At 67.9% G+C, this 112,203-nt stretch carries 103 protein-coding genes, 2 tRNA genes and 1 pseudogene (2 of these 106 running past the window's edge); 43 read left to right on the top strand and 63 right to left on the bottom strand.

What is annotated here, in order from left to right; genetic code table 11:
* Positions 1-74: the 3' end of a GntR family transcriptional regulator gene (locus FZN60_RS16615; protein WP_158874611.1), read on the top strand. Its footprint begins 817 nt before the window's first position; only the last 74 of its 891 coding nucleotides appear in the window; its start codon lies off the left edge, out of view; it ends in the stop codon at positions 72-74.
* A 171-nt stretch (positions 75-245) separates the two neighbouring features.
* Positions 246-2,864, top strand: a complete 2,619-nt coding sequence (acnA, locus tag FZN60_RS16610; protein WP_158874610.1) for an aconitate hydratase AcnA — start codon at positions 246-248, stop codon at positions 2,862-2,864.
* A gap of 41 nt (positions 2,865-2,905) precedes the next feature.
* Here the strand turns inward: acnA and FZN60_RS16605 are convergent, their stop codons facing one another.
* The 3 genes from FZN60_RS16605 to FZN60_RS16595 form a co-directional block, all read right to left on the bottom strand.
* Positions 2,906-3,580: a hypothetical protein gene (locus FZN60_RS16605; RefSeq protein ID WP_158874609.1), complete on the bottom strand. Its 675-nt coding sequence runs from the start codon at positions 3,578-3,580 to the stop codon at positions 2,906-2,908.
* Between the two features lie 580 nt (positions 3,581-4,160).
* A complete protein-coding gene (locus tag FZN60_RS28660) occupies positions 4,161-4,484 on the bottom strand; it encodes a VOC family protein (protein WP_199266579.1) in 324 nt (107 codons plus the stop codon).
* A 218-nt stretch (positions 4,485-4,702) separates the two neighbouring features.
* The gene (locus FZN60_RS16595) at positions 4,703-5,803 is read right to left on the bottom strand and encodes an alkene reductase (protein ID WP_158874608.1); all 1,101 of its coding nucleotides are present in this window, start codon (positions 5,801-5,803) and stop codon (positions 4,703-4,705) included.
* Positions 5,804-6,069: 266 nt separating this feature from the next.
* On the opposite strand from FZN60_RS16595, the gene FZN60_RS16590 reads away from it, so the two are divergent.
* Together FZN60_RS16590 and FZN60_RS16585 are read left to right on the top strand one after the other, a co-directional pair.
* A complete protein-coding gene (locus FZN60_RS16590; RefSeq protein ID WP_369413045.1) occupies positions 6,070-6,660 on the top strand; it encodes a sugar phosphate isomerase/epimerase family protein in 591 nt (196 codons plus the stop codon).
* A 277-nt stretch (positions 6,661-6,937) separates the two neighbouring features.
* Positions 6,938-7,861 carry a Gfo/Idh/MocA family protein gene (locus FZN60_RS16585; protein ID WP_246726874.1) on the top strand — a complete coding sequence of 308 codons (924 nt, stop codon included), beginning with the start codon at positions 6,938-6,940 and terminating at the stop codon, positions 7,859-7,861.
* A 378-nt stretch (positions 7,862-8,239) separates the two neighbouring features.
* On the opposite strand, the gene FZN60_RS16580 is transcribed toward FZN60_RS16585, so the two are convergent.
* The 4 genes from FZN60_RS16580 to FZN60_RS16565 all read right to left on the bottom strand — a co-directional run bounded on the left by FZN60_RS16580 (position 8,240) and on the right by FZN60_RS16565 (position 11,489).
* Entirely contained in the window at positions 8,240-8,593 is a 354-nt protein-coding gene (locus FZN60_RS16580; RefSeq protein ID WP_158874607.1) for a hypothetical protein, read from the bottom strand.
* A 16-nt stretch (positions 8,594-8,609) separates the two neighbouring features.
* Positions 8,610-10,145, bottom strand: a complete 1,536-nt coding sequence (locus FZN60_RS16575) for an AAA family ATPase (protein WP_158874606.1) — start codon at positions 10,143-10,145, stop codon at positions 8,610-8,612.
* Between the two features lie 218 nt (positions 10,146-10,363).
* Complete coding sequence (locus FZN60_RS16570; protein ID WP_158874605.1) at positions 10,364-10,699, bottom strand: hypothetical protein; 336 nt, start codon at positions 10,697-10,699, stop codon at positions 10,364-10,366.
* A gap of 118 nt (positions 10,700-10,817) precedes the next feature.
* Positions 10,818-11,489, bottom strand: a complete 672-nt coding sequence (locus FZN60_RS16565; RefSeq protein WP_158874604.1) for a hypothetical protein — start codon at positions 11,487-11,489, stop codon at positions 10,818-10,820.
* Between the two features lie 223 nt (positions 11,490-11,712).
* Here FZN60_RS16565 and FZN60_RS16560 point away from each other — a divergent pair, with 223 nt between their 5' ends.
* Positions 11,713-12,048 carry a helix-turn-helix domain-containing protein gene (locus FZN60_RS16560; RefSeq protein ID WP_158874603.1) on the top strand — a complete coding sequence of 112 codons (336 nt, stop codon included), beginning with the start codon at positions 11,713-11,715 and terminating at the stop codon, positions 12,046-12,048.
* Between the two features lie 304 nt (positions 12,049-12,352).
* Here FZN60_RS16560 and FZN60_RS16555 read toward each other — a convergent pair.
* A pseudogene (locus FZN60_RS16555) lies at positions 12,353-12,723 on the bottom strand (recombinase family protein).
* 618 nt (positions 12,724-13,341) lie between these two features.
* The gene (locus FZN60_RS16550; RefSeq protein ID WP_158874602.1) at positions 13,342-13,977 is read right to left on the bottom strand and encodes a MarC family protein; all 636 of its coding nucleotides are present in this window, start codon (positions 13,975-13,977) and stop codon (positions 13,342-13,344) included.
* A 202-nt stretch (positions 13,978-14,179) separates the two neighbouring features.
* On the opposite strand from FZN60_RS16550, the gene sugE reads away from it, so the two are divergent.
* Together sugE and gyrA are read left to right on the top strand one after the other, a co-directional pair.
* Positions 14,180-14,506 carry a quaternary ammonium compound efflux SMR transporter SugE gene (gene sugE / locus FZN60_RS16545; RefSeq protein WP_158874601.1) on the top strand — a complete coding sequence of 109 codons (327 nt, stop codon included), beginning with the start codon at positions 14,180-14,182 and terminating at the stop codon, positions 14,504-14,506.
* A gap of 176 nt (positions 14,507-14,682) precedes the next feature.
* Positions 14,683-17,430 carry a DNA gyrase subunit A gene (gene gyrA / locus FZN60_RS16540; RefSeq protein WP_158874600.1) on the top strand — a complete coding sequence of 916 codons (2,748 nt, stop codon included), beginning with the start codon at positions 14,683-14,685 and terminating at the stop codon, positions 17,428-17,430.
* A 69-nt stretch (positions 17,431-17,499) separates the two neighbouring features.
* Here gyrA and FZN60_RS29170 read toward each other — a convergent pair whose 3' ends face one another.
* Positions 17,500-17,628 (bottom strand): hypothetical protein, encoded by a 129-nt coding sequence (locus tag FZN60_RS29170; protein WP_255476015.1) that lies wholly within the window; start codon positions 17,626-17,628, stop codon positions 17,500-17,502.
* 188 nt (positions 17,629-17,816) lie between these two features.
* Between FZN60_RS29170 and coaD the strand changes: the two genes are divergently transcribed.
* From coaD to tgt, 5 genes are all read left to right on the top strand, one after another.
* Complete coding sequence (gene coaD / locus FZN60_RS16535) at positions 17,817-18,311, top strand: pantetheine-phosphate adenylyltransferase (protein ID WP_158874599.1); 495 nt, start codon at positions 17,817-17,819, stop codon at positions 18,309-18,311.
* 35 nt (positions 18,312-18,346) lie between these two features.
* A complete protein-coding gene (locus FZN60_RS16530) occupies positions 18,347-18,922 on the top strand; it encodes a peptidylprolyl isomerase (protein WP_158874598.1) in 576 nt (191 codons plus the stop codon).
* A 126-nt stretch (positions 18,923-19,048) separates the two neighbouring features.
* Positions 19,049-19,555: a peptidylprolyl isomerase gene (locus FZN60_RS16525; RefSeq protein WP_158874597.1), complete on the top strand. Its 507-nt coding sequence runs from the start codon at positions 19,049-19,051 to the stop codon at positions 19,553-19,555.
* A gap of 15 nt (positions 19,556-19,570) precedes the next feature.
* Entirely contained in the window at positions 19,571-20,668 is a 1,098-nt protein-coding gene (gene queA, locus FZN60_RS16520) for a tRNA preQ1(34) S-adenosylmethionine ribosyltransferase-isomerase QueA (RefSeq protein ID WP_158874596.1), read from the top strand.
* Entirely contained in the window at positions 20,665-21,795 is a 1,131-nt protein-coding gene (gene tgt / locus FZN60_RS16515) for a tRNA guanosine(34) transglycosylase Tgt (RefSeq protein WP_158874595.1), read from the top strand. Before queA ends, tgt begins: the two co-directional genes overlap by 4 nt.
* Positions 21,796-21,802: 7 nt before the next feature.
* On the opposite strand, the gene FZN60_RS16510 is transcribed toward tgt, so the two are convergent.
* The 14 genes from FZN60_RS16510 to FZN60_RS16445 all read right to left on the bottom strand — a co-directional run bounded on the left by FZN60_RS16510 (position 21,803) and on the right by FZN60_RS16445 (position 33,920).
* Positions 21,803-22,228, bottom strand: coding sequence for a DUF4864 domain-containing protein (locus FZN60_RS16510; RefSeq protein WP_158874594.1), 426 nt, complete (start codon positions 22,226-22,228; stop codon positions 21,803-21,805).
* 103 nt (positions 22,229-22,331) lie between these two features.
* Positions 22,332-22,952, bottom strand: coding sequence for a GAF domain-containing protein (locus FZN60_RS16505; RefSeq protein WP_158874593.1), 621 nt, complete (start codon positions 22,950-22,952; stop codon positions 22,332-22,334).
* Positions 22,953-23,045: 93 nt separating this feature from the next.
* A complete protein-coding gene (locus tag FZN60_RS16500) occupies positions 23,046-23,297 on the bottom strand; it encodes a hypothetical protein (protein WP_158874592.1) in 252 nt (83 codons plus the stop codon).
* 110 nt (positions 23,298-23,407) lie between these two features.
* Positions 23,408-23,635 (bottom strand): hypothetical protein, encoded by a 228-nt coding sequence (locus tag FZN60_RS16495; RefSeq protein ID WP_158874591.1) that lies wholly within the window; start codon positions 23,633-23,635, stop codon positions 23,408-23,410.
* A 130-nt stretch (positions 23,636-23,765) separates the two neighbouring features.
* A complete protein-coding gene (locus FZN60_RS16490) occupies positions 23,766-25,100 on the bottom strand; it encodes a virulence factor family protein (protein WP_158874590.1) in 1,335 nt (444 codons plus the stop codon).
* Positions 25,097-27,733: a bifunctional lysylphosphatidylglycerol flippase/synthetase MprF gene (gene mprF / locus FZN60_RS16485; RefSeq protein ID WP_422570265.1), complete on the bottom strand. Its 2,637-nt coding sequence runs from the start codon at positions 27,731-27,733 to the stop codon at positions 25,097-25,099. The genes FZN60_RS16490 and mprF overlap by 4 nt, the downstream gene beginning before the upstream one ends.
* A 104-nt stretch (positions 27,734-27,837) precedes the next feature.
* A complete protein-coding gene (locus FZN60_RS16480) occupies positions 27,838-28,260 on the bottom strand; it encodes a response regulator (RefSeq protein WP_158874588.1) in 423 nt (140 codons plus the stop codon).
* A 129-nt stretch (positions 28,261-28,389) separates the two neighbouring features.
* A complete protein-coding gene (locus FZN60_RS16475) occupies positions 28,390-28,557 on the bottom strand; it encodes a hypothetical protein (RefSeq protein WP_158874587.1) in 168 nt (55 codons plus the stop codon).
* Positions 28,554-29,594 (bottom strand): L,D-transpeptidase family protein, encoded by a 1,041-nt coding sequence (locus FZN60_RS16470; protein WP_158874586.1) that lies wholly within the window; start codon positions 29,592-29,594, stop codon positions 28,554-28,556. Before FZN60_RS16470 ends, FZN60_RS16475 begins: the two co-directional genes overlap by 4 nt.
* 220 nt (positions 29,595-29,814) lie before the next feature.
* Complete coding sequence (locus FZN60_RS16465) at positions 29,815-31,590, bottom strand: peptidoglycan D,D-transpeptidase FtsI family protein (RefSeq protein ID WP_246726872.1); 1,776 nt, start codon at positions 31,588-31,590, stop codon at positions 29,815-29,817.
* A 71-nt stretch (positions 31,591-31,661) separates the two neighbouring features.
* A complete protein-coding gene (locus tag FZN60_RS16460; protein ID WP_158874585.1) occupies positions 31,662-32,033 on the bottom strand; it encodes a hypothetical protein in 372 nt (123 codons plus the stop codon).
* A gap of 143 nt (positions 32,034-32,176) precedes the next feature.
* The gene (locus FZN60_RS16455; RefSeq protein WP_158874584.1) at positions 32,177-32,689 is read right to left on the bottom strand and encodes a Ros/MucR family transcriptional regulator; all 513 of its coding nucleotides are present in this window, start codon (positions 32,687-32,689) and stop codon (positions 32,177-32,179) included.
* 171 nt (positions 32,690-32,860) lie between these two features.
* Entirely contained in the window at positions 32,861-33,577 is a 717-nt protein-coding gene (locus FZN60_RS16450; RefSeq protein WP_158874583.1) for a heparin lyase I family protein, read from the bottom strand.
* A 267-nt stretch (positions 33,578-33,844) separates the two neighbouring features.
* Positions 33,845-33,920, bottom strand: a tRNA-Lys gene (locus tag FZN60_RS16445).
* 175 nt (positions 33,921-34,095) lie between these two features.
* Between FZN60_RS16445 and FZN60_RS16440 the strand changes: the two genes are divergently transcribed.
* The 5 genes from FZN60_RS16440 (at position 34,096) to FZN60_RS16420 (ending at position 40,395) form a co-directional block, all read left to right on the top strand.
* Positions 34,096-35,238, top strand: a complete 1,143-nt coding sequence (locus FZN60_RS16440; RefSeq protein ID WP_158874582.1) for an alpha/beta fold hydrolase — start codon at positions 34,096-34,098, stop codon at positions 35,236-35,238.
* Between the two features lie 110 nt (positions 35,239-35,348).
* Positions 35,349-36,089, top strand: a complete 741-nt coding sequence (locus tag FZN60_RS16435; protein ID WP_158874581.1) for a cytochrome c biogenesis CcdA family protein — start codon at positions 35,349-35,351, stop codon at positions 36,087-36,089.
* Positions 36,090-36,161: 72 nt separating this feature from the next.
* Positions 36,162-37,532, top strand: coding sequence for a bifunctional UDP-N-acetylglucosamine diphosphorylase/glucosamine-1-phosphate N-acetyltransferase GlmU (gene glmU / locus FZN60_RS16430; protein WP_158874580.1), 1,371 nt, complete (start codon positions 36,162-36,164; stop codon positions 37,530-37,532).
* A 120-nt stretch (positions 37,533-37,652) separates the two neighbouring features.
* Positions 37,653-39,479 (top strand): glutamine--fructose-6-phosphate transaminase (isomerizing), encoded by a 1,827-nt coding sequence (gene glmS / locus FZN60_RS16425; protein ID WP_158874579.1) that lies wholly within the window; start codon positions 37,653-37,655, stop codon positions 39,477-39,479.
* Positions 39,480-39,579: 100 nt separating this feature from the next.
* Complete coding sequence (locus tag FZN60_RS16420; protein ID WP_158874578.1) at positions 39,580-40,395, top strand: hypothetical protein; 816 nt, start codon at positions 39,580-39,582, stop codon at positions 40,393-40,395.
* A 22-nt stretch (positions 40,396-40,417) separates the two neighbouring features.
* On the opposite strand, the gene recG is transcribed toward FZN60_RS16420, so the two are convergent.
* Positions 40,418-42,523 carry an ATP-dependent DNA helicase RecG gene (recG, locus tag FZN60_RS16415; protein ID WP_158874577.1) on the bottom strand — a complete coding sequence of 702 codons (2,106 nt, stop codon included), beginning with the start codon at positions 42,521-42,523 and terminating at the stop codon, positions 40,418-40,420.
* A gap of 99 nt (positions 42,524-42,622) precedes the next feature.
* Between recG and FZN60_RS16410 the strand changes: the two genes are divergently transcribed.
* From FZN60_RS16410 to FZN60_RS16400, 3 genes are all read left to right on the top strand, one after another.
* Positions 42,623-42,913, top strand: coding sequence for an FAD assembly factor SdhE (locus tag FZN60_RS16410; protein WP_158874576.1), 291 nt, complete (start codon positions 42,623-42,625; stop codon positions 42,911-42,913).
* A complete protein-coding gene (gene mfd, locus FZN60_RS16405; protein WP_158874575.1) occupies positions 42,910-46,419 on the top strand; it encodes a transcription-repair coupling factor in 3,510 nt (1,169 codons plus the stop codon). Before FZN60_RS16410 ends, mfd begins: the two co-directional genes overlap by 4 nt.
* 74 nt (positions 46,420-46,493) lie before the next feature.
* Positions 46,494-46,676, top strand: coding sequence for a hypothetical protein (locus tag FZN60_RS16400; RefSeq protein ID WP_158874574.1), 183 nt, complete (start codon positions 46,494-46,496; stop codon positions 46,674-46,676).
* Between the two features lie 9 nt (positions 46,677-46,685).
* On the opposite strand, the gene FZN60_RS16395 is transcribed toward FZN60_RS16400, so the two are convergent.
* Positions 46,686-48,542, bottom strand: a complete 1,857-nt coding sequence (locus tag FZN60_RS16395) for an extracellular solute-binding protein (protein WP_246726871.1) — start codon at positions 48,540-48,542, stop codon at positions 46,686-46,688.
* A 223-nt stretch (positions 48,543-48,765) separates the two neighbouring features.
* Here FZN60_RS16395 and FZN60_RS16390 point away from each other — a divergent pair, with 223 nt between their 5' ends.
* Positions 48,766-49,428 carry an invasion associated locus B family protein gene (locus tag FZN60_RS16390; RefSeq protein ID WP_422570295.1) on the top strand — a complete coding sequence of 221 codons (663 nt, stop codon included), beginning with the start codon at positions 48,766-48,768 and terminating at the stop codon, positions 49,426-49,428.
* Between the two features lie 85 nt (positions 49,429-49,513).
* Here the strand turns inward: FZN60_RS16390 and hspQ are convergent, their stop codons facing one another.
* On the bottom strand, positions 49,514-49,837 hold the full coding sequence (hspQ, locus tag FZN60_RS16385; RefSeq protein WP_158874573.1) for a heat shock protein HspQ: 324 nt from the start codon (positions 49,835-49,837) through the stop codon (positions 49,514-49,516).
* Positions 49,838-49,982: 145 nt separating this feature from the next.
* Between hspQ and FZN60_RS16380 the strand changes: the two genes are divergently transcribed.
* Positions 49,983-50,951, top strand: coding sequence for an AEC family transporter (locus FZN60_RS16380; RefSeq protein ID WP_158874572.1), 969 nt, complete (start codon positions 49,983-49,985; stop codon positions 50,949-50,951).
* Here the strand turns inward: FZN60_RS16380 and FZN60_RS16375 are convergent.
* Positions 50,925-52,136, bottom strand: a complete 1,212-nt coding sequence (locus tag FZN60_RS16375; protein ID WP_158874571.1) for a UbiH/UbiF family hydroxylase — start codon at positions 52,134-52,136, stop codon at positions 50,925-50,927. The two genes, FZN60_RS16380 and FZN60_RS16375, sit on opposite strands and share 27 nt — an antisense overlap.
* Positions 52,137-52,285: 149 nt before the next feature.
* On the opposite strand from FZN60_RS16375, the gene pcsA reads away from it, so the two are divergent.
* Positions 52,286-53,014, top strand: coding sequence for a phosphatidylcholine synthase (gene pcsA / locus FZN60_RS16370; protein WP_158874570.1), 729 nt, complete (start codon positions 52,286-52,288; stop codon positions 53,012-53,014).
* Positions 53,015-53,047: 33 nt separating this feature from the next.
* Entirely contained in the window at positions 53,048-54,025 is a 978-nt protein-coding gene (locus tag FZN60_RS16365; RefSeq protein WP_158874569.1) for a quinone oxidoreductase family protein, read from the top strand.
* Positions 54,026-54,042: 17 nt separating this feature from the next.
* Here FZN60_RS16365 and FZN60_RS16360 read toward each other — a convergent pair whose 3' ends face one another.
* The 5 genes from FZN60_RS16360 to FZN60_RS16340 form a co-directional block, all read right to left on the bottom strand.
* Positions 54,043-55,239, bottom strand: coding sequence for a glycosyltransferase family 39 protein (locus tag FZN60_RS16360; protein WP_158874568.1), 1,197 nt, complete (start codon positions 55,237-55,239; stop codon positions 54,043-54,045).
* Positions 55,240-55,298: 59 nt separating this feature from the next.
* Positions 55,299-55,385, bottom strand: a tRNA-Ser gene (locus tag FZN60_RS16355).
* Between the two features lie 113 nt (positions 55,386-55,498).
* Positions 55,499-55,804, bottom strand: coding sequence for a lipid-A-disaccharide synthase N-terminal domain-containing protein (locus tag FZN60_RS16350; protein ID WP_158874625.1), 306 nt, complete (start codon positions 55,802-55,804; stop codon positions 55,499-55,501).
* A 58-nt stretch (positions 55,805-55,862) separates the two neighbouring features.
* Positions 55,863-56,585 (bottom strand): glycosyltransferase family 2 protein, encoded by a 723-nt coding sequence (locus tag FZN60_RS16345; protein WP_246726869.1) that lies wholly within the window; start codon positions 56,583-56,585, stop codon positions 55,863-55,865.
* Positions 56,586-57,237: 652 nt separating this feature from the next.
* Positions 57,238-57,648, bottom strand: a complete 411-nt coding sequence (locus tag FZN60_RS16340; protein ID WP_158874566.1) for a hypothetical protein — start codon at positions 57,646-57,648, stop codon at positions 57,238-57,240.
* A gap of 214 nt (positions 57,649-57,862) precedes the next feature.
* Between FZN60_RS16340 and FZN60_RS16335 the strand changes: the two genes are divergently transcribed.
* The 7 genes from FZN60_RS16335 to FZN60_RS16305 all read left to right on the top strand — a co-directional run bounded on the left by FZN60_RS16335 (position 57,863) and on the right by FZN60_RS16305 (position 65,274).
* The gene (locus FZN60_RS16335; protein WP_246726868.1) at positions 57,863-58,945 is read left to right on the top strand and encodes a septal ring lytic transglycosylase RlpA family protein; all 1,083 of its coding nucleotides are present in this window, start codon (positions 57,863-57,865) and stop codon (positions 58,943-58,945) included.
* 112 nt (positions 58,946-59,057) lie between these two features.
* Positions 59,058-60,248 carry a D-alanyl-D-alanine carboxypeptidase family protein gene (locus FZN60_RS16330; protein WP_158874564.1) on the top strand — a complete coding sequence of 397 codons (1,191 nt, stop codon included), beginning with the start codon at positions 59,058-59,060 and terminating at the stop codon, positions 60,246-60,248.
* Positions 60,245-60,970 (top strand): dTMP kinase, encoded by a 726-nt coding sequence (tmk, locus tag FZN60_RS16325; protein WP_246726867.1) that lies wholly within the window; start codon positions 60,245-60,247, stop codon positions 60,968-60,970. Before FZN60_RS16330 ends, tmk begins: the two co-directional genes overlap by 4 nt.
* Positions 60,967-61,995 (top strand): DNA polymerase III subunit delta', encoded by a 1,029-nt coding sequence (locus FZN60_RS16320; RefSeq protein WP_158874563.1) that lies wholly within the window; start codon positions 60,967-60,969, stop codon positions 61,993-61,995. The genes tmk and FZN60_RS16320 overlap by 4 nt, the downstream gene beginning before the upstream one ends.
* Before the next feature lie 88 nt (positions 61,996-62,083).
* Positions 62,084-63,622 (top strand): methionine--tRNA ligase, encoded by a 1,539-nt coding sequence (metG, locus tag FZN60_RS16315; protein ID WP_158874562.1) that lies wholly within the window; start codon positions 62,084-62,086, stop codon positions 63,620-63,622.
* A gap of 36 nt (positions 63,623-63,658) precedes the next feature.
* Positions 63,659-64,468 carry a TatD family hydrolase gene (locus FZN60_RS16310; RefSeq protein ID WP_158874561.1) on the top strand — a complete coding sequence of 270 codons (810 nt, stop codon included), beginning with the start codon at positions 63,659-63,661 and terminating at the stop codon, positions 64,466-64,468.
* Positions 64,465-65,274 carry an MBL fold metallo-hydrolase gene (locus FZN60_RS16305; RefSeq protein ID WP_158874560.1) on the top strand — a complete coding sequence of 270 codons (810 nt, stop codon included), beginning with the start codon at positions 64,465-64,467 and terminating at the stop codon, positions 65,272-65,274. The genes FZN60_RS16310 and FZN60_RS16305 overlap by 4 nt, the downstream gene beginning before the upstream one ends.
* A 155-nt stretch (positions 65,275-65,429) precedes the next feature.
* Here FZN60_RS16305 and FZN60_RS16300 read toward each other — a convergent pair whose 3' ends face one another.
* Entirely contained in the window at positions 65,430-65,726 is a 297-nt protein-coding gene (locus tag FZN60_RS16300) for a hypothetical protein (protein WP_158874559.1), read from the bottom strand.
* A 185-nt stretch (positions 65,727-65,911) separates the two neighbouring features.
* Here FZN60_RS16300 and FZN60_RS16295 point away from each other — a divergent pair, with 185 nt between their 5' ends.
* Both FZN60_RS16295 and mazG read left to right on the top strand, forming a co-directional pair.
* Complete coding sequence (locus FZN60_RS16295; RefSeq protein ID WP_246726866.1) at positions 65,912-66,331, top strand: PRC-barrel domain-containing protein; 420 nt, start codon at positions 65,912-65,914, stop codon at positions 66,329-66,331.
* Positions 66,332-66,842: 511 nt separating this feature from the next.
* Positions 66,843-67,733 (top strand): nucleoside triphosphate pyrophosphohydrolase, encoded by an 891-nt coding sequence (gene mazG / locus FZN60_RS16290; protein WP_158874623.1) that lies wholly within the window; start codon positions 66,843-66,845, stop codon positions 67,731-67,733.
* A gap of 13 nt (positions 67,734-67,746) precedes the next feature.
* Here mazG and hflX read toward each other — a convergent pair whose 3' ends face one another.
* The 8 genes from hflX to dusB form a co-directional block, all read right to left on the bottom strand.
* Positions 67,747-69,120, bottom strand: a complete 1,374-nt coding sequence (gene hflX, locus FZN60_RS16285; RefSeq protein WP_158874622.1) for a GTPase HflX — start codon at positions 69,118-69,120, stop codon at positions 67,747-67,749.
* Positions 69,121-69,129: 9 nt separating this feature from the next.
* Positions 69,130-69,378, bottom strand: a complete 249-nt coding sequence (gene hfq, locus FZN60_RS16280) for an RNA chaperone Hfq (RefSeq protein ID WP_158874557.1) — start codon at positions 69,376-69,378, stop codon at positions 69,130-69,132.
* A gap of 243 nt (positions 69,379-69,621) precedes the next feature.
* On the bottom strand, positions 69,622-70,998 hold the full coding sequence (gene trkA / locus FZN60_RS16275; RefSeq protein WP_158874556.1) for a Trk system potassium transporter TrkA: 1,377 nt from the start codon (positions 70,996-70,998) through the stop codon (positions 69,622-69,624).
* Positions 70,999-71,038: 40 nt separating this feature from the next.
* Positions 71,039-72,403 (bottom strand): nitrogen assimilation response regulator NtrX, encoded by a 1,365-nt coding sequence (ntrX, locus tag FZN60_RS16270; protein ID WP_158874555.1) that lies wholly within the window; start codon positions 72,401-72,403, stop codon positions 71,039-71,041.
* 4 nt (positions 72,404-72,407) lie between these two features.
* Entirely contained in the window at positions 72,408-74,651 is a 2,244-nt protein-coding gene (locus FZN60_RS16265; RefSeq protein WP_158874554.1) for a sensor histidine kinase NtrY-like, read from the bottom strand.
* A 98-nt stretch (positions 74,652-74,749) separates the two neighbouring features.
* Entirely contained in the window at positions 74,750-76,195 is a 1,446-nt protein-coding gene (ntrC, locus tag FZN60_RS16260) for a nitrogen regulation protein NR(I) (protein ID WP_158874553.1), read from the bottom strand.
* Positions 76,192-77,355 (bottom strand): two-component system sensor histidine kinase NtrB, encoded by a 1,164-nt coding sequence (locus FZN60_RS16255; RefSeq protein WP_246726865.1) that lies wholly within the window; start codon positions 77,353-77,355, stop codon positions 76,192-76,194. Before FZN60_RS16255 ends, ntrC begins: the two co-directional genes overlap by 4 nt.
* 3 nt (positions 77,356-77,358) lie before the next feature.
* A complete protein-coding gene (dusB, locus tag FZN60_RS16250) occupies positions 77,359-78,423 on the bottom strand; it encodes a tRNA dihydrouridine synthase DusB (RefSeq protein WP_158874552.1) in 1,065 nt (354 codons plus the stop codon).
* Positions 78,424-78,540: 117 nt separating this feature from the next.
* Between dusB and FZN60_RS16245 the strand changes: the two genes are divergently transcribed.
* Positions 78,541-79,749 carry a bifunctional 2-C-methyl-D-erythritol 4-phosphate cytidylyltransferase/2-C-methyl-D-erythritol 2,4-cyclodiphosphate synthase gene (locus FZN60_RS16245; protein ID WP_158874551.1) on the top strand — a complete coding sequence of 403 codons (1,209 nt, stop codon included), beginning with the start codon at positions 78,541-78,543 and terminating at the stop codon, positions 79,747-79,749.
* A complete protein-coding gene (locus tag FZN60_RS16240) occupies positions 79,746-80,261 on the top strand; it encodes a CinA family protein (protein WP_422570233.1) in 516 nt (171 codons plus the stop codon). Before FZN60_RS16245 ends, FZN60_RS16240 begins: the two co-directional genes overlap by 4 nt.
* Here FZN60_RS16240 and FZN60_RS16235 read toward each other — a convergent pair.
* The 14 genes from FZN60_RS16235 to tpiA all read right to left on the bottom strand — a co-directional run bounded on the left by FZN60_RS16235 (position 80,244) and on the right by tpiA (position 94,164).
* Positions 80,244-80,720 carry a type II toxin-antitoxin system RatA family toxin gene (locus FZN60_RS16235; protein ID WP_158874550.1) on the bottom strand — a complete coding sequence of 159 codons (477 nt, stop codon included), beginning with the start codon at positions 80,718-80,720 and terminating at the stop codon, positions 80,244-80,246. The genes FZN60_RS16240 and FZN60_RS16235 overlap by 18 nt on opposite strands.
* A gap of 7 nt (positions 80,721-80,727) precedes the next feature.
* Positions 80,728-81,711, bottom strand: a complete 984-nt coding sequence (gene lipA / locus FZN60_RS16230; protein WP_158874549.1) for a lipoyl synthase — start codon at positions 81,709-81,711, stop codon at positions 80,728-80,730.
* A gap of 43 nt (positions 81,712-81,754) precedes the next feature.
* Positions 81,755-82,027, bottom strand: a complete 273-nt coding sequence (locus tag FZN60_RS16225; protein ID WP_158874548.1) for a GlsB/YeaQ/YmgE family stress response membrane protein — start codon at positions 82,025-82,027, stop codon at positions 81,755-81,757.
* A gap of 182 nt (positions 82,028-82,209) precedes the next feature.
* On the bottom strand, positions 82,210-83,661 hold the full coding sequence (gene lpdA, locus FZN60_RS16220; RefSeq protein ID WP_158874547.1) for a dihydrolipoyl dehydrogenase: 1,452 nt from the start codon (positions 83,659-83,661) through the stop codon (positions 82,210-82,212).
* A 45-nt stretch (positions 83,662-83,706) separates the two neighbouring features.
* Positions 83,707-84,354 carry an SGNH/GDSL hydrolase family protein gene (locus FZN60_RS16215; RefSeq protein ID WP_158874546.1) on the bottom strand — a complete coding sequence of 216 codons (648 nt, stop codon included), beginning with the start codon at positions 84,352-84,354 and terminating at the stop codon, positions 83,707-83,709.
* A gap of 13 nt (positions 84,355-84,367) precedes the next feature.
* Positions 84,368-85,798 (bottom strand): pyruvate dehydrogenase complex dihydrolipoamide acetyltransferase, encoded by a 1,431-nt coding sequence (locus FZN60_RS16210; protein WP_158874545.1) that lies wholly within the window; start codon positions 85,796-85,798, stop codon positions 84,368-84,370.
* A 12-nt stretch (positions 85,799-85,810) separates the two neighbouring features.
* Positions 85,811-86,269, bottom strand: a complete 459-nt coding sequence (locus tag FZN60_RS16205) for an SRPBCC family protein (protein ID WP_158874544.1) — start codon at positions 86,267-86,269, stop codon at positions 85,811-85,813.
* A 41-nt stretch (positions 86,270-86,310) separates the two neighbouring features.
* Positions 86,311-87,744, bottom strand: a complete 1,434-nt coding sequence (locus tag FZN60_RS16200) for a pyruvate dehydrogenase complex E1 component subunit beta (protein ID WP_158874543.1) — start codon at positions 87,742-87,744, stop codon at positions 86,311-86,313.
* 15 nt (positions 87,745-87,759) lie between these two features.
* Positions 87,760-88,842: a pyruvate dehydrogenase (acetyl-transferring) E1 component subunit alpha gene (pdhA, locus tag FZN60_RS16195; protein ID WP_158874542.1), complete on the bottom strand. Its 1,083-nt coding sequence runs from the start codon at positions 88,840-88,842 to the stop codon at positions 87,760-87,762.
* A 211-nt stretch (positions 88,843-89,053) separates the two neighbouring features.
* Complete coding sequence (locus FZN60_RS16190; protein ID WP_158874541.1) at positions 89,054-89,362, bottom strand: FtsB family cell division protein; 309 nt, start codon at positions 89,360-89,362, stop codon at positions 89,054-89,056.
* Between the two features lie 172 nt (positions 89,363-89,534).
* Positions 89,535-90,812, bottom strand: coding sequence for a phosphopyruvate hydratase (eno, locus tag FZN60_RS16185; protein WP_158874540.1), 1,278 nt, complete (start codon positions 90,810-90,812; stop codon positions 89,535-89,537).
* A gap of 115 nt (positions 90,813-90,927) precedes the next feature.
* Positions 90,928-92,556: a CTP synthase gene (gene pyrG / locus FZN60_RS16180; RefSeq protein WP_158874539.1), complete on the bottom strand. Its 1,629-nt coding sequence runs from the start codon at positions 92,554-92,556 to the stop codon at positions 90,928-90,930.
* A gap of 141 nt (positions 92,557-92,697) precedes the next feature.
* Complete coding sequence (gene secG / locus FZN60_RS16175; RefSeq protein WP_158874538.1) at positions 92,698-93,312, bottom strand: preprotein translocase subunit SecG; 615 nt, start codon at positions 93,310-93,312, stop codon at positions 92,698-92,700.
* A 93-nt stretch (positions 93,313-93,405) separates the two neighbouring features.
* Complete coding sequence (gene tpiA / locus FZN60_RS16170; protein WP_158874537.1) at positions 93,406-94,164, bottom strand: triose-phosphate isomerase; 759 nt, start codon at positions 94,162-94,164, stop codon at positions 93,406-93,408.
* A gap of 200 nt (positions 94,165-94,364) precedes the next feature.
* Here tpiA and FZN60_RS16165 point away from each other — a divergent pair, with 200 nt between their 5' ends.
* The 6 genes from FZN60_RS16165 to lexA all read left to right on the top strand — a co-directional run bounded on the left by FZN60_RS16165 (position 94,365) and on the right by lexA (position 100,671).
* Complete coding sequence (locus tag FZN60_RS16165; RefSeq protein WP_158874536.1) at positions 94,365-96,260, top strand: peptidylprolyl isomerase; 1,896 nt, start codon at positions 94,365-94,367, stop codon at positions 96,258-96,260.
* The gene (trpD, locus tag FZN60_RS16160; RefSeq protein WP_158874535.1) at positions 96,257-97,288 is read left to right on the top strand and encodes an anthranilate phosphoribosyltransferase; all 1,032 of its coding nucleotides are present in this window, start codon (positions 96,257-96,259) and stop codon (positions 97,286-97,288) included. The genes FZN60_RS16165 and trpD overlap by 4 nt, the downstream gene beginning before the upstream one ends.
* A complete protein-coding gene (trpC, locus tag FZN60_RS16155) occupies positions 97,285-98,100 on the top strand; it encodes an indole-3-glycerol phosphate synthase TrpC (RefSeq protein WP_158874534.1) in 816 nt (271 codons plus the stop codon). Before trpD ends, trpC begins: the two co-directional genes overlap by 4 nt.
* Complete coding sequence (gene moaC, locus FZN60_RS16150) at positions 98,097-98,576, top strand: cyclic pyranopterin monophosphate synthase MoaC (RefSeq protein ID WP_158874533.1); 480 nt, start codon at positions 98,097-98,099, stop codon at positions 98,574-98,576. Before trpC ends, moaC begins: the two co-directional genes overlap by 4 nt.
* Positions 98,576-99,790 (top strand): molybdopterin molybdotransferase MoeA, encoded by a 1,215-nt coding sequence (locus tag FZN60_RS16145; RefSeq protein ID WP_158874532.1) that lies wholly within the window; start codon positions 98,576-98,578, stop codon positions 99,788-99,790. Before moaC ends, FZN60_RS16145 begins: the two co-directional genes overlap by 1 nt.
* 122 nt (positions 99,791-99,912) lie before the next feature.
* Positions 99,913-100,671: a transcriptional repressor LexA gene (gene lexA, locus FZN60_RS16140; RefSeq protein ID WP_158874531.1), complete on the top strand. Its 759-nt coding sequence runs from the start codon at positions 99,913-99,915 to the stop codon at positions 100,669-100,671.
* Here the strand turns inward: lexA and FZN60_RS16135 are convergent.
* The gene (locus FZN60_RS16135) at positions 100,665-102,959 is read right to left on the bottom strand and encodes a ComEC/Rec2 family competence protein (RefSeq protein ID WP_158874530.1); all 2,295 of its coding nucleotides are present in this window, start codon (positions 102,957-102,959) and stop codon (positions 100,665-100,667) included. The two genes, lexA and FZN60_RS16135, sit on opposite strands and share 7 nt — an antisense overlap.
* 180 nt (positions 102,960-103,139) lie before the next feature.
* Here FZN60_RS16135 and gltX point away from each other — a divergent pair, with 180 nt between their 5' ends.
* A complete protein-coding gene (gltX, locus tag FZN60_RS16130) occupies positions 103,140-104,567 on the top strand; it encodes a glutamate--tRNA ligase (RefSeq protein ID WP_158874529.1) in 1,428 nt (475 codons plus the stop codon).
* A gap of 145 nt (positions 104,568-104,712) precedes the next feature.
* Positions 104,713-106,005 (top strand): citrate synthase, encoded by a 1,293-nt coding sequence (gene gltA / locus FZN60_RS16125; RefSeq protein ID WP_158874528.1) that lies wholly within the window; start codon positions 104,713-104,715, stop codon positions 106,003-106,005.
* A 62-nt stretch (positions 106,006-106,067) separates the two neighbouring features.
* Here the strand turns inward: gltA and lpxB are convergent, their stop codons facing one another.
* The 6 genes in view from lpxB to bamA are tightly spaced (at most 36 nt apart) and all read right to left on the bottom strand, a layout consistent with a single transcriptional unit that may run on beyond the window.
* The gene (gene lpxB, locus FZN60_RS16120) at positions 106,068-107,219 is read right to left on the bottom strand and encodes a lipid-A-disaccharide synthase (protein WP_158874527.1); all 1,152 of its coding nucleotides are present in this window, start codon (positions 107,217-107,219) and stop codon (positions 106,068-106,070) included.
* Positions 107,216-108,133: an LpxI family protein gene (locus tag FZN60_RS16115; RefSeq protein WP_158874526.1), complete on the bottom strand. Its 918-nt coding sequence runs from the start codon at positions 108,131-108,133 to the stop codon at positions 107,216-107,218. Before FZN60_RS16115 ends, lpxB begins: the two co-directional genes overlap by 4 nt.
* A complete protein-coding gene (gene lpxA, locus FZN60_RS16110) occupies positions 108,114-108,923 on the bottom strand; it encodes an acyl-ACP--UDP-N-acetylglucosamine O-acyltransferase (RefSeq protein ID WP_158874525.1) in 810 nt (269 codons plus the stop codon). Before lpxA ends, FZN60_RS16115 begins: the two co-directional genes overlap by 20 nt.
* Positions 108,924-108,928: 5 nt before the next feature.
* The gene (fabZ, locus tag FZN60_RS16105) at positions 108,929-109,390 is read right to left on the bottom strand and encodes a 3-hydroxyacyl-ACP dehydratase FabZ (RefSeq protein WP_158874524.1); all 462 of its coding nucleotides are present in this window, start codon (positions 109,388-109,390) and stop codon (positions 108,929-108,931) included.
* Positions 109,383-110,438: a UDP-3-O-(3-hydroxymyristoyl)glucosamine N-acyltransferase gene (gene lpxD, locus FZN60_RS16100; protein ID WP_158874523.1), complete on the bottom strand. Its 1,056-nt coding sequence runs from the start codon at positions 110,436-110,438 to the stop codon at positions 109,383-109,385. Before lpxD ends, fabZ begins: the two co-directional genes overlap by 8 nt.
* Before the next feature lie 36 nt (positions 110,439-110,474).
* Positions 110,475-112,203, bottom strand: the 3' portion of a protein-coding gene (gene bamA / locus FZN60_RS16095; RefSeq protein WP_158874522.1) for an outer membrane protein assembly factor BamA. It continues 764 nt past the right edge of the window; only the last 1,729 of its 2,493 coding nucleotides appear in the window; its start codon lies beyond the right edge, outside the window; the stop codon is at positions 110,475-110,477.

The raw sequence follows: 112,203 nt of genomic DNA, 5'->3' as shown, positions 1-112,203 counted from the left end.
CCCGGGCCTCCGCCTTCCTGAAGGCCCACATCCTGGGCGCCTCCGCGATCAAGAGCCCGATCGTCGCCGGATGAGGCCGCAACCTCTATGCCCCCGGTGAAGTCGGATAGGCGAGGCTCCATCTCACCGTTATGGCACCCCATACGGAATTGCATTTTATCTGATTGTGTTTATATCGATGGGCGCGGCAGCGATCCGGCTATGACCCGATCGACGGCAATGCGAGCCGCTTCCGGGAGAAAGCCATGACGCGCACCACCAGCCTCAATGTCGATGGTCGCACATTCCGCGTCGTCGACCTTCCCGCGGTCGCGGACGGACGGTTGGAGCGCCTGCCGCACATCCTGCGCATTCTCCTGGAGAACGTCGTCCGCACCGGCGGTGATGATGCGCCGACCGCCATCGCCGCCATCCTCGCTTGGCTGGATACCGGCCGCAGCGAGGCGGAGATCCCGTTCCTGCCCGTTCGCGTCCTGATGCACGACACGACCTGCGGCCCGGCCCTCGTCGACATCGCCGGCATGCGCGCCTCGCTCGCCGAGATGGGCGGCGATCCCGCCTCGCTGAACCCTGTCCTTCCCGTCGACGTCTCCACCGACCACTCGCTTTCCGTCGACGTCTTCGCGCAGGCCGGGGCGGTCCGGCGCAACATGGCGCGGGAGATGGATCGTAATGCCGAGCGCTACCGGTTCATGAAGTGGGCAACCCAGGCCCTTTCGAATTTCCGCGTCCACCCGCCGGGCACCGGAATCATGCACACGTTGAACCTCGAGCGCCTGGCAAGCGTGGTTCTCGACCACGAGATCGAAGGCGTGCGCTGGGCCATGCCGGACGCCATGATCGGCACCGACAGCCACACGCCCATGGTCAACGGCATCGGCGTGCTGGCCTGGGGTGTCGGCGGGCTCGAGGCCGAAAGCGTCATGTTCGGCATGCCGGTGATGATGCGCGTGCCCGACGTCGTCGGCGTGAAGCTCTCCGGGCGCCTCGCGCCCGGCGTCACCTCCACCGATCTCGCGCTGCTCGTCACCGAGCGGCTGCGCCGGATCGACCTCGCCGACAAGTTCGTGGAGTTCTTCGGCCCGGGCGTGTCGACGCTGTCGGCCGGCGACCGCTGCGTCGTCGCCAACATGACGCCGGAGTTCGGCGCCAACAGCGGCTTCTTCCCCATCGACGCCGAAACGATCCGCTACCTCAGGGGCACGGGGCGAGATCCCGAGCGCCTCGCCCTCGTCGAGGCCTATGCCAAGGCGAACGGCCTCTGGTTCGACCCGGCCGCGGAGCCGCGCTTCAGCGAGGTCGTGGAGATCGACCTTGGCAGCGTCGAGGTGAGCTTGGCGGGGCCGCAGCGACCGCAGGACCGCATCCCCGCCGGAGCCACCGCCGCGGCGATGGCGCCGCTCTACGCCAAGCGCGCGCCGGGCCTGCCGGGCGAGGGCCCCGGCGACGGTGCGGTGGCGATCGCCGCGATCACGAGCTGCACCAACACCTCCGATCCCCGCCTCCTCGTCGCAGCCGGGCTTCTGGCCCGGAAGGCGCGCGCTCTCGGCCTGAAGCCCGCGCCGCACGTGAAGACTTCGCTCGCGCCGGGCTCGCCGACCGCGGAGCGGTATCTCCGCCGCGCCGGCCTCCTCGATGACCTCGAGGCGGTCGGCTTCGCCATCGTCGGCTATGGCTGCACCACCTGCATCGGCAATTCCGGCCCGCTCCCGCCGGTCATCGCCGAGGCAATGGAGACCCGCGGCATCCTGCCCGTCGCCGTCCTGTCGGGGAACCGCAACTTCCCAGGTCGCGTGCATCCGCAGCTCGAGGCGGGCTTCCTCGCCTCGCCCCCGCTCGTCGTCGCCTTCGCGCTTGCGGGCGACGTCAACCGCGACGTGCTTGCCGATCCCATCGCCCGGACCGCCGAGGGTCGCGACGTGTTCCTGGCTGACCTCTGGCCCTCGGGCGAGGAGATCGACGCCGCGCTTGGCGAGGCGCACGGCGTCGCCGACTTCGAGGCGGCCTATGCGCAAGCCGAGGCGAGCGCCGACTGGGCGACCCTCGACGCGCCTTCGACCGCGCTGTTCCCCTTCGACCCATCCTCCACCTACATCCGGCGGCCGCCCTTCGCCGCGTTCGGAAAGGCAATGCGGCTCGGACATTATGCTGCGCACCCGATCCTCGTCGTTGGCGATGACGTCACGACGGACCACATCTCCCCGGCAAGCGCCGTGCTTCCGGGCAGTGAGACCGCGCGCTACCTCGTCGAGCGCGGCGAGGACGAGAAGGATCTCAACGTCTACGCCTCGCGCCGCGGCAACTGGGAAGCCATGCTGCGCGGCCTCTTCGCCGCCAAGGCTGTGCGCAACCTGCTCGGCCCCGGCATCGCGCCCGGCTCCACCATCCTCGCGGGGAGCGGCGAGGAGCTGCCGCTCTGGCGCGCCGCCGCGCGATATGAGGAAGAGGGCACCGACGTCGTGATCGTCGCGGGCGAGCGCTACGGCATGGGCTCGTCGCGCGACTGGGCAGCCAAGGGCGCAGCGCTTCTGGGCGCGCGCGCGGTGCTGGCGGTTGGGTTCGAACGCATCCATCGTTCAAACCTCATCAACATGGGTGTCCTGCCCCTGCGCCTGCCGCCCGGCGTCACGCCGGAAACCCTCGCTTTGCGGCCGGACGATCGTCTGGAGGTCGACGCAGACCCGCTCCGCCTGGCACCCCGTGCCCCGATCGGCGTCAGACTCGTCCGCCAGGATGGGAGTGAACTCACCTTGGAGGCGACGGCCGCGATAGAGACGTCACTCGAAGTGGAGGTCCTCAAAGCCGGGGGATTGCTCCCGCTGATCCTCCGCCGGGCCGCCGAAAGCAGCCGCGTCGCCGCCTGACGGCTGCCCCGGCCCCTGTATTCGGAAATCGGCTCGCCAGATCACCGCGGAGCCTCGCTGCCTCCCTGAAACAATCCGAGGCGTGCTCCGCCGCGGTAGTGCGAGGCCGATCGGCGAAGCGAACTCGATGGCGGTTCGTACTTCAGGAAGGACATGCCATCCTTGACGTTACCTCGTCCGCTGCCCGCTGGCCGGACAGGATCGCGCCGTTCATGCTCCCGTCCCGCCCGCCGTTTCCGTGTCTGCCCATTGAGCCAGCCCGACTGGCTTTCAGAGGCATCAACCGAACGAGGTCCAGGCGAAGCCGCGACCGGAGAGGGCGCCGCGACGTCACTAGTCGGCTCGTCGCCGACCTGCGTCAAGGTTGCCCGGCCCGACATGCGGCATACGACCGCGTAGATGCCCTCCGCGTCGGAGGCCGCGGCGAGCTCTGAGACGGCTTGAACGAGGGGGTTCGGCTTCACGGGTTCTCCGACGACGGGACGCGTGTCGAGTGCCGAAACGATCGGCAGCACCGCACGGGCGCGCGCGGCCAACTCCGCGAGGCGGGTTTCGTCCGTGGGATCGACGTCGGCGGCCAGCGAGGCGATGCGCCCGACCTCCTCGACGAAGGCCGAGGAGAACTCCCGCATGGTCCGGCGAAGCGCGTCCCGGGGCGCCGGGGCATCCGCCGTCGGCGGCCGCGCGGCGCGGACGATCGCCTTCGCGTCGGCCACGGAGAGCGAGCGGCCGGAAGCGATCGCGGCCAGCGCCCGCGCGGCCCTCGGGCGTGGCTGCGGCGATCGTGACCGCGACGCTCGGCGACACGTTGCGGTCGGCCAGCCAGCCCTTGCGATCGCCGAGCACGAGAAAAGTCCTCCGGTAGCCGAGGGCGGTCCGCGGCTCGATCCCGCATTCCGACTTCACCCAAGCGGAGAACATGCCGTCGTGTAGCGACGCCGCCTTCTCGAGGACCTCGCCGGCCGCGAAGACGTCGCCGAGGCCGCGCTTGCCCAACGACCGGAGGCTAGCCTTGATCGCCCTCAGGCGGTCGGCCTTGAGGCGATCAGCGGTTGACTGTCGCTCGGTGGGCGGCTTGGTCATGGGCCGGATTCTTGAGTGGCTCTCGGCGCCACCCTGGGGCTCGGGCCGTCAAGGTCCGAGGAACGGGGTCGTTAGGATTGGACGCATCCCCGAAATGGGTCGGGACGGCCCGCCCGCCCGTGCCGCCGGTGCGCGGGGACCGGGCGACGGCGGGATCGCGCCCGCCGACCGCCCGGACGACGCATGGCCCAGGCAGGGGGCTACGGCCTGGACTCAGGGACGCCACCGGCGCAGGGGAGTCGTCGGCTCGTACGGCATCGGCGAGGGATAGGTGACCAGCTCGATTGTGGATCCCCAGGGCGCCCGCCCGTAGCAGAACAGGTTGCCGTCGCCTTCCTCGGTCCCGAACATGAACGGCTGGGGATCGGTCAGCATCGCGCCGCCCGCAGCCTCGAACTTCGCGACGGCCGCCCGAATGTCGTCGACGTAGACGGCGAAGTGCTGGAGACCGTAATCCGCGGGCCGGATCGGTTCCTTCTGATCTGGCGCGGTGAACTGGAAGAGCTCGATGCCCGGGCCATGCCGTAGCGCGAGCATGCGGACAGAGTGCAGCTTGGTCCCGGACGGAACCCCGAGGGTTCGCTCGAGGTCCGCGCCCTCGTCCGGCGCCTCCGAGCCGGACTTGGACTCGTAGATCGTCTACGCGTCGAACGCCGCTTCGAAGAAGCGAGTCGCGGCGTCCATGTCCGCGACGGTGATGCCGATGTGGTCCATTCCGTGGAAGGGTGAGGCCTTCATGTCTTCGTTCCTCCGTTTCAGGCCGCGGCCTGGGGGTAGTCGGTGTAGCCTTCCGATCCGCCGCCGTAGTAGGTGGCGCGGTCAGGCCGGGCGAGTTGGTGTCCATCCCGGTAGCGCTCCACCAGGTCGGGGTTGGCGATAAAGGGTTGCCCGAAGGCCGGCAGGTCGATGGCGCCCGCCTCGACGAGCCGTTCGGCGCGTTCGAAGTCCATGCTCCCGGCGAGGATGACGGTCCCCGCGAACCGCGCGCGGAACTTGACGAGGAACGTCTCGTCGACGACGGATCGGCCCGCGGCCCAGTTGTCGTTGAGGTGCACGTAGGCGACGCCGCGCCGCGCCATCTCGTCGGCCAGGAACAGGTAGGTCTCCTCGGCCTCCGGGTAGTCCTGCATGTCGAACTGCTGGTTGTACGGCGCCAAGCGGATGCCGACACGGTGCGCGCCCAGCTCGCCGATCAGGGCGTCGACGGTCTCCAGCATGAACCGCGCCCGGTTCTCGATCGAACCCCCGTAGCGGTCGGTGCGGTCGTTCAGGACGGGGTTCAGGAATTGCTCGAAGAGGTAGCCGTTCGCCGCGTGCAACTCGACGCCGTCGAAGCCCGCGGCCGCCGCGTTCCGGCCGCCCCGCGCGAAGTCGGCCACGACCCGGCCGATCTCCCCGGTTTCGAGCGCGCGCGGGACGGTTGCCTCGACGAAGCCCACCTGTCCGTCCTGGTCCCGCGTGAAAACCATGCTCTTGGCGTCCCGCGCAGGGCGCTCGCTCGAGCTGACCGGGGCACCGCCGTCCGGCTGGAGCGAGGTATGGGACATGCGTCCGACGTGCCAGAGCTGGGCGAACATCGTTCCCCCGGCATCGTGGACAGCGTCGGTGACGAGCCGCCATCCGGCGACCTGTTCGTCGGACCAGATGCCCGGCACGTCGATGTAGCCCTGGGCCTCCGGCGAGACCGGGGTGCCCTCGCTGACGATGAGGCCCGCGCTCGCGCGTTGCCGATAGTAGGTGGCCGTCTCACGGTCGGGGACGAGGTCGGGCCGCCGCGCCCGGGTCATGGGAGCCATGACGATCCGGTTGTTCAGCCGCCGCCCGGCGAGGTCGTGGTTCTGGAGAAGTTTCTTCATGGTCTCGTTCGTTCCACGATGGGGGCGCTGTCCCTTCGGGCCGACCGAGATCAGCCCGATCCCCTTCCGCGAGCGCGTGGAAGCCGCCGCCTAGGCCGGTTGGGCGGGCATCGGACTGATCCATGCCGACGTGAAGGCGACCGCCGAGAAGATCGGCTACCCGGAGATGCGCAAGATCGTCGAGGGCGCCGGGCTGAAGCGCCTCGAGATCGAGTTCCTGCCGGACTGGTACCACTCCGACGAGCGTCCGGGTCGCCTCCGACCGGATGCGGCAGGAGCTGTTCGAGATGGCCGGGCATCTCGGCATCCACAACATCAAGATCGCGCCGGGGCTCGGCAGCGATCTCTCGCACCCGACCGAAGCCGAGCTGACGCCCGACCTGGGCCAGATGGCCGAGGCGTTCTCGCAGATCAGCCGCGAGGCCCGCGAGCGCGGCACGGGGATATCGCTCGAGATCATGCCGTTCAGCAACATCCGCACCCTCGATGCCGCCCTCGAGGTCGTCAAGATGACGGACGAGCCCAATTGCGGCCTGCTGCTCGACATCTGGCACATCAACCGCGGCGGCATCTCCAACGAGCACGTCGCCAAGATCCCGGGGCGGTACATCAGCGCCGTGGAGCTGGACGACGCCGACGAGGAGGTGGTCGGTCTCCTGTGGCAGGACACGATCTACCGCCGCAAGCTGCCCGGCGAGGGGTCCTTCGACGTTCCCGGCTTCATCAAGGCGATCGAGGCCACGGGCTTCGCGGGGACGTGGGGCGTCGAGATCCTGTCCGACACGCTGCGCAAGCTTCCCGTCCGGGAGATGGCCAAGCGCACCTTCGACGCCACCGCGGCTCAGTTCAAGGCCTGAGACCGGGCGGGGACGCGGGGCGCCGTCGCTCCGCCTCCCTAGCTTTCGGCGGAGCCGGTCGCGCGCATTCGCGACGGTCTCCGACCGCAGACAGACACGAGGGAGGAATGACGGTCATGACCTACGCCATCGGGAACGACGCCACGCTCGGGATCGCCTGCCTCGGCATCACGCACCCGCACACCTCCGGGCGCGTGAAGGCCTTCCAGCGCATGCCGAACGCGAGGGTGCTGGGGCTTTCGACGAGAGCCCGCTCCTCGCCAGCTTCGTCGACGCCATGGGGATCGCCAGGCGCACCAAGGAGGAGATCCTCACCGACCCTGACGTCCACGCCGTCCTGATCCACCCGAAGAGCTACCTCATGGGCGAATGGGCCATCGAGGCGATGGAGGCCGGCAAGGCCGTCCTGTGCGAGAAGCCCGCCGGACGCGGATCGGCCGACACCGTGCGTCTGGTCGAGGCCGGCGAGAGGACGGGCCAGCTCTTCCAGGTCGGCTACTGCTGGCGCTACGCGCCGTCGGTCGACCGGATGCAGGAGGTCCTGAAGGCCGGCCACCTCGGCAAGGTGCTCCAGGTGCGGGCGCACGCGGGCTGCTCCCATAGTGAGGCGGACACCGACCACATGCGCCAGCCCGGCGACATCGGCGGCGCCTTCTACGTCATCGGCTGTCACGTCATGGACCGCCTCCTCCTGCACTTCGGGGTGCCGACGTCGGTGAACGCCCGCATCACCAAGTTCGACGGCGTGATGACGCCGGGCGCGCGGGAGGACGCCGTCGGAGCGATCCTCAACTATCCCGACAAGATCGTCACCGTGGACTTCATGTCCTGGGATCCGCTGCCTTGGACCGAGAGCTGGGATATCACGGCCTACGGCACGGAGGGCGTCATGCATTCCCGACCGATGCCCGCCTCATACAAGATCTACAGCACTGGCAGGGCTGGCCTGCCCGCGGGCTGGACCGAATGGAACGAGACGAGTTTCCCGGAGGCTTGGGCCGTCCGCAAGACGGTCTACTCGCCGGAGATCGCCGAGATCGGGAACCCGGTCTATTTCGACCGCGAGGCCGCGGCCTTCGCGAACTCGCTCCGGACGAGCGCGCCCTCGAACGTGCCGGCGAGCCAAGCCCACGACATCAACCGCATTCTGGAGGCCCTCTTCCAGTCGTCCTCGCGCAACGGGGCCGAGATCCCCCTCTGAGACGCCACCGTTCCAGGCTAAGGGGCGCCGCCCCTCGCGGCGACAAGGGGCCGTGGCTCAGTCGCTGCGCCCCCGGCGCCCGCACCACCCCCGTGCCTCTGCTACCCCGGCCCTCGCCGGGCACGCAGGAAAGCAGCTACGCTGTCACCCTGCCACCTCGGGATCTCTTCCGATTGAGGTGTCACGGCAAGACGAGGATCGTCGCCGGCCTGTCGAAGCTTTGGATCCCCTCGTGACCGCTCTGTCTGCGTTTGCCGAGCGAAACCCCGAGAAGCGGGATCGACGCGGCCGTCGTCCGCGTCCCTTGGCGGGTGTGGGTTCGCCAGAATGGTTCCCCGGTCCCGCAAGCCGCGCAGGGCCGAGTTGCCCGCCTCGCGTTCAAAGTCCGTCGCAGGCATCGCACCGCGCCCGCCAGTGCCCGCCACCACTGCGCAGCCGTCCCGACCAGCCACATCGGTCGCAGATGCGCTTGGACGCCGCCTCCGCCCAGTCCACCAGGTCGTCGATGCGGTCGCTGCCGTTGTGGGTCATGCGCAGGACCCCCCACTTCTCCTTGATGTCGGACCATGCGAAGGCGTCCCGTTCGTCGTCCTCCAGCACAGCGTCGACGCGCCGGAACACCTCGGCCAGCAGGTGGTCCCAACCGTCGCCGACGGCAAAGCCGAAGGGCCGCCCGCCGAACTGCTCGGCCCAGCGACGGCCGAGATGGCGGCGCCAGTCGGACTCATCCATGTCCACCGCCATCCCCTCAGTTCCGCCGCGCCAGCGACGCCCGTGCGTCGAGCACCGCCTCCACGTACCGCCTCAGGTTCCGCAGGCTGCCCTCCTGTCCAAAGGCGGCGGTGAGCGTCTCCAGCTCCTCGGCGTCGAGAGGCGGCTCCATGCCTGGGTCGAGGCTTCGCTCGCCCAGGATATCGAGCCGGATGCGGTCAGCCAGCGCCGGGACGTGTGCCGCGGAGGGCAGGGGAACGCGTAGCACCCGCAGGCGATTGAGGAGCGGGGCCGGGATGCCCGAGGTCGAGTTCGCGGTGCACAGCCAGACGAGGTGCGAGGCGTCGATCTCGGCATCGAGGAAGTGGTCGCGCCAGGATCGGGACGACAGGGGCTCCAGGAGCGAGAGCAGGGGATCGTGGATCGACCCCGCTGAGGAGTGGCCCGCTTTCTCCAGTTCATCAAGCACGATGCCAGGATTGGCGACGTCGTGCTGGGCGAACAGCCGGAGCGGTGTGGAGGGATACGCGTCACGCCACCGCCGGGGGGCTCCGGTCAAGCCGTGGTCCATCGTGGTGCCGGCGTCGACCGGGGCGAACGGGATGCCGAGGGCATCTAGTGCGTCGCGGCACAGGCGGGATTTGCCCGCACCCGGAGGGCCGACGAGGAGGACGGGGCGGATGCGAACGGGATGTCCTTCGGCGAGGTCGCCGAGCATCTGCTCGATGGCGGCCGCAGCGTGAGGATGTCCGGCAAGAAGGTCCTTGCGTGCCTCGGCAAGGCCTCGGGCGGGCACCAGGGGAAGCGCGGCTCCGATGATGTCGCCGACGCCTGACTCCTTCCGCATCTCGCGGGAGAGCTGGGCATGGGGAACGACCACGACCTTCGACGCCGCCTGCGGGCGCTCGGAGGTGCCTGTCCGGTCCGTACCCTTCCGAGCCTCGGCGCCATGCAAGCGCGTGAGGCCGTAGCCCGCGGCGTAGCCCTCCTGGTAGCCGATCTCGCGGGCATGGGAGTCCACGGCCGACCAGAGGGCGGCGACGACCTCGAGGCCGAGCTCCTTCGGGTGCTCCGTCAGGCCGAGAGTCCCCAGGCGGTTCTCGCTGATGACGCCGTTGGCGAGCGCGCCCCAGCCGACTGCGTGGCCCACCATCCACTCGGCGTCGTTGACAGCGCGGTTGACGAGCCGGATGTCACCCGGCTTCTCGAGGGTGCGCCCCCTGGCCGTGTCGTGGAGGACCACCATCAGGTAGGCCTCCGCCGCGCACCGGGCCGAGAGTTCGAGCTGCGCCGGACGGTAGCGGATGGAGGCGAGGTAGGCCAGCATCGTCCACTTCAGGGTCTCGTCGGCGCTCTCCAGCAGTTCGGCGAGCGGCATGTCTACGAGGTGCGCCAGGTCCGCCGCCGCGGCGTTGATGACGCTGTCGATGAGGAGGCGGGTGCGCCCGTGCGCCTGCTCGTCCCGCAGGGTGCGCGCGCGCTCTTCCAGGGCGGCGGGTCCGCAGGACATCAGTTCGTGGATGGGATGGCGCTCGCGGAGGCGCGCGGCCTCCTCTTCGGTGAGTGTGGTCACGGTGCTCTCGAGAGTTCAGGCCCCGGCGCGGAGGTGCCGGGCGTCGGACCATCGGGCGTTGCGCGGAGGTCGGGAAGGGCGCGGCCCGTCAGAAGCTTTTGCTGGCGGCGGGCTGGTGCGGTGCCGTCGGACCGCGGTAGGCGGATCGCATGGGCGCAGCGTCGGCTGGGACGCGACGACGGCTCCGACACTTCTCGCGGGCTACGAAGACGCAGTCCTCAGTGCCAGCCGCCTCGTATGGCGCTGGGGCCGAGCGTGTACCAGCGCGAGAGTGTCCGGGCGACGCCGTGGTCGGGCGCCCAGACCCACAGGTCGGACGTCTCGCCGTGGCGGCCGTCGCGGACGGACGGGTGACCTTCCATGGTGCCGCGCAGGCACGGCACGGGCCGCGTCGAAGGCGACCAGCCGCGGATGTGGACGGCGTTTCCCTCGGCGAGGCGTGCCGGGTCGCCGCCGACCTTCAAGGACTCGATGTCCGCGACGAGCGCCTTCAGGCGTTCGAGGTGCTCGTCGAGCTGGAAAGCCCTGCCGGAGGGCTGGATGGTGATGGTCATGACGTAGCCTGGCGTTCGCCGCCGCGGCGCGACGGGCGTTGCGGATTGATCATCTGTTTGGCGGACGTTCGGACCTGGCACGCGGTCGGGCCGCGGACGCTCAGAGCGTCGAGGCGGCTCAGGCGCCCTCAGCGCAGGTTTGCGACATGCTCGCCAACATGCGGCTGCGGTATTCCTCCGCTATGAAGGTGATCCGATCGGAGACGCTCTCGACGTCGGCGAAGGGCGCGGCGTCGTGGAACAGCTCTGCGATGTCACCGGCATAAAGCGTGAGCCAGCCGAGCGCACGCCAGACGAGGGCGCCAGGGTCGTCGGGTGCCGACCAGTCCTGCTGGTAGGCCATGGCCGTGGCGGTGACCGCGACCGGGATGATCGAATGCTTGTCGCGGAGGTAGACGGCGTACAGCCAGCACCTCAGCTTGCCGCTGCGCGCGTCGAGCGACCAGCCGTCCAGGTCGAGGTCCGGATCCCGCAGCGCCTCCGCCGTCGCCTGCGCCGCCTCCAAGGACTCGCTCTCCAGCATCGCTCTGCACGCGGACCTGAGCTCGGCATGCGTCCCGGCTGGATCCTTGGCGTCGATCTCGCGGAGCAAGGTCTCGGCGAACGTTCTCATGTCGCGTCCCATGTCCCCGCCCATGAAGGGCAGGCCGTGGAGCAACTGCTCCGCAGTGGGCAGCAAGTAGCCATGGAGGATGCGCTGACGCAGGTCTGTGAGCGGCGACGTGGAGGCGCGCCGCGCGAGCCTTTGCGCCGGCTCGATTGTGTTGGTGCCGATGTTCTCTTGCGACATGAGGCCAAGATCCCTGGTTAGCCTGCGGGACTGCATGCACGGGCGAGTTGCCGATCGGCTCTCTGAAGGAAAACGGGGTGGGAGCGAATCACCCGAGCAAGAGGGGACGGCCATCCATATCGCACGATCCGATACTATATGCAATCCGTGTCGGTGAGACCGTCAAGAATGGCATATAAGGCCTAATTGTTGACACGGTCGCCTTGGCGGGGCTCCTGGGGCGATGCCTGCCGACCCAAACATCCTGAGGCTCGCGAGATTGCTGCTCGGCTTATCGCAGGAGGATCTCGCGAAAGACGCGGGCGTGAGCGTGCGGAACCTGTCACGCATAGAGGCAGGCGACGCGGATCCCCTGCTGTCGACGATCGAGTCGGTGAAGCTTGCCCTAGAGGAGCACGGAATCGTTTTCCTCGGCGAAACCGAGACCTTCGGACCTGGTTTTCGTGCGCCTAGGGCGCTGGCGTCCGGGTGGACGAAGCAGCGTGCGACGGTGGCCCGCACGCGCGAGAAGCGCAAGAACGTTAAGCGGAAGGCGACGTCTAAGCAGGATGCACCTTGAGGCCGGATCTGGCTTTCACACGCGCAAGACGCAATCTCGACCCAGCAAGACCTGGAGCCGGCCTCGCACACAGGGGCGCTCCACCTACGGCGCTTTGGGAAGCGCGGCGGCCCGCCCCTGTGCACGACCCCGGCCGTTTGCGCCTGGCATACAGCCATGCCCGTGACCCACGACCAGCTCGATGCTTAAACAGGCAGGGGGGTGACGTCGGCTGACGTCCCTGCCCATCCGGCACCATGAGCGGCTCGGGACGCGCGCTTCCGCGGCAGCCCTGGGCGGGAAAGCTTCGACCGCTCCTTGGACCTCATTGCCCGGCACTGGCCTTCATCCTCGCGTCAACCTTCGCAACGGTTGCCCTCGAGCACCCGAAAACGCCTTGAACGGCCGACCAGCTCTGGCCTGCCTTGAGCATCGCGGCGATGCCGGCGTTCCGCTTGGTATCCTCCGGGCGACCCTTGTAGCGCCCCTCTGCCTTCGCCCTGGCTTGTCCTTCGCTCACGCGGCGCCGGCGAGGCGGAAGAGCTCGGGACGGGCAAGCTTCGCGCCGGATTCGTTCTCAACGTAGTACGCCGCAACCTTGAGGTCCCGCTCCGTCGCGAAGGCGTCGAGAGTTTGGCGTGTGCGATTAGCATCTTGGTCGCTGGTCGAGGCACGTAGGTAGGCACGCACGAACATGGCTGCATCACACGGTCTTTTTTGGTTGGTTCACCCAAATCCGGTGCGCTTTGGATCGCCTAATGAGCTTTAATGAACCAGCGTTTGGTTGGTCTGCATAGGGTGCAACCAAAATGGACCAAGTTGTAGGGCCATAATTCAACGAGGTCGGATGATGCTTTCAGCGGGTCTGCTCGCTAGCCTCGCACAACGCGACGCTTTGACCACAGTCCTTTCATGCAACGATGCCGTTTGTAGATCCGGAGTTGCACACAGGAGGGGGGCGGCTACAGCGCTTTTGAGGAGCGCGCCGCCCCCCTCCTGTGCACAACTCCTCACCGTCCCCACAGCGGCTAACATGGAATCGGAGTTGCACACAGGGACGGTCCGGCTACAGCGCTCTTGGGAAGCGCGCCGGCCCGTCCCTGTGCACAACTCCTAACCGTCGCGGCAGCTCGGGCGACCCTTGACGTCGATGTTTACACGGCTGAACCTTCCGTCCGTCGACGAGCGTCAACCGTAAGAAGCTGCAATGACAAGGAATTTCACGATGGGTGACACGTCACGCCAAATGGTCCCCTTCTGATCCATTCCGGAAGGCGCTGCTCCCGCGGCGCCTTTTTTGGTTTGCGAGACGCGTCAGGTCCGCACGTCGGCGATCAGCTGAACGATGCCGTCGGCCACGAACTGCACGGCGAGGGCGCCTAGAAGCACGCCGAGAAGGCGCGTGATCACGGCGCGACCGGTGGGCCCGAGGAAGCGGTCGATGCGGGCTGCGGCGACAAGGAAGGCGAAGGTCGCCAGCAGCACCAGCGCGATGATCGCCAGAAGACCCGCCTGACCGCTCAGGCTCGGCAGATCGCCGGACAGGAGGATCACGGCGGCGATGGCGCCCGGACCGGCCATGAGCGGGATCGCGAGCGGGAAGGCCGCGAGGTTCGGCACGTCGGCCGGATGGGGCGCCGCCACGCGCGAGGTGCGCTCCTTTCGCTCCTGCCGCCGTTCGAAGACGAGCTCGAAGGCGATGGCGAACAGAAACAGGCCACCCGCGACGCGGAAGGCGCCGAGCGAGATGCCGAGCGCCGACAGGATGGCGAGGCCCGCCAGCGCGAAGATCGCCAGGATGCCGAACGCGATGATGCAGGCGGCCAGAGCGATCCGCTGCCGCTCGGCCGTCGTCATCCCCGGCGTCAGCGTCAGGAAGAGCGGAACGAGGCCGAGTGGGTCGATGATGACGAAGAGCGTCACCACACCGTTGAGAAGCAGTTCCAGCATTGCGATCCCGCGCCTGTTGCCGAAGGGCGACCCATAAGCGCAAACGTCGACCGACGGAACGGGCGGACGGGCGGTTTGCCGCGACGCGGCTTGCCGCCGCGGTGCGGAGGTCTCATATCCCTCGTCGAGGCCACGACCTCGCCCGCACGGTGCGGGATGGAAGACCGGGACGGCCCGGCGGATCAACCCGCAGGAGGCCGTCATGGCTTGGATTCTTCTGATCGTCGCCGGGCTGTTCGAGGTCGTCTGGGCCTTCTCGATGAAGCAGTCGGACGGGTTCACCCGCCTGTGGCCGACGGTCGTCACCTTCGCGGCCATGGCCGTGAGCTTCGCGCTCCTGTCCTTCTCGATGCGCAGCCTGCCTCTCGGCACCGCCTACACGATCTGGACCGGCATCGGGGCGCTCGGCGCCTTCGTGGTCGGCATCGCCGTGCTCGGCGAGGCCGCGACCCCGCTGCGCATCCTCGCCGCGATGCTCATCCTGTCCGGCCTCGTGCTGATGAAGCTGTCGGGCTCCGGGTCGGCCTGAGGCCGTGCGCGGCGAAGGAATATCGCCGCCGCCGCGCGAGTACCGAGCAAATCATTGGCGAATATGGAGGATTCGGCACCGGCTTCGTGCTTGCGAAACTGGCGCTCAAACCCCATACCTGCTAGATATACGACACCGAAAACGCCGTCAGGACCTCATCCTTGGCTGAAGACGACATGACATCCACGCCGCCGGAGCGTCCGCGCGGCGTCGAAACCATTTCCATCATCGACGAGATGCAGCGCTCCTATCTCGATTACGCCATGAGCGTGATCGTGAGTCGGGCGCTGCCGGATGTGCGCGACGGCCTGAAGCCGGTTCATCGCCGCGTGCTCTTCGCCATGCGCGAGATGGGCCTCTTCCACAACCGGTCCTTCCGCAAGTCCGCCGGCGTCGTCGGCGAGGTGATGGGCAAGTACCATCCGCACGGCGACGCCTCGATCTACGACGCGCTGGTGCGCATGGCGCAGGACTGGTCGATGCGCGCCCCGCTCGTCGACGGGCAGGGCAATTTCGGCTCGATCGACGGCGACCCGCCGGCGGCCATGCGGTACACCGAGTGCCGCCTCGAGAAGGTGTCCGATCCGCTTCTGGAGGACATCGACAAGGAAACCGTCGACTTCCAGGACAACTACGACGGCCGCGAGCAGGAGCCCGTCGTCCTGCCGGCGCGCTTCCCGAACCTCCTGGTCAACGGTTCCGGCGGCATCGCGGTCGGCATGGCGACCAACATCCCGCCGCACAATCTCGGCGAGATCATCGACGGCTGCATCGCCATGATCGACGATCCCGCCATCACGCTCGACGACCTCATGCAGTACATCCCCGGTCCGGATTTCCCGACCGGCGCGATCGTGCTCGGCCGCGCGGGAATCCTGTCGGCTTACTCCACCGGCCGCGGCTCCATCCTGATGCGCGGCAAGGTGCATTTCGAGACGCTGCGCGGCGAGCGCGAGGCGATCATCATCACCGAGGTCCCGTACCAGGTGAACAAGGCCTCGATGATCGAGAAGATGGCCGATCTGGTGCGCGAGAAGCGCATCGAGGGCATCTCCGACATCCGCGACGAGAGCGACCGCGAAGGCTACCGCGTCGTCATCGAGCTGAAGCGCGAGGCGTCCACCGACGTCGTCCTCAACCAGCTCTACCGCTTCACGCCGCTCCAGACGAGCTTCGGCGCCAACACGGTGGCGCTGAACGGCGGCAAGCCCGAGCAGCTGACGCTAATCGACATGCTGTCGGCCTTCATCGCCTTCCGCGAGGAGGTGATCAACCGGCGCACCAAGTTCCTTCTGCGGAAGGCTCGGGAACGGGCGCACGTCCTCGTCGGCCTCGCCATCGCGGTCGCCAACATCGACGAGATCATTGCCCTGATCCGCCGGGCGCCCGATCCTTCGACGGCCCGCGAGCAGCTCATGGAGCGCGCCTGGGAAGCGAAGGACGTCGCGCCGCTCATCCGGCTCATCGACGATCCGCGCCACCGCATCTCGGCCGAGGGCACGTATCGCCTGTCGGAAACGCAGGCGCGCGCCATCCTCGACCTGCGTCTCCAGCGCCTGACGGCGCTCGGTCGCGACGAGATCGGCGAGGAGCTGAACAAGATCGGCGAGGAGATCAAGGACTACCTCGACATCCTGTCGTCGCGCAGCCGCGTGCGCGAGATCATCAAGACCGAGCTGACGCTCGTTCGCGACGAGTTCGCCACGCCCCGCCGGACCGAGCTGTCCGAAGGCGCGGCGGACATGGAGGACGAGGACCTCATCCCGCGCGAGGACATGGTCGTCACCGTCAGCCACGGCGGTTACATCAAGCGCGTGCCGCTCAGCGTCTATCGGGCTCAGCGTCGCGGCGGCAAGGGCCGCTCCGGCATGTCGCTGAAGAGCGACGAGGACTCGGTGACGCGGCTGTTCGTGGCGAACACCCACACGCCGGTCCTGTTCTTCTCCTCGCGCGGCATCGTCTACAAGGAGAAGGTCTGGCGCCTGCCGCTGGCCAACCCGCAGTCGCGCGGCAAGGCGCTGGTCAACCTCCTGCCGCTGGAAAAGGACGAGCGCATCACGTCCATCCTGCCGCTGCCGAGCGATCCGGAAGCGGCCGAGGCGCTGAACGTCATGTTCGCGACGACGCGCGGCACGGTGCGTCGCAACAAGCTGTCCGACTTCATCCAGGTCAACCGCAACGGCAAGATCGCGATGAAGCTGGACGAGGCCGGCGACGAGATCCTCGCCGTCGCGACCTGCTCGGAAGACGACGACGTCCTGCTCATGGCCTCCTCCGGCCAGTGCATCCGCTTCCCCGTGACGGACGTGCGCGTCTTTGCCGGCCGCAATTCGGTCGGCGTGCGCGGCATCGGGCTCGGCGACGGCGAGCACGTCGTCTCCATGGCAATCCTGCGCCACGTCGACGCGACGCCGGCCGAGCGCGCCTCCTATCTCAAGATGCGGCGCGCCGTCGACGGCGACGCGAGCGCCGAGCCGACGGTCGATCCGGGCGTCGAGGAGGAGGCTGTCGAGGACGTCGCGATCGACCAGGAACGCTACGGCTTCCTGTCGGCCGCCGAAGAGTTCATCCTCACGCTCAGCGAGTTCGGCTTCGGCAAGCGCTCGTCGTCCTACGAGTTCCGCACGAGCGGACGCGGCGGCAAGGGCATTCGAGCCACCGACATCAGCCGCATCAAGGACATCGGACGTCTCGTCGCCGGCTTCCCGGTGGAGGATGGCGACCAACTGCTGATGATCTCCGATCGCGGCCAGATGATCCGCGTACCCGTCGACGGCATCGGCTTCAAGGGCCGGGCCACGAAGGGCGTCACGATCTTCAGGACGGCGGAGGGCGAGCGCGTCGTATCCGTCGAACGCATCCCCGGCGAGGGTGCGGACGAGGCGGGCGAGACCGACGCCGACGTGGTGGACAACGCGGAGTGATCCGCGCCGGGCGGGTCGGTCGCCTCGATCGACCCGTTCAACCGCAGCTCCAGCTGCGGAACGTCTGCGTCAGTGCATGATCCGCGTCTTGCGGGCCACGACCTTCGCGCGGGCCTTCTGGGCGTCGCTGTGCAGCGTCACGGCCGTCGCGGTGGCGAGCGCGGTGACCATGGCGAGCGAGAGCGCGAAGATCAGCATGGGTCGTTCTCCTGTTCGGCATGGTAAATGCACGATGACCGAGCGGAGTTCCTTGACTTCGCAGTCACGAGCTGATCCGCGGTTCGTGAGCCCGATTCATGCCCGACAAGGGTTGCGGCCCGATTGCGGTTTGCGGCGGCCACGTTTCCGCCGCATGTCTTTTCGTTTCCAAGCTTAACGAGCCATCCATGCGGCGCGCGCTTTATCCCGGTTCCTTCGATCCGCTGACCAACGGTCACCTCGACATCCTGGAGAAGGCTCGACGCCTCTTCGACGAGGTGGTGGTGGCGATCGGCGTCCAGGCCTCGAAGGTGCCGACGTTCAGCTTCGAAGAACGCGTCGCTCTCATCGACGCCTGCATCGCCAAGGGCGAGGGGCTCGCCCGCGTGCGCGTCGAAGCCTTTCAGGGTCTCGTCGTCGACGCCGCTGCGCGGCTGGAGGCCGGAGCGCTCGTGCGCGGCCTCCGCGATGGCACGGACCTCGATTACGAGATGCAGATGTCGGGCATGAACGGGCGGATGGCGCCCGACCTCGTCACCATCTTCATGCCCGCCAGCCCCGAAACGAGGCCCATTACCGCCACATTGGTCCGCCAGATCGCGGCCATGGGCGGCGACGTCTCCGCCTTCGTGCCGCAGCCGGTCCTCGCAGCCCTCGCGGCCAAGTCGCGAAAGGCGGGATGATCGCGCCCGGCCTTCCGACCGAACAGGACACCTCCATGACCTTTCTGCACAAGCTCGCCGCCACTGCCGCGCTCGGGCTCATGCTCGGCATCGGCTCCGCCTCCGCGCAGCAGCCGAGCCCGGAGAACACGCTGACGCTCACCACCGACAAGGGCGACGTCGTGATCGCCCTGCGGCCGGATCTCGCGCCCCAGCACGTCGCCCGCATCAAGGACCTGGCGTCCAAGGGCGAGTACAACGACGTCGTCTTCCACCGCGTCATCGAGGGCTTCATGGCTCAGACCGGCGACGTCCAGTACGGCAAGCGCAACGGCTCGACCGAGATGGCGGGCATGGGCGGCTCCAGCCAGGCGGACCTGCCGGCCGAGTTCTCGAAGGAAACCTTCGACCGTGGAACCGTCGGCATGGCGCGGTCGCAGGATCCGAACTCGGCGAATTCGCAGTTCTTCATCATGCTGGCGGACGGCGATTTCCTCGACGGCCAATACACGGTGGTCGGCGACGTCGTGACGGGCATGGACGTGGTCGACCAGATCAAGAAGGGCGATCCGAACCAGAACGGCGCCGTCGCCGATCCCGACTACATCGTCTCCGCCAAGGTCGGCGGCTGAAGTCGTCAGAACCGCTTCGGCGGCCTGAGGGTTGTGCCTCGGGCCGATTTGGTTCAAACGCTCGGCATCGAGAGCGGCCCGGATCGGACCCGGGCCGTTCTGCTTTTGATCAGGAGATCTGAGGACATGGCTTACGAGAACCCGGACGACACGCTGATCCTCGAGACCACTAAGGGCCAGGTCGTCATCAAGCTGCGCCCGGATCTGGCGCCCAACCACGTCGCGCGCATCAAGGAGCTCGTCCGCGAAGGCGCCTATGACGGCGTCGTCTTCCACCGCGTGATCGACGGCTTCATGGCGCAGACCGGCGACGTCAAGTTCGGCAAGAGCACCGGCCCCTCCTTCAACGCCTCGCGCGCGGGCCAGGGCGGCTCCGACAAGCCGGACCTCAAGGCCGAATTCTCTGCCGAGCCGCACAAGCGCGGCACCGTGTCGGCCGCCCGCACCGCCGATCCGAACTCCGCCAATTCGCAGTTCTACATCTGCTTCGAGCGCGCCCCCTGGCTGGACAAGCAGTACACGGTCTGGGGCGAGGTCATCGAGGGCATGGACAACATCGACCAGATCAAGCGCGGCGAGCCCGTGCGCGATCCCGACTCCATCACCACGGCGCGCATCGCCGCGGATAGCTGATCCGAAGGTCGTGCCTTGCGCGTCGACCTGTTCGACTTCGAACTGCCGGAGGAGCGGATCGCGCTCCGTCCGGCAGTTCCGCGCGAAGCCGCGCGGCTCCTGGCAGTCGCGCCTGGCGCGCCGTTCCGCGACCTTCACGTCCGCGATCTCGTGGACGAACTGGCGCCCGGCGACCTTCTCGTCTTCAACGATACCAAGGTCATCCCCGCGCAGCTGACCGGGCTGCGCCGCCGCGAAGGGCTCGCGCCCGGGGAAGGCACGGCCCGCATCGACGCGACGCTGCACATGCGCGTCGCGCCGGACCGCTGGAAAGCCTTCGTCAGACCTGCCAAGCGGGTCGCCACGGGCGACCGCATCGCCTTCGGGGATGGCGGCGAAGCATGCCTCCTCGGCGCGCTGGATGCCACGGTGGAGGAAAAGGGCGAGGCGGGCGAGGTGACGCTTCGCTTCGACCTTTCGGGCGCGCATCTCGACGCCGCGATCGCCGGCGCCGGCGCAATTCCCCTGCCGCCCTACATCGCTTCCAAGCGCCCGCAGGACGCGCAGGACCGCGCGGACTATCAGACGATCTATGCCCGCGAGGAGGGCGCCGTGGCCGCGCCCACGGCCGGGCTGCACTGGACGCCCGAGCTGCTCGCCGCGGTCGAAGCGAGGGGCGTCGGTACCGCCTTCGTCACGCTGCATGTCGGCGCCGGTACCTTCCTTCCCGTGAAGGCGGAGGACACGCGCGACCATCGCATGCACGCCGAGATCGGCGCGGTGACGCCGGAAGTCGCCGAGCGGATCAATGCCGTCCGGGCGGCTGGCGGCCGGCTCGTCGCCGTCGGCACGACCTCGCTGCGGCTCCTGGAGAGCGCGGCGCGCGAGGACGGCACCGTCGCGCCGTTCTCGGGAGCCACCGACATCTTCATCACGCCCGGCTACCGCTTTCGGGCCGTGGACCGCCTGATGACGAACTTCCACCTGCCGCGCTCGACGCTCTTCATGCTCGTCAGCGCCTTCGCCGGCACCGACCGCATGCGGCGCGCCTACGATCACGCGATCGCGGAAGGCTACCGCTTCTATTCCTACGGCGACGCCTGCCTTCTCGACCGAGCCGACGACGAGACATGAGCGATACGTTTACCTTCAACCTCCTTGCCACGGACGGCCGGGCACGCCGCGGCGAGATCACGATGCCCCGTGGCACCGTGCGCACGCCCGCCTTCATGCCGGTCGGAACCGCCGGCACGGTGAAGGCGATGTATCTCGATCAGGTGCGCGAGCTCGGCTCGGACATCATCCTCGGCAACGTGTATCACCTGATGCTGCGGCCGGGCGCCGAGCGGGTGGCGCGCCTCGGCGGTCTCCATGAGTTCGCGCGCTGGCCCTATCCGATCCTGACCGATTCCGGCGGGTTCCAGGTCATGTCCCTGGCGGACCTACGCAAGCTCGACGAGACCGGCGTCACCTTCCGTTCCCACGTCGACGGCAGCGTGCATTCGCTGACGCCCGAGCGGTCGATCGAGATCCAGGACCTCCTCGATTCCGACATCCAGATGCAGCTCGACGAGTGCATCCGGCTGCCGGCCGAGCGCGCCGAGGTCGAGCGGGCCATGGAGATGTCGCTGCGCTGGGCCGAGCGCTGCAAGATCGCCTTCGGCGACCAGCCGGGTAAGGCGATGTTCGGCATCGTCCAGGGCGGCACGGAGGAGGACCTGCGCGTTCGCTCGGCCGAGGCGCTCGCCGCGATGGACCTCAAGGGCTATGCTGTAGGCGGCCTCGCGGTCGGCGAGCCGCAGGCCGAGATGCTGCGCATCCTGGATGCGACGCTGCCGGCGCTGCCCGCCGGCAAGCCGCGCTACCTCATGGGCGTCGGCACGCCCGACGACATCCTGAAGTCCGTGGCGCGCGGGATCGACATGTTCGACTGCGTGATGCCGACGCGGGCAGGGCGGCACGGCCTCGCCTTCACGCGCATGGGCCGCATCAACCTCAAGAACGCCCGCCACGCCGAAGACCCACGGCCGCTCGATCCCGAATCGACCTGTCCGGCGACGCGCGACTATTCCCGAGCCTACCTCCACCATCTCGTGCGCACCGACGAGGCGCTCGCCGGGATGCTGCTCACCTGGAACAACCTGCACTACTATCAGTGGCTGATGGCCGGCATCCGCGGCGCGATCGAGCACGGACGCTTCGACGACTTCTTCGCCGAAACGCAGGCCGGCTGGGCCCGCGGCGACGTCGCACCGATGTGAGGGCTACTCAGGCCGAGAGATCGTCGCTCTTGCGGATGGAGCAGCCGGTGATCTTCATCGATCCATCCGCCTGCCGCTCCAGCGTGTAGCTCGCGATCCAGTTCACGCCCTTGGCGTCGGTGAGAAACACCTCCTGGCGAAAGCCCGAGCCCTCTGGCTTCAGCGCGCCGAAGCTGGACTGCGCGGCGTTATAGACCGGGCCGTATCCCTGTTGGACCATCGACATGAAGGTGCCGGCATCGGGAAACATCGCACGGATGTTCGGCGCCGCGAAGGAGTAGGCGGCCAGGCCGTCGCCGGACCTGAAAGCCTGCAACTGGCTGGCGATCGTCGCTTGGACGTCGCCGGCATCGTCCGCACGAGCGGGCAGGGCCGTCATCAGCGACGCTGCGAGAAGAACCGCCGCGAACGGCGAAGAACGGCGTGGCAGCATGATGGACGTCCCTTGGCTCGCGATGAGCAGGCTAAGAGAGTTGCGCTCGCGGTCCCGGCGACAATCGAGTCGGACCATCAATTCACGGTGATGATCCGCGGCCTCAGAGCGGCAGGCGGGCGGCGAGGCGGCGGACGAGCTTCCGCAGACCGCCGCCCTTTGCGACCTCCGCGTTCGGCGGAGGCTCCTGCGGAAGCCGCGCAGTTTCGGAGGTCGGTTCCGTGCCGCGGCTTCGGCGAATCTCGTCCATGACGTCACGTGCCAGCGTCGAGAGAATCGCGGCCTGACCCGGAGCGAGACCGTCCGGGCGCGGTACGTCGTCGACGACGCAGAGCGTGCCGAGCACGTGGCCGTTCGGCGCGACGAGCGGCGCCCCCGCGTAGAAGCGCAGGTGCGAGCCGCCGGTGACGAGGGGGTTGTTGCGCGTCCGCTCGTCCTTGGACAGGTCGGGGATCACGAGAAGATCGTGCTGGCCAAGAGCGTGGGCGCAAACCGACTGGTCGAGAACCGTTTCCGTCAGCTCCAGGCCGTGGCGCGACTTGAACCACTGACGATCCTTGTCGACCAGCGTGACGAGCGCGATCGGCGCGTTGCAGGCTTGCGAGGCGAGCTGCGTGATCTCGTCGAAACGCGGCTCCGCCGACGTGTCCAGGAGATCGAGGGCGCGGAGCGTTTCGAGGCGCTCCGCGTCGCTGGCGAGTGCTGCCGAACCCGAAGTGCCCATGAGGATCGATCGCCCCGTTCCCTTGCCTGCGCGGATGAAAGTCGATCTCGGCCCGCGCGGCAAGATGGGTCGTGTCGGGGCGACGCTCTCGATCTACTGCTGGCGTGGCGCCTCGTCGCCGTCAGCGTCCTCGTCGTCCTCGGAGAGTTCGGTGCGCAGGATCGCCTCGGCCTCGTCGCGAATTTCGTTGAGGAAGATCACCGCGTCGTCGACCGAGTCCGAGCCCTGGCTCGTCAGGAGCGCGAGCTGCACGGCCAGGATGTCGGCCACGTCGTTCAGGTCGAGCCCCTCGAACAGGCTGCCGATCTGGTCGACGATCGCGTCCTTGTCTTCTGCCGTCATCATGTGGCGCCACTCCTGCCGCGCTTCGTTACGGGCCCTATCGCATAGGGCCCGACGGGCATCTAGGCGCCTGACGCGCTTTGCCACCGTCGCAGGCGGCAAAAGCTGGCCGGTCAGTCGATATGCGTGATGACCGGCACGGAGCCCGGCTCGGCCCGGTGCGCCGCCGCGCGCAGGAAGCTTCGGCGAAGCTCGGAGGCGTAGCGGTGCATCGAGAAGGCGCTGGCTTCGGAGATGCCGAAGTCGCCGCACGCATCGCAGTTGAAGCGCATGCCGTCGCCGTCCCGGTCATGGGCAGCCTTGGCAACCTCGTCGCAGATGGGGCAAACCGAGAGCATCATCGCCGTATCTCCTCGTTTCAACACCCAGGAGAATAGCTGCTCACGGTTCGTTAACGCTACGGCAGGTTAAGCAAGGCCGCTTTTCTGGTTAAGCGGCAAATTAAATGAAAAGGCTCGGCCTGCCCGCGTTTCAGCCGAGGATCCTGTCGGCCAGGGTCTGGTAGTCGCCGTCGAAGTGATGCCCGCCGCTCGTTTCGATCACCTGGACGCCCTTGCCGCGCAGGCTCCCGCAGACACTGTCCTCGTCGTCCGAGCCGTAGAAGCATTGCACGATGGAGGTGGGGATCCTCGCGAGGTCGGCCAGGGTCGAGGGTCCTTTGCCGGACGCGATGCCGAGCCAGCCGGCGACCGAAATCTGATAGTCGCCGCTCCCGGCAAGCGCCAGCAGCGACAGGCGCTCGACCTTCGCCCGATGGCCATCGTCCATCGCGAGGTAGGTCGAGGGCAGAATGTCGGCACCGAAGGAATAGCCGACAAGGTAGACCTTCGACACGTTCCAGCGCTTGGAATAGGCCTCGATGATCGCCTGAAGGTCGGCCGCGGTTTGCTGCGGCGTCTTCTCCGACCAGAAGTAGCGCAGCGAATCCACGCCGACCACGGGAACGCCGGCCTGCTGGAGATGCTCGGCGACGACCTTGTCGAGGTCGCGCCAGCCGCCGTCGCCGGAATAAACGACGGCCATCGCATCCCTCGACGGCTCCGCGTCGAGGATGGCGAGCGGCAGATCGGCCACCTGCGCCTCGCTGCTGTCGGCCGACCGCGGCTTGAGCTCGGTGAAGGCGGCATCGAAAGGCGCCTCGTCGGTGTTCTCGATCTCGATCGCCTCCCAACTGTCGTCGAGCCGCTCCGCATGCGCTCGGCCAACATCGGTCGCATCGGGTGTGAAGACGACCTTCACGGGATTGGGCAGAGCGCCGGCGGTCAGGGCATAGATCGTGCCCGATGGCGTCAGCTCCTTCGCGGCCGGCGTGCAGAGCGGCTTGTCGAAGGGCAGGCGGTCGCCGGGATCGATCGCGACGGTTCGCGCGATCGTTGCTCCCGGCGTTTGGGCGACGATGCCGAGGGCCAGCGTGGCGCCGGCTCCGAAGCCGGTCACGGCCGGCTGCTGAAGGCTCGCATTGCCGATGCCGCGCTGAACCGTCTGGCTGAGGGATTCGATATCGGAAACGAGATAGGCGCAGGAGTCGCTCGACGCGTTGATCGCCTCGACGATCGAGGGATAGTCGAGGCCGAGAACGATGCTGCCCCCATCCTTGAGCCGCTCGGCGAGCGCGGCATCGTCAGCGCTCCAGCCGTCCGCGCCCGATATCAGGACAACCTCGGATCGAACGGCTTCCGCGGCCGGTGTGAGGATCACCGGCTGGCCCAGGAACTTGCCCTGCCACCCCTCACCGGGCGCGGCGCTGGCGGCCGCTCCGGAGGCGAGAAGGGACGCGGCGACCAGGAGAAGGGAAGACGGCCTCATTTCGACACCACACCCGTCAGTCCGCCGGCGATGAGTTGCGAGATGTCGGCCAGGGCGAGGGCCGGCGGGAGCCCACCCGAGACGGCGAGATAGCGGGGGCGCCAGTCGGGATCGAACTTCGACTTGAAGGCGCGCAAGCCCCGGAAGTTGTAGAAGCGCTCGGCATGATCGAAGACGAGGCCGCCGACCCGGTTCCAAAGCGGCGCGGCCGGACTGTTGGACAGCCCCGACAGCGGCGCCATGCCGAGATCGAACGTCTCGTAGCCTTCGTCGCGCAGATGGAGCATGAGGCTGAGGAGCAGGAACTCCATGGTCGAGCGCGGCGCATCCGGCGCGAAGCGCATCAGATCGATCGCGCTCTGCAGCTTCGTGCCGGTGACGAGGATGTTGGCGAAGGCGACGATCCGCCCTTCGAGGCGCACCAGCGCCACGGGCTGCGAGAGGATATAGTCGCGATCGAACCAGCCGACGGAGAAGCGCTTCTCGCGCGCGCTCTTGGATTCGAGCCAGCCGTCCGAGATCCGGCGCAGATCGTCGAACACCGATGGCACGGCCTCGACCGGGACGACCTCGAAGCGCAGGCCGTCGCGCTCACCGCGATTGACGGTCTGGCGCAGCCCGGAACGCTTCGCGCCCTTCAGTTCGAAGTTCTTCAGCGGGATGATCGCGGCCTCGCCGAGCTTGATGGCGCGCAAGCCCGCATCGGCGCAGAGCGGCAGGACTTCGGGGTGAATCTGGTAGAAGGCGGCGCGCCCGCCGCCTTCGCGGGCCATTTCGGCGAAACGCCACACAAGCTCGGCCGCCGAAGCGGGCGCGCCGATCGGCCCGAAGAGCGAGACGAACGAGCGGCCCTGACGCGCATACATCAGAAAGGCATCGCGACTCTCGGAGAAGAGAAGAGCCTTGTCGCCGGAGCGTACGAGATTGGCATCGGCCAGCGGTTGGCGGTTCAGGATCGCCACGGCTTGGGCCAGTTCCTCCGCGCTGGGCGCAGCCACCGTGTCGAGAGCCGTGCGCAGGAGGCTCCAGAGCGCGACGGCTCCAGCCACCACGCAGACGCCGAGAAAGGCGCGCAACGAGCGTGGCGCCTCGGCGCCGAACGCGAAGTCCGTCCACAGTCCGTGGCTGTACTCGACGTCCTCATAGGCGAAGAAGAGGAGCGCGCCCGCGGACAGGAGGATGATCGCGACCGCGAAGAGCCACGGCGCGCTCAGAGCTTCGCGAAAGAGCGAAGCCGGGCGGTCGAAGCGCCCGCGCAAGGGGATCAGCGCCACGAGGAGCAGAGCCAGGAAAGCGGCTTCGAAGACGGCGACGGCTTTCAGGAAGCAGAGCGCCGCCGCCAGCGAGGCGGCGGCGACGCTCGCCCACCACGCGCCGTCCAGACGCTGCGCCAGCCCGCGCGACCCGACCACGAGAATGATGCCGAGGATGCCGGAAGCGAAGTGCGCCGCCTCAACGAGGCCGAGGGGCAGGGCGACCGTCGAGCCGAGAAAGTCGAGGTCTCCGGTCGGCGCCGGCGTCACGCTGGAGAAGATCAGCATGGCGCCGGCGATGAGGGTCAGCGCCGATAGGACGAGGGGCGCGATGCGCGCCGCCGCGTCGGCGGTCTGCCGCGCGATCGGCGAGGCGACGACGCGGCGGGCCTCGGCCCCGGACACGAGAAGCGCGGCCGCGATCAGCGGAAGGACGTGATAGGCCAGACGATACAGGAGAAGCGCCGACAGGACCTCCTGCGACGGGACGGCCTCCGGCATGGCCGCGAGGATGATCGTCTCGAAAACCCCCAGTCCGGCGGGAACGTGGCTGAGAACGCCGGAGGCGACGGCGATCGTGTAGATCGCCAGGAAGACCGGCAGGTCGGGCTTGCCGGCCGGCAGCAGCACGTAAAGGACGAGCGCGGAGAAGAAGAGGTCGAGGATGGTGGCAAGCAGCTGGCCGCCGGCGATGGCCGGGCTCGGGGCGCGCAGCCAGCCGCCAGCCCCGCTCCGGGTGCGCCGGAGAAGCACGAGGTAGCCGCCGACGATCGCCGCGATGGCGGCGATGGCGCCCCAGCGCAGAAGATCCGGCGGCAGGTGGAGGATCGGACCGATCGCCTCCGACGAGATCGCCGAGGCGGTGAAGGCCGCGACGGCGAGGCCCGTGCCGAAGGCAACCGTGACGAAGCCGATCACCGCGGCGATCGCCTCCGGAGACAGGCCGAGCCGCGAATAGAATCGATAGCGGATGGCGCCGCCGCTCAGCGGCCCGAAGCCGGCGGTGTTGCCGACGGCATAGGCGCAGAACGACACGAAGGCCGTCGCGGACAGCGGCTGGGGCCGGCCGACATAGCGCAGGGCGAAGACGTCGTAGAGAACCAGAGAGGCGTAGCTGCAGGCCGCCAGAACGACTGCGAGGCCGACCGTCCACCAGGAGGTCGCGAGCAGCGCGGCGACGACCTCGTCATAGGAGATGTCGCCGGCGAAGCGGCGAAGCGTCGCCACGACCAGCGCGAAGACGAAGACGATCGCCGCGAGGCCGAGGCCGCGGCGAAGCGTCGGGTTGGCCGACCGCACCCGCTCCAGGAGCCGGGGACCGGAAGCCGTCCGCGAAGGTAAGGGGTCGTTCGCGGACGTGGGAGCGGTTCTGGTCGCCATCGCATCGATCGCCGGTTGCGGCTGCGGCTTCTAGCCGGGAGCCGGGCGGCGAACAAATTAAAAGCGGGCAATGAAACGGCGACGAGCGCTCCGGAGCTTGGTCGTCAGCCGCGGTGGCGATTGCGATCCGCCGAGCGCCCAGGAGCTGCCCGCTGCGCAATCTTGCGATCGACCTCTCCGCGCAGCGCAGCCACGAGGACGTCGGGATCCACCGGCTTCTCGAACACCGGAATGTCGGCGAAGCGGAGCGTGACCGGCGAGCGGTCGAAGCCCGTCAGGAAGACGAAGGGGATGTCCTGACGATCCAGATCGCTGGCGATCGGGAAGGAGTTCTCGCCGCGCAGCTTCACGTCGAGCACGGCGGCGTCGATAACCTCGGCTTCGGCGATGCAGGCGATCGCCTTGGACACGCTCGGGGCCGGGCCGAGCACGATCGCGCCCTGCGCCTCCAGGTCGAGCTTCAGGGTGTCGGCCAGGATCGGTTCGTCCTCGACCACGAGGATTCGCAAGCCGTTCAGCTCAGTCATGATTGGCCCCTTTTCAGGATTTCCTGCTGCCGGCCGCGAAGCGCCCGAAGCTCGTCTCCTTCATAGGACCTCACCGCCCGGAGGGAATACGCATAATGTTGCGCGGGCGCGATTGCTCGGGTTCCGAGTTCACGGCGAGGCGAGGAGATCCAGCCAGTTGTAACGCAGGGCCGCGACGACGGCGGCGAGAAGGATCAGCATCACGCTGGCGAGGATGACGGTGGTCAGCTGGTCTTCGTTCATCGCGAATCGGTCGGTGCGCCGGTGAGCCTCTGCGAGTTCGACCGGTTCGATCACTCGCCCTTCAACATACGGCTGAAGACGCTCTCCCCGCGCGACGAGTAGGGGTCCTGAAGCGCGGCGCTCGGGCGGCTCACCGGAACCAGCGTCGAGGAGGTGACCTTGGCCAGCTCCTCGGGCCCGAGACGCTTCAGCATGTCACGGAAGCTCGAATGCATGCCGCCGTCGACGTAGCTCATCGGCGTCTCGGCGCGGTTCCAGGATACGAGCGCCTGGGTTTCGGCGTCGTCCTTCTGCTGTTTGGCGGTGACGGCCGGGTCGACGGCGGTGGTCAGCGTCGGGCAGGCGGCGATGGGGTCCATGGCCGCGCGGCTGCCGTCGGTGCGGGTCGCGTTGAAGACGTAGCGGCCGCCGCAGGTCGAGACGGTGGGCTCGCGACGCGTGACCTCGAAGATGTCGTAGCCCATCTTCAGGTTGCGCCAGAAGCCGATGTTCGGATCGCGATGATGCTTGGCCATCTGCGACGCCGTCATGCGGAACGGGAAGGCTTGAACCTGAAAATCCGACTGGCCGGACCGAAGGGCGCGGTCGGCGATGGCGTAGAGCTCGGCGACGCCCTCGTCGGTCATCGCGTAGCAGCCGGACGACGAGCAGGCGCCGTGCACCATCAGCGAGTCGCCGGTGTAGCCCAGCGCCTTCTCCAGACGATTGGGATAGCCGAGGTTGAAGGATTTCTCGTACTTCGAATTCGGGTTCATCAGTCGGGCGGAGACGGCGTAGAAGCCTTCGGGCGCCTGGCGGTCGCCCTCCGTCATCTTCGGCCCGAGCTTTCCCGACCAGCGGCAGAGCGGATAGGTCTTGAGCTTCGCGTAGCGGCCGTCGCCACCGAGCCGCCAGACCTCGAGCTCGCTCTCCTCCTTGAAGATCCGCACGAGGATCGAGCCCGTCGGGCGCTTCGGCGTCAGCGCGGCGGCGATCACCGTCGGCTGCGCCGTGGCGGCCACCTCCTCGATCGGCACGTCCAGCATGGTGGTGCAGCCCGACATCGCGAGCATCAGCCCCGCCGCCACCAACGACCGTCCCCTCAGCGCCATGTGCGACACCCGCCCGTCCCCTAGACCGCTGCCCCCTGAATCGCCGCGCTTGCTGGTCTCAGTCTGACGCACGACGCCCCCGCCGATTCGCACACCCGCCTCGTGCCCGAACAAGCCCGGTCGACGTGGCGGAAGTCTTTGCTCGATTTACGACGATGGCGAGTCGAGAAGACGCACGGCAACACTTTGTCGAGGGCGTGTTGCCGCGCGGCACTCTCCGTCACTCGGCGAGCGCAGCCGCGCGTGCCGCGATCTGCGAAGGGGCGAAGAGGTTCGAGCCCCAGGCGCGCGCCGCTACCATCGAGGGGAAGGGGTTTTCCGGTTCCTTCCAGTCGGGCTGAACGCCGAGGATCGGAAGAACGCGGCTCATGATCAGCCCCGTCGTCGGCACCGCGTTCCAGCCCGAGGTCCGGAAGCCGTAGGTTTCCTTCAAAGGCTTGGGCTCGTCGAGCACGGTCAGGAACAGGTATTTCGGCTGATGCGCCGGCGCGACGCCCATAAAGGCCGTCAACACGGTATTGCTGTCGTAGCGGCCGCGAACGACCTTTTCGGCCGTGCCCGACTTTCCGCCGACGTAGTAGCCGTCGATGTCGGCCTTCTTGCCGGAGCCGACGCGGGCGTTCAGGCGCATCAGGAAGCGCAGCGCCTCGCCGGTCTGCTCGCTGACGACGTCGCGCGCCATGATCCGGGGCTCGACCTCGGCGCCCTTGACGAAGGTTGGGCGGATGAGCGTGCCGCCGTTGACCATCGAGGCGATCGCCATGCTGGCCTGCAGGGGCGTCACCGCGATGCCGTGGCCGAAGGAGACGGTGGCGGTGGTCACCTCGCTCCAGCGCTTGGGCACCTGCGGGAAGGCGTCTTCCGGCAGCTCCGTCGTCAAGCGGTCGAGCTGGCCCACCTGCTTGAGAAAGGCCTGCTGACGCTGTGCTCCGACCGCGAGGGCCATGCGGCCCATGGCGATGTTGGACGAGTGGATGAAGGATTCTGGCACGTTGAGCGGCCGGTTCTGACCGCGGAAGTCGCCGATCGACATGCGGCCGAAGCGCAGCGGCGAGCTGGCATCGAGCACCGAGCGGATCGTGAAGAGACCCGAGTCGAGCGCCATCGCGGTGTTCAGGGCCTTGAAGGTCGAGCCCATCTCGAAGGTGCCGACGTTGACGCGGTTGATGTTGTCCTTCTTCAGCGCGTCGGCCGGAATGTTCGGATCGAAGTCGGGGAGCGAGACCAGCGCGATCACCTCGCCATTCGTCACGTCGAGGATGAGGCCGGCGCCGGCGACGGCGCTGAACTTCGTGACGGCCTTGCGCAGCTCGTCCGCCAGGGCGTGCTGGGCGCGAAGGTCGATGCTGAGCGCGACGGGCTGCAGGCTGTCGCGCTCGATGCGCAGGCCCGAGACGCGAAGGTCCGCCAGTCCTTGCGCGTCGATCCAGCGCTCCATGCCGGCGATGCCGATATTGTCGACGTTGACCGCGCCGAGAACGTGCGCGGCCGCGCGGCCGTTCGGATAAAGGCGCTTCAGCTCGTCGCGCAGCCCGACACCGGGAATGCCCAACGACCAGAGACGCGCGCGCTCTTCCGGCGTCGTCACGCGCTTGATCCAAGCGAAACCGGCCCGGCTGTTCAGGCGCTTGTAGAGGTCGGCCGGATCGAGATCCGGGAAGACGCTCGTCAGCCCTTCGACGGCTTCGTCGATATTGGTCATGCGCCGCGGCTCGGCGTACACCGACGCCGTCGGATAGTCCCGGGCCAGGGGCCGCCCCATGCGGTCGACGATGTCGGGCCGCGCCTTCGAGGGCGGCGGCAGGCCCGCGCCGGCCATCGGCGGTTCCGTGACGCCCAGCATGAACAACCGCACGCCGATCGCCAGGTAGCAGAAGCCGAAGAGCGAGATGGCGAGGCCCATCCGGAAGTTCAGGAAGGGTGGCGGGGCGCCGCGCAGGAGCGGCTTGCTCGCTTTGAACGCAAACAGGCGGGCGAGAATCGTCGGGAGAAACATGTGAGACTTCCGCAGCAACAGGGACGGTCCGGAGGACCTCGTCTGATGCGGAAGCGAAGGCTCGTCGGCCGTCAGGCGCGCCCGAACGCTCCGCCCCGCGAGGGAAGCAGGGCGTTTCGCGGCGGTCGGTCATGCGCGCAGGCGAAGCGGTGCGGATCGCAAAGCTCCGCGCGCGGCCAAGTCGGGGCAGGGCGGTCGAGACGCGGCAGAACCAGCGCCTGGCTCAGGATGAACTCCGCGGTCCGCTCCTCGTCGAAGCCGCCGGCCTCGTCCGCGGCGTCGTCGGCGTCGGCCTCGTCGAGGATCTGGGCAAACGCAGCCGTGTCCGAGGCATCCATCGCGGCGGCAAAGCTCGCCGGCGCGCCGACGAGCCCGAACAGCAGCGTCAGCGCGACCGTCAGCGACAGTATCGTCCGGACAAAGGTCGCGAAAGCAAGGCACATGCCGCATAGCTTGCGGCGGCGCGCTTAAGATCCGGTAAACCTTACCGATCCGTGATCAAGCATCGGACCGTCGTCCACCGGACATGCGAAAGCGGGCGGCTCGCGACGCGAACCACCCGCCTCAGGTCAACGATCGGCAGCGATCAGGCGGCGGCCTTCTTGGCCCGTCCGCGACGCGGCTTCGGTGCGGCCTCGACCTTCGGCTCCACGACCGGCTCAGGCTCGGGCACTTCGATTTCCGGCTCGTCGCTGCGCTTGCGGCCCAGCCCCATGCTCTTGGCAAGAGCCGAGCGGGCGGCCGCATAGTTCGGCGCGACCATCGGATAATCGTCCGGCAGGCCCCACTTCTTGCGGTAGTCGTCCGGCGTCATGCCGTGGCTGGTCGCGAGATAGCGCTTGAGCGACTTGAACTTCTTCCCGTCCTCGAGGCTGATCAGGTAGTCCGGCGTGATCGACTTCTTGATCGAAACGGCCGGGATCAGCTCGACGGGCGCCGGCTCGGCCGCTGCGGCAGCACCGCCGGCCGGATTCTCGAGCGCCGCGCGCACGCTGGCAATCAAGCTCGGAAGCTCGGCCGCGCCGACCTGATTGTTGCTGACATAAGCGATGATAATCGCTGCCGCCTGTTCAAGCGACGCGTTTTGGTCGACATCCATCGGGAAGGTCTAGTCCTCAAAATCAAAACTCTGCTCGGCCGACACTTAGCGCATGATCGAAGCGCCGCCAATACTGATGATGAAGTTCCCATGACTTTCGAAAATCGACCAGTGGCGGCAACGAAGTGGAACGACACAGCCAATGAGTGTAGGGCTAGGGATCGAAAAACGTCAGATCCCGCGGCACTTTAGGCCGGTGAAGCGTGCGACGTTCCGGTACGATGCCGACTGCGTGGGCGCCGCGCCGCGATAGTCGTCCATGTCGGAGCGATAAATGCCGTATTTGAAATAAACGCTTTTTGTACGGCCCGGTAGCAGACGTACATCTTGGAAGTTTGCCACCTTGCGCCCGTCGAGCCACACCTCGGCACTGCCGATTCGCGTCCACGAAAAGCGATAAACGAAGCTGTTCCAGCGCCCCTTCTGAAACGGGACGCGGACGCGGTGGGTCAAGCGGCCCTGATAACTGATGCCGACTTCGAAGACGCCTCGCTCGTAACGATTGCGGAACGTGTTGTCCCGTCCGTTGTGCCATTGGCCGAGGAGCTGCTTCGGCGACATCTCGGGATAATCGGCCGGCAGCATCAGGTCGAACCGATAGCAAACAACCTCGCCGACCCGATCTTCGGTCAGCGATCGCACCTCGACCCGCTCGCGGTGCTCCTCGCAATCTTCCGACAACCGATCGTTCCAGCGCCAGGCGCAGTCTCCAGCCTTGAGGACAAAGCGCTCGACACCGCCGCTTGTTCTACGATGGCGATCCGGCGCAGCTTCCTGGACATAATAGTTGAAGCCGTTTCCCGTCCGGACGGCGTCATCGGCCAGCGCGGGCGCCATCCAGGAGAAAGCCGAGCCGGCGACGGCAAACAACCAACGCAACGGCCGCATGAGCTTCTCCTCGTCTCGCGACAGACCGGTGCCAGCCACTCAGGCAGCCCGACGACGCCTGCGACATCCAGCCGGCCGGTTCGCCCACATCGCGACCGAACTCCGATTGGCCGAAGCCCGAATGCAGGACATGTCGACACAGCCGAGCCGCGATCATGCGGCGACCGCGAAGCCGAAACATTGATCGCGATGAACGACGCGGAGGATTTGGTTTGCTGCGCCACGTCGCTTCGGGCGATCTTCGCGGAGGGATCGGTACAGAGAAAGTGGTGAGCGCGCTGGGACTCGAACCCAGGACCTACAGATTAAAAGTCCGTTGCTCTACCAACTGAGCTACGCGCTCTTCCGACTCGATGACCGTGTCCTGGTTGAGAAGCTGTTGCCGAAGGACGTTCCGTCGCTCGGGCGCTGCTCGCGGCGTGACAGGAGTCGCACGCTATCCAGTCGACGTCGCCGTCTCACCGATGGCGCCGACGTAGACGACCTTCCGCCGAAAATCAATCATGGCGCCTATTGCAATGGGCCATTCCGCTTCGCAGTCCCATCCGCCGGTCGAGGCCGCGGGATGCCGGCTCGGCGACGACGAGTTGGTCGAGGGAGATGCATACCTCCTGCGCGGCAACCGTTTGAAACCAAACGGGAGACTTGCGGCTTGGATCGAAGGGGAAACGTGCGACCAAGGAACTGAGAGACGCCATGCTGCTTTTTCACGCCGCCGAGTTGGAGTGGCTCGGGATCGACGAAGGCTCTCGGCGATGATGTCGGATGAAAGCCGCGCCCATCCGCGACGTTTCGTCCAGGTCTCGGGTCAGACGCTCGCTTTCACCGAAATGGGTGAGGGATCCGACGTGGTGCTGCTCCACGGCACGCTGACATGCCTCGAGGACATGGCGGTCGGACTCGGGCCAGATCTTTCGGGGGCACACCGGGTGCTTTCCTTCGATCGCCCGGGGCACGCGAGGAGCACGCGTCCGCCAGGCGACGGGTCCCTGCGTACCCAAGCCGATCTCCTCGTGGAAGCTTTCGCCGAGCTCGGACTGCGGCGGCCGATCCCGGTCGGTCATTCGGCCGGCGGCTCGCTCGCGCTGACGATCGCGATCCACCATCCCGACGCGATCGGGGGCGTCGTCGCGCTCGCGCCGCTCGTGTTCTTCGAGCCCCGCGCCGAGCTTTTCCTGTTCGGTCCGCGCGGCGTGCCCGTCTTCGGTCCGCTGGCGGCGAAGAGCTGGCTGCGGCCGACCGATGCCCTGACGCTGCCGCTTCTTTGGAACGCAATCTTTCTGCCGCAGGCGATGCCGAAGCCGTTCGCCACCGCGATGCCCTTCGCGCGGCTTGCCAGCAGCGACGAGATGATCGCGACCGGCGAAGACGCGCTCGCGCTCGCCGTCGATCTGCCGGCCAATGCCGTCCGGTATGCGGGCTGCACGGTGTCCATCCGCATCCTTGCGGGAAGCGCCGACATCGTCGTCAGCAACCGCCGCCAGGGTGCGCGTCTCCCGTCGTTGATGCCGGACTGCACCTATGAGGAAATCTCGGGTATCGGGCATATGATCCACCACTTCGCTCCCGAGCGCGTCCGCGAGCTCGTCGAGCGGCTTGGGAGGGGGACGCCCGGCGAGCGCGGCGCGGATCGGCAGGGTGCCGTCGGAGCGGCCGGCTAGCCGCAGCGACTGCGCGATCCTCCGTTGCCGGAGAGAGTGATTGGCGCGTCGGAACCGGGGCTGTTAGAAGGCGGCGAAGAGCAGCACGACAAAGGAAGGCATCGGCCGGCGTGACCCCGGATCTGTCCTATACGACGGCGGTGCTGGCGGGCGCGCTGTCGTTCCTGTCGCCTTGCGTCCTGCCACTGGTTCCACCCTATCTCTGCTACATGGCCGGCGTGTCCGCGGATGACCTCAGGGCCGGCCGCGCCATGGCGCGCGTGAACTACGGCCGGGTCGTCGGCACGGCCGCGGTCTTCGTGCTCGGCTTCTCCACGGTTTTCGTGATGCTCGGCGCCGGCGCGAGCGCCGTCGGTCAGCTGCTCCGTCAAAACCTCGACTGGCTCGGCATGGTCGCCGGAGTGGCCGTGATCGCGATGGGCCTGAACTTCCTGGGCGTGTTTCGGTTGGCCTTCCTGTCGCGCGAGGCGCGCTTGTCGGCCCCGGAGCGGCCGCGCTCGGTGCTCGGCGCCTATCTCATGGGCCTCGCCTTCGCCTTCGGCTGGACGCCCTGCATCGGGCCTGTGCTCGGTGCGATCCTCGGGCTCGCCGGCACGCGGCAGACGGTCGGTGAGGGCGTCGCCATGCTGTCCTTCTATTCCGCCGGGCTCGGCATTCCCTTCATCCTCGCCGCCGCCTTTTCCGGCGTCTTCCTGAAGCTCGCGGCGCGCTTCCGGGCGCGCATGGCGATGATCGAGAAGGCGATGGGCGTGCTCCTCGTCGCGACGGGCGTCATGTTTCTCACCGGAGGCATGCAAACCATGGCCTTCTGGCTGCTGGAAACCTTTCCGGCGCTGCAAAGGATCGGCTGAAACGCTCTTTCGTTGCCATTAACGCCGCACATGCTATGCCGCGCCGCGGTTGACATGATCGGGAAGGCGCGCATGGCCAGGAGCTGCCTCAGCATCGTTCTCGCCGCAGGCGAGGGCACGCGGATGAAATCCAGCCTGCCCAAGGTGCTGCACGAGGTGGCGGGTCTGCCGATGGTGGCGCATGTGCTGCGCGCCGCGGAGCTCGCCGGCGCCACGCGCCTCGCCGTGGTGGTCGGCCGCGAGGCCGAGCGGATCGCGGCGGTGGCGTCTCGCCACGGCCGGGATGCGAGCGTGTTCGAGCAGACGGAGCGGCTCGGCACCGCCCATGCCGTTCTCGCCGCGCGGGACGCGATCGAAGAGGGTTTCGACGACATCCTCGTTCTGTTCGGCGACACGCCGCTCATCCGCCCGGAAACGCTGACCCGGGCGCGCGCCGCGCTGATGGCCGGCGCCGACATCTGCGTGATCGGCTTCCGGCCTCCGGACCCGACCGGCTACGGCCGGCTGATCGAGCACGAAGGCTCGCTCGTCGCGATCCGCGAGGAAAAGGACGCCAGCGATGCCGAGCGGATGATCCGCTTCTGCAACGGCGGCGTCATGGCATTCCGCGGCGAGGGCGCGCTGGACCTCCTGGATCGCATCGGAAACGCCAACGCCAAGGGCGAATACTACCTGACGGACATCGTCGAGATCGCCCGGGCCGCGGGCCGCACGGCGAAGGCGATCGAGGCCGATCCGGACGAGGTGCTGGGCGTCAACAACCGGGTCGAGCTCGCCGGCGTGGAAGCGATCTGGCAGGCGCGCCGCCGGCGCGAGGTGATGCTGGGCGGTGCGACGCTGCAGGCGCCGGACACCGTGTTCTTTTCACACGACACCGTTCTGGAGCCCGACTGCACGATCGAGCCGAACGTCGTCTTCGGCCCCGGGGCCCAAGTGGCCGGTGGCGCCGTCGTCCACGCCTTCAGCCATATCGCGGGCGCGACGATCGGCGAGGGAGCATCGGTTGGACCCTTCGCGCGGCTGCGGCCGGGCGCGGACCTCGCGCGCGGCGCCAAGGTCGGCAATTTCTGCGAGGTGAAGGGCGCGATCATCGGCGAGGGCGCCAAGGTCAACCACCTGACCTATATCGGCGACGCGGTCGTCGGCGCCGGCTCGAACATCGGCGCGGGCACCATCACCTGCAATTACGACGGCTTCAACAAGCACCGGACCGTGATCGGCGAGAACGTCTTCGTCGGCTCCAACTCGGCTCTGGTCGCACCCGTGTCGATCGGCGACGGCGCCTATGTCGCCTCGGGCAGCGTCGTCACCGAAGACGTGCCGCCGGAGGCCCTGGCGATCGCGCGCGGACGGCAGGTCAACAAGGATGGGCGCGGCCGAGCGATCAACGAGCGCAACAAGGCGGCGAAGGTCGCAGCGAAGGCGGCCAAGGCCGAGGACTGAGCCGGCCGAGCGTCACGCCGCGTCATCAATCGTGACGCGCGGGAGCGGCGCGCCAAGGCTAGAAGTGTTCGGCTGCGCGGGCAGGGCGGCGCTACCCGATCGAAGAAGGAAATCACCGGCATGTGCGGCATCATCGGAATCATCTCGTCGGAACCGGTGGCCCCGCGCCTCGTGGACGCGCTGAAGCGCCTCGAATATCGCGGCTACGATTCCGCCGGCGTCGCGACGGTGGACGGCGGCCGGCTCGCCCGGCGCCGCGCCGAGGGCAAGCTGATCAACCTGGAGAAGGTGCTGGCCGCCGACCCGTTGCCCGGCACGGTCGGCATCGGCCACACGCGCTGGGCGACGCACGGCGTGCCCAACGAGACCAACGCCCATCCTCACTTCGTCGACGGCGTCGCCGTGGTCCATAACGGCATCATCGAGAACTTCGCCGAGCTGAAGGCCGCTCTCGTCGCCGACGGCTCCGAGTTTGCCAGCCAGACGGATACGGAGGTCGTGGCGCACCTTCTCGCCAAGCACCGCCGCGCGGGACTGCCGGCGCGGGACGCCATGCGCGCCATGCTCGGCGAGGTGCGCGGCGCCTACGCGCTGGCGGTGATCTTCGAGGACGATCCAGAGACGATCCTCGCCGCCCGCAACGGGCCGCCGCTGGCGGTGGGCGAGGGCACGGGCGAGATGTTCCTCGGCTCGGACGCGATCGCGCTCTCGCCCTTCACCGATTCCGTCCGCTACCTAGAGGACGGCGACTGGGCCGTCCTCTCGCGCGGCTCGGCGACGATCTTCGACGCGAAGGGCGAGGAGGTCGCGCGCCCTCTGCGGCGTTCGGTCGGCAAGGCCTTCTACGTCGACAAGGGCAACCACCGCCACTTCATGCAGAAGGAGATCTACGAGCAGCCGGAGGTGATCGGCCACACCCTCGGCGCCTACGTCGATCTCACCACCGGCCGCTCGCGCGTGCCGGTCGGGCAGGACCTCTCCTTCTCGAACGTGCGCCGCATCGCGATCTCGGCCTGCGGCACCGGCTTCTATGCCGGGCTCATGGGCCGCTACTTCTTCGAGCGTTACGCCCGCATTGCCTGCGATCTCGATGTCGCCTCCGAGTTCCGTTACCGCGAGAGCCCGCTGGACGACGTCGATCTCGCGCTCTTCGTTTCGCAGTCCGGCGAGACGGCGGACACGCTGGCCTCGCTGCGCTACGCCAAGGAACAGGGGTTGGCGACGGCGGCGGTGGTCAACGTCCAGGAGTCGACGATCGCGCGCGAGAGCCGCTACGTGCTGCCGACGCTCGCCGGCCCGGAGATCGGGGTCGCATCCACCAAGGCCTTCACCTGCCAGCTGACGGCGCTGGCGGCGCTCTCGGTGCGCGCCGGCGTCGAGCGCGGCGTTCTCGACGGGGCGGCCGAGCTGGAGCTGACGCGGGCGCTCGCCGAGGCGCCGCGGCTCGTCAACGAGGCGCTGAAGCTGGAGGACGCCGTCGAGAAGCTGGCGCGCGACATGGCGACCCACCGCCACGCGCTCTTCCTCGGCCGCGGCTTCTCCTTCCCGATCGCGCTGGAAGGCGCGCTGAAGCTGAAGGAGCTGAGCTACATCCACGCGGAGGGATACGCCGCCGGCGAGCTGAAGCATGGGCCGATCGCCCTGATCGACGAAACCATGCCGGTCGTCGTCATCGCGCCCCACGACCGCGTATTCGAGAAGACGGTGTCCAACATGCAGGAGGTCGCCGCCCGCGGCGGCAAGATCGTGCTGGTGACGGACGCGAGCGGCGCGGCGGCCAAGGCCGTCGGCGCGCATTCGACGATCGTTCTGCCGGACATGCCGGAGATCGTCGCGCCGATCGCCTATGCCGTGATCCTGCAGATGCTGGCCTACCACACGGCCGTGCAGATGGGCACGGACGTGGACCAGCCGCGGAACCTCGCCAAGTCGGTGACGGTGGAGTAGCGGGCTGGCGCCATCCATCGAGGGTCGTTCATCGGGAGGATGGAAGCTGCCGTCTCGACGCGAACTCCGCGGCAGCATCGCCTTCTTCGGCGGCGCAGCCTTGCTGCTCCTGGGTTTCCTGCGGCCTTTCGACGGTTTGGAATGGATCGCCTTGGCGGCCTGCCTCGCCTTCGTTGCCGCGGGAAGTTTCGCCATCCTGCGCTACGACGCGCTTGCCGAACGTCGTGAGGCGGCCATCCCCGTTGCGCGACCGCTCCCGGTGAAAGCCGTATTGGTGGAGGACGAGCCCACCCGGGTCGATCGGGCCGCTCTTAGAAGAGCCGATCTGCGGAAGCCGAGCGAGGAGGAGCGACAGCTTCTCCGAACCACCATCGACGCCTTCGAAGAGGTCGGCGCGCTGATCCCGGGCGAGGTCGATGCCGAAACGCTCTGGCGTGCCGCGCAGCACATCGATCCGGGACCGGAGGCCGACGTCTACATGGCGTTGACCGCCTTCTCGGCGCTGGAGGATATCGGCCGGCCGAAGAGCCGTCGCCTGACCTTCGTGCCGGTCGGCACCGAATACGACGCGGCGCTGATCACCGGCCTAACGGCCGAAATCCTGGTCTCGCTCGGCCACGAGGTGGATGAGGCGGACGTGTTCGTCGAGCTGCCGGGCGGCGGCTCGGAAGGCGCCTCCGCGGTCGAATTTCCAATCGACGGCAGGCGGCAGCGGGTGCCCTTCCATTACCACTGGAAACTGCATCCGCCGGAACTTTTCGAGGCGCTGGCCGGCTTCACCCGCGAGGATGATCCGAGGGCGCTCGTCTGCGCCGATTCCGACTATCAGCAGCTCCTCTACGCAGCCATACGCCCCGGCGCCCTTGCCCGACTGAACCAGCGGTTCCCGATCGAAGACCTCTTCGGCGCGCCGTGAACAATCCCGCCGTCGGATAGCGTCAGCCGGCCCGCAGCAGCCGCACCGCCTCGTCGCGGCCGAAGAGGTAGAGCAGCGTCTTCAGCGCCTCGCCTCGCCCGCCTTTCAGGTCCGGGTCGCGGTGGACGATCAGGCGCGCGTCGTCGCGGGCGATCGCGAGAAGCTCGCCGTGCTGCGACAGGTCGGCGATGCGGAAGGCGGGCAGGCCGGACTGCTTGGTGCCGAGGAGGTCGCCTTCGCCGCGCAGGCGCAGGTCCTCTTCCGCGATGCGGAAGCCGTCCTCGCTCTCGCGCATCACGGCGATCCGCGCCTTGGCCGTTTCGCCGAGCGGCGCCTTGTAGAGGAGGACGCAGGAGGAGGGCTTGCTCCCCCGCCCGACGCGGCCGCGAAGCTGGTGGAGCTGGGACAGGCCGAAGCGCTCGGCGTGCTCGATGACGATGATCGTCGCGTCCGGCACGTCGACGCCGACCTCGATCACGGTGGTGGCGACGATGACGCGGGTGACGCCCGCCTTGAAGTCGGCCATGGCGGCGTCCTTCTCCTCGCCGCTCATCCGGCCGTGGACGAGCCCGACGCGGGCCTCGCCGAAGAACTGGCGCAGCACCCGCGCGCGCTCGTCGGCGGCCATGAGGTCGCTCTTCTCCGATTCCTCGACCAGCGGCACGACCCAGTAGACGCGCTCGCCCTTGTCGATCGCCGCGCCGATGCGCTGCACGATCTCGGGCAGGCGGTCGAGCGAGGCGGCGACCGTGGTGATCGGCTTGCGCCCGGCAGGCTTGCCCATCAGGCGCGACACGTCCATGTCGCCGAAGGCGGCGAGGACGAGGGTTCGCGGGATCGGCGTCGCGGTCATCACCAGGAGGTCGGGCGCCTGGCCCTTCTTCTGCAGAGCCATGCGCTGCTGGACGCCGAAGCGGTGCTGCTCGTCGACCACGACGAGGCCGAGATCGTGATAGGCGACGTCCTCCTGGAAGAGGGCGTGGGTGCCGACGACGATGTCCGTCTCGCCGTTCGCGATGGCCGCCAGCTTGGCGGCGCGGGCGCGGCCGTTGTCGCGGCCGGTGAGGAGCGTCAGGCGCAGGCCCGCCGCCTCGCAGAGCTTCGACAGGCCGTCCGCGTGCTGGCGGGCGAGGATCTCGGTCGGCGCCAGGAGGCAGGACTGCGCGCCGGCCTCGGCCGCGATGCACATGGCAAAGAGCGCGACGACCGTCTTACCGGCGCCGACGTCGCCCTGAAGAAGCCGCAGCATGCGGTCCGGCGAGGCCATGTCGCCGGCGATCTCGGCGAGGACCTGGGTCTGGCCTTCGGTCAGCGTGTAGGGCAGGGCCGCACGCAGCAGCTTTTCCTTCTCGCCCGTGCCGACGAGGACGCGGCCCTTGGCCTTCTTCATCCGCTGGCGGGCAAGCGCCAGGGCGAGCTGCGCGGCGAGCAGCTCGTCATAGGCGAGGCGCTGGCGGGGCAGAGCCTCGGGCAGGAGGTCCTTGCCGTCCTGCGGATCGTGGGCGGCTCGCAGCGCCGCGTCGAAGCTCGGGAAACCGTGGCGGGAAGCGAGCGCCGAGTCCATCCAGTCCGGCAGGACCGGCAGGCGCTCCAGCGCGCCGGCGATGGCGCGGCGCAGAACCTTGCCGGAGAGGCCCGCCGTCATCGGATAGACCGGCTCGACCAGCGCCTTGCCGTCCGTCTCGTCGGCGCGCGAAACGAAGTCGGGGTGCACCATCGAAGGCCGGCCGTTGAACCATTCGACGCGGCCAGAGACGATCATCGTCTCGCCGATGGGAAGCAGGTCCTCCAGCCAGCGGGGCTGCGCGCGGAAATAGGTGAGGGCGATCTCGCCGGTCTCGTCCTGGCCGAAGACGCGATAGGGCTGGCTGGTGCCTCGCGGATTGGGCTGGTGGCGGTCGATGCGCAGCGTCAGCGTGACCGGCACGCCCTCGGGCGCGGTCGCGACCTCGCCGCGGCGGCGCCGGTCGATGAGGCCGCTCGGCAAGTGGAAGAGGAGATCGCGCACGCGCACAGCCTCGTCCGGCGCGCGCACGAGCAGCGACTGCATGAGCCGGGCGAGCTTCGGACCCACCCCGTCGAGGGAGGTCACCGGCGCGAAGATCGAATCGAGAACGGACGGGCGCATCGGCTCCTGTCTGTAGCGACCCGAAACCCCTCGGGAAAGCCGCTGACAGGCGGAAACAGCACCTATATATGGACGGAATCCACGAGACAGGTTTCCGGCATGACTGGCACGCAGCGCTCATCGAGCGACCTCGACGTTCGCCGACGCAAGGCGCTGTTCCGCTCCTGGCACAGGGGCATCCGCGAGATGGACCTCGTTCTCGGCCGCTTCGCGGACGCCGAGATCGACAAGCTCACCGACGCGGAGATGGACGTCTACGAGGTGCTGATGGAAGTGCCCGACCGCGACCTCTTCAAGTGGATGACCGGCGAGGCCGAAACGCCCGCCAACTACGACACGCCGCTGTTCCGGCGGATCTGCGCCTTCCACGGCGCGAGCGAGCAGACATGAGCCTGACCGAACCGTTGAAGAAGGCGCTGGAGCGCGGCGCCGGGCTGTCGATCGGCAACGTCCTCGACGGCTACGAGCCCTTCCTGATCGCCGAGATCGCGCGCCTGCGCGGCGGCAAGAAGCCCGTCGTCTTCGTCATGCGCGACGGCAACGGCATCGCCGACCTCGAGGACGCGCTGCGATTCGTCGCGCCCGAACTTCCCGTCCTGACGCTGCCGGCCTGGGACTGCCTGCCCTACGACCGCGTCGGCCCGTCCTCTGAGGTCGCGGCGCGGCGCCTGGCCGCCATGAGCGCCCTCGTCGCGCTGAAGAAGGAGCCGCACCGGGCGGTCGTGCTGACCACCGCCAACGCCATGCTCCAGCGCATGCCGCCAGCCTCGATGCTGGCGGAGGAGTCGATCTCGGCGCGCGCGGGCAACCGCATCGCCATGGACGACATCGTGCGCGTGCTCGGCCGCGGCGGTTTCGAGCGCGTCGCGACGGTGCGCGAGCGCGGCGAGTTCGCCGTGCGCGGCGGCATCCTCGACCTCTGGGCGCCGGGCGAAGCCGAGCCCGTGCGCCTCGACTTCTTCGGCGACACGCTGGAATCGATCCGCTCCTTCGATCCCGCGAGCCAGCGCACGATCGCGCAGAAGAAGAGCTTCGACCTCGCGCCGGTGTCCGAGATCGCGATCCGCGACGAGACGATCAGCCGCTTCCGCCAGAACTATCTGCGCCGCTTCGGTGCTGCGCAGCGCAACGATGCTCTCTATGCAGCGATCTCGGAGGGGCGCCGCTTCTCCGGGATGGAGCACTGGCTGCCACTGTTCTACGAGACGACCGACACGCTGTTCGACTACGTCGAGGGCATGCCCGTCGTCCTCGACCATCTCGTCGCCGAGGCGGTGGGCGAGCGGCGCAAGACCGTCGTCGACCATTTCGAGGCCCGCACCCGCGCGCCGAAGGAGGCCTCGGGCGACGCGGTGCCCTACAATCCGGTCGAGCCGGACGACCTCTACCTGTCCGAAGGCGACCTCGCGGCCTGGCTCGCCATCGTCGATCCGATCCGCCTGTCCGCCTATGGCATCACCGATGCCGGCGGGCGCGACACCTTCAACCTCGACGTCGAACGCGGCCGCAACTTCGCGGCCGAGCGCGCGACGAGCGACGCCAACGTCTTCAACGCGGCGGTGTATCACATCGGCCGCCTTCGCGCGAGCGGCAAGCGCGTCATCCTCGCGGCCTGGACGGAGGGCTCGCGCGAGCGCCTCGCCGAAGTCGTCAAGGAGCACGGGCTCGAAGGGCTGAAGCCGGTCGAGAACCTGAAGCAGGCGAACGAGACGCCCAAGAACCTCGTCGCGACCGCCGTTCTCGGCATCGAGGCGGGCTTCGAGACGGATCGGCTGGCGGTCGTCGCCGAGCAGGACATCCTCGGCGACCGGCTGGTGCGGCGCGGGCGGCGCAAGCGCAAGGGCTCGGACTTCATCTCGGAGGTTTCGGGCCTCGACGAAGGCGACATCGTCGTCCACGTCGACCACGGCATCGGGCGCTTCGTGGGCCTGCGCACCATCGAGGCGGCGGGGGCGCCGCACGACTGCCTGGAGCTGCACTACGCCAACGACAACCGGCTGTTCCTGCCGGTCGAGAACATCGAACTCCTGTCGCGCTACGGCGGCGAGGGCTCGGAGGCGGTGCTCGACAAGCTCGGCGGCGGTGCCTGGCAGGCGCGCAAGGCCAAGCTGAAGAAGCGGCTGCTCGACATGGCCGGCGGGCTCATCCGCATCGCCGCCGAGCGGCAGATGCGCCCCGCACCGCGCCTCGTGCCGCCGGAAGGGCTCTGGGGCGAGTTCGCCGCGCGCTTCCCTTACGAGGAAACCGAGGACCAGCAGAACGCCATCGACGCCGTCGCCGACGACCTCGGCATGGGCCGGCCGATGGACCGGCTGGTCTGCGGCGACGTCGGCTTCGGCAAGACGGAGGTCGCGCTGCGCGCCGCCTTCATCGCGGCGATGAACGGGTTGCAGGTCGCCGTGGTCGTTCCGACGACGTTGCTCGCGCGCCAGCACTTCAAGACCTTCGCCGAGCGCTTCCGCGGCCTGCCGCTCAACGTCGCGCAGGCCTCGCGGCTGGTGACGACGAAGGAGTTGGCCGAAACGAAGAAGGGCCTGACGGCCGGACAGGTCGACATCGTGGTCGGCACCCACGCGCTGCTCGGCAAGGGCGTGACCTTCAAGAACCTCGGCCTCCTGATCATCGACGAAGAGCAGCACTTCGGCGTGAAGCACAAGGAGCGGCTGAAGGAGCTGAAGTCGGATGTCCACGTCCTGACGCTCTCGGCAACGCCGATCCCGCGCACGCTCCAGCTGGCGCTGACTGGCGTTCGCGAGCTGTCGCTCATCACCACGCCGCCTGTGGATCGCATGGCGGTGCGCACCTTCGTCACGCCCTTCGACCCGCTGGTGGTGCGCGAGACGCTCCTGCGCGAGCGCTATCGCGGCGGGCAGAGCTTCTACGTCGCACCGCGCCTCGCGGATCTCGCGGGCATTCGCGAGTTCCTGGAGACGCACGTGCCCGAGCTGAAGGTCGCCGTCGCCCACGGGCAGATGGCGGCGGGCGAGCTCGACGACATCATGAACGCCTTCTACGAGGGGCAGTATGACGTGCTGCTTTCGACGACGATCGTGGAGTCGGGTCTCGACATCCCCTCGGCCAACACGATGATCGTCCACCGCGCCGACATGTTCGGCCTCGCGCAGCTCTACCAGCTGCGCGGACGCGTCGGACGCTCGAAGCTGCGCGCCTACGCGCTGATGACCATCCCCGCCAACAAGACGCCGACCAAGGGCGCCGACCGGCGGCTGAAGGTGCTTCAGTCGCTCGACACGCTCGGCGCTGGCTTCCAGCTGGCGAGCCACGACCTCGACCAGCGCGGCGCGGGCAATCTCCTCGGCGACGAGCAGTCCGGCCACATCAAGGAAGTCGGCTTCGAACTCTACCAGCAGATGCTGGAGGAGGCGGTGGCCGAAATGAAGGGCGAGGCGGTGGAAACGGACGGCCACTGGTCGCCGCAGATCACGCTCGGCACGGCCGTCATGATCCCGGAAAGCTACATCCCGGACCTGCAGCTGCGCATGGGCCTCTACCGGCGCTTGGCGGAGCTGGAGAATGCCCGCGAGATCGACGCCTTCGGCGCCGAGCTGATCGACCGCTTCGGACCGATGCCGACGGAGGTCGAGCATCTCCTGAAGGTGGTCTTCATCAAGTCGCTGTGCCGCAAGGCGAACATCGAGAAGCTGGACGCCGGCCCGAAGGGCATCGTCATCCAGTTCCGTGAGAAGAACTTCGCCGACCCGGCGGCGCTCGTGCGCTTCATCTCGGAGCAGGGCTCCAGCGCCAAGATCCGGCCCGACCAGTCGATCGTCCTCGTGCGCGACTGGGCAACCCCGGAGAAGCGGCTCAACGGTTCGGCGGCGGTGGCGACGCAACTCGCCCGCTTCGTCGACGAGATGCAGAAGAAGGCTGCCTGAGGCGGCGCGGCGTCACAATTCGGAAACGATGGCAGGCTTACCTGCCGTCGCGCCGTAACGCCGAGGAGCCGACCATGCACAACGCCGTCTTCTCCATCCTGTTCGCGCTCGTGACGACCTGCGTCACGGCGCTGGCATCCTCCAGCCTGCCGTCGAAGGCGGCGGAGGACGAGCAGCCGGGAATGGTCCAGCCCGCCGACTCCGACGACGCGGAGAAGAGCGGCCCGGAGTCCGAGCTTCCGTTCAGGGCGGACTGATCGGCGCGATCAGGGCGCGTCCGGCTCGCGCCAGAAGGACGGCAGGTGGTAGCCGTTGAGCGGCGTCCTGTCGGGGTGGCGGATGAAGCTCCAGCGGGCGAGCCATTGTTCGCCGACGTAGAAGAGCGGCACGACGTAGGCTTCGGTGATCAGGACGCGGTCATAGGCGCGCACCGCGGCGACGAAGTCCTCCTTCGTCCGCGCCGCCGTCATCGCGTCGATGAGGGCATCGACGGCGGGATTGGCGACGCCGGCATAGTTGAACGAGCCGGACGCCGTTGCCGCCGCGGAGCCCCAGCGGCCGCGCTGCTCGGCGCCGGGCGAGAGCGTCGGGTTGAAGGCCGAGATGAGCACGTCGTAGTCGAAGCTCGTCTTGCGAAGCTGGTACTGCGCATCGTCGACGAGGCGGATGGAGGCGGCGATGCCGACGCGGGCAAGGGTGCGCTGATAGCCCAGCGCGATGCGCTGCTGGTCGGCGTTCTGGACGAGGATCTCGAAGGCGAAGGGACGGCCGTCCGGACCCACGAGCCGCGCACCGTGGAAGGCGTAGCCGGCCTCCTTGAGCATGTCGACCGCATCCTTCATCAGCTTGCGGTCGGCGCCCGAGGCGTCGCTCGCCGGCGGTCGCCAGGAGCCGTCCATCACCTCGGGAGCCACGGCATCGGGAAAGCGTGCGAGAAGAGCCTTCTCCCGCTCGTCCGCGGGCCGGCCGACGCTGGAGAGTTCCGAATCGGCGAAGTAGCCCTCGATCCGGCGGTAAGCGCCGTAATAAAGGTTCTTGTTGGCCCAATCGAAGTCGTAGAGGAGGCCGAGCGCCGTACGCACGCGGCGGTCCTGGAACAAGGGACGGCGCGTGTTGAAGAAGAAGCCGTAGACGCCGGCCGGGCGGCCCGTCTCGAATTCCTCCTTGACGACGCGGCCGTCGCGCACGGCCGGGAAGTCGTAGGCCGAGCGCCAGTGCTCCGGGCTGCCGTCGGCGTAGACGAAGAACAAGCCCTTCTGGAAGCCCTCGAACTGGGCATTCTGGTTGCGGAAATATTCGACGACGATCTCGTCGTAATTGTCGAGGCCGCGCTTGATGGGCAAGTTCCGGCCCCAATAGTCCGGGTTCTTGCGGTAGACGATGCGCTGGCCGGGCACGACGCGGTCGATCACGTAGGGGCCGGAGCCGATCACGGGCTTCAACGTCGTCTGGCCGAAGGTCGCACGGTCGAAGCCGTGCTCGGGCAGCACCGGCAGTCCGGCCAGGAGAAGTGGCAACTCGCGGTCGGCCTTCTCGTTGAAGGTGAAGCGCACGCCCCGCTCGCCGACCTTCTCGATCTTCGCGACCTTGGAGAGCCAGTTGGTGTATTGCGGCCGCACGAGGCCGACCTGGGACAGCATCTCGGTCGTGAAGAGAACGTCCTCGACCCGGACCGGCTTGCCGTCCGAGAAGCGGGCGGCCGGATTGAGCGTGAACTCGACGAAGGTGCGCTCCTCGTCGGTCTCGACGCTCTCGGCGACGAGCCCGTAGAGCGTGAAGGGCTCGTCGGGCGAGCGCCACATCAAGGGCTCGAAGACGAGGTTGCCGAATTCGGGATCGAACCAGATGCCGCGCGCCGTGGTCAGGGCGCCGCGCACGATCACCGGGTTGAGGTTGTCGAAGGTGCCGTAGACGCCGTAGCGCATCGTGCCGCCCTTCGGCGCGTCCGGGTTGACGAAGGGCAGGTGGTCGAAGCCGGGCGCCAGGGCAGGCTCGCCCTGCATGGCGATGCCGTGCATCGGGGCTGCGAGCGCCGGCGGGGCGTTTCCAAGCGCCAGCATCGCCGCGGCCACCGCGCCGAGGAGCCTGGAAGCCGGAAATGCGTCACGCCAAACCAACGCCATGGGTCATCGTCGTCCTGTGCTCGGGATGCGGCGAGGATCGCCGGAGACTATGTTTTTTCTACGGGGTAGAGGCTGGACCGGGCCTTGGGCAAGCCCTAATGCGGGCCTTCAAAGGGCCTCAATTTCGAAAGACTGCGGACCTAGCGGGCCGCGTCGGACGGGTCCGACACCCTTCGCCGAACCTCGCTGACACAAGGATGGCACAGCTGTGACGCTCTCCCAGATCCTCCCGCGCTCCGCGCGCATCGCCGTGGCCGGTCTCGCCGCCCTGGTCTCCCTCGGCACCGTCGCGATGGCGCAACAGGCACCCGCCGCGCCGGCCGCCCCGGCCGCGGGTGGTGCCAAGGGCGTGCTACCGACAGAATGGTTCAAGGTCTGCTCGCCGCAGGGCGAGAACAACATCTGCAACACCCAGTACACGGTGATTGCCGAGACCCGGCAGCTCGTCACGGCCGTGAACCTCATCGCCGTCACCGGCAAGGTGAACCAGAAGGTGATCCAGGCCGTCGTTCCGACCGGCCGCGTGATCCCGGCCGGCGTTCAGCTGAAGATCGACGGCAACGCCCCGCAGGCACTGAACTACTCCGTCTGCTTCCCCGACCGCTGCATCGCCGAAGCCGAGCTGACCGACGCCATGATCGCCTCGATGAAGCGCGGCAAGGAGCTGCAGGTGACCTCGGTCAACTTCCAGCGCCAGCCGAACCCGGTGAAGGTGACGCTGAGCGGCTTCACGCAGGCCTTCGACGGGCCGGCCCAGGACGCCTCGGCGCTCGCGCAGAGCCAGGAGCAGCTCAACTCGGCTCTCCAGGCCCAGGCCGAGGCGCGCCGCCAGAAGTTCGAGGAAGCGCAGAACGCCGCCAAGGCGAACGCCGGCACCGCTCAGTAACAGCGGGCGATCCGTTTCGAGACGAACGAACGGCGGCACCTCGGGGCCGCCGTTTCGTTTTGAACATGCGCCCGCTGGTCCGCCGTCAGTTGCGGTGGGCGATCTTCAGCTTGTAGACGCCGTTCTGCGGCCCGTCGAAGACTTCGGCGATCTGGGGATGACGCACGGGCTTGCCGCTGTCGTCCGGCAGAAGGTTCTGCTCCGACACATAGGCGATGTATTCGCTCTCGGCGTTCTCCGCGAAGAGATGGTAGAACGGCTGGTCCTTGCGCGGCCGGATCTCCTCGGGGATCGCCTGGTACCATTCCTCGGTGTTGTCGAACTCGGGATCGACGTCGAAGATCACGCCGCGGAAGGGGAAGATCCGGTGCTTCACGATCTGGCCGATAAAGAATCGGGCGGTTTGCATCAGGCGGCAGGCTCCGTTATGGCACCGTTGTTATTCCGTCACGATCCCGACACGCAAGCGCAATGCCAAGGCTGGCAGCCATCGTCCTGCTGCCGCTCGCGCGCATAGCTGCGGACCCAGCCGACGCCAGGAGGCGACACCGCCGATGATGGGCGTCTTCGGGCTCATCGCTCCCTTCTTCGCGCTCATCGGCCTCGGCTTTCTCGCCTCGCGCCTCCATCCGCAGCCGCCGGCCGCCACCGTCTGGCTGAGCCTCTTCGTCGTCTACATCGCGCTTCCCGCGCTGTTCGTTCAGCTTTTGATGAAGACGCCGGTGGAGGAGCTCGCGCATCCCGCCTTCGTCGGCGCGACGACGCTCGCGACCTTCCTGATGTTCCTCGCCGGCTACGTCCTGCGCCGCCGCCGCGGCCGCGTCGGAACGGCCGAGGCGACGATCGACGGCCTCGCTTCCGCTTACGGCAACATCGGCTACATGGGGCCGGGCCTCGCGATCGCCGCCTTCGGGCCGGGCGCCGCGGTGCCGGTCGCCCTCGTCTTCTGCTTCGACAACACGCTGCACTTCGCGCTCGCGCCGCTGATGATGGCGCTGTCGGGCGAGCGGCGGGAGAGCCCGGTGCGACTCGCGCTGACGGTGCTGAAACGCATCCTCGGCCACCCCTTCATCATCGCGACCATCGTCGGCCTGAGCCTCGCCGTCCTGAGGGTCGAACTGCCCGAGCCGGTCTCGCGGCTCGTCGCGATCCTGGCCGGCGCGGCGGCACCCTGCGCGCTCTTCCTGATGGGCATCACCCTTCAGTCACGGGCGACGAGCCGCGGCGCCCGGGCCGGTCTCGGCGCGATCATGGTCGCGAAGCTGGCGGTCCATCCGCTGCTCGCCTGGCTTCTTCTCGGACTCGTCGGCGACTTCGATCCGGTATGGGTGAAGAGCGCCGTGCTTCTCGCCAGCCTGCCGACCGCGACGAACGTCTTCGTCATCGCGCAGCAATACGGCGTCGAACAGGAGCGCGCCTCCGCCGCCGTGCTCGTCACGACGGTCGCCTCCGTGGCGAGCGTCGCGGGTGTCCTGATTCTTCTGACCTCAGGTGTCCTACCCGTCGATCCCTTCCCGAACTGACCGGGGAATGCCGGTGAAACCCGCGCCCGGCGAGATGCCCTCGCGCATGGCGAAATGGCGCAGAAAGCCGACGTTGCGGAGCGCTCCGAGGCCGACGCTGCGGGCGGCCTGAACGGGCAGGAAGTCGGCGAGAAGCGAGCGGTTGAGCAGATCGACGCCGCTCGACCGGCTCGACACGTCGCCGACCCGGCCTTGAGCGTAGCGCCTCAGGACGGAGGCGCTGCCGGGATCGTCGCGGCCGTTGCGCACGGCCGACACGAGCGCCTCCACGTCGCGCAGACCGAGATTGAGCCCCTGCGCCCCGATCGGCGGAAAGGCATGCGCCGCTTCGCCGACGAGCGCCAGGCGCGGGCCCGACATCGCCGCGGCGGACAGCCCGGACAAAGGAAAGCGCTGGATCGGCTCCTCGACGGTGACGGCTCCGAGAATCGAGTGGAGCTTCTGCTCGACGACCGCGCCGAGGCGCTCCGGCTTCAGGTCGGCGTAGAGGTCCGCCCGGTCGGGCGCCTCGACCCAGACCAGCGACGATCGCGAGCCGGGCAACGGAACCTGCGTGAAGGGGCCGCTGCGGGTGTGGAACTCGTTCGAGACGCCATCGTGCGCCCGAGCATGCTCGAAGTTGAAGACGAGCGCGGTCTGTGGATAGCGCCATTCGCGAGCTGCGATGCCGGCCTTTTCGCGGGCGATCGAGCGACGACCGTCGGCGCCGACGACGAGCTGCGCTCGCCACGTTCCCGCCTCGCCGAGATCGAGCACCGCGTGATCGTCCTCGAAGCGGATTTCCTCGACGCGCGCTTCGACGGTCGTGAGGTGCGAGGAGAGCGCTGCGGCCCGCCCGGCGAGAGCCGCGGCGAGGTCGGTGTTGAGGATGTTGTAGCCGAAGGCCGAGACGCCGATCTCGCTCGCCCGGAACTCGACGGTCGGCGCCTTCAGGAGACGTCCCGTGTCGTCGATGAGCCGCATGGAGCGCAGCGCCTCGGCATGCGGACGCGCCGCCTCGAAGACGCCGATCGCCGACAGGAAGGCCACGGATCGTCCGATGAGCGCGGTCGAGCGCCGGTCGGTCTCGGGCGGGGCGGGCGCGGCGAGAAGGGTGTCGAAGCCCTCGGCCGCGAAAGCGATCGCCGCGGCCGCACCTGCGAGACCGCCGCCGACCACCGCCACCTCGCAACGCCTCGACGCCATAACACTGCTCCCGACTTGGTTTCGCGCGCATGAACCGCACCTGATCGAGCGCGTTCCGCTTGGAATCGGCAGATACGCCCGATAGACCGGAATGCAACAGGTGAGCGGCGCTTCGGGCTGAAGCGTGCGACGATACGCTTCGGGGCGCGATGACGGCTCAAGGGACGACTTTTCAGCGGTGGCGGGCCTTCGCCGTCCATCTGTTCACGGCAAGCGGCGCCTTTCTGGCGTTCCTGTCGCTCATCGCGGCGGCCGAGGGGCAGTGGGTGGCGATGTTCTCCTGGCTCGGCCTCGCGCTCCTCGTCGACGGGATCGACGGGCCGATGGCGCGCAAGGTCGAGATCAAGCGCGTCCTGCCGGACTGGTCCGGCGACATGCTCGACGCGATCATCGACTATTCGACTTTCTGCCTCATCCCCGCGGTCGCGCTCTACCTGTCCGACATGATCGGCAAGCCGTGGTCGTTCATCGCGGCCGCGCTCATCGTGATCACCAGCGCGATCTATTACGCCGACACCCGCATGAAGACGAAGGACAACTTCTTCCGCGGCTTTCCCGTCTGCTGGAACATGGTAGTCTTCGCCTTCTTCGCCATTCAGCCGAGCGAATGGGTGGTCTTCGCAGCTGTCGTCCTTTGCGCGGCCGGAACCTTCGCGCCGGTGAAATTTCTCCATCCCGTGCGCGTCGTGCGGCTTCGACCGCTCAACCTCGCGGCGATGGTGCTGTGGATGCTCTTCGGCTTCGCCGCGCTGCTCTACGGCTTCGACTCGCCGACCTGGGTGCGGGTGGGCGTCGCGCTCACCAGCCTCTATCTCGTCTCGATCGGCGCGGTCATCCAGCTGCTCGACCGGCGCGCCGGCGGCGCCGTGTCGAGCTGACACCCACCTGAACGCATTTTGGGAGACAACGTCATGACGCGAGCCATCGTCATCAACCAGCTCGGCGGCCCAGAGGTCCTCCAGCTCGGAGAGCGCGATCCGGGACGTCCGGGGCCCGGCCAGATCCGCGTCCGCCAGGCCGCAGCCGGCCTCAACTTCATCGACGTCTACTTCCGCACCGGCCTCTACAAGTCGGCCGAGATGCCCTTCGTGCCGGGCAAGGAGGGCGCGGGCACCGTGGAGGAGGCGGGCGAGGGTGTGTTCTCCGTGGCCGTCGGCGACCGCGTCGCCTATAGCGGCGCGAACGGCACCTATGCGGACGCCATCGTGGTCGAGGCGGACAAGGTCGCGAAGCTGCCTGCGGGCGTCGAGACCGACGTCGCAGCCGGCGCCATGCTCAAGGGCATGACCGCCGAATATCTCCTGCGACGTACCTTCGAGGTGGGACCGGGCACGACGATCCTCTTCCACGCCGCCGCCGGCGGCGTCGGCCTGATCGCCGGGCAGTGGGCGAAGCATCTCGGCGCGACCGTGATCGGCACGGCCGGCAGCGCCGAAAAGTGCGAACTCGCCCTCGCGCACGGCTACGACCACGTCATCAACTACAACGAAGAGGACTTCGTCGCCCGGGTCGCCGAGATCACGGACGGGCGCAAGTGCGACGTGGTCTACGACTCCGTCGGCCGCGACACCTTTCCGAAGAGCCTGGACTGCCTGCGGCGGCGCGGTCTATGGGTCACCTTCGGCCAGTCCTCGGGCAAGCTGCCGGACATCGACCTGGCCATTCTGAACCAGAAGGGATCGCTCTTCGCCACCCGTCCGAGCCTCTTCGGCTACACGGCGACGCGGGAGGAATTCGAGGACAGCGCCAACTCCCTGTTCGACGTCATCGCGTTGGGTGCGGTGAAGATCCTGATCGGACAGCGCTATCCCCTGGAGAAGGCCGCCGACGCCCACCGCGACCTCGAAGCGCGCCGCACCACCGGCACCACCATCATCACGATGGCCTGACCGGCGAGCTCTGGAGTTCAGGCGAGATCGAGCGTTCGAAGGACGAAGGCCAGGACCGTCACGATCGCCGCAAGGACCGCGCTGCCGATGGTGGCGCGGTGGACCCGCGAGCCGGCCGGCAGTCCGTCGAAGGCTGCTGCGGCGGCGAGTGGCGTGAAGACGAGCAGGGGATGAAGCCAGTAGGTCTCGACGTTGGTGGCCCCTCCGACGAGAAGGCCGACCGCGAGCAGGACCAAGCCCACGAGAATCGCCACGAAGACAAGCCGCACCTTGGCCTGTTCGCTCACGCGCCGCGCCGCGCCCTGCAGCGCCTGCAGGCGCCCCCCGGCCGGCAGAGCCAGCAGAACCAGCCCGACGAGCAGGCCGGAGTACGCGCCGATCGCAAGCGAGAGGGAGCCCATGCCCGCGAGCCGATCCAGGATCGGCGACGACGTGTCGCCTGCCTTGAACTTGTGAGCGCTGTCATCGAGCGTGCCGATGCGCCCGCTCAGCCAGAGAGCCGGTCCCGCGATCGCGGCGAGGAACACGCCGAGCGACACGAGGAGCCGGCGCGGCCGGATAGCCCGCGTGAGCGGGCCCGCCGAAAGCGTTCCGGCGGCGAGGCCTAAGAGCAGGATCGCGCCGTTGTACTTCCCGAGAAGCGCGACCGCCGCGGCGAGGCCGAGGGCGGCATAGGCGATGCGCCTGCCGTCGCGAACGACCCAGAGAAGCGCCGCCAGACTTGCAACGGCTCCCAGGAGACCGGTCAGCGAGTGACTGAAGCTGCGCTGCGCCTCCCAGCCGATCTGCGGCAGCAGGAACAGCCCCAGCACCGCCGCCGCGGTGCCCTCGGGCGTCAGCCGCATGAGCTTGGCCGCGGCATACATCGCGATGAAGACGAGAAGCAGAACCAGGAAGCGCGCAGCGTAGATCGCATCGATGCCGTCGCCGAAGATCGGCACCATCGACTTCACGATCCAGGTGTGGAGCGGCGGCTGAACGCCCGAGTAGCCCCAGGCCCACCTCGTCATGTGCTGAAGCTGTTCGCGATCGTCGTAGCCGACCGTCCCGTCCTCGATGTTGAGCACGAGGTTGAGAGCGAACACCGCCGCGACAAAGAGGAGCGACGCCGGTATCCCGACGATGCGACGCGTCGCCCATCCCGCCAAGGCGTCGAAGCCGTCCGACAGCCGGTTCCGTCGCTCCGCCGATCGGGTCGGGTCGGAAGGTCGCATGTCGTTCATCCTGACGGAAACGGCACGGCGCTCGGCTCACGCGCGAGCGCGGCTGGGAACGGATGGGGTGGGATTCGAACCCACGAGACGGTTTCCCGCCCGCCGGTTTTCAAGACCGGTGCCTTCAACCGCTCGGCCACCCATCCAGGCCTTCCTGTCGGCAGCTCCATCACCCGTCTTCGTTGAAGGCCGGTGAGAATGACGTTCGCTGCCGAACGGTTCACGCGGCTTGGGCTCTAGCCCCGGCAGGCGCAGGTCGTCAACCGGAATTGGTCGTGGAGGGGCCCTGCCCAGACGGGCGAACGGTAGCCGGAGCGCCGCGCTTCTCGTTGGCGATGAGCTTGAGGTTCCGGAGGTAGACGATGAGCCCCGCCGCCTGTCCGGCGATGAAGACCGGGTCGCGCCGGTGGATGGCGTAGACGAGGAGAAGGGCGCCTCCGGCCAGGGAGAGCGTCCAGAAGGCGACAGGGACGACGCTTCGCCTGGCGCGCTCCGATGCGATCCACTGGACGATGAAGCGCCCGGTGAACATGGCCTGAGCCACGAAGCCGAGCACGACCCACATGTCGAAGCGCTCGACGAAGACGTGGTGGAAGAAGTCGGCAATGGACTGCAGCACGCGGCTAGAGCTCCGTCACGGACGGGCGCCGGCGCCCCCGTCGCAGGAGCCACCAGACGCCCCACAGGTCCACGGCTCCGACCAGCGCACGATCGAAGATGCCGTAGTTCGACTGCCCGAAGCGCCGGTTCCGGTCGACGACGTCGAGGTGCACGACGCCCAGCCCCTCGCGCAGAACGAGCGCCGGCAGGTAGCGGTGCCAGCCCTCGAAATAGGGCAGGGTTTTCAGGACCTGCGTCGGGATGGCCTTCAGCCCGCATCCGGTGTCGCGCGTGCCGTCCCGCAGCATGGCCGAGCGCAGCCGGTTGGCGAAGGTCGAGGCGGCCTGCTTCATCGGCGTGTCGGTTCGGCGCAACCGTTGTCCGGCGGCGAGCGCGGTCTGCCGGCCGGACACTTCGAGAAGATTGATGAGCTGGGGAAGAAATCGCGGGTCGTTCTGCCCGTCGCCGTCGATGGTCGCGACGACGTCGCCGCGCGCGAGAAGGGCGCCCGTGCGGATCGCGCGGCTTTGCCCGCAGGCGTGGTCGTGTCGCACATGACGAACTGCGAAGCCGGAGGCGCGCAGCGCGACCAGAACGGCGGGCGTGTCGTCCGACGATCCATCGTCGACGATGATGATCTCGTGGTCGCGCGCTCCGAGCGCGGTCGTGATCTCCTCCACCAGGATCGGCAGGTTCGCCGCTTCGTTGCGTGCCGGGACAACGACGCTGATCAACGCGAAGCGCACGGGAGGAAGCGCGTCGTCTACCGAGCGAGGCAGGATCTCGATGCCTTGGGAGCCAAGACCGCCCGGAAGCAGATTGCTGGACACAAGCTTCGCTGGTCGCATGAAAAGGCTATCGAGGCGCCGGGCTAAACGGCGCAGAACGGCGGCGCGCGGCACGTGGTCCAAGCCGCGGCGAAGGTCGCGGGACGGTGGCGGAGGAGCGCCATCGCTGGCCAGCACAGCTCTGAGATCCGGAACTGTCATCGTTGGTGGTCTCGCTTCGCCAAGGGACCGGACAGCACGAGGAGCCAGTCGATCAACGCCGTGCTCTTACCGGGATCAGCTTTGCCGCGCCATTGCTTCGTACGAAAGCATTCAGCCGGATTGTATGGCAGGGTGGCTCGCCCATCCGGACTAAGGGCCGGCAACCGAACGGACGCGTGGCACTTACGACATCCGGCTCGATCCGAAATCGGCCCCTTTCTCAACGATCCGAGGGCTCGACGAGCCGTTCCGCGAACAATCAGGGGTTCCGCTTCTCGGATCATCGATGCTAAAGGCGCGCCGCCACCTCCCGCAGGGATGCGGACCCAAGCGATCCAAGCTTCCTCGGGAATATGCAGAGCCCCGTCCGGCGCGAGCCGGGCGGGGTGCCGCCGCGGTCGCTCCGTCGTCAGACCTCGCCCAGCAGTTCGCGATCTTCCGTCGTGATCTGGTGCCCGCAGCGCACGGCAGCATCCAGAGCCTTCGACATCTCGCTCCGGTCAGCATTCGCCGAGCCCGCTCGGATCGCGTCCCAAGCCGAGATGTCATTCTGACACGAGACGGCGACCGCCTGCGATTCGTCGACGGCCTGGGCTTCCGGTTGCGCCAGCAGGAAAGCGCCCGAGGCGACGACTGCCACCAGAAGGCTCGTGCCGACCCAAAGCTTCAACCGCATATGGAACTCCTTCTCGGGCGTACTGCCGGGCATCACGCCGCCCTGTACCGACCCGGCTTGGAAACGCGGAAAAGCCGGCGAAGTTGCCGGGCGGGATGGTCCGGCGCCGTTCCCAACCGTTTCGCCCGATGCTGTCGCATCCATGTCACAGGCAACCGACGGATGGAAAGGACGGGGACATCACACAAGATTTCAATGTTGAATGCGGCGTTAATCTTCTTTTAGTCTCTTCCAACGAGGGATGAGGTCCGGTCTCGGATTCTTTCCGGGCCGACACGCGATGTGATCAACCGGGGGACCTGTTTCGATGGCTGATGCGTCTGGCAGCCTAAAGGCATCGCTGCGGAGTGCCGCGATCGTGCTGATCGCCTCGCTTTCCCTGAGCGCCTGCCAGTCCTCCGAGGTCATGGAATCGGCGGAACTCGCGCCGCCCGACGATGCGCCGATCTTCAGCGAGAGCGTCTTCGGCGTGCCGGCGAGCCCGCGCGTCTCGAACCTTCGCAAGGTTCGGAAGGGCGGGGGCCGCGAGCAGGTCGGCAAGCCGTACAAGGTCCGCGGCAAGTGGTACTATCCGAAGGACCAGCCGGGCTATGCGAAGCAGGGCAAGGCCTCCTGGTACGGCGCGAACTTCCACGGACGCCTCACCGCCAACGGCGAGGTCTACGACATGTTCGGCCTGTCGGCCGCGCACACGACCTTTCCGCTGCCGTCCTATGCCATGGTGACGAACCTCGAGAACGGCAACCGGATCATGGTCCGCGTCAACGATCGCGGGCCTTACGCCCACGGCCGCGAGATCGACGTATCGTCCAAGGCCGCGCAGATGCTCGGCTTCCATCGCGACGGCGTCGCGGACGTGAAGGTCGAGTATGTGGGGCGTGCGCCGCTCGAGGGTGACGACACCTCGCGGTTGATGGCGAGCTTCCAGCCCGGCGAGGGTCGCGTGCCGGTCGGAACACCGGACCAGGTCATGGTTGCGTCGATCACCGCCGCGGCTCGGTCGCCGGCCGGCCAGAACGTCGCCACCGCGTATTCCGAAGTGCCGGGCGTCCGGCCGGTCGGTGTGCCGGTGCCGACCCGCGCCGAACGGCCGGGCGAGGGACGCGTCCCGGTGCCTTCGAACCTCGCGCTCGCCGCATCGCTCATGTCGTCCTATGCCGCCTCCGGGAACGAGAGCGGCGCCGCGGCGGCTCTCCGAGAGGTCGGTGCCGCTGCCGCGACGCAGCACGGCGTCGAGATCATCTCGGTGGGCACGCTGATCGATCGATCGCTCGTCGAGAAAGTCCGTGCCGTAGCGTTCGGCCGCGGCTCGCTCGGCGAGGAAGCGACCGACGAGGGCAGGGCGCTGACGCTCTCGCTCCACGCCGGCGTGGATGCCGATGCGGTGCTTCGCATGCTCTGGCAGGCCGGCGCCGAGGACGCCTTCGTTCTGCGGGACTGATCCCAGCCGCGGCGTGGTTGGTCGTTGCGCCGACCCGGTCGACGCGACTGACGCCTGCCTCTACTATGGCAGGCGCACCGACGTTTCACCTCATGCCCGCGATGCCTGCTCCATGACCACCAATATCTCGCTGCTCGCGGCGACGGCTCTCGGCGGCTTCGCGCTCGTCGCGTCGAGCCTTGCCTTCGGCCAGACCGATGAGGCGCTCGGCCGTCTGCCGGAAACGACGGCGGCGCAGGCTTTGATCGTCGACGGCGAAACGGGGGCTGTCCTCTTCGAGAAGGATGCCGACACGCCATTTCCGCCGGCCTCGCTTGCCAAGGTCATGACAATGGAGGTGGTGTTCGACGCCGTCGCCAAGGGCGACCTCTCGCTGGACCGAGCCTTTCCGGTGTCCGAACATGCCTGGCGAACGGGAGGCGCTCCGTCCGGCACCTCGACCATGTTCGCCGCGCTGAAGTCGAGTGTGCCGGTGATCGACCTCGTTCGCGGCACGATCGTGCAGGCGGCCAACGACGCGACCATCATCCTCGCGGAGGGCATGAGCGGCTCCGAAGCCGGCTTCGCCGAGCGCATGAACGAGCGCGCCGCGGAACTCGGCCTGACCAGCTCGCGCTTCGTCAATCCATCGGGCCTTCCGGCCGACGGCCAGCAGGTGACGGCGCGCGATCTCGTGCGGCTCGGCCGTCACATGGAAGCCACCTATCCGGATCTTTACCAGATCTACAGGCAGCCCGAGTTCGAGTGGAACAAGATCCTGCAGCGCAACCGCAATCCCCTGCTGCGCATGGATATCGGCGCCACGGGCCTGACGACGGGCTATACGAAAGAATCGGGCTACGCGCTTCTGGGCGCGACGGAGCGTGACGGCCGCAAGACCTTCCTGGCGCTCAGCGGCCTCAAGTCGGATGCCGACAGGTCGAAGGAAGCCAAGGCTCTGCTGGACTGGGCCAACCAGGCGTTCAGCCGCGCCGTGCTGTTTCAGCCGGACGAGATCGTCGGTCAGGCCGCGGTCTATGGCGGGGTTGCGGGCTCGGTCGGGCTCGTCGCCCGGGCGCCGGTCGTCGCCTTCGTGCCGACCGACGAAGCCGATCGGGTCAGCGCCTCGATCCGCTACGACGGCCCGGTGCTCGCTCCCGTCGCTGCGGGCGACCGCGTCGGGCAGATGGTGGTGATGATCGACGACAAGCCGTCGCTCAGCGTCGATCTCTACGCGGCCTCGTCGGTGGATCAAGGCAGCTTCACCGAGCGCGCGACCGACGCGCTCGCGGAACTCGCCTTCGGCTGGGTGCGCGCGCTGTGACGCGGCACTCGGATCAGGGACCGCCGCGACGCGGACTGTTCATCACCTTCGAGGGCGGCGAGGGCAGCGGCAAGTCCACGCAAGTCGAGGGGCTGCGGGACAGGCTGCGAGCGCAGGGGCACGTCGTGGTGGCGACGCGCGAGCCGGGCGGCTCGATCGGCGCCGAGGCCGTGCGTCACGTGCTCCTGTCCGGCGCCGCCGAGGCGCTCGGGCCGGAAGCCGAAGCCGTGTTGCTCTCGGCCGCGCGCGCCGACCACATCGCCTCCGTGATCGCACCCGCCCTGGCGCGAGGCGAGATCGTCCTGTCCGACCGCTTCCACGATTCAACGCGCGTCTACCAGGGCCAGGACCCGAAGGCCGATCAAACGTTCCTGGGCAACCTCGAGCGCGCGACGCTCGGCGGCCTTTATCCCGATCTCACCATCATCCTCGACATTCCCGCCGTGGAAGGGCTCGCGCGTGCCGCCAAGCGGCGCGGCAGGCGCGCGGCGGACCGATTCGAGAAGGAAGCGGTCTCGCGACACGAGGCCCGGCGCCGAGCCTTCCTGGAAATCGCTCAGGCCGAACCCGAACGCTGCGTCGTCGTCGACGCGCGTCAGCCCGCGGACGCCGTGGCAGCGGAGATCGCCGCGCTTGTCGAGGACCGGTTGGACGCCGCTCGCATGGACCGCGTGGGCGATGCGTTCGCGGCCGACACGGCGCCGCTCGTCGAGCCTCGATGAGCCTGGAAACCGACGTCCTCGCACACGAGGAAGGCCACGACGATTTCGACGGCATCGCGCCGCCGGCAGCCCGGCTGAGCATCGTCGGGCATCGCGAGCCCCTGGCGATCCTCGACGAGGCCGCGCGCTCGGCGCGCTTCCATCACGGCTGGATCCTGGAAGGTCCGCGCGGGATCGGCAAGGCGACGGCGGCCTTCGCCTTCGCGCGCCGCCTGCTCGTCGGCCTCGAGCGGCCCGAGCCGCCGAGCCCGGACGACCCGATCGTGCGCCAGATCGCGCAGGACAGCTATCCCGGCCTCATCCACCTTCAGCGGCCGAAGAACGAGAAGACCGGCGCCTTCCGCAGCGATCTCACCGTGTCCGAGGTGCGCAAGCTCAACCGCTTCTTCCACCGCACGGCGGACGAGGACGCCTGGCGCATCGCGATCGTCGATCCGGCCGACGATCTTAACGCCAGCGCGGCCAACGCGCTCCTGAAAATCCTCGAAGAGCCGCCGGAGCGATCGCTCTTCCTCATCGTCGCGCACCGCCCGGCCGCCGTGCTGCCGACCATCCGTTCGCGTTGCCGGGCCCTGCGCTTCGACCCGCTGGAGGATCGGGAAGTGGCCGACATCCTTTCCGGCCTGCCGCACGGCGGCTCCCCGGAGGCGGTTCGCCACGCGGTCGCCGCCGCGGCCGGCAGCGTACGGCGCGCCTTGTCGCAGCTCCTCAACGGCGGCGACGAGATCCGCGCCGGCGTCGAGCGGATCCTCGCCGCGTCCCAACCGGACTGGCTCGCCATCCAGACGATCGCCGACGCGCTGGTTCAGAAGGGCAGGGAGGTCGGGTACGATCTCCTCGTCAACGATCTTCTGGACCAAGCTGCGGAGCGATCGCGCGCCCGGCTGGCGGCGGGCGATGCTGCCGAGGCGGCTCGCTACGCCCGTCTCTGGCAGGACGAGAATGCCCGGCTGCGGCGCGGCGCCGCCTATAATCTCGACAAGAAGCAGATGCTGATGACGCTCTTCGGCCGGTTCTTCGCCTGACGTCTGCGCGCCGGCGATTGAGGCGCGGGCGGGCATGCAGTATGGCCGGGGCTTGAACTTCCGACTCGTCCTGCGACATGAAGGCCCTATGGCTGAGCGCTTCTACGTCACCACCGCGATCTCCTACCCGAACGGGCGGCCCCACATCGGCCATGCCTACGAGCTGATCGCGACCGACGCGATCGCCCGCTTCAAGCGGCTCGATGGCTTCGATGTGTTCTTCCTGACCGGAACCGACGAGCACGGCATCAAGATGATGCAGACGGCGCGCGCGGAAGGGATCGAGCCGCGAGCCCTGGCCGACCGCAACGCCGCCGAGTTCCAGGCGATGGCCCGGGCGCTCAACGCATCCAACGACGACTTCATCCGTACGACGGAGGAGCGGCATCGCCGCGCCAGCCAGGACATCTGGAACCGGATGGTCGCGGCCGGAGACATCTACAAGGATGCCTATACCGGCTGGTACTCGGTCCGCGACGAAGCCTATTACGGCGAGAACGAAACCGAGCTGCGCGCCGACGGCGTGCGCTACGGGCCTCAGGGCACGCCAGTCGAATGGGTGGAGGAGGAAAGCTACTTCTTCCGCCTCTCCGCCTTCGGCGAGCGGCTGCTGGCGCATTACGAGGCGCACCCGGACTTCATCGGGCCGGCCGAGCGGCGCAACGAGGTGGTGTCCTTCGTGCGCTCCGGCCTGCGCGATCTGTCGGTCTCGCGCACCACCTTCGACTGGGGCATTCCGGTGCCGGGCGACGAGCGTCACGTGATGTACGTCTGGGTGGACGCCCTGACGAACTACCTGACGGCGACCGGCTATCCCGACGGCGGACCGCGCTCCGACTTCTGGCCGGCCAACCTCCACGTCATCGGCAAGGACATCGTTCGCTTCCACACCGTCTACTGGCCGGCCTTCCTGATGTCGGCGGGTCTGCCGCTTCCAGACCGCGTCTTCGCCCACGGCTTCCTGTTCAATCGAGGGGAGAAGATGTCGAAGTCGGTCGGCAACGTCATCGACCCCTTCGCGCTGGTTGCGGCTTACGGGCTCGATGCCGTGCGCTACTTCCTCCTTCGCGAGGTGCCGTTCGGCCAGGACGGCAACTACAGCCACGAGGCGATCGTCGCGCGCATCAACGGGGAGCTCGCCAACGATCTCGGCAATCTCGCCCAGCGATCGCTGTCGATGATCGCGAAGAACGTCGGCGGCGTCGTGCCGACGCCGGGCGCGTTCACGCCGGCGGATACGGCGATGCTCGATGCCGCGGGCGCGGTCCTCGCCGAAGCGCGCTCGGCGATGCAGCGGCAGGAGCTCCACGCCGTGCTGGCGCGGGTGATCGCGGTGGTCTCCGAAGCGAACCGCTACTTCGCCGGCCAGGAGCCCTGGGCGCTGCGCAAGACCGACCCGGCACGGATGGAGACGGTGCTCTTCGTGACCGCCGAAACGATCCGGCGCGTCTCGATCCTCCTCCAGCCCTTCATGCCGGAGAGCGCTGCGGCCCTGCTCGACCTCCTCGGCGTGCCGGAGGACGGGCGGAGCTTCGCGGCTCTGAGTGGCGGCGCGATGCTGCAGCCGGGAACGGCGCTGCCCGCGCCGAAGGCCGTGTTTCCGCGCTATGTCGAGCCCGAGAGCTGATCGGGGCGCCGAGCGGATCGAGCGAAGGAACACGGCATGCGGCCCTTTCTGGTGGACAGCCACTGCCATCTCGACTTTCCGGATTTCGACGGTGAGCGCGATGCGCTGATCGAGCGCGCGGGAGCGAACGGCATCGGGTTCATGGTGACGATCTCGACCTTCGTCAGCCGCATCGAGCGTCTCCTCGAAATCGCGGAGACCGACCAGCGCATCGCCGCGACGGTCGGCACGCACCCCCACAACGCCGCAGCGGAACCGGATGTCTCGGCCGACCGACTGGTGGAGCTGAGCCGGCATCCGAAGATCGTCGGCATCGGTGAAGCCGGTCTCGACTACCACTACGACAAGGCGCCGCGCGACGTGCAGGCCGGCGTCTTCCGCACCCACATCGAAGCCGCCCGCGAAACGCAGCTGCCGCTCGTCATCCACGCGCGCGACGCCGACGACGACATGATCGCGATTCTGGAAGACGAATCGGGGAAGGGGGCCTTCCCCTTCGTTCTCCACTGCTTCTCGTCCGGGGCGGAGCTCGCGCGCCGCGGCCTCGCGCTCGGTGGTTACATCTCCTTTTCCGGCATCCTCACGTTCAAGAACTCCGACGAGATCCGGGCCATCGCCGAAGACGTGCCGTTGGACCGCCTGCTGATCGAGACGGATGCGCCCTACCTTGCGCCGCCGCCCTTCCGCGGCAAGCGCAATGAGCCGGCTTACGTCCTCCACACCGCCGAGGTGCTCGCCAGGATCAAGGGCGTCGACCTCGACACGATCGCGGTGCGGACGAGCGAGAACTTCTTCCGGCTGTTTTCCAAGGCCGTCGATCCTCGTCAGTCGGACGCGGCTCGTTGAGCGACCGGCTGCGCCTCACGATCCTCGGCTGCGCGTCGTCGCCCGGCGTGCCGCGCATCGGCGGAGACTGGGGCGCCTGCGATCCGACGAACCCGAAGAACCGGCGTCGCCGCAGTTCGGCCCTGGTGGAGCGGATCGGGCCGCGCGGAACGACGCGGGTGAACATCGACTGCGGGCCGGACTTCCGCGAGCAGATGCTGTCCGCCGACGTGCCCATGCTCGATGCCGTCGTCCTGACGCATCAGCACGCCGACCACATCCACGGGCTCGACGACCTGCGCGGCTTCGCGCTGATCAAGCGTGGCCTCGTGCCCGTCTACTGCAATGACGACACCTACGAGCGCGTCCTCGAAGGCTTCCGCTACTGCTTCCAGACGCCGCCCGGCAGCGACTATCCGCCGATCGTCGAGCGGCGCCGCATCGTCGCCGGCGAGACGTTCAGCATCGACGGGGACGGCGGCCGGATCGACATCCTGCCGTTCGAGCAGCAGCACGGCAGCATCGTCTCGCTCGGCTTCCGCATCGGCGCGCTGGCCTATTGCAGCGACGTCAGCGATTTTCCTCCGGGCGCTCAGCAAGCGATCCGCGGCGCGCGTCACATCGTCGTCGACGCGCTCCAATACCGGCCGCATCCGTCACACCTGTCGCTCGACCAGGCGGTCGACTGGATCGCCCGTCTCGGCGTGCCCGAGGCCACGCTGACCCACATGCACACGCCGCTCGACTACGAGACTGTCTCACGCCTGCTGCCGGACCACATCCGGCCGGCCTTCGACGGCCTGACGATCGAGTTCGACCTCGACTGACCGGCGCGTCGCATCGACAGCCCGGCAGATAAATCTCCATACCCAACTTGCCCCGCCTATGATGAGCGGCAGGGGTGATCCGCCGGCCTGCATCCTGCCCAACGGCGAGTTGCAGGCTAAGCGGTTTTGGTGATCGCTGCACCGCGTTGAAGGCGTCAGAACCAGGGTGATTTCGATCCCTTGATAGGCAGTTTGCCGAAGACAAGCGCACGGGCGTTCGCATGCTGAGAAGCAGAACTTCTGCTCTGCATGGTCCGGATGGACACAAAGACGTGCGGAATTCGACCGGCAGCGCCGACAATCGGAATAGACGCCTGCTGCATCTTCGCTACAGCTCCGTCATACGACTGAAAGATCACAATCATTGCTGCGTCTGAAGCGGTCTTCATTGCGAAACCGCCACGCCTTCGCAAAATTTCGAAACATACGTTGGAAATAGTGCCGTCCACCACGAACACTCGCGCCAACATATAGCTACGAACTACTTAGGGACACGCTTAAGTTCCTCGAACCGAATTGTCGCGCGAATGTTGAGGGCAGGAAGTCGGGTCACGTTGTCCCCGGCCGGATGGAGCCATCACCGATGAAGAACACGATCTTGACGGCAGCAGCCGCACTCTTCCTTTCGACCTCCGCCATGGCGCAGACCGCGACGCCTGCCGCTCCTGCCGACGCAGCGGCCCCGGCGACGACCGCACCGGCTGCCGGATCCGACACCGGCGGCATGATGATGGGCACGACGGCCAACGTTGACCTGCAGTTCGTGACGATTTCCGAGGCCGACATCATGGCGTCGCGGCTCGACGACCTTCACGTCTACAACAACGAGAACGAGCGGATCGGCGAGATCAAGGACCTCGCGATCCAGGACGGCAAGACGATCAGCGGCGTCGTGGTCAGCGTCGGCGGCTTCCTCGGCATCGGCGAACGTTACGTCCTGCTGAAGCCATCCAGCATCGTGCTTGCCGACCAGAAAGGGACGCTGCGGGCCCTGGTCAACACCTCCAAGGACGAGCTCACCAACGCACCCGCTTTCAGCTACGAGGATGGAGACTGACATCCTCTGCTAGGTCTGGACGGACGGGCGGCATCCGGAAGGATGCCGCCCGTTTTCGTATCAGGAAGAGCCACCGGAGATGTTCCGATAACGAGGCTGCAAGACCGACATGAGATGAGGTCACGACACCGGGCTCCTGCGCCGTGTGCGCAGGGGATCGTTCGGCTTCGCCAGATGCCGACCTGATTGGTCGTCCACCAGCACGCCGCATCGCAGCCCAACGATGGTGCCGATTGTACGCACTCGCCACGCCATCAATAATGTTCCATAATCTATCTTATGCAACATTTATATGGGGGTGAATGATGGGGACCCGTACCGGACTGAGCCTCTCCCCTGATCCTCTTGGCGATCTTCGGCGCCGCTTTGTCCTCGAAGCGCATCGTCGAAAATCCGCTACCCGGTTCGGCTCACGCAGCGCGGCTGCTCACTTGCAGGCTCGGCCGGACGGCTCTAGGCCGGTCGGCAGGTGTGGCGCGCCCGACGTGGCTGCTCGAATGCGGAGTTGATGATGGAAGCTTCTCGCGACGTGTCACGGCTGGTCGAGATCATGGCGGCGCTGCGCGATCCGGTCGACGGCTGCCCGTGGGACATCGAGCAGAGCTTCGAGACCATCGCGCCCTACACGATCGAGGAAGCCTACGAGGTCGCCGACGCGATCGAGCGCCGCGACGTCGAGGACCTTCGCGAGGAATTGGGCGACCTGCTTCTCCAGGTCGTCTACCACGCCCAGCTCGCCGCCGAGCGCGGCTACTTCGACTTCGCCGACGTCGTCGAGGGCATCACTCGCAAGATGGTCCGGCGGCACCCGCACGTCTTCGGCGACGCTGAGGCACGCTCGGCACGGTCCGCCAAGGGCCAGTGGGAGCGGATCAAGGCCGAGGAACGGGTGGAAAAGGCCGAGGCCAGGCGTCAGCGAAGCGAGTTCGCCGATGTCGCGGAAGCGGTCGGAGACGAGTGGGACCGGGAGACGCTTCCCGACAGCGGCCTTCTCGCTTCGGTGCCCCGGGGCTTTCCGGCTCTGACGGAGGCGCTCAAGGTGCAGCAGCGCGCGGCTCGCATCGGCTTCGACTGGACGAGCGCTCCGCCGATCCGCGCCAAGATCGAGGAAGAGTTCGCGGAGTTCGACGAGGCGGTCGCGGCCGGATCAGCCGGCGACATGAGCGAGGAGATGGGCGATCTCCTGTTCAGCCTCGTCAATCTGGCCCGCCATCACGAGATCGATCCGGAACAGGCCCTGCGCGCCTGCACGACGAAATTCCGGGCGCGCTTCGGTTTCGTGGAAAGCGAGCTGGCGCGCCGGAGCGGCGGCGATACGCCGCCGCTGGCCAGTCTCGACGAGATGGAAGCGCTCTGGGTCGAGGCCAAGCGGCGTGGGATCGGGAGTCGGTCGCCGGACTGATCCGGCGACCGCGTCAGCTCACGCCGACACCGGGATAGCGCGCCTGCATCCGCGCGAAGTCGGTGCGGGCCTGAGCCGTCATCTCTACGGTCAATCGCACGCGCCCGTCGTCGCCGTCCTCTCGCTCCAGGACGGCAGCGTTCTCGTAGAGCCAGGGTAGGATCGGCATGCCATCCGTCGGCACGTCGATGTGCATCTCGCTGAGCGCACCTGCGACCCGGTTTTCCACAGTGTTCAACAGGCCGTCGATACCCTCGCCCGTCACCGCCGAAACGAGGTGCGCGGTCTGCCCCTCGATCAGGCTCTCGCGTACGGTCTCCAGATGGGCGCGCGCATCCTCGTCGAGGAGGTCGACCTTGTTCCAGACCTCGACGACGTGATCGGGATCGTCGACGTCGATGTCGAGGCTCCTGAGGATGCGGCGCACGTCGCTCGCCTGAGCGCTGGCGTCCGGATTGGCCATGTCGCGCACGTGGAGGATCAGCTCGGCCTCGATGACCTCTTCGAGCGTCGCCCGGAAGGCAGCGACGAGGTGGGTCGGCAGGTCGGAGATGAAGCCCACCGTGTCGGAGAAGATGACCTCGGCACCGTGCGGCAGCGTGATGCGGCGCAGCGTCGGATCGAGGGTGGCGAACAGGAGATCCTGCGCCATCACCCCCGCCCCGGTGATCTGGTTGAAAAGCGTCGACTTGCCGGCATTGGTGTAGCCGACGAGCGCGACGACCGGATGCGGCGCCTTCTTGCGCTTGGCGCGGTGGAGCGTGCGGGTACGGCGCACCGCATCCAGCTCCTTTTCCAGGCGCTTGATCTTCTCCTGCAGCTGCCGGCGATCGGACTCGATCTGCGTCTCGCCCGGCCCGCCAAGGAAGCCGGCGCCGCCCCGCTGGCGCTCGAGGTGGGTCCAGGAGCGCACGAGCCGGCCGCGCTGGTAGTTCAGATGCGCCAGCTCGACCTGGAGCCGACCTTCCTTGGTGCGCGCGCGTCGACCGAAGATCTCGAGGATCAGGCCGGTGCGGTCGAGCACCTTGGCGTTCAGTTCCTTTTCGAGGTTGCGCTGCTGGACGGGCGTCAGCGGGTGATCGAAGATCACGAGGCCGATCTCCTCGGCCGCCACGATGCCTTTCAGTTCCTCGACCTTTCCTTCGCCGATCAGCGTGGAGGGTCGCGGCTTGGCGCCGGATACGATCCCGCTCGCCACGACCTCAAGGTCGATGGCCGCGGCGAGGCCCACGGCCTCGGCGAGGCGGTCCTCGTCCGCGCGCTGCGGGGCGTCGGCCACATCGGCGCCCTGCCCGCGTTTTTGGCGGAAGACCGGCGCGAACACCCCTGCCCGCGTCGGAACGCTGCGGTGTTCGATTGGACCGCGCGCCTGTGTCTTCTCGTTCAGTTCAGTCAATCAGCTCTTCCTGTCTTCCTCGCCCGAGTCCTGCATGTTCACGGGCTGCGACGGCATGATCGTAGATATGGCGTGCTTGTAGACGAGTTGCGAGTGCCCATCGCGTCGAAGCAGGACACAAAAATTGTCAAACGACGTTACGACGCCGGTCAGCTTCACACCGTTGACGAGAAAGATCGTCAGCGAGATCTTCTGCTTGCGTACCGTATTGAGGAAGAGATCCTGAAGATTTTGCGACCGTTCGGCCATTTCAACAATTTCCTTGCCTGCGAATTCTTTTGATACACATCCAGCGTTCGAAAATGTCTCGACGGGCTGACGGACCGAAGCTAACGTTCTGAGTAGCAACCGGACGAAGACTGATCAATCGGGCGTCCGCCGAAAAGGCCGCACCGCGTCCCGACTTTGCGCGATTGCGCATCGTGTCCGGGTCGCCACGACCAAGGTCACCATGAGCGCCCAACCTTGCCCCAGGGCGCTTCTGGGCCGACGTCAGAAGAATTCCAGGCTGACGCGAAACATCTGCTCGACCTGACGCACGGCGGACGCCGCGGCGAAGATCACGACGCGGTCCTTCGCGCGGATGCGCGTGGTGCCGTCCGGGCGCAGGTACTGTCCGCCGCGCATGATGCCGCCGATGCGCAAGGTCGGCGGCAGCGCGAGATCCCGGATCGCCGAGCCGACCAGCGGCGATGTCTCCAGCGCTTCGGCCTCGATGATCTCGGCCGCGCCGTTCTGGATCGAGTGAACGGCCCGGATGCGCCCGCGGCGCACGTGCTGGAGAACCCGCGAGATGGTGATCGACCGCGGATCGACGAAGGCGTCGATGCCGAGCGTGTGCGCGAAGCTCTGGTAATTCGCATTGTTGATAAGGGTCAGGCTCGATCGACAGCCGAGGCGCTTAGCCATGACGCTGGACAGGATGTTCGCCTGATCGTCGTTGGTCAGCGCGACGAGAAGGTCCGTCGAGCCGATGTCGGCCTCCTCCAGGAGGGTCTGGTCGAGCGCGCTGCCGTTGAGAACGATGGCGCGCTTCAGCCGGTCGGCGATCAGGTTCGCGCGGTCGCGATTCGGTTCGATGACCCGCACCTTCGCCCTGAGGCTGCGCTGCTCCATCTGCCGGGCGACGTAGAGGCCGATGCTGCCGCCACCGGCGATGACGATGCGGCCTGCCTCCGGCTCCTCGTGGCCGAACAGGCCGAGCGTCCGCTTCACCTGCGAGCGCGCCGCCACGACATAGGCGATGTCGCCGGTCAGGATGTGATCGTGCGAGCGCGCGATCGTCAGCTGTCCGCCGCGCAGGATGCCGACCACCGTCGCCCCGAGGTCGGGAAAGAGCTCGGTCAGCTGGCTGAGAGGCGTGTCGACGACGGGGCAGTCCTCGCGGCACTCGATGCCGACGAGGACGATCTCGCCATCGGCGAAGCGCACGACGTCGGACGCGCCGGGCAGCGCGATGCGGCGCAGCACCATCTCGCCGACCTCGATCTCAGGTGAGATCACGACGTCGATCGGCATGTGCTCGCTCGAGAAGAGATCCTGCCAATGCGGGCTGAGATAGGCCTGAGAGCGCACGCGCGCGATCTTGGTCGGCACGTTGAACAGGGAATGCGCAACCTGGCAGGCGACCATGTTCACTTCATCGAAGTGAGTGACCGCGATCAGCATATCGGCCTGTTCGGCGCCGGCCTCGGCGAGAACGTCGGGATGGGCGCCGTGGCCGACATAGCCGCGCGCATCGAGCGTATCGCGCACCACCTGGACGAGCGCCGGCGCGGTGTCGATCACGGCGACGTCGTTGTGCTCCGCCGCCAAGCGCTCGGCGATGCCGTAGCCGACCTGCCCCGCTCCGCAGATGATGATGCGCATCGCCGCCCCGCCGTCGTCCGTCCCCTCGCGCGGCGCGCCGTCAGATGCCGAGCGACTTCAGCTTGCGATGCAGGGCCGAGCGTTCCATGCCGACGAACTCGGCGGTGCGCGAGATGTTGCCGCCGAAGCGGTTGATCTGCGCGACGAGGTACTCCTTCTCGAAGACCTCGCGCGCGTCGCGCAGCGGCAGCGCCAGGATCTGGCCGTTCGACTGACTGGGCGTGCGCGGCAGCATGTCCCCGACTTCGCTCGGCAGCATGTCGGCGGAGATCGGCGCGCCGTCGTCGTCCTCGCGCGACAGGATCATCAGCCGCTCGATGTTGTTGCGCAGCTGCCGGACGTTGCCGGGCCAGTCGCTCGACTGCAGCACCGCCATGGCCTCGGGACTGATCTCCCGGGCGCGGATGCCGGTCTGCTCCGAGATCTGGCGCATGAAGGCCTCGATCAGCAGCGGGACGTCCTGCCGGCGCTCCGACAGCGGCGGCACCGTGATCGGAACCACGGCCAGCCGATGATAGAGGTCCTCGCGGAAGAGGCCGTCGGCGATCATCGATTCGAGGTTCTGCGAGGTCGACGAGATGATCCGCACGTCGACCTTGACGCGCTTGGAGCCGCCGACGCGCTCGAAAGTCTGCTCGGTGAGGACGCGCAGGATCTTGCCCTGCGTTTCCTTCGGCATGTCGCCGACCTCGTCGAGGTAGAGGACGCCGCGATGAGCCTCCTCGAAGACGCCCACCTTGCGCTCGACGCCCGGCGGCGTCTCCGTGCCGAAGAGCTCGACTTCCATCCGCTCCGGCGTGATCGCGGCGGCGTTCAGCGCGACGAACGGCCCTTCCGCGCGGGAGGACGAGGCGTGGATCGCCCGCGCCACCATTTCCTTGCCCGATCCCGAGGGGCCGAGGATCATGACGCGCGAATTGGTCGGAGCGACGCGCTCGATCACCGAGCGCAGCTGGTTCATGGCGTTGGACTTGCCGATCAGCTCGGCGAAGTCCGTCGAGCGCTTGCGCAGCTCCAGCACCTCGCGCTTGAGCTTCGAGGTTTCGAGCGCGCGCTCGGCGATGAGGATCAGCCGGTCCGCCTTGAAGGGCTTCTCGATGTAGTCGTACGCGCCGCGGCGAATCGCGGACACGGCAGTCTCGATGTTGCCGTGGCCGGAGATCATGACGACGGGCACTTCCGGGTGCTGCGCCTTGATCGCGTCGAGGAGATCGAGTCCATCCAGGCGGCTGCCCTGCAGCCAGATGTCGAGGAAGACGAGCCTCGGCACGCGATCGGCGATCGCCTGGAGCGCCGCATCCGAATTGCCGGCGATGCGGGTCTCGTGCCCTTCGTCTTCCAGGAGGCCCGCCACGAGCTCCCGGATGTCCGCTTCATCATCGACGATGAGAATGTCGGATGGCATCTGTTCACCGTTCCTCTGAATGCTCGGCCGAACGATCGGCTCTCGGATTGCCGGAATAGGCATCGACGCCACCGGCCGGCAGCCGGATGCGCACCATCGCGCCGCGCGCCCCGTCGGGGGCATCGTCCAGCGCTATGGTGCCGCCGTGTTCCTCGATGATCTTGCGCACGATGGCCAGTCCCAACCCCGTGCCCTTCTCGCGCGTCGTCATATAGGGCTCGAGAAGGCGATCGCGATCCTCTTTGGGGAAGCCTACACCATTGTCGATGATGTCGACGCGATAAACGCCGTCCTCGACCACCGCCCGGACGCGCACCAGTCCTTCGACGCCTTCGGCCGCTTCCAGAGCCTCGACGGCGTTCTTGACGAGGTTACCGAAGGCTTGGCCGAGCATCCGCAGGTCGTAAAGGCCGAGCAGCGGCTGGTCGCCGAGATCGACCTCGAAGCGGACCCCGTGGTCACCCATCTCCCGCATGAAGACGGCCTCGCGAAGCGCCTCGCGCAGATCGCGCGGCTCCATCGTCGGCTTAGGCATGCGGGCGAAGGTCGAGAACTCGTCGACCATCCGGCCGATGTCGGAGACCTGCCGGACGATCGTCTCGATGCAGCGGTCGAAGACCTCGCGGTCCGTCTCGATCACCTTGCCGTAGCGCCGACGGATCCGCTCGGCCGAGAGCTGGATCGGCGTCAGCGGGTTCTTGATCTCGTGCGCGATGCGCCGCGCGACGTCGGCCCAGGCCGAGGAGCGCTGCGCCTCGACGAGATCGGTGATGTCGTCGATCGTCAGCACCGCCGAGGCGCTGCCGTCGACCTCGTCGGTCGCGGTGACACGGACGTCGAGCGTCCGGTCGCGGTCGCCGACGCGCAGCTTCAGCTGCTCCTGATGCTCGTGGCGCCTCGTACCGGCGGCGGCCTCGGCGATGCGCGCGAGGTCCGGAAAGAGCGCCGCCAGGTTCCGACCGACCGCGGTCTGCGCCGCGGTCGCGAGGATCCGCTCGGCGGACGGGTTGATCATGGTGATCGTCCCGTTGGGCTCGACGCCGATCACGCCGACCGTCACGCTCGAGAGCACCGCCTCGGTGAAACGTCGCCTCTCGTCGATCACGTCCTTCGCCTGGACCAGCTCGGACCGCTGGCTTCGCAGCTGCCGGATCATGTTGTTGAAGGTGTTCGACAGGGCAGCGACGTCGCCGTCCGAATTCCGGACGGGCACCGAGACCGCGAGATTGCCGTCGCTCACCTCGTCGGCGGCGTTGATGAGGAGGCGGATCGGTCGCACCAGCCTGTCGGCGACGCCGATGCCCGTCCAGATCGCCGACAGGAGCACGATGAGCGTGATGCCGAGGTAGAGCAGCGCGAACGCGACCTGAAGACCGAAGCGGTTGGAGCGCAGGCCGTTATATTCGGCAGTGCCCTCCTCCGTCATGCGCAGCGCCTGGATCACGTCCGGGTCGACGGCGCGCAGCGTGTAGAGGAAGGCGTCGTCGATCTCGCGCAGCTTGTACATCGAGCCGACGAGGTTGGTGACGCCCGGCGGAATGAAGACGAGGTTGCCTTGCGCCGCCTGTTCGAGCGCGTCGCGCGGCGGAGCCGGCAGCGGCTGGTCGTTGGGCAGGTCCGCCTTCATGAAGGGCGTGCCGTCCGCCGTCAGGAGCTGCGCGCCGAGCATCGAGCGGCCCTTCGCCTGCTCCGTCATGAAGGCGCGGAAGCCCGTCCGATCGAGATCGAAGATGCGGCGGCGCAGATCCAGGTCGTAGGCCATGGATAGCGTCGAGCCCTGAAGGTTCCGGGCGTTCTCGTTGACGTAGGCCCGGGCGACGTTGATCGAGGACTCGACGATGGAGCGAGTGCGATTCTCGAACCAGCGGTCGAGGCCGAGATCGAGCGTGATCGAGGCCACGATGGCGACGAGGATCGCCGGGAGCGAGGCGACGATCCCGAAGAGGACAACGATGCGCACGTGAAGGCGCGAGGCGGCCTTTCCCGCGCGCCGGGCCTTCACCACCCGCGCGAGCTCCCGGCCGATGAGGCCGCACAGAACCAGCGCGAAGCCGCCGTTCACCACCGTCGCGACCGTCACGACGGTGTCGGTGGGCGCAATCGGCGTCATTCCCATCAGGACGACGAAGGAGATCGCCCCCGTCACCAGCGCGCCGACCACGGCGATGATGCCGGGGATCAGCATGAAGCGCCGGCGCTCCGGGCGCAGCGGGAACATGGAGTGGTCGTGGGCGGTGTGCGTTGTCATAGACCGACGCTTTTATGGCGATCAGTTGCCATGAAGCAACGCATTGTGGCCAAACCACAACGAACTTGCCAGAATTTTTCGTCGGGTACCGCCCGGGCTCAGCGGATCGAGCGGACCACGGAGATATCGAGGTCGCGGATCTTCTTGCGGAGCGTGTTGCGATTCACGCCGAGAAGATCGGCCGCCTTGACCTGGTTGCCGCGCGTCGCGGCCAGGGCTGCGGCGACGAGCGGATACTCCACCTCCTTCAGAATGCGGGCGTGAAGCCCCGGCGGCGGCAGCTGGTCGCCGAAGGAGGAGAAGTAGTCCGACAGATATCGCTCCACCGCGGCCGACAGGTCGATGGGCTCGGAACCGTTGGGATCGGCCGGCGAGCTGCGCGCCAGATCGTTGGTGAGCTCGTGCTCGACGATCTCGGCCGAAATCTCGTCCTGCGGATACAGCGCCGAGAGCCGGCGGACGAGGTTCTCGAGCTCGCGCACGTTGCCGGGCCACGAATAGCGGCGCATCACGTCGAAAGCGCCCTGGCTCAGCGTCTTGCGCGGCAGTCCCTCCTTCTGCACCTCCTGGAAGAAGTGTCGGGCGAGATCGGGAAGGTCTTCGATGCGCTCGCGCAGCGGCGGGAGCCGCAGCGGCACGACGTTCAGCCGGTAGAACAGGTCCTCGCGGAAGAAGCCGCGCTGGATCAGCTGGCGCAGGTCCTTGTTCGTCGCGGCGACGATTCGCACGTCGGTCGCGATCGAGGTGCGCCCGCCGACGGCCGTGTACTCGCCCTGCTGGAGGACGCGCAGCAGCCGCGTCTGCGCCTCCATCGGCATGTCGCCGATCTCGTCGAGGAACAGCGTTCCGCCTTCCGCCTGTTCGAAGCGGCCGCTCGCGCGGTTCTGCGCGCCGGTGAAGGCGCCCTTCTCGTGGCCGAACAGCTCCGATTCGATGAGGTCGCGCGGGATCGCCGCCATGTTGATGGCGACGAAGGGCCCCTTACGGCGGCGTCCATAGTCGTGGAGCGCGCGGGCGACGAGCTCCTTGCCGGTTCCCGACTCGCCGGTGATGGTGACGGTCAGGTCCGTCTGCATCATGCGCGCCAGCGCCCGGTAGATGTCCTGCATGGCCGGCGAGCGGCCGACGAGCGGCATCGCCTCGCCCAGGTCCTCGCCATTGCCGACCTTGGCGGCGTTCTTCGGCTCGGACAGCGCGCGCTTGGCGATCGAGACGAGCTCGGTCAGGTCGAAGGGCTTGGGAACGTAGTCGTAGGCGCCGTTCTCCGAGGCCTTGATGGCCGTCATGAAGGTGTTCTGCGCGCTCATCACGACGACCGGCAGGTCGGGACGCGTGTTCTTGATGCGCGGCAGGACGTCGAAGGCGTTGCCGTCGGGCATGAGCACGTCGGTGATGACGAGATCGCCCTCGCCGGCCGCGATCCATCGCCAGAGCGTCGCGATGTTGGAGGTGACGCGCACCTCGTAGCCGGCGCGCATCAGCGCCTGCGAGATCACGGTGCGGATGGCCGCATCGTCGTCCGCGACGAGGATCTGGGTGGTCATGTGTTTCCGTCCCCAAGGGTGGAAGCCGTGCGCCCGCGAGCGGGCTTGATGTCGGGATCCCCGCTGTCGCGCCAAGCGGGCATCAGGATGCGGAACAGCGTGTGCCCCGGCTGCGATTCGCATTCGATGACGCCGCCGTGGTCGCCGACGATCTTGGCGACGAGGGCGAGGCCGAGGCCCGAGCCGCTCGGCTTGGTGGTCACGAAGGGATCGAAGATGTTCTCGCGAATGTCGTCGGGCACGCCGCCGCCATTGTCCTCGACGAGGAACTCGAGCGGCAGCGTCACCTTGGTCTTGGAGCCCGGCACGGTCAGCCGCATGCCCGGGCGATAGGCGGTCGAGAGCTTGATCTCGGCGTCCTCGCGCGAGGCGACGGCCTCGGACGCGTTCTTCAGGAGGTTGATGAAGACCTGGACGAGCTGGTCACGATTCGCCAGCACGGGCGGCAGCGACGGATCGTAGAGCTCGGTGATCTTGAAGCCCCGGGCGAAGCCGCTTTTCGCCAGCGTCTTCACGTGCTCCAGCACCGAATGGATGTTGACCGCCGAGCGCTCGATCGGCCGCTGGTCGGAGAAGACTTCCATCCGGTCGACGAGCTTGACGATCCGGTCGCTTTCTTCCTGGATCAGCCGGGTCAGCACCCGGTCCTCGTCGCTCGCATTGGTTTCGAGGAGCTGGGCGGCCCCCTTGATGCCCGAGAGCGGGTTGCGGATCTCGTGGGCCAGCATGGCGGCGAGTCCGGTCACGGTCCGCGCCGCCGAGCGGTGCGTGAGCTGGCGGTCCATCTTCTCGGCGATCGAGCGCAGCTGGATCATGATCACGACGCGCTCCGGCGCGTCGGGCACGGTGGACACGTAGAGATCGACCTGCCGGTCGGATCCGAGGCGCGGCGAGGACACGTCGACGCGGTACTCGCTGATGCGCGAGCGCTCGCGCCGGACCTGCTCGACCAGCGAGAAGAGCGGGCTGTCCTCCGGGATGAAGTCGCTGAGTCGCCGTTTGGCGAGGTAGGCCGCGCCGGCCGAGAAGAACTGCTCGGCTTCCGAATTGGCGAAGACGAAGCGGTTGTCCGACCCGATCACCACGATCGGATGGGGCAGCGAGTTGAGCACCCAGTTCTGATGGGCTCCGTCGGCGGAGAATTCGGCGGGCGTCTTCACGGCTCAGGCAGCCTCCGAACGGGTCGCGGGACGGTGGAAGAAGGGCTCGACGTCGAAGGCGCTCGTGCCGGCGAACAGGCGGCGGAGCGTGCGCGTCAGGATGCCGGCGTCGGTGGCCGTCATCAGGGCGGCTCGGTCCCCGGCAAGACCCGGCGAAGGGTCGACGGACGCCAGCCGATCCAGGTACCAACCGAGGTGCTTGCGGGCGTGCCGGATGCCGGCCGGGACGCCGTAATGCTCCAGCATCGCCGCGTGATGGCCACAGACGAGGTCGCCGAGATCGACGGCGGCAAGGGCCGCGGCATCGACGGCGCCGCCGATCAGCGCCGGCAGCCAGGGCCGCCCCTGCGCGCCGCGCCCGGTCATCACGGCATCCGCGCCGCTCGCCGCCAGCATCGACGAGGCCTGCGCCGGGTCGATCAGGTCGCCGTTCGCGACGAGCGGAACCGGCACCGCCTCACGGACGCGGCGAATCGCATGCCAGTCCGCCTGCCCTTCGTAGAACTGGGCGCGGGTGCGTCCGTGCACGGTCACCATCGCCGCACCCGCCTCGACGGCGCGCCCGGCGATTTCAGGCGCGTTGAGGCTTTGCTCGTCCCAACCGAGCCGCATCTTCACCGTCACCGGAACGCAACCGGCCGCGCCGAGCACGGCATCGACGAGGCTGATGGCGATGTCGGGCTCGCGCATCAGGGCCGAGCCCGAGAGACCACCGACGACCTTCTTCGCTGGACATCCGAAGTTGATGTCGACGAGGTCGACGCCTCCGTCCACCAGCCGGCGCGTCGCCTCGGCCATCCAAGCGGGGTCGCGGCCCGCGAGCTGGACTGCATGAATGCCCTCGCCGTCGCGCATGGCGCGCAGTCGCGCCTCGTCGTTGCCCTTCGCGAGTTCACCGCTGGCAACCATCTCCGATACGACCATCCCGGCACCGAAGCCGCGCGCCAGACGCCGGAACGGCACATCCGTGATGCCGGACAGTGGTGCGAGGAACGCCCGGTTCGGCAGCGTCAAACAGCCGACGACGAGCGGCGCGATGAGGTTTTCAGCCCCCACCACGTCGCACATTCCATAGGCATCAGCCGTGGGTGTCGAAAATCGCGTCATTCAGGCGCAATGTAACCGGCAGTGCTCATAATACAAGCAGTTTGCGGCCATGCCTGCCCTTCCGCTAATGCATTGCGCATGAGCACGACCGGATATACACCGCCCCCCCGAATCGCCGCTCTCATCGTGGCTGCCGGCCGCGGAGAGCGCGTGGGAACGCCGGCCGAGGGGCCGAAACAGTATCGGCTGCTTGGCGGCGAGGCCATGATTCGGCGCACCTTGCGGACGTTCCGCGAGCATCCAGCCGTGACGACGATCGAGATCGTCATTCACCCCGACGACGAAGACCTGTGCGCCGAGGCGCTGGGCCGCGACGCCGAGAGCGTCCGGATCAGCCATGGCGGCGCAACGCGGCAGGAGTCGGTGCGGAAGGGGCTGGAAAGCCTCGCGGCGACTGCACCGGACATCGTTCTGATCCAGGATGCCGCGCGCCCCTTCGCCAGCCCGGCCGTGATCGACCGCACCCTCGCGGCGATCGCATCCGGCACCGGGGCCCTGCCGACGGTGCCGCTCACCGATACGGTGAAGGAGGCGGCCGGCCGGCAAGTCGTGAAGACCCTCGACCGATCGCGCCTCTATGCCGCCCAGACACCTCAGGGCTTTCGATTCGAGGAGATCCTCGCGGCCCACCGCCGCGCGGCAGCGGCCGACTCGCAGACCTTCACCGACGACGCATCCATCGCGGAATGGGACGGCCTTGCCGTGCGCCTCGTTGAAGGCGACCCCGCCAACGTGAAGATCACCACCGCGCAGGACCTCGCCCAGGCACGGGCACGCTTCGGAGACGCCCCCATGATCGACGTTCGAACCGGCAACGGCTACGACGTTCACCGCCTCGTCGACGGAGACCACGTCACGCTGTGCGGGGTCCGCATCCCCCACGATCGGGCGCTCGACGGGCATTCCGACGCGGATGTCGGTCTGCACGCGTTGACCGACGCCCTCCTCGCGACCTGCGGCGCCGGCGACATCGGCGACCACTTCCCGCCCTCCGATCCGCAATGGCGCGGCGCCCCGTCGCGCATCTTCGTGGAAAAGGCGGTCGCCGTCGTCGCCGCGGCGGGCGGCCGGATCTGCAATGCCGACATCTCGCTCATCTGCGAGGCGCCGAAGATCGCGCCGCATCGCGAGGCCATGCGCGCCGCCATCGCAGAAATGACCGGTTTGTCTCTCGAGCGCGTGTCGGTGAAGGCAACCACGAACGAGACGATCGGCTTCGTCGGGCGCCGCGAGGGAATCGCCGCCATCGCGACGGCGAGCGTCGTCTACGGGGAGAGCAGGTCGTGAGCACCGAGAGCCAAGCGAGCATCGCCGCGCTCGCCGCCCGCGTGATCGAGCTCTACACCCGAGCCGGTGCCGCGGTGGCAACCGCGGAGTCCTGCACCGGCGGCCTCGTCGCGGCAGCCCTGACGGAGATTCCCGGATCGTCCGCCGTCGTGGACCGCGGCTTCGTCACCTATTCCAACGAGGCGAAGCGGGACCTGCTCGGTGTCGATCCGGAAACGCTGTCGTCCCACGGAGCCGTATCGAAGCCCGTCGCCATCGCGATGGCGGAAGGCGCCCTGCGCGCCTCGCGTGCCAAGGCGACGGTCTCGATCACCGGCGTCGCCGGGCCCGGCGGCGGCAGCGCGGAGAAGCCGGTCGGCCTCGTCCATTTCGCATGTGCCGTGCGCGGCGGGGAAACCCATCATGTCGAGAAACGCTTCGGCGACATCGGCAGGGCGGCGGTGCGGACGGCCAGCGTCCGCACCGCCCTCGAACTCCTGATCGAGGCGGAGCAGTCAGGCGATCGCGGCTGACGAGGATCCGCCTGTGCCGTAGACTGCGTCCGCCCGCGCCTCGAAGGCTTCGGCGAAGCGGCGGAAGGCATAGTCGAACATCGAGCCCATCAGCAGCCCGAGCGTCCGACTCTTGAACTCGTAGTCGATGAAAAACCGCACCTCGCAGCCGCCATCGGCCGCCGGCTCGAAGGTCCAGCGGTTGTCGAGGTAGCGGAACGGACCGTCGACGTACTTCACCTCGATCCGACGCTCCGCCGGGTTCAGGAGAACCTGTGAGGTGAACGTTTCCCGCACCAGCTTGTAGGCGACCGTCATGTCGGCGATCAGCAGCGTCTTGTCGTCCCTCTCCCGGCGGGAGCGCACGGCGAGCCGCTGGCAAAGGGGCAGGAACTCCGGATAGGTCTCGACGTCCGCGACGAGCGCGAACATCTGGTCGGGCGAATGGCGGACGCGGCGCGTCGTTTCGAATGTCGGCATTCCCGCCCTACTCCGCAGCGATCGCAGGCGCGGACCGGGCGAGACGCGCTGCCTTCAGCCGCTCGAAGTCCTCGCCGGCATGGTGGGAGGAGCGCGTCAGCGGGCTCGATGCGACGACCAGGAAGCCCTTCGTCAGGCCGATCGTCTTGAACGACTCGAACTCCTCCGGCGGCACGTAGCGCATCACCGCATGGTGCTTGCGCGTCGGCTGCAGGTACTGGCCGATGGTCATGAAGTCGACGTCGGCGGTCCGCAGGTCGTCCATGAGCTGGAGCACCTCGTTCCGCTCCTCCCCGAGGCCGACCATGATGCCGGACTTGGTGAAGATCGTCGGGTCGAGCTCCTTCACCCGCTGCAGCAGCCGGATGGAGTGGAAGTAGCGGGCGCCGGGCCGCACCTTCAGGTACTTCGACGGCACGGTCTCCAGGTTGTGGTTGAAGACGTCCGGCTTGGCCGCGACGACGACCTCCAGGGCGCCCGGCTTGCGCAGGAAGTCCGGCGTCAGGATCTCGATGGTCGTGTTCGGGGCCGCGGCGCGAATGGCGCGAATGGTGCGGGCGAAGTGCTCTGCGCCGCCATCCGCCAAGTCATCGCGGTCGACCGAGGTGATCACGACGTGGGACAGGCCCATCTTCGCGACGGCACGGCCGACGCTTGCCGGCTCGTCCTCGTCCAACGCGTTCGGAAGTCCGGTCGCGACGTTGCAGAAGGCGCAGGCGCGCGTGCAGATGCCGCCCATGATCATGAAGGTCGCGTGCTTCTTCTCCCAGCATCCACCGATGTTGGGGCAGCCCGCTTCCTCGCAGACCGTCACGAGACGGTTCTCTTTGACGATCTCGCGGGTCTCGAAGTAGCCCTTGGAGACCGGCGCCTTGACGCGGATCCAATCCGGCTTGGGCAGAACCTCCGTGTCCGGGCGGTTCGCCTTTTCGGGATGCCGGGGCCGGGGCGCTGCCCCGGCCTGGGCGCGGTTGTCGAGGACGGTGACCATGGATTTTATCTAGGCCCCGTCCCCGTCCGATGCAATCGGATCGTCAGACCCTGCGGCCGCGGAACGCCCGGAAGATCGCGATGAGGATGCAGGCGCCAATGAAGCCCGTGATGAGGTAGGCGATCCAGCCGATACCGATGAGATTCGGCGCCACGGCCGCCAGGATCGCGTTGAGCAGCACCGCCCCGACGATGCCGAGGATGATGTTCATGAGAACGCCCATGTCGGACTTCATGAACTGCTCCGCGAGCCAGCCCGCGATGCCGCCGATGATGATCGCGCCGAGCCAGCCGACGCCGTTCGTATTCCAGTCCATTCCCGCCTCCAGTGGAGAAGTCACTTCGGGACTGGACATTGGGCGCAGGCGTGGCGAGGCAAGATGTCGCGCGGAGAAATAGCTTCATCTTGCTTCGCATCGCTGTGGACAAGCTCGGCCCATATCTTCGGCGGTCAAGGTAAAGCGCGTTTGCCGTTAGGCGCTCACGCTTGCTGTCGCCGTCACATGTGAATGACGCGGCCGTAGGCGTCGAGGACGCTCTCGTGCATCATTTCGGACAGGGTTGGATGCGGGAAGACCGTGTGCATCAGGTCCTCCTCCGTCGTCTCCAAGCCCATAGCGATGACGAAGCCCTGGATGAGCTCGGTGACTTCCGCGCCCACCATGTGGGCGCCGAGCAGTTCGCCGGTCTTGGCATCGAAGATCGTCTTCACGAGCCCCTCGGGCTCGCCGAGCGCGATGGCCTTGCCGTTGGCGATGAACTTGAAGCGGCCGACCCTGACCTCGCGGCCCGCTTCCTTGGCCTTGGCTTCGGTCAGGCCGACGCTCGCCACCTGCGGCTGGCAATAGGTGCAGCCGGGGATCTGCGACTTCTCCATCGGGTGCGGGTGCAGGCCCTTGATCGCCTCGACGCAGATCGTGCCCTCGTGCTCGGCCTTGTGGGCCAGCATCGGCGGGCCCGCGACGTCGCCGATGGCGTAGACGCCCTCGACGTTGGTGCGGCCGTAGGCGTCGACCTTGACGATGCCGCGCTCGATCGCGACGCCGACGCCTTCGAGGTTCAGCCCCTCGGTGTTGCCTTGGACGCCGACTGCGGAAATCAGCTTCTCGGCACTCAGCACCTGGGATTTGCCGCCGACCTCGACCGTCGCCTCGACGCCGCCCGCGGTCTTCACGACCTTGGCGACCTTCGCGTCGGTCAGGATCTTGATGCCCTGCTTCTCGAACTGCTTGCGTGCGACCGCCGCGACCTCGGCGTCCTCGACGGGCAGGATCTGCGGCAGGAGCTCGATCACCGTCACCTCCGCGCCCATGGTGCGGTAGAAGGAGGCGAATTCGATGCCGATGGCGCCCGAGCCCATGACGAGCAGCGACTTCGGCATGGACGCCGGCTTCATCGCCTCGAAATAGGTCCAGATCTTTTCGCCATCCGGCTCGATGCCCGGCAGGACGCGCGGACGGGCCCCCGTCGCCACGATGACGTGGCCAGCCTTGTAGGTGCCGTGGCCGAGCGCGCCCTTCGGCACCGGGTTCTGCGGCTGGACGGCTGGCTTCGTCGGCTCGCCAACCTCGACCTCGACCGGACTGCCCTTGCCCGCTTTGGTGATCTTGGCCTGGCCCCAGATGATGTCGATCTTGTTCTTCTTCATCAGCCCGGCGACGCCGCCGTTGAGCTGCGCCGAGACGCCGCGCGAGCGCTTCACCACCGCGGCGATGTCGAAGGACGGCTTGGGAATGTTCAGGCCGTAGTTCGCGCCGTGCTCGGCATAGTGGAAGATCTCGGCCGAGCGCAGCAGCGCCTTGGTCGGGATGCAGCCCCAGTTGAGGCAGATGCCGCCCATGTGCTCGCGCTCGACGACGGCCGTCTTGAAGCCCAGCTGCGCCGCGCGGATCGCCGCGACGTAGCCGCCCGGCCCGCCGCCGATGACGATGATGTCGTAGGTATCAGCCATGAGGAAGGCTCCTTGGCGCGAGGGTCGAGAAGAGCGGAGAGGCGATCAGGCGTCGTCGGACAGGAGGTCGCGGACCAGCGGCACTAGCGCCTCGCCGAGGCGGCGGGTGTTCTGCGCGTCGAGGTGGATGCCGTCGAGCGAGGTGCATTCGCAGTGCTCGGAGGCGTCGAGCATGGCGCAGCCGTATTCCTCGGCGACCTTGGTCACCGCCGAGCGGAAGTGCTGCGACTCCTCGACGCCGTGGCCGAAGAGCAGGGCGAAGTCCGGCTCCAACGTTTCCACGAACATCGGCGGCGCGACGAGCAGGATCTTCGGAACCTTGTAGCCGCGCTGATAGGGAAAGAACTGGATGATCTCGACGATCCGCTCCAGCCCCTGGCGCGACTCGAACACGCGCCCGCCGCCGGTGTGCCGCTTCAGGTCGTTGGTGCCGAGAAGCACGATCACGAGGTCGAGCGGCTGTTGCGCGGAGAGCGCCGTCGCCAGCGTCTTCGAGCCGTTGCGCTCCGCCGGAGCCGTCAGGTCGTCGAAGGTCGTGGTGCGCCCGTTTAGGCCGTCGGCGACGACGTGGAAGCCCTCGCCGAGGCCGGATGCGAGCACGTTGGGCCAGCGGTTCTCGAAGGCGTGGCGCAGCCCCGTCTCCGCGTCGTAGCCCCAGGTGAGCGAGTCGCCGAAGCAGAGGATCTGTCGCATCGCCCCGGCTCCCTCAGACCAGCATCGACATCGGGCTCTCGACGAAGCCCTTGAAGGCCTGGAGCAGCTCGGCGCCGAGCGCACCGTCGACCGCCCGGTGATCGGTTGAGAGCGTCACGCTCATGACGTTGGCGACGACCACCGCACCGTTCTTCACCACCGCCCGCTGCTCGCCAGCACCGACCGCGAGGATCGTCGCGTGCGGCGGATTGACGATCGCGGCGAAGTCGCGGACGCCGAACATGCCGAGGTTCGAGACCGCCGTCGTGCCGCCCTGGTACTCCTCGGGCTTCAGCTTGCGGGCGCGGGCCCGCTTAGCGAGGTCCTTCATCTCGTTGGAGATGGTGGAGAGCGTCTTTTCCTCGGCGCGCCGGATGATCGGCGTGATGAGGCCGCCCTCGATCGAGACGGCGACGCCGACATCGGCATGGCGGTGCTTGAGCATGGCCGCGTCCGTCCAGGACACGTTGGCGTTCGGCACGGCCTTGAGGGCCAGCGCCATCGCCTTGATGACCATGTCGTTGACCGACAGCTTGTAGCCCGGCCGATCGCCCGCCTCCGACTTCACGTTCGGCGCCGCGTCGTTGAGCTGCTTGCGCAGCGCGAGCAGCGCGTCGAGCTCGACGTCGACGGTGAGATAGAAGTGCGGGACGGTCTGCTTCGACTCGACGAGGCGCTTGGCGATCGTCTTGCGCATGCCGTCATGCGGCACGGTCTCGAAGGATCCCTCGGGGAAGAGCTTGCGCACGGCCTCGTCGGAAGCCGGCTTGGCAGCCGGAGCCGCAGTTGGAGTGGCGGCCGGAGCAGCCTCGGCCTTCGGGGCGGATGCCGCGGCCGGCACCTTCGTCGCGCCGCCCTTGGCGGCGGCCTCGACGTCCGCCTTCACGATGCGGCCATGCGGACCGGAGCCCTGCACGGCGGAGAGATCGATGCCGCCCTCCTTGGCGAGGCGGCGCGCCAAGGGCGAGGCGAAGACGCGCCCGCCGGAGCCGCCGGACGCCTTGGCTTCCGCGCCGCCGGCCGAGCCGGTCGTTCCGCCGCTCTCCGAGCGGGCATAGCCCTGCATTTCCGGATTCTTCGCGTCGGCGGTCGAGCCCACCACGGCGTCGTCGGCCTTCGGGCCTGTCGAAGCGGAAGCACCGCCCTGCGGCTTCGCCTCGCCACCCGAACTGCCCGCCGAGGCTGCCGCGTCGGCGCTCTCGCCTTCGGCGGCCAGGATCGCGATCACCGCGTTGACCTTCACGCCCTCGGTGCCGGCGGGCACGACGATCTTGGCGACGGTGCCCTCGTCGACGGCCTCGACCTCCATGGTCGCCTTATCGGTCTCGATCTCGGCGATGATATCGCCGGAGGAAACCTTGTCGCCTTCCTTCACCAGCCACTTGGCGAGGTTGCCCTCTTCCATGGTCGGCGACAAAGCGGGCATCGTGACGTTGATCGGCATCGGGATCCCTCCTCAATGGCCCTTTCGCCGGGCGTGATGTTCGTTCGCGTGGGCGGCGAGGCTCGCGAGGTGGCGCGACCAGCCGTCCCTGTGCTGCTGCATGAGTTCGCCGCGCGCCGCTTCCGGCGCGAGGTGCCAGCCCTGGTGCTCGACGGTGACTTCGGTGCCGCCGTCGACGGGCTTCAAAGAGACCGACACGACCGTGTCGAAGGTCCAGTCCTCGTCGGCCCACACCATGACGAAGCCGACCGGGGGATGGTAGGCCGTCACCTGAGCCCGCGTGACCTTGTTCTGCCCCGTCGGATCGCGCCACGGCTCGACGAAGTGGCCGTCGAGCCGGGCATCGAAGTGCACGTGCTCGTGCCACCAGTGCTTGAAGCAGTCGGGATTGGTGAGGCAGCCCCAGATGTCCTCCGGGGCGCCCTCGACCTGCTGCACGATGACGAGGACCTCGCCAGCCTCGGCGGTCACTTCGACCTTCACCTGCGGCGGCTGACCCTCGTCCATCGCGATCAGGACCGGTAGCAGACGGCCTTGACCGCCTCGATGACCTCCTTGACGGAGGGAAGCGCCAACTTCTCGAGATTGGCGGCATAGGGCATCGGGACGTCCTTGCCGCAGATCTTCAAGACCGGCGCGTCGAGATGATCGAAGGCGTGGACCATCAGCTCGGAGGCGATGTGCGAGCCGACCGAGCTCTGCGGCCAACCTTCCTCGACGGTCACGCAGCGGTTGGTCTTCTTCACCGAGCGGATCACCGTCTTCATGTCGAGCGGACGGATGGTGCGCAGATCGACGATCTCGGCGTCGATCCCGTCCTTCGTCAGCTCCTCAGCGGCCTTGACCGCGTAGGTCATGCCGATGCCGAAGGAGACGATCGTGACGTCCTTGCCCTTGCGGTGGATGCGGGCCTTACCGATCGGCACCGTCCAGTCGTCGAGCTTGGGCACCTCGAAGGACTGGCCGTAGAGGATCTCGTTCTCGAGGAACACGACCGGGTTCGGATCGCGGATGGCCGACTTCATCAGGCCCTTCGCGTCGGCGGCGGTGTAGGGCATGACGACCTTGAGGCCCGGCACCTGGCCGTACCAGGCGGCGTAGTCCTGGCTATGCTGCGCGGCAACGCGGGCCGCCGCGCCGTTCGGCCCGCGGAACACGATCGGGCAGCCCATCTGGCCGCCGGCCATGTAGAGCGTCTTGGCGGCCGAGTTGATGATCTGGTCGATCGCCTGCATGGCGAAGTTGAAGGTCATGAACTCGACGATGGGCTTGAGGCCCGCGAAGGCCGCGCCGACGCCAAGGCCGGCAAAGCCGTGCTCGGTGATCGGGGTGTCGACCACGCGGCGGGCGCCGAACTCCTCGAGAAGACCCTGGCTGATCTTGTAGGCACCCTGATATTCCGCAACTTCCTCGCCCATGAGGAAGACCTTCTCGTCGAGGCGCATTTCCTCGGCCATGGCGTCGCGAAGCGCTTCGCGCACCGTGGTCGTGACCATCTCGGTGCCTTCCGGCACTTCGGGCGTCTCGCCGTCGACATCGTCGGGCTCGGGGTGCTTCATGCCCTCGGCGGGCACGGTGCGCTGGGAGCCGGGCGCCGAGCCTTCGATCTTCTCGGACGTCGCCTTCTCGCCGGCGATGTCCTCCTGGCTCGCCGCAGCCTGCGCCTTCGGCGCCTCGGCCTTGTCGGCGTCGGCGGCCGATTCGCCCTCGCCGAGGAGGATCGCGATGACCGCGTTGACCTTCACGTTCTCGGTTCCGGCCGGCACCACGATCTTGCCGAGGGTTCCCTCGTCGACCGCCTCGACCTCCATGGTCGCCTTGTCGGTTTCGATCTCGGCGATGACGTCGCCGGGAGCGACGGTGTCGCCTTCCTGCTTGACCCATTTGGAGAGCGTGCCCTCCTCCATGGTCGGAGACAGGGCGGGCATCAGAATGTTGGTCGGCATGCCTTTGCCCCTCCCTTACTCAGCGGCCTGCGGTACGTCGTCGGCGTAGATGTCAGTCCAGAGCTCGGACACGTCCGGTTCCTGGTCGTTCTGGGCGAAGTCGGCCGAATCGGCGACGATGTCACGGACGTCCTTGTCGAACGCCTTCACGTCGTCCTCGGACAGGCCATGGGTCTCGATCAGTCGGCGTTTGACCTGCTCGATCGGATCGCTCTCGGAGCGCATCTTCTGCACTTCGTCGCGCGAGCGATATTTGGCCGGATCCGACATGGAGTGTCCGCGATAGCGATAGGTCATCATCTCCAGGATGATCGGCCCCTCGCCCGAGCGGCAATGGTTGACGGCAAAGTCGCCGGCAGCCTTCACGGCGCGCACGTCCATGCCGTCGACTTTGATGCCGGGGATCTTGAAGGACACGCCGCGCTGCGAGAAGTCGGTCTCGGCCGAAGCGCGGTTCACCGAAGTGCCCATGGCATATCGGTTGTTCTCGATGATGTAGATCACCGGGAGCTTCCACAGCGAGGCCATGTTGAAGCTCTCGTAGACCTGGCCCTGATTGGCCGCGCCGTCGCCGAAATAGGTGATCGAGACCGAGTCGGTGCCGTTGTAGCGGTTCGCGAAGGCCAAACCGGTGCCGAGCGAGACCTGCGCGCCGACGATGCCGTGTCCGCCGAAGAAGTTCTTCTCCTTCGAGAACATGTGCATCGAGCCGCCCTTGCCCTTGGAGTAGCCGCCGCGGCGCCCCGTGAGCTCGGCCATGACGCCGCGCGCTTCCATGCCTGTCGCCAGCATGTGCCCGTGGTCGCGGTAGCCGGTGATGACCTGGTCGCCCTCCTTCATCGACATCTGCATGCCGACTACGACCGCTTCCTGGCCGATGTAGAGGTGGCAGAAGCCGCCGATGAAGCCCATGCCGTAGAGCTGGCCGGCCTTCTCTTCGAAGCGGCGGATGAGGAGCATGTCGCGATAGGCGCGAACGTCCTCATCCTTGCTGAACTCGGCCGGAGCCGGCGCGTCGAGGCGCGGGGCCAGGGCGGCGGAATGACCCGCACCGTTGGCAGCCGCGGCCGCTTGCTTGGATTCCTTGGGCGATGCCATGCTGCCTCCCCGCTTGACCCGAGTGGCGCGAACCACAATTTCCGGTGCAGTTATATGAGGTCGCCGGGTCGGCACAAGTCGGCGTGAAAGGATGAACCGGATTTCGGTTCATATGGCACTGCAGCATGATTTGAACCGGAATGCGGTTCAAAGATGCGGAGCTATTGCTATTTGAGGTTTTGAGGCACGCGCCCGGTCTCGCGTCGTAGTGTCAGCGGAGGATCGTGATCTCGTCCGCCGAAAGGAAGTTGAGCGACTGGCGGACACGCTCGTCGAGCATGTCGCGCTCCAGCGTTCCGTCCTCCAGAAGCCTAACTCGCTGCTCCAGATGCTCCCGGCGACGTGTCAGGGCGTAGCGCGCTTCCACGCGGGCTTCGAGCTGGCTCTTGAGCTCGGCCGTCGCAGCGAGGCCGTACTGGCCGTCCTGCGCGTGCGTGGAGAAGTACCCGAGACAGGCTAGAAGCACCGCCGGCACAACCAGGCGGGCAATCCAATTCTTCCGACGCTGAATGGTACGCATGTCGATCTCCGGGCGAACGTCACTTTCGCCTGATCGTCTTAAGCGGCAGTTAAGCCTGTCTCTCGCTCGCGGCAGAGACGCCGTCTGCGGATCATCGACGCCGCCGCATACAGAAAAGGGCTGCGGCACGTGCCGCAGCCCTCGCGATGATGCAGTGCGAAAAAGCTCCGGCTCAGCGCCGGCGCAGAATCGACCGGCCGGCGTAGATCGCCTGGTCGCCCAGCTCCTCCTCGAGTCGCAGGAGCTGGTTGTACTTGGCGAGCCGATCCGAGCGGGCGAGCGAGCCCGTCTTGATCTGTCCGCAATTCGTCGCGACGGCGAGGTCGGCGATCGTCGAATCTTCGGTTTCGCCGGACCGGTGCGACATGACGGCGGTGTAGCCGGCGCGATGCGCGACGTTGACCGCGTCAAGCGTCTCGGACAACGAGCCGATCTGGTTGACCTTCACCAGGATGGAGTTCGCGACGCCCTTCTCGATGCCTTCGCGCAGGCGTGCCGAGTTGGTCACGAAGAGATCGTCGCCGACGAGCTGAACGGTGTTGCCGACCCTGTCGGTGAGCGTCTTCCAGCCCGCCCAATCGTCCTCGGCCATGCCGTCTTCGATCGAGATGATGGGATAGGCGGCGCAGAGCTCGGCGAGGTAGCCGGCCATCTCGTCGGCCGAGAGCTTCCGTCCTTCGCCTTCCAGGTCGTAGACGCCGTTCTTGAAGAACTCCGTCGACGCGCAGTCGAGCGCCAGGAAGACCTCTTCGCCGGGCTTGTAGCCGGCCTTCTCGATCGACTGCATGACGAAGTCGAGGCCGGCCTTGGCGGATGCCAGATTCGGCGCGAAGCCGCCCTCGTCGCCGACATTGGTGTTGTGGCCGGCGGCCTTCAACGCCTTCTTCAGCGTATGGAAGATTTCGGCGCCCATGCGCAGGCCCTCGCGAAAGCTTTCCGCGCCGACCGGCATGATCATGAATTCCTGGAAGTCGATCGGATTGTCGGCATGGGCGCCGCCGTTGATGATGTTCATCATCGGCACGGGCAGGACCTGCGCCGAGGCGCCCCCGACATAGCGGTAGAGCGGCAGGCCGGCCGATTCGGCCGCCGCCTTGGCGACCGCGAGCGACACGCCGAGGATGGCGTTGGCGCCGAGGCGGCTCTTGTTCGGCGTTCCGTCGAGCGAGCGCAGCACCGAATCGATGCGGATCTGGTTCTCGGCCTCGAAGCCGACGATCGATTCGACGATCTCGGTGTTCACGGCTTGAACGGCCTGGAGAACGCCCTTGCCGCCGTAACGCTCGTCGCCGTCGCGCAGCTCGACCGCCTCGTGGGCGCCCGTCGAGGCACCGGAGGGCACGGCCGCGCGGCCCATGGAGCCGTCTTCGAGAACGACGTCGACCTCGACGGTCGGATTGCCGCGGCTGTCGAGAATCTCGCGCGCGATGATGTCGATGATGGCGGTCACGGGTGCCCACTCCTTGGCTGGTGGCAAAGACGCTCCGCCCCGGGCTTCTAGAGGAAGCCGGAGCGGAGCGAAACCGGGCACTCGGGTTTCAATCGATTCTTAGCCGACGACGGGCTCACACGAGCCGCGAGCGCTCCAGCGCCGCCGCGATGAAGCTGGCGAAAAGCGGATGCGGGTCGAAGGGCCGCGACTTGAGCTCGGGGTGGTACTGGACGCCGATGAACCAGGGATGGTTCTCGAGCTCCACCGTTTCCGGCAGCAACCCGTCGGGCGACATGCCGGCGAAGCGCAGGCCGCAGGCTTCAAGAGGCGCTCGGTAGGCGCGGTTCACCTCGTAGCGGTGCCGGTGCCGCTCCTCGATCTCGGTCGAACCGTAGATCTCGGCGATTCGCGATCCCGGAGCGAGGTTCGCCTTGTAGGCGCCGAGACGCATCGTGCCACCGAGGTCGCCCTCCTTGGCGCGCTGCTCCAGCTCGTTGCCGCGCAGCCACTCGGTCATCAGGCCGACCACGGCTTCCTCGGGGTGACCGAACTCCGTGGAGCCGGCACCCTTGATGCCGGCCAGCGAGCGCGCCGCTTCGATCACCGCCATCTGCATGCCGAAGCAGATGCCGAAATAAGGCACGTCGCGCTCGCGCGCGAACTTCGCCGCCAGGATCTTGCCTTCCGAGCCGCGCTCGCCGAACCCGCCCGGCACGAGGATGCCGTTGACGCGCTCGAGATAGGGCGCGGGATCCTCGTTCTCGAAGACCTCCGACTCGATCCAGTCGAGATTGACGCGCACTCGATTGGCGATGCCGCCGTGCTGCAGCGCCTCGATCAGCGACTTGTAGGCGTCCTTGAGGCCCGTGTACTTGCCGACGACCGCGATCGTCACCTCGCCTTCCGGGTTGCGGATGCCGTCGACCACCTGCGTCCAGCGGGCGAGCTGCGGCTTGGGCGCCGGATCGATGCCGAAGGCCGCGAGCACTTCCGTGTCGAGGCCTTCCTTGTGATAGGCGGTCGGCACTTCGTAGATCGTCGAGACGTCGAGGGCCTGGATGACGGCCGTCTCGCGCACGTTGCAGAAGAGGCTGAGCTTGCGCCGCTCCTCGCGCGGGATCGGCCGGTCGGCGCGCACTAGGAGGATGTCGGGCTGGATGCCGATTCCGCGCAGCTCCTTGACGGAGTGCTGGGTCGGCTTCGTCTTCAGCTCGCCCGCCGACGGAATGTAGGGCATCAGCGTCAGGTGGACGTAGACGGCGCCGTTGCGGGGCAGGTCGTTGCCGAGCTGCCGGATCGCCTCCATGAACGGCATCGCCTCGATGTCGCCGGCCGTGCCGCCGATCTCGCAGATGACGAAGTCGAACTCCTCGTTGCCGTCGAGGACGAAGGCCTTGATGGCGTCGGTGACGTGCGGAATGACCTGCACCGTGGCGCCGAGGAAATCGCCGCGCCGCTCCTTGGCGATCAGCTCCTGGTAGATCCGGCCGGTGGTGATGTTGTCCATCCGGTTGGCTGAGCGGCCGGTGAAGCGCTCGTAATGGCCGAGGTCGAGATCCGTCTCGGCACCGTCGTCGGTGACGAAGACCTCGCCGTGCTGCGTCGGGCTCATCGTGCCCGGATCGACGTTGAGGTAGGGGTCGAGCTTGCGAAGCCGGACGCGGTAGCCGCGGGCCTGGAGCAGCGCGCCCAAGGCCGCTGCCGCGATGCCCTTTCCGAGTGAGGAAACCACGCCGCCGGTGATGAAGATGTATCGCGCCATGGGCCTTCCCGATACTGCCTGCCGCTCGAATCCGCCAGTGCCGAACGGCATCCAAACAAAAGGAAACGGGACGCGCACGGGCGTCCCGTCACATGTTTCAAGTCGCGCCCTCGTGTCGGCGCGAGCCGCGTTCCGCGGCGATCAGGGCTGCTGAGCCGGAGCCCCGTTCGCAGCCGGTGCCGCCTGATCGGCCGGCGCAGGCGTCGCCGTCGGGGCGCTCGGAGCCGGAGCTTCGGGCGCCGCCGCCTCGGGGGTCGGAGCCGGAGCCGGAGCCGTGGTCGCAGCCGGCGCTTCGGCAGCCGGGGCGGTCGTCGACGGAGCCGGCGCGGCGGCCGGAGCCTGTGCCGGGGCCGCGTCGCCGACGGGAGCCGCCGGAGCGCTCGGCGCCGCGGGTGCGGTGGATGCAGAGTTGCCGCCCGGAAGCTCGCCGAGATTGTTCAGGAGATCGGTCGTCCCGAGGCCGGCGCCCGGCGCGGCGCCGCCCTGCTGCGGCTGCGCGCCGCCGACACCGTCGAAGATGTCGCCGCGCTGACCGCCATAGCCCGCGAGAAGCGCAAGCGCGATCGAGGTCAGGAAGAAGATGCCGGCGAGGATCGCCGTCGTGCGCGTCAGCGCATTGGCTGCGCCGCGGGCCGTCATGAGACCGCCTCCGCCGCCGCCGATGCCGAGCGCGCCGCCTTCGGACCGCTGCAGGAGAACGACCACGACGAGGGCCAGCACGACCATCAGGTGGATGATGATGAGAACGGTTTCCATGCGGCCTTGCTACGCAGCGTCTTCTTGAGGATGCGGCCTTCTATCGAAGCTTTGCCCGGTTTCCAACCGCTTTCGCGGTCGGGACACTGCGGCTCAGCCCCGCGGCGCCGCCTCGCATATCGCGATGAAGTCCGCCGCCTTCAAGCTCGCGCCGCCGACAAGGGCGCCGTCGACGTTCGCGACAGCCAGGAGTTCGGCCGCGTTGGACGGCTTCACGGAGCCCCCGTAAAGCAGACGGACCGCGCCGCCCTCGCCCGCGCCGAAGCGCTCTTCCAGCGTCCGGCGCATGAAGGCATGAGCGTCCGCGACATCGGCCACGGTCGGGGTGAGCCCCGTGCCGATCGCCCAGACCGGCTCGTAGGCGATCACGGTGTTGGCACCGGTGGCTCCGTCCGGGACGGATGCGGCGAGCTGGCGCCCGAGCACCGACAAGGTTTCTCCGCCCTTCCGCTCGGCCTCGGTTTCACCGATGCAGATCACGGCGACAAGCCCGGCATCCCAGGCGGCCTTCGCCTTGGCCGCGACGAGAGCGTCGGTTTCGCCGTGGTCCGCCCGCCGCTCGGAATGGCCGACGATCACGAAGCGGGCACCGAGATCGGCGAGCATGGGTGCAGACACGTCGCCGGTATGGGCGCCGCTCGCCGCCGTGTGGCAGTCCTGCCCGCCGAGCGCCAGCACCTCTCCGGCGGCCTCCACCGCCGCCGACAGGAGAGTCGCGGGCGGGCAGACCAGAAGGTCGACCGAGGCGGACAGGCCGCCGCGCGCGGCATCCACCATGGCCCGAAGCTCGCCGAGGCTCGCCCGCGTGCCGTTCATCTTCCAGTTTCCAGCGATCAGCGACCGGCGCGTCATTCGGCATTCCTCCGTGGATCGATCGACTGGGCTCTAGGATGTCGAGCCCGCGGAATCAATCTGAACGCCCGTGATCGACGCCGCCCTGCCCGTCTCGCTTGCGCGCCGATCCCCGACTTTCCTATTAGAGAGCGGAAAGAACGGGAGCGGAGCCGGCGCGAGGCCGGCGACGACCGCCATCGAGTCGGGAACGGATCTTCATGCTGCAGGGCTTGCGGAAGCTGGCGTCGGGTTGGGGAGCGAAGATCTTCTTCGGTCTCCTGGTGTTCAGTTTCGCTGTCTGGGGCATCGCCGACGTGTTCAGCGTGCGCCAACCCGACACCGTGGCGACGGCCGGCAACGCGGCCGTTTCCGTTCAGGAGTACGTTCTCACCGCCCAGCGCGTACGCTTTCCCATCGAGTCGCAGTTGCGCCGGCGCCTGTCGGCCGAAGAGAGCGAAATGTTCGGCCTCGATCAGGCCGTGCTCGGGCAGGTCACGGCCGCGGCCGTCCTCGACGCGCAGAGCCAGGCGATGGGGCTCGGCATGTCGGACGCGCAGCTCGGCCGGGAAATCGCGTCCGATCCGTCCTTCCAGGATCAGTCCGGCAACTTCTCGCGGGCGCTCTTTGCCGAATACCAGCGGCAGAGCGGCATGGCGGAGGGCCCCTTTCTCGACTGGCAGGAGAAGCTCGTCGAGCAGCGCCAGATCGCCGAGGCCGTGGCCGGCGGCACCTCGTTGCCGGCGGTCCTGCGCGACGCGGCCGGAGCCTATGCGGGCGAACGGCGCACGGTCGAGTATCTGTCGCTGCCGCCCGAACTCGCCGACCCCGTGCCGACCCCGGACGCGGCGGCCCTGCAGAGCTTCTTCGACCAGAACAAGCAGACCTACGCCGCTCCCGAATATCGCGCGGTCGACTACGCGATCCTGACGCCGCAGACGATCGCCGATCCGGAATCGGTGACGGACGAGGCGATCGAAGCGGACTACAACGAGAATATCGCCAACTTCCGCACGCCGGAGCGTCGGCGGATCCAGCAGCTCCTGTTTTCCAACCAGGCAGCGGCGGACGCTGCCAAGGCCAAGCTCGACGCCGGCACGCCGTTCGCCGACGTCGCGGCCGATGCGAGCCAGGGCGCCGCGTCGACGGATCTCGGCCTCGTGACGCGTGCCGAGATTCCGGATCAGGCGGTCGCCGAGGCGGCCTTCGGGCTCCCGCTCGGAGGCGTGTCGCCGGTCGTTTCGGGCACGTTCGGCCCCGCCATCGTTTCCGTGAGCGAGATCCAGGCCGAGGCCACGCGGCCCTTGTCCGAAGTCAGTGACGAGGTTCGTCAGGCCGTCGCGCTTGAGCAGGCCAGCGATCAGGCCGCCAACGCCTACCGCGCCTTCGAGGACGCGCGTGCCGGCGGCGCGCCGCTCGCCGAAGCCGCGAGCGCTGCCGGCCTGACGTTGCAGTCGATCCGGCAGATCGACGCGGCCGGGCGCGCGCCGGACGGCCAGCCCTTCGCCGACTTCCCCGGGAAGCAGCAGCTCGTCCAGCAGGCCTTCGAGAGCGATCAGGGCGTCGATAACCTGCCGATCGACATCGGCAATGGCGGCACGATCTTCTTCGAGGTCACCGGCATCGAACCCGCGCGCGACCGCGCCCTGGACGAGGTGCGCGACCGCGTGACCGCCGAGTGGACGGCTGCGGAGCGGACACGGCGCCTGGACGAGCGCGCCGCAGCGCTCAAGGCCGAGGCGGAGGCCGGCAAGCCGCTCGCCGACATCGCGGCCGAACTCGGGAACGGTGCCGCCGTGCAGACGGCGACGTCGATCACCCGGCAAAGCGGCACGGCCGAGCTGGGCCAGGCTGCGACGGCCGCCGCCTTTTCGGGCGGGCAGGGCCTAGTCACGACCGCTCCCGCTTCCGACGGTGTGGCCCGGCTCCTGATGCGGGTCACCGAAGTGGCGCCGCCGGCCGATCCCGCAGCCAGCGCCCCGGCGAACCAGGTACGGCAGATGACCACCGGCTTGGAGAACGATCTGTATTCCAGCTACGTCGCCGAGCTCCAGTCGATCTACCCGGTGCGCGTCTACCCCGAGGCCATCGAGCAGGCGAAGGCCGCCAGCCGATGAGCCTTTCGCTCAAGCCGTTCCTCGCCAAGGTCGCCTCCGGCGAGCCGCTCAGTCGGACGGAGGCGGAGGCCGCCTTCGGCATCCTGATGTCGGGCGAAGCGACTCCCTCGCAGATCGGCGGCTTCCTGATGGCGCTGCGAGTGCGCGGCGAAACGGTGGACGAGATGGCCGGCGCGGTCTCGGTGATGCGCGCCGCCATGCTGCCGGTGGCGGCGCCGGCCGGCGCGGTCGACATCGTCGGCACCGGCGGCGATCATGCGGGCACGCTGAACGTTTCCACCTGCGCGGCCTTCGTCGTCGCGGGCTGCGGCGTCACCGTCGCCAAGCACGGCAATCGCGCGCTCTCGTCCAAATCCGGCTCGGCCGACGTTCTCGCCGCGCTCGGCGTCGCGACGGAGCTGACGCCCAGGCAGATCGCCGAGACGATCGAGACGGCCGGCATCGGTTTCATGTTCGCGCCCTCGCACCACGCGGCGATGCGCTTCGTCGGGCCGAGCCGCGTCGAGCTCGGAACGCGCACGATCTTCAACCTTCTCGGCCCCATGGCCAATCCCGCGTCCGTCAAGCATCTTCTCGTCGGCGTGTTCTCGCCGGACTGGGTCCGACCGCTCGCCGAAACGCTGCGTGAACTCGGCGCCGAGAGCGCCTGGGTGGTCCATGGCGACGGTCTCGACGAGATGACCGTCACGGGCGAGACGCGGATCGCCGCGCTCGAGAACGGCACGATTTCCGAGATCTCGATCGAACCGGAAACCTTCGGCCTCGCGCGAGCGCCGCTCGACGCGGTCAAGGGCGGCGATGCCGCGCAGAACGCTCGAGCGCTTCGTGCCGTTCTCGATGGCGCGAGCGGCGCCTATCGCGACATCGTGCTTCTGAATGCCGGCGGCGCCCTTGTCGTGGCCGGCAAGGCGCCGGACCTCGCCGCCGGAATCGAGACGGCACGCCGCGCCATCGACGAGGGGCGCGCAAAAGTGGTGCTCAACCGCCTCGTCGCGGTTTCGAACAGCTTCGAGGAGCGCCCGGCATGACCGATATCCTGGAACGCATCGGCGCGTACAAGCGCGAGGAGATCGCGGCCGCCAAGATCGCCCGCCCGCTCTCGGCCGTCGAGGCGGAGGCTCAGGCCGCCGCGCCGCCGCGCGGCTTCGCCGCCGCCATCGAGGCGAAGCACGCGGACGGGGGCTTCGCACTGATCGCCGAGATCAAGAAGGCGAGCCCGTCCAAGGGCCTCATCCGCGCCGACTTCGATCCGCCCGCCCTCGCGCGCGCCTACGAGGCCGGCGGCGGCGCCTGCCTTTCGGTGCTGACCGACACGCCCTCGTTCCAGGGGCGCCCGGACTATCTCACGGACGCCCGGGCGGCCACAGGACTGCCGGCGCTGCGCAAGGACTTCATGTACGACACCTATCAGGTCGCGGAAGCACGGGCCTGGGGCGCCGACGCGATCCTCGTGATCATGGCCGCCGTCGACGACGCGCTGGCGGCGGACCTCGTCGCGGCCGCGGCGCATTACGGCATGGACGCGTTGATCGAGGTTCACGACGAGGCGGAGACCGAGCGGGCCCTGCGGCTGCCCTCGAAGCTCATCGGCGTCAACAATCGCAACCTCCGCAGCTTCGCGGTCGATCTTTCGACGAGCGAGCGGCTGTCGTCCCTGGTTCCCGACGACCGGATCCTCGTCGGTGAGAGCGGCATCTTCGTCCACGCAGACTGCGAACGGCTCGCGCGCAGCCGCATCCGCACCTTCCTCGTCGGCGAGAGCCTGATGCGCCAGGCGGATGTCGAGACAGCGACGCGCGCGCTGCTCCAGGGCGGCGCCGCCGCGGAGGCCGCGGCATGACCGACAAGGCCCTCACCCATCTGGCCGGCGACGGCACCGCCGCCATGGTCGACGTCGGCGACAAGGCCGAGACGGCTCGCGAGGCGCGGGCGGAAGGCTTGGTGATAATGGCCGCGGAAACGCTCGAGCTGATCCTCGACGCCAAGGCGAAGAAGGGCGACGTCGTCGGCGTCGCGCGCATTGCCGGCATCATGGCAGCCAAGCGGACCAGCGACCTCATCCCGCTCTGCCACCCTTTGATGTTGGACAAGGTATCGGTTGAGATCGAACCGGAACCCGCATTGCCGGGCCTCCGGATCACCGCGACGGCCAAGCTGACCGGCCGCACCGGCGTCGAGATGGAAGCGCTGACCGCCGTTTCCGTCGCCTGCCTGACCATCTACGACATGGCGAAGGCGGTCGACCGCTCGATGACGATCACGGGGATTCGCGTTCTCGCCAAATCCGGCGGTCGCTCGGGCGATTGGTCGGCCTGATGAGCTCGCCGGGCCTGATCCCGGTCGACGAGGCGCTTCGGCGGCTGTTGGCGGATGTGGAGCCCATCCCGGAGACCGACGAGGTGTCGCTTGCCGAAGCCGGCGGACGCGTCCTCGCCGAGCCCGTGGTCGCCGGCCGCACGCAGCCGGACTTCGACGCGTCCGCGATGGACGGTTACGCCGTACGCGCCGCGGATACGCTGACCGGCGGCGCGCTCGACCTCATCGGCGCGTCTGCCGCGGGGCGGGCCTTTGCGGGCGCGATCGAGCCGGGCCAATGCGTGCGCATCTTCACCGGTGCGCCCGTTCCGACCGGCGCCGATGCCGTTCTCATCCAGGAGAACACCCGCTTTGAAGACGGTCGCTGCCTTCCCCTGGAGCCGGTTGAGCCTGGGCGCAACATTCGCCGCGCCGGCAACGACTTCGCGCGAGGCGACGCGCTGATCGCGGCCGGATCCGTCATGACACCGGGCCGCGTCGCGCTCGCCGCGAGCGCCGGCCGGCCGACGCTGTTGGTCAGGCGGCGCCCCCGCGTCGCGGTCCTCGCGACGGGCGACGAGCTCGTTCTTCCCGGCGACGTGGTCGGCCCCTCGCAGATCGTCGCGTCCAATTCCTTCGGCGTCGCCGCGTTCGCGCGAACGAAGGGCGCGACCGTTCTCGACTACGGCATTGCGCCGGACGACGAGGCGGTGATCGGAGCAAGTCTCGACCGAGCTGCCGCCGAAGGCATCGACGTCTTCGTGACGATCGGCGGCGCTTCCGTCGGCGATCACGACCTGATCGGCCCCGTCCTGGCGAGCCGCGGCGTCGCGCTCGACTTCTGGAAGGTGCGCATGCGGCCGGGCAAGCCGTTGATGGCGGGACGTCTCGGCCCGATGCGCATCCTCGGCCTGCCCGGCAATCCGGCCTCCGCGCTGGTGACCGCGGTGCTGTTCCTGGAGCCCCTGCTCTTGTGTCTGGCCGGGCGTCCGGCCGCTTCCCGCGAGGAAGTCGGCATTCTCGGCGCCGACGTGCCGGCGAACGACGGACGGCAGGACTTCGTCCGAGCCACCCTCAGCCTTCGCGACGACGGCCGGATCGAGGTCGTGCCGCTTCCACGACAGGACTCCTCCCTCCTGTCGACCTATGCCAGCGCCGACGGCCTTCTGGTTCGCCCCGTCGAAGCGCTGCCGGCGCGGCGCGGCGATCCCTGCCGCTTCATTCGGCTCGACTAATCGCGCTTGCGGAACACAACTAGAACAGATAGCTTTGTTCAGGTTTTGTTTTAGAGATTCGCCGGAGGCCGTTTTCGCCGCCACCGGTTGGATCGCGAGATGTCGAGTGAGGCCCGTCCGCGATGCTGACCCGCAAACAGCATGAACTCCTGACGTTCATCAACGCGCGTCTCAAGGAGAGCGGCGTGCCGCCGTCCTTCGACGAGATGAAGGACGCGCTGGACCTCAAGTCGAAGTCCGGCATCCACCGGCTCATCACGGCGCTCGAGGAGCGGGGCTTCATCCGGCGCCTTCCAAACCGGGCGCGCGCGCTCGAAGTCTTGAAGCTGCCGGAAAGCGCCGGCGAGGCTACGCCGGCTCGGGCGGCGGCGCGCGGCGGCTTCACGCCCAGCATCGTCGAGGGCAGCCGCGGCCAAGGCCATTCGGACTCATCCCGCCGGGAGCTCGGGACGTCGCGTCTGCGAGGCGCAGCAGGCGGCGCGTCGGGCGGTGCCTCCGCCGGCATTTCGATCCCCGTCATGGGCCGCATCGCGGCGGGCGTGCCGATCTCGGCGATCCAGAACAACACGCACTCCCTGACCCTCCCGCCCGACATGATCGGCAGCGGCGAGCATTATGCGCTGGAGGTCAAGGGCGACTCGATGATCGAGGCCGGGATCCTCGACGGCGATACCGTCGTGATCCGCCGGACGGACACGGCCGTTCCCGGCGAGATCGTCGTCGCGCTCGTCGACGAGGAGGAAGCCACGCTGAAGCGGTTCCGCCGCCGCGGCGACACGATCGCCCTCGAGGCCGCCAACCCGGCCTACGAGACGCGGATCTTCGGGTCCGACCGGGTGAAGGTTCAGGGCAAGCTCGTCGGCCTCATCCGCCGCTACTGATCGACGTCCGCCGGCATCGTTGCGGTCGCGATCGCGGGAGTCGTCGATGCATCGGAGGCCGCCGGCGCACCGTCGGCGGTCGAGGGAGAAACCGGCCGTATCCAGCGTTCCGGCCACGGCTCCGCCCGATGGGCATTCCAGGGATCGCGCGGGTGGTCGTCTTCCCACGGGATCGCGGCCGTCATGTCTGGACGTCCGTCGGGGCCGGTCCGGAACGCGAGCGATCCCGTTCGGCGCAGGGTCCTCAGCGTCGCGAGCGCGGCTCCCGAGCGGCAGCTCGTCGTGAGGGTCGCTCGGGCAACGATCGCGATGTCGGCCAAGTCGCAGAGGTCGCCGGTCTTCTCGTAGTCCTCCGTCCAGGCGACCCGCAGGCCCGAGCGCGTCGTGGCGCGGCAGATCCCGTCGCGACAGTCGAAGCCTCCAACCTTGTCGGCGTCCGGCGAGCCGAGAGCACGGCGCCATTGCTCCTCGACGAAGCGGTTCGGCCGTGCCTGGAGGTGTGAGAGGCTGGCGTCCAGGCCGACCAGGGCCAACTGCTTGCCGTCCTCGTAGATCAGGAGTTCCGGCGGCGCGGCAGGCCGGCTCGCAAGCGCGAGACCGGCAACCGTGAGGGGCAGTGCGATCCAGCGTAGCGCGCTGGCGAGCATCGCGGCGGCGAGAACGGCCGCGGTCAGCAGCAGGAGCGCCGACAGGCCGATCGAGCCGGATGCGGCGTCCGGCAGAAGCACCGCAATGCGATGGGCGAGGTCGAAGACCAAGCCGAGGCCGACGCCGACAAATTGCCAGACGAGGGGATCGAGGCCGAACGGCATGAGCAGCATGGCGATCAAGGCTGCCGGCATGATCCACAGGCTGAAGACGGGCATGAGCAGGAGGTTGGCGACGATGCCGAAGGGTGCGACGCGCCCGAAGTGGTAGGCGCCGAACGGTGCCGTCGCGATTCCGGCGATAAGGGATGCGAGGGCGAGCGCGAGAACCGCTTGGATGGCCCGGCCGATCCAGCCTCGTTCGTCGCGTTGGAGGCCTGCCGGCTCGCGACGGCGCGAATGAGCGCCGTAGATCCCGACGAGCGCTGCCGTGGCCGCGAAGGACATCTGGAAGCTCGCCGTGAACACGGAATGGGGCTGCATGGCGAGCACGATGATCGCCGCGATCGAAACGTTGCGGAGCGTCAGCGCAGGTCGGTCCAGCATGACGGCTGCAAGCATCACGGCCAGCATGATGAAGGAGCGATCCGTCGCGACGTTGTCGCCCGCGATCGCCAGATAAAGGGCCGCAGCGACCAGGGCCGTGCCCGCGGCGATCTTCTTCACCGGCCAGGTCAGGACGATAACGGGCACGAGCGCGAGCGCGGCGCGCATGCCAACCATCACGAAGCCGGCGACCAGCACCATGTGGTAGCCGGAAATTGAGAGGACATGCGCGAGGCCGGTTACCCGCAGATCGTCCTCGATCGCCTCCGGTATGCCCGCCCGCAACCCCGTGACCAAAGCCGCAGCGACCGCCCCTTCCGCGCCGCCGATGCTCGCGCGGATGCGCTCTGCGATGCCGAGGCGCAGGGCTGCCAACCGCTCGGCCAGCCCGGCCTCTTCCGTGCTCGCGGCCGGCTCGTCGGGCGCTCCCAGTGCGAAGCCGATGGCGCCGATGCCGGAGAAGTAGGGAGCGAATGCGAAGTCGTAGGAGCCGGGCAGCGCCGGGCCGGACGGAGGCGCCAGACGAACCAGCCCAGAGAAGCTGCCGCCGATCACGATCGGCTCGTGCCGCGCGGCGACGAGGATCCGCGCACGCTCCGGCGGCCGCGACAGGACCGGTTGCCGGGTCTCATCGATCCTGACGAGGTAACGGCTGCGACCCCGCTCGTCGGTCTCCCGCCACTCGACCCGCCCCTCGATCCGGGTAATCGCGCCGCCCGACAGGACCGTCGTGTGCGTTCGATGCAGCTCCAGCGCCGCGAGGCTCGCACCCGCGGCCGCGGAACAGGCGATCAGTGCCGCCAGATGCCACCCGGGACGGGCACGCAGCAGCGAAAGCGCCGCAAGAAGAGCGACGAGGACGATCAGGGGAACGACGAACGACGGACGTGAGCTTGCCGAATGGAGGCCGGCGATGCCGATCATCAGGCCGAGCGGAACGGCATGAAAGGCGGTCAGCGCGGCGTCCTCGCGCTCGAACTGCCGGCGCAGCCATTCCCGCACGTCCGAGCCGGTCGGCCAGCGGACCGGAGCTGCGCGGCGCAGCGCTGCCCGGATAGCCCACCGCACCCTGCCCTGCGCACCGTCCATCGTCATGAAGGCAGGCGTCCTCCGATCGACCCAAGGCCTCGAACGCCCCCGCCTTGTGCGGCCGGTGCCCTGTGCTAGACAGCGTCCCGCACGCTCGCGACCGCGCCGCACGTCTTCGGCGCCGCGCAGCCCGATCGTTCGGCCGGCCGACGGCCCGCCGTCAACATCTCCACCCGGAGTTGCAGCATGTCCGATTCCGCTCCCGTCGTCACGCGATTCGCGCCCTCCCCGACCGGCTATCTCCACATCGGCGGCGCGCGAACGGCCTTGTTCAACTGGCTCTATGCGCGGCGAACCGGCGGTAAGATGCTGCTCCGCATCGAAGACACCGACCGGGAGCGCTACACGCCCGAAGCCGTTCAGGCGATCATCGAAGGACTTGCCTGGCTCGGCCTCGATGCCGACGAGCCGCCGATCTCGCAGTTCGAGCGCGTCGCGCGTCACCGCGAGGTGGCGGAAACCATGGTCGCGAACGGCCAGGCCTATTATTGCTACGCGTCTCAGGCCGAGCTCGAGGAGATGCGCGAGAAGGCCAAGGCCGAGAAGCGGCCGCCGCGCTACGACGGCCGCTGGCGCGACCGCGATCCCGCCGAAGCGCCTGCCGGCGTGAAGCCCGTGATCCGCCTGAAGGCGCCGCTCGACGGCGAGACGCTGGTGCGCGACGTCGTTCAGGGCGACGTTCGCTTCCCCAACAAGGACCTCGACGACTTCGTCCTTCTGCGCTCGGATGGAACGCCCACCTACATGCTCGCCGTCGTCGTGGACGATCACGACATGGGCGTCACGCACATCATCCGCGGCGACGACCACCTGACCAATGCCGGCCGCCAGACGCTGATCTACAGGGCCATGGGCTGGGACGTGCCGGTGATGGCGCACATCCCGCTGATCCACGGACCGGACGGCGCGAAGCTGTCGAAGCGCCACGGCGCGCTCGGCGTCGAGGCCTACCGGGCGATGGGCTACCTGCCGGTCGCCCTGCGCAACTACCTCGTGCGCCTCGGCTGGAGCCACGGCGACGCCGAGATCATCGGCACCGACGAGATGATCTCCTGGTTCGACCTGCCGGACATCAACAAAGGGGCGGCGCGTTTCGACTTCGCCAAGCTGGAGGCGGTCAACGGCCATTGGCTGCGCTCGATGGGCGATGCCGAGCTCGTCGAAACCCTGATGACCGAGCGCGACTATCTGCCCAACGGCGCCATCCTGAAGAGCGAACCGGACGACGAGGTCGCGCGCAAGCTGCTGGCGGCGATGCCGGGGTTGAAGGAGCGCGCGAAGACGCTGGTCGAACTCACCGACAGCGCCACGTACCTCTTCGCCAGACGCCCGTTGGAGCTGGACGACAAAGCGCGATCGCTCCTCGACGAGGCGGGGCGGTCCGCGGTCTCCGCGCTGCTCCCGCGGCTGTCGGCCGCACAGGATTGGACGGCCGCGTCCCTCGAAGCGGTCGTCAGGGCCTACGCCGAAGAGTCCGGACTGAAGCTCGGCAAGGCGGCTCAGCCGCTTCGGGCTGCCCTCACCGGCCGTTCAACCTCGCCGGGCGTGTTCGACGTGCTGGCGGTTCTGGGCCGCGAGGAGTCGCTGGCTCGCCTGTCCGATCAAGCCGGCTGACTGGAGATTTGCCGGGCAGAGGAGGCCTGCGAGTGCTCGCCTTGTCGCCATATCGCAATTGCGATAGGCAATTGATCCGTCCGCTTGTGCGCTGCAGAAACGTCGGCACGCGCGCCGGCATCTTAAGGCTAGGAAGGGGAACCGCATGACCGAACAGTCGGCGAAATTTACGCTCGGCGACAAGGCTGCAGCCTTGCATCTGCGTTCCGGCACGATCGGGCCCGACGTCGCCGACATCACCTCGCTCTACAAGGACACCGGCCTCTTCACCTACGATCCAGGCTTTTCTTCGACCGCTTCGTGCGAATCGAAGATCACCTACATCGACGGCGACGAAGGCGTTCTTCTCCATCGCGGCTACCCGATCGAGCAACTGGCCGGGTCGGGCGACTTTCTCGAGACCTGCTATCTGCTTCTCTACGGAGACCTGCCGACTCAGCGCGAGAAGGACGACTTCGTTTATCGCGTGACGCGCCACACGATGGTGCACGAGCAGATGAGCCGTTTCTTCACCGGCTTCCGCCGCGACGCGCATCCCATGGCAGTCATGGTCGGCGTGGTCGGTGCGCTGTCGGCCTTCTATCACGACTCGACGGACATCGCCGATCCGCACCAGCGGATGGTCGCGAGCCTCCGGATGATCGCCAAGATGCCGACGATCGCGGCGATGGCCTACAAGTACCACATCGGCCAGCCCTTCGTTTACCCGCGCAACGACCTGTCCTACGCGGAAAACTTCCTGCACATGTGCTTCGCAGTTCCCTGCGAGCCGTATCAGATCAATCCGGTGCTCGCGCGGGCGATGGACCGGATCTTCATCCTGCACGCCGATCACGAGCAGAACGCCTCGACCTCGACGGTCCGGCTCGCCGGCTCCTCGGGCGCCAACCCCTTCGCCTGCATCGCGGCCGGCATCGCCTGCCTCTGGGGCCCGGCCCATGGCGGCGCCAACGAAGCCGCGCTCAACATGCTGTCGGAGATCGGCACCAAGGACCGGATCCCGGAATTCATCGGCCGGGCCAAGGACAAGAACGATCCCTTCCGCCTCATGGGCTTCGGCCACCGGGTCTACAAGAACTACGACCCGCGCGCGAAGATCATGCAGCAGACCTGCCACGAGGTCCTGGACGAGCTCGGCATCAAGGACGATCCGCTGCTCGAAGTCGCCATGGAGCTGGAGCACATCGCGCTTCATGACGAGTACTTCATCGAGAAGAAGCTCTATCCGAACGTCGACTTCTACTCGGGCATCACTCTGAAGGCGCTGGGCTTCCCCACCACCATGTTCACGGTGCTGTTCGCCGTGGCCCGCACGGTCGGCTGGATCGCGCAGTGGAAGGAAATGATCGAGGATCCGCATCAGCGTATCGGCCGTCCGCGGCAGCTCTACACGGGCGCGCCGCACCGCGACTACGTCGCGATCGGCGAGCGCGGCTGACACGCGGCACATCGTCGAACCAGACAGGACGGGCGCCCTCGGGCGCCCGTTTTCGTTGGAGATCAGCCTCGCCGCTCGGCAAGGCCGAGGACGATGTCGGCAGCCGCTTCACCCGGTGGGCGCTCGACCGCCATGCGCTCGCGAATGGTGCGAAAACCCTCGATCTGGGCGGCGCGCTCGGGGGTCGCGGACATCAGCCGCTCGAGGCGCCGAGCGAGGTGGTTCGGCCGCACCGTCTCGTGGAAGTGTTCGGCGATGAGGGGATGGCCGACGATGTAGTTGGGCAAGGCCGCCGTCCAGCCCGTTATCAGGAAGCGGAAGCGGTAGCCGATCGGATCGAGCCGATAGGCGAGCGCCATCGGCATGCCGGCGAGCGCGAGTTCCAGGCTGACGGTGCCGGACGCGGCCACCGCCGCATCCGCCACCCCGAAGGCCCGCCACTTGGCGGCCGAGCCGGAAACGACCTCGGGCTTGATAGGCCAGGTCGCGACTTCCGCCTCGATCGCGGGTCGGAGGCGCTCGACCGACGGTAGAAGGGCTCGAACGTTCGGCATCGCGGCGGCGAGCAACTGGAGGGTACGCCCGAAATCGGGCAGGAGCCGCGCGACCTCGCCGCGGCGCGAGCCGGGCAGGATCAGGAGCGTCGGCGCCGCCGGGTTGCGCGGCGCCATGTCGAGATCGCGCGCGAGAAGCGGCGTCAGGCCCGGATCCGTCATCAGAGGATGGCCGACATAGGTCGCGGGGGGGCCGCCCAGCCGCGCCAGCGTCTCGGGCTCGAAGGGAAGCGTACAGATGGCGTGGTCGACATAGGCGCGCATCGCGGCGGCGCGATGTTCCCGCCATGCCCAGACCGTCGGCGGAACGTAGTTGATGATCGGGATCGAAGGATCGGCCTGCCGCACGCGTCGCGCGACGCGATGCGAGAAGGTCGGGCTGTCGATGATGACGAGCGCGTCCGGCCGCTCGTCCAGGACGAAGCGCGTGGTCTCACGCAGGCGTCCCATCAGCTGCGGCAGGCGCGCCAGGATCGCGCCGACGCCGACGATCGAGAGCTCCTCGATGTCGAAGAGCGATTCGAGGCCTTCCGCCGCCATCTCCTCGCCGCCGAGGCCGATCGCGCGGAACTCCGTACCGATCCGCCGGCGGAGAGCACGGACGAGATCGGCCCCGATCCGGTCGCCGGAGGGCTCGCCGACAACGAAGGCGATCTTCATGGCGCCTCTCCCGCAAGCTGCTCATCGTCCGGCTCGACGCCGACGACGAAAACGTCCGCCGCATCGGCAGCGGCGACCAGATCCTCGAAACCGATCACCAGACCGTAGCCGGCCGTGAGGCCGATGCCGCGAATGCCGGCCTCGGCCGCCTCGCGGACGGTGGCGCCGCCGATACTCGGAAGGTCGAAGCGCCGGTCCTGCCCGGGCTTCACCGCCTTGACGAGGACGCAGACCTCTCGCGCGCCGATGCGACCGCGCTTCGCTAGGTCGCCGACGCGCTGCAGCATCTCGCGGGTTCCCTCGATGCCTTCCATGGCGATGACCCGCTGCTGGGACGCGACCGCGGCCTGGCCTGCGTCGAGGATCCCGATCGTCCGTGCCGCGCGTGCGGCCAGTGCGAGAGCCGCTCGCTCGTCGGGTGACGCGACGCGGCGGCCGAGATAGCCCGCGGGCATCAAGAGCTGCGGGGCGAGATCCTGCACCGCCACGAGCTCGAAGCCGCGGCCTTCGAGGAATCGCGCGGTCCGCTTCAGAACGGAATCGTCGCCCCCGCGCATGATGCGGATCGCGTGGTGGAGCAGCTGCAGGGTGCGCCAGGTCGGGCGAACGGCGCGGAAGTCCGGTCGCACCGACACCGTCCCGCCCGACACCACGCGTCGCACCCTCTCCGACTGGAACCAGGCGATGGCGTCGCCTGCCTCGCCCCAGCGAAAATCGCGTGCGCCGAGACCATCGGCCCAGCCGGCCCCGATGCCGTCCGCGAAGCGAGCCACGATCGGGCGGAATCCGGCCGCGACGGCGCCTTCCGCTAGGATGCGCGGGAGGTCGCCGCCGGCGGCGATGATGCCGAGCGGCTCGTTCTCGAAGGCCGGACCGATCGGCGCTGGGGTTTCCTCAGCTCGCCGGGGGTGCATGGCGCGGGAAGCACATCGCGCGGTCGCCGCCGGAGCGGATGAAGGCCAGCACATCCTGCACGAGCGGTTCCTCGGGGAACTCGGCCTGGACCTCGTCGATGTTCTCCTTGAACGTCAGATCGTCCGAGAACAGCATCCGATAGGCCTTGCGCATGTTGCGGATCGCGTCGCGGCTGAAGCCGGCGCGCTTCATGCCGATGACGTTGAGGCCCGACAGATAGGCGCGGTTTCCCAGCACCATGCCGAAGGGAATGATATCGCCTTCCACCGCCGCGAGGCCCCCGACATAGGCGTGGTGGCCGATGCGGGTGAACTGGTGGATGCCGGAGCCGCCCGCGACCGTCGCGAAATCACCGACGACGCAGTGGCCGGCCAGCATGACGTTGTTGATCAGCGTGACGTTGTTGCCAACCACGCAGTCATGGGCGACGTGCGCGCCGGTGAAGAAGGAGCAGTTGTCGCCGATCGTGGTCTCGAAGCGTCCCTGCGCCGTACCGGCGTTCATGGTGACGTATTCGCGCACGAGGCAGTTGCGGCCGATGACGAGGCGCGTGTCCTCACCGCGGTACTTGAGGTGCTGCGGCGCGTTGCCGAGCGAGGCGAAGGAGAAGATCTGCGCCCCCTCGCCGATCACCGTGTTGCCCCAGAGCACGACGTGGGAGCGGACCCGGCTGCCCGGTCCGAGCTTCACCTGCGGCCCGATGTGGCAGAACGGCCCGATCTCGCAGGACTCACCGATCTCGGCGCCCGGCTCGATGATGGACGAGGGATGGATGAAGGGCTCCGACATCAGGCTTATTCGTCGTCCCGCAGAATCAGCATGGCAGAGATCGTCGCTTCCGCGACCTTCGTGTCGTCGACGATGGCCGTGCAGTCGAAGCGCCAGATGTTGGCTCGCTTCTTGGCCTGTTTTACATGGTATTCGAGGCGATCGCCTGGAACGACGGGCCTGCGGAACTTCGCGTTGTCGATCGTCATGAAGTAGACGAGCTTGGGCGCCTCGGACACCGACATCGAGCAGATCGCACCGGCGGTCTGCGCCATGCCCTCGATGATGAGGACGCCCGGCATGACCGGCACGGACGGAAAGTGCCCGAGGAAGTGAGGCTCGTTGGCCGTCACGTTCTTGATGCCGATCGCCGAACGGTCGCCGTCGATCTCGATGATGCGGTCGACGAGCAGGAACGGGTAGCGGTGCGGCAGCAGCTGCAGGATCTTGTGGATGTCGGCGGTGCCGAGGCTCGTCGTCTCACTCATCGTCCTGCCTTGAGGATTGCTTCTTGCCCAACGCGGCGACGGCCGCCAATTCCCTGAACCATACGCGAACCGGCTTGGCCGGCATGCCCCCGTAACGCCCCCGAGCCGGGACGTCGTCCTTGACCACCGACACGGCGGCGATCTGGGCGCCGTCGCCGACCGTCACGTGGTTGTTGAAGCCGGCCTGGCCGCCGACGGACACACCGTCTCCGAGGGTGGCGCTGCCCGAGATCCCGACCTGCGAGACGATGAAGCAGTTGCGCCCGATCCGCACGTTGTGCGCGATCTGCACCTGGTTGTCGATCTTGGTGTTCTCGCCGATCACCGTGTCGCGAATGGCACCGCGGTCCACCGTGGTGTTGGCGCCGATCTCGACGTTGTCCTGGATGATGACGCGGCCAATCTGGACGGCCTTGACGATGCCCTGCCGCCCGGCGGCGTAGCCGAAGCCGTCCTGCCCGATCCGCACGCCGGGATGAAGGACGACGCCGTTCCCGAGCAGCGCCGCCTGCAGCGTGACGCTCGGCCCGATGCGGCAGTCGCGCCCGATCGTGCAGCCGGGGCCGATCACCGCGCCGGCGCCGACGATCGTGCCGCGGCCGATCTCCGCGCCCGCGCCGATGACGGCGAAGGGCTCGACGACGACGCCGGGCTCCAAGCGCGCCTCGGGATGAACGGAGGCTTTCTCGGATATGCCGGTCTCGCCGCTCAGCGCTGCCGGCTTCAGGGCACCGGGATAGAGCGCTTGGCCTGCCACCGCGAAGGCGAGATGCACGTCGCGGACCCAGAGCACCGTCATGTCCGGCGGTACGTGCGCTGCACTCTTCTGGGAGGCGAGGATCGCCCCCGCTTGCGTCGCGTTCAGATCATCGGCGTATCGCGGATTGTCGAAGAAGCTCAGCGCATCCTCGTCCGCCTCGCCGAGGGTCGCGAGCCCGCGCACCAAGCGCTCGCCCCGTTCGGAATGCGAGAGCTTGGCATCGCAGAGATCGGCAAGAGCCGCGAGCGACAAGCCGGAGGCCGCGGGGAAGAACGACGTCGTAGCCATAAGCCGTATCGTCGCGGCGGCTGACGCCGCGACGCCTCAGAAGCGGCTGGAGAAGCCGAAGGAGAACTCCTGGGTCTCGTCGAAGTCTTCCTTCTGGAGCGGCTGGGCGTAGTTGACGCGCAGCGGCCCGAACGGAGAAGCCCAGATGAGGCCGACGCCGGCCGAGGAGCGCAGGGAGAAGTCGGTGCCTTCGACGCCCGACTCGTTCTCGAAGCTCGAGCCCCAGAGCGAGCCGGCATCGGCGAAGACCGCGCCGCGGAAGCCCAGGTCGCGCGAGATGAGCGGCAGCGGGAACGTCGCTTCAGCGCTGGCGCTGACGTAGTTCTCGCCGCCGATCGAAACGCCGTTCTGGCGCGGGCCGATACCCTTGTATTCGAAGCCGCGGACGATGTCCTGGCCCTTGAAGAAGTTGTCGAAGACGCGCAGCCCGTCGCCGCCGAGCTCGGACACGTTGCCGGCGCCGGCCGACAGCTGACCGATCACGTCGTATTCCTCGTTGAGGAGGTTGAAGTAGGAGCCCTTGGCCGTGCTCTTCACATAGTTGGCGTCGCCGCCCAGACCCGCGAATTCCTGGCCGGCCTGGATCAGGAAGCCCTCGCGCGGGTCCTGCGCGCTGTCGAGCGTGTTGTAGGTCAGGCCGTAGGAAACCGACGATGTGATGTAGGGGCTGTCGCAGATCGCCTCGTTGATGATCGGCGAGTCGGTGTATTGCGGCGCGCCCTCGTAGCCCGCATCGGCGAGACCAAAGGGGTTCGGATCGTTACAGGTGGCGATGATGCGGCGGGCATTGTCCTCGTCCGAGCTGACGGCGATCGGGCGGCCGCCCGCGTCGAGGATGAGGTTGCCGTCGCCGTCCGCGCGGTAGTAGCCGTCGTTGACGCGCCGGCCGCCGTCGTCGTCGCCGAACTTCTCCTGCTTCAGATTGTAGGCGATCTGAGCCGAGAGATCGTTGGTGATCGGCGCGGACAGGCGGATGTCGCCGCCCGTGCGCTCGGTGTCGTAGGCACCGGACGTGCTCTCGGTGCGATAGATATCGAAGCCGACCGCCAGACGCCGGCCGAGGAAGTACGGCTCGGTGAAGGACAGGTTGTAGTTGCGCGACTCGCTGCCGAAGCCGGCAGAGACCTTCACGAACTGGCCGCGGCCGAGGAAGTTGCGCTCGGTGACGCCGACTTCGGCCACCGGGCCTTCATTGTCGCCGCCGGTGGTGTAGCCGCCGCCGAGCGAGAGCTCGCCCGTCGCCTTCTCGGCGACCTCGACGACCACCACGACGCGGTCGGGCTGCGAGCCCGGCGCCGTCGCGACCTCGACCTTCTCGAAGAAGCCGAGAGCCTCGAGCCGCTGCTTGGCGCGCTGCACCAGGACCTGGTTGAAGGCGTCGCCTTCGGAGACGTCGAACTCGCGGCGGATGACGTAGTCGCGGGTCTTCGTGTTGCCGCGGACCTCGATGCGCTCGATGTAGGCGCGCGGGCCCTGGTCGATGACGTAGTCGATGCCGATCGTGCGATTGGTGAAGTCGCGGTCGCCGCGGGGCGTCACCTGCGCGAAGGCGTAGCCGGAGCCGGCGACCGCGTTGGTCAGGTTGACCAGCGTGTTCTCGACCTTCTCGGCGCTGTAGGTTTCGCCCGGAGCGGTCTCCAGCTGGCTCTGCAGCGCCGCCGTGTCGACGCCGGCCACCGAGGAGTCGATGGACACGTTGCCGAAGGTGTAGCGCTCGCCTTCGTCGACCGTGACGGTGATGAAGTACTTGTTCTGCGCCTCGTCG

Source organism: Antarcticirhabdus aurantiaca (genome assembly GCF_009765365.1).
GTDB classification, from domain to species: Bacteria; Pseudomonadota; Alphaproteobacteria; order Rhizobiales; family Rhizobiaceae; genus Antarcticirhabdus; species Antarcticirhabdus aurantiaca.
The sequence above is the reverse complement of the archived record's forward strand: the minus strand, read 5'-3'. Positions and strand labels throughout refer to the sequence as shown.

Excerpts from the sequence above, each read along its gene's own strand:
- gltX (WP_158874529.1), top strand. The coding sequence starts at position 103,140 with ATGTCCGATTCCGCTCCCGTCGTCACGCGATTCGCGCCCTCCCCGACC.
- tpiA (WP_158874537.1), bottom strand. The coding sequence starts at position 94,164 with ATGACGCGCCGGTCGCTGATCGCTGGAAACTGGAAGATGAACGGCACG.
- lpxD (WP_158874523.1), bottom strand. The coding sequence starts at position 110,438 with ATGGCTACGACGTCGTTCTTCCCCGCGGCCTCCGGCTTGTCGCTCGCG.
- tgt (WP_158874595.1), top strand. The coding sequence starts at position 20,665 with ATGAGCGATACGTTTACCTTCAACCTCCTTGCCACGGACGGCCGGGCA.
- FZN60_RS16450 (WP_158874583.1), bottom strand. The coding sequence starts at position 33,577 with ATGCGGCCGTTGCGTTGGTTGTTTGCCGTCGCCGGCTCGGCTTTCTCC.
- FZN60_RS16565 (WP_158874604.1), bottom strand. The coding sequence starts at position 11,489 with ATGTCGCAAGAGAACATCGGCACCAACACAATCGAGCCGGCGCAAAGG.
- FZN60_RS16525 (WP_158874597.1), top strand. The coding sequence starts at position 19,049 with ATGGCTTACGAGAACCCGGACGACACGCTGATCCTCGAGACCACTAAG.
- ntrX (WP_158874555.1), bottom strand. The coding sequence starts at position 72,403 with ATGCCATCCGACATTCTCATCGTCGATGATGAAGCGGACATCCGGGAG.
- FZN60_RS16340 (WP_158874566.1), bottom strand. The coding sequence starts at position 57,648 with ATGGATGCGACAGCATCGGGCGAAACGGTTGGGAACGGCGCCGGACCA.
- FZN60_RS16145 (WP_158874532.1), top strand. The coding sequence starts at position 98,576 with ATGAGCTCGCCGGGCCTGATCCCGGTCGACGAGGCGCTTCGGCGGCTG.
- FZN60_RS16380 (WP_158874572.1), top strand. The coding sequence starts at position 49,983 with ATGATGGGCGTCTTCGGGCTCATCGCTCCCTTCTTCGCGCTCATCGGC.
- secG (WP_158874538.1), bottom strand. The coding sequence starts at position 93,312 with ATGGAAACCGTTCTCATCATCATCCACCTGATGGTCGTGCTGGCCCTC.
- FZN60_RS16320 (WP_158874563.1), top strand. The coding sequence starts at position 60,967 with ATGAGCCTGGAAACCGACGTCCTCGCACACGAGGAAGGCCACGACGAT.
- FZN60_RS16395 (WP_246726871.1), bottom strand. The coding sequence starts at position 48,542 with ATGGCGTTGGTTTGGCGTGACGCATTTCCGGCTTCCAGGCTCCTCGGC.
- recG (WP_158874577.1), bottom strand. The coding sequence starts at position 42,523 with ATGCGCCCGTCCGTTCTCGATTCGATCTTCGCGCCGGTGACCTCCCTC.
- FZN60_RS28660 (WP_199266579.1), bottom strand. The coding sequence starts at position 4,484 with ATGCTCGCGCTACGGCATGGCCCGGGCATCGAGCTCTTCCAGTTCACC.
- FZN60_RS16570 (WP_158874605.1), bottom strand. The coding sequence starts at position 10,699 with ATGACCATCACCATCCAGCCCTCCGGCAGGGCTTTCCAGCTCGACGAG.
- trpD (WP_158874535.1), top strand. The coding sequence starts at position 96,257 with ATGAGCCTTTCGCTCAAGCCGTTCCTCGCCAAGGTCGCCTCCGGCGAG.
- FZN60_RS16580 (WP_158874607.1), bottom strand. The coding sequence starts at position 8,593 with ATGGATGAGTCCGACTGGCGCCGCCATCTCGGCCGTCGCTGGGCCGAG.
- FZN60_RS16115 (WP_158874526.1), bottom strand. The coding sequence starts at position 108,133 with ATGCACCCCCGGCGAGCTGAGGAAACCCCAGCGCCGATCGGTCCGGCC.
- pcsA (WP_158874570.1), top strand. The coding sequence starts at position 52,286 with ATGACGGCTCAAGGGACGACTTTTCAGCGGTGGCGGGCCTTCGCCGTC.
- FZN60_RS16200 (WP_158874543.1), bottom strand. The coding sequence starts at position 87,744 with ATGCCGACCAACATTCTGATGCCCGCCCTGTCTCCGACCATGGAGGAG.
- FZN60_RS16455 (WP_158874584.1), bottom strand. The coding sequence starts at position 32,689 with ATGGATGTCGACCAAAACGCGTCGCTTGAACAGGCGGCAGCGATTATC.
- gltA (WP_158874528.1), top strand. The coding sequence starts at position 104,713 with ATGACCGAACAGTCGGCGAAATTTACGCTCGGCGACAAGGCTGCAGCC.
- fabZ (WP_158874524.1), bottom strand. The coding sequence starts at position 109,390 with ATGAGTGAGACGACGAGCCTCGGCACCGCCGACATCCACAAGATCCTG.
- pdhA (WP_158874542.1), bottom strand. The coding sequence starts at position 88,842 with ATGGCATCGCCCAAGGAATCCAAGCAAGCGGCCGCGGCTGCCAACGGT.
- glmS (WP_158874579.1), top strand. The coding sequence starts at position 37,653 with ATGTGCGGCATCATCGGAATCATCTCGTCGGAACCGGTGGCCCCGCGC.
- FZN60_RS16500 (WP_158874592.1), bottom strand. The coding sequence starts at position 23,297 with ATGATGACGGCAGAAGACAAGGACGCGATCGTCGACCAGATCGGCAGC.
- hfq (WP_158874557.1), bottom strand. The coding sequence starts at position 69,378 with ATGGCCGAACGGTCGCAAAATCTTCAGGATCTCTTCCTCAATACGGTA.
- hspQ (WP_158874573.1), bottom strand. The coding sequence starts at position 49,837 with ATGCAAACCGCCCGATTCTTTATCGGCCAGATCGTGAAGCACCGGATC.
- FZN60_RS16440 (WP_158874582.1), top strand. The coding sequence starts at position 34,096 with ATGGGCCATTCCGCTTCGCAGTCCCATCCGCCGGTCGAGGCCGCGGGA.
- FZN60_RS16225 (WP_158874548.1), bottom strand. The coding sequence starts at position 82,027 with ATGGACTGGAATACGAACGGCGTCGGCTGGCTCGGCGCGATCATCATC.
- mazG (WP_158874623.1), top strand. The coding sequence starts at position 66,843 with ATGGAAGCTTCTCGCGACGTGTCACGGCTGGTCGAGATCATGGCGGCG.
- lpxA (WP_158874525.1), bottom strand. The coding sequence starts at position 108,923 with ATGTCGGAGCCCTTCATCCATCCCTCGTCCATCATCGAGCCGGGCGCC.
- FZN60_RS16550 (WP_158874602.1), bottom strand. The coding sequence starts at position 13,977 with ATGCTGGAACTGCTTCTCAACGGTGTGGTGACGCTCTTCGTCATCATC.
- FZN60_RS16165 (WP_158874536.1), top strand. The coding sequence starts at position 94,365 with ATGCTGCAGGGCTTGCGGAAGCTGGCGTCGGGTTGGGGAGCGAAGATC.
- FZN60_RS16590 (WP_369413045.1), top strand. The coding sequence starts at position 6,070 with ATGCGGCAGGAGCTGTTCGAGATGGCCGGGCATCTCGGCATCCACAAC.
- FZN60_RS16135 (WP_158874530.1), bottom strand. The coding sequence starts at position 102,959 with ATGACGATGGACGGTGCGCAGGGCAGGGTGCGGTGGGCTATCCGGGCA.
- metG (WP_158874562.1), top strand. The coding sequence starts at position 62,084 with ATGGCTGAGCGCTTCTACGTCACCACCGCGATCTCCTACCCGAACGGG.
- sugE (WP_158874601.1), top strand. The coding sequence starts at position 14,180 with ATGGCTTGGATTCTTCTGATCGTCGCCGGGCTGTTCGAGGTCGTCTGG.
- pyrG (WP_158874539.1), bottom strand. The coding sequence starts at position 92,556 with ATGGCGCGATACATCTTCATCACCGGCGGCGTGGTTTCCTCACTCGGA.
- FZN60_RS16470 (WP_158874586.1), bottom strand. The coding sequence starts at position 29,594 with ATGGCGCTGAGGGGACGGTCGTTGGTGGCGGCGGGGCTGATGCTCGCG.
- FZN60_RS16190 (WP_158874541.1), bottom strand. The coding sequence starts at position 89,362 with ATGCGTACCATTCAGCGTCGGAAGAATTGGATTGCCCGCCTGGTTGTG.
- ntrC (WP_158874553.1), bottom strand. The coding sequence starts at position 76,195 with ATGACCACCCAGATCCTCGTCGCGGACGACGATGCGGCCATCCGCACC.
- FZN60_RS16460 (WP_158874585.1), bottom strand. The coding sequence starts at position 32,033 with ATGTGCCTTGCTTTCGCGACCTTTGTCCGGACGATACTGTCGCTGACG.
- trkA (WP_158874556.1), bottom strand. The coding sequence starts at position 70,998 with ATGCGCATCATCATCTGCGGAGCGGGGCAGGTCGGCTACGGCATCGCC.
- FZN60_RS16400 (WP_158874574.1), top strand. The coding sequence starts at position 46,494 with ATGCACAACGCCGTCTTCTCCATCCTGTTCGCGCTCGTGACGACCTGC.
- lpxB (WP_158874527.1), bottom strand. The coding sequence starts at position 107,219 with ATGAAGATCGCCTTCGTTGTCGGCGAGCCCTCCGGCGACCGGATCGGG.
- FZN60_RS16265 (WP_158874554.1), bottom strand. The coding sequence starts at position 74,651 with ATGACAACGCACACCGCCCACGACCACTCCATGTTCCCGCTGCGCCCG.
- FZN60_RS16235 (WP_158874550.1), bottom strand. The coding sequence starts at position 80,720 with ATGCCGACATTCGAAACGACGCGCCGCGTCCGCCATTCGCCCGACCAG.
- moaC (WP_158874533.1), top strand. The coding sequence starts at position 98,097 with ATGACCGACAAGGCCCTCACCCATCTGGCCGGCGACGGCACCGCCGCC.
- FZN60_RS16495 (WP_158874591.1), bottom strand. The coding sequence starts at position 23,635 with ATGATGCTCTCGGTTTGCCCCATCTGCGACGAGGTTGCCAAGGCTGCC.
- FZN60_RS16210 (WP_158874545.1), bottom strand. The coding sequence starts at position 85,798 with ATGCCGATCAACGTCACGATGCCCGCTTTGTCGCCGACCATGGAAGAG.
- FZN60_RS16310 (WP_158874561.1), top strand. The coding sequence starts at position 63,659 with ATGCGGCCCTTTCTGGTGGACAGCCACTGCCATCTCGACTTTCCGGAT.
- mfd (WP_158874575.1), top strand. The coding sequence starts at position 42,910 with ATGAGCCTGACCGAACCGTTGAAGAAGGCGCTGGAGCGCGGCGCCGGG.
- FZN60_RS16245 (WP_158874551.1), top strand. The coding sequence starts at position 78,541 with ATGAGCACGACCGGATATACACCGCCCCCCCGAATCGCCGCTCTCATC.
- lpdA (WP_158874547.1), bottom strand. The coding sequence starts at position 83,661 with ATGGCTGATACCTACGACATCATCGTCATCGGCGGCGGGCCGGGCGGC.
- mprF (WP_422570265.1), bottom strand. The coding sequence starts at position 27,733 with ATGGCGACCAGAACCGCTCCCACGTCCGCGAACGACCCCTTACCTTCG.
- trpC (WP_158874534.1), top strand. The coding sequence starts at position 97,285 with ATGACCGATATCCTGGAACGCATCGGCGCGTACAAGCGCGAGGAGATC.
- FZN60_RS16410 (WP_158874576.1), top strand. The coding sequence starts at position 42,623 with ATGACTGGCACGCAGCGCTCATCGAGCGACCTCGACGTTCGCCGACGC.
- acnA (WP_158874610.1), top strand. The coding sequence starts at position 246 with ATGACGCGCACCACCAGCCTCAATGTCGATGGTCGCACATTCCGCGTC.
- lexA (WP_158874531.1), top strand. The coding sequence starts at position 99,913 with ATGCTGACCCGCAAACAGCATGAACTCCTGACGTTCATCAACGCGCGT.
- FZN60_RS16530 (WP_158874598.1), top strand. The coding sequence starts at position 18,347 with ATGACCTTTCTGCACAAGCTCGCCGCCACTGCCGCGCTCGGGCTCATG.
- lipA (WP_158874549.1), bottom strand. The coding sequence starts at position 81,711 with ATGGTCACCGTCCTCGACAACCGCGCCCAGGCCGGGGCAGCGCCCCGG.
- FZN60_RS16365 (WP_158874569.1), top strand. The coding sequence starts at position 53,048 with ATGACGCGAGCCATCGTCATCAACCAGCTCGGCGGCCCAGAGGTCCTC.
- FZN60_RS16215 (WP_158874546.1), bottom strand. The coding sequence starts at position 84,354 with ATGCGACAGATCCTCTGCTTCGGCGACTCGCTCACCTGGGGCTACGAC.
- glmU (WP_158874580.1), top strand. The coding sequence starts at position 36,162 with ATGGCCAGGAGCTGCCTCAGCATCGTTCTCGCCGCAGGCGAGGGCACG.
- FZN60_RS16490 (WP_158874590.1), bottom strand. The coding sequence starts at position 25,100 with ATGAGGCCGTCTTCCCTTCTCCTGGTCGCCGCGTCCCTTCTCGCCTCC.
- FZN60_RS29170 (WP_255476015.1), bottom strand. The coding sequence starts at position 17,628 with ATGCTGATCTTCGCGCTCTCGCTCGCCATGGTCACCGCGCTCGCCACC.
- FZN60_RS16350 (WP_158874625.1), bottom strand. The coding sequence starts at position 55,804 with ATGTGGGTCGTGCTCGGCTTCGTGGCTCAGGCCATGTTCACCGGGCGC.
- FZN60_RS16585 (WP_246726874.1), top strand. The coding sequence starts at position 6,938 with ATGGGGATCGCCAGGCGCACCAAGGAGGAGATCCTCACCGACCCTGAC.
- FZN60_RS16330 (WP_158874564.1), top strand. The coding sequence starts at position 59,058 with ATGACCACCAATATCTCGCTGCTCGCGGCGACGGCTCTCGGCGGCTTC.
- FZN60_RS16375 (WP_158874571.1), bottom strand. The coding sequence starts at position 52,136 with ATGGCGTCGAGGCGTTGCGAGGTGGCGGTGGTCGGCGGCGGTCTCGCA.
- gyrA (WP_158874600.1), top strand. The coding sequence starts at position 14,683 with ATGACATCCACGCCGCCGGAGCGTCCGCGCGGCGTCGAAACCATTTCC.
- FZN60_RS16465 (WP_246726872.1), bottom strand. The coding sequence starts at position 31,590 with ATGTTTCTCCCGACGATTCTCGCCCGCCTGTTTGCGTTCAAAGCGAGC.
- FZN60_RS16510 (WP_158874594.1), bottom strand. The coding sequence starts at position 22,228 with ATGCTGCCACGCCGTTCTTCGCCGTTCGCGGCGGTTCTTCTCGCAGCG.
- coaD (WP_158874599.1), top strand. The coding sequence starts at position 17,817 with ATGCGGCGCGCGCTTTATCCCGGTTCCTTCGATCCGCTGACCAACGGT.
- FZN60_RS16505 (WP_158874593.1), bottom strand. The coding sequence starts at position 22,952 with ATGGGCACTTCGGGTTCGGCAGCACTCGCCAGCGACGCGGAGCGCCTC.
- dusB (WP_158874552.1), bottom strand. The coding sequence starts at position 78,423 with ATGTGCGACGTGGTGGGGGCTGAAAACCTCATCGCGCCGCTCGTCGTC.
- FZN60_RS16595 (WP_158874608.1), bottom strand. The coding sequence starts at position 5,803 with ATGAAGAAACTTCTCCAGAACCACGACCTCGCCGGGCGGCGGCTGAAC.
- FZN60_RS16560 (WP_158874603.1), top strand. The coding sequence starts at position 11,713 with ATGCCTGCCGACCCAAACATCCTGAGGCTCGCGAGATTGCTGCTCGGC.
- FZN60_RS16295 (WP_246726866.1), top strand. The coding sequence starts at position 65,912 with ATGGCGCAGACCGCGACGCCTGCCGCTCCTGCCGACGCAGCGGCCCCG.
- FZN60_RS16480 (WP_158874588.1), bottom strand. The coding sequence starts at position 28,260 with ATGACTGAGCTGAACGGCTTGCGAATCCTCGTGGTCGAGGACGAACCG.
- FZN60_RS16360 (WP_158874568.1), bottom strand. The coding sequence starts at position 55,239 with ATGCGACCTTCCGACCCGACCCGATCGGCGGAGCGACGGAACCGGCTG.